Raw genomic sequence first — 87607 nt, forward strand, 5'->3', positions numbered from 1 at the left:
AATTTTTATTGACCACAACAAAGTTCTCTGGCTGATAAAAATATTGCTGGAAATAAGACGACAACTTTCCCTATGTATCAAGACAAAGGAGCTTTTGGGCAACTAGCTAAAAAGGACGTTAAAGAAGTAACAGCAGCAGAAGTAAATCATTGGTGGAAAAATCAAGGATATGAACAACCTCCCTATACTCCAGGGACGATAGTAAAAGAATTTGAATTAGCTGCGGACACAAAATTTGTTAGAGTCTATGATGGCACTCATTCACAAATGAGAGGTGGATGGATGATGAGAACTGAAGATATAAAAGGACTAAATAGTAAACAAATTCAAGAAAAATTCGCTTTGCCATATGAGCCCAAATACATTGCAGATGTTGAAATTAAAGCAGGTACTGAAATGAGAACAGGTTCGGCAAATAGTCTGTTCGGCTATAAAGGGGGAGGAACCCAATTTGATCTTATGGGGCAAAGGACCGGTATATTCACTAATGAACGGCTTATTCAGAAAAAATAGGAGATTAAAATGGTCATCTTAGTTAACGATAACAAGATTGATATAAACGGACACTTAATTATCCTTAATCAAAAAATAATTAAGGTGATAGAAATTGATAATGGTTCAGTTCTCGTTTTAACTGATGTGCCTATAGGGGATGATGGGCTAAATAATCTATTCTCTTATACAAAGAACGGAGAGTTTCTTTGGCAAATAGAACCCTCAGATTTACAAAAGGAAGGTCAGATAAGTCACCCATATGAAGGGGTGAATATTGTTGATGGAAGATATTTTGTTGTTGATTTTTATGGAAGAAGAATATTTTTTGATCCTTACACGGGCCTATGTTTATCACGAGATGTTGTAAAATAAAATGTCAACAAATAAAGATATGGTAGAGGTCGCAAGATTAATATTCTTGTTGGAACAAATTGTTACATATTTAAAAGAATCAGGAAATGGAGAGTCATCTTATGCATACTTAATAAAATCCATTAACATTCTTGAGAGTAGAGCAAGTAACGGTATGAAGAATTTATACAAATATATTATGAGTGACTTTAGAATGATGGGGGATAGAGGCCAATATGGGAAAGATATAGACCCAATAACAGATGAAATTTACACAATTATAAGCAATAACCCATTGTTCAATAAGTGATAATGAGTTGTTGCGGATAATAATGCCCTAAGTTTACCCAAAGGCATGGCAGATTACGGTCGATCAGCATCAAGTCTGGCTACCGCTATGTCAAATAAAGGTCAATCCTCTCAAGAGATTTCGGCAGCATTGTCAAAACATGCCAAAGGCGATCACCCGGAAGGGCAAGACCCGGTAAGAGGATTGTTGGTCGCTTGGGGTGCAGGAATGTCCACGGTAGCGGCACCATTGTTGCTGCCATCAGGAGCAACTGTAGGAAGTATTTTTGCTGGAGGTATAATCAGTGGAACAGCTAATATCAGTAATCAACTGACAAATGGTCCAGTGAACATTACTGATGCACTGATAGCTACTGGAACGGGGGCGGTAACGCAGGGCAAAGTGTTCTGGTTTACAGAAGTGGCGAGTATAACTGGTGCTTATGTCGGAGCGAAATTGCAGGGTAAAGACCCCGTTGCACCAGTAGCAGGTGCAGCGGTTGGTAATGTTGTAGGTACTGTTGGAGGGAAAGTAATCGACGTTGGAAATAAATATTTCCCTATAGTATCGGATAAGACGGTAAGTATTATAGGAGCTACAGGTGGTGCTATAGCCAGTGAAGTTACAAGTAGTAAAGTTGAGGATAAGCTGGATAAATCAGGAGGAGCGAAGTGATAACTCATTTAAAGTCATTACTGATTCTTCTATTATCCTGCACAATTATTATGATTATGGTGGTCTTGTCAGGATGCTTGTGTGCTGCGATTTTAGTTTATTTGAAAAATGAAACATTCGTCTTTAGTTGGCATGATGATGTTGTTTTTTCAGTAAAAAAAGGGGTAGTGACAGGTATACCCACTGGAATAGGAATCTGGGTCTTATCTCGTTTGAAAGGAAATCATGAGAATTAAGAACCACCATCTGATCGATGACCGGACGAACCTTGGCTATTTACAAGGGTTTTTACATTGTTGTTGTTGAGAATAATGCACTAGCAAGTGTACTGGCGGCGGCCGAGGCGAATGAAAAAAGGTACAGTTGGGAAATAGCAGTATAATGTGAGGTTTAAAGAATGATCGAGTAAAGTTTTTTTATTAAAAACATCATATGGATATTAGTTATATTTTTATGAATCTAACTATTTCTTTATTATCAGATGGTTGTGTCGGTTTTTTATAGATGGAATATTTATTTTTTCACTTGAATAGATAAATAAAGCCATTAAAGGTAGGGGTATTTATTGGGCTAATAAGTTATTGTTTTATATACTATCACCTGTATGGTTTACGTAAATTAATAATCAATCTTTGGATTGAGATTACTATTTGGAGGAATTTTATGAAGTGTATTAAATGTGAAAACCCAGCATTAAATGAATCAGATTTTTGTGCAGCATGCGAAGAGAAAGAACTGAGTGGAATTTGTGGGTTTCTCTATTTTTCGGCAATAAATATTATCTTTGCAATATTCAGTTGTTTATTTGGTTCATATAAAACAATGACAATCTTGATCTCTGGTTATAATTTTCTAGGTGAATTACGTATCCTTATAGGATTTGAGTTTATTTGTTTTACCATTATTTTTGGAGTTGCACTTTATACATCTGTTCTTTTCTTTCGAAAAAAGAAAAAACACCTTTATTTTATATTATCCTTTTAGTTTTTACTTCATTATTTGTAATCGCCGATTTAGCATTGGCTCATTATGTATATGAAATAAAACAGGATTATAATTATCTTTTCTTGCTTTTTAGAACTGTGTTTTATGCATGTATATGGGTGCCTTGCTTTATTGTATCTATTCGAATTAAAAGAACATTTATAAAGTAATGATCAAAATTAAATTATTTTGCAAATAATATTCAATAAGAGTAGGTGGATTTTTTGTAACTAATATTTATTCAAAAAATATGACAGTCAAAACTACTCCGGCCTTGTGAATTGCTCCCAAAAATCGGAAAATTTAAATCACTTTCTTATCAAGGTTTTAGCTCTATATTTTGAATGTAACCTAATGTTACATAGTCGGAAATTAATTAAAATATGAGTTCACCGAAGGCTTACTAATGACAATAATCGATATGATATTTAAGTTGTGACATTAGGATATACTTTATTGTCACATTACTCACATTCATCACTCAATTATTTCATGTTGAGTCGGATAAATGTAGTCTGATAATAAGTCAAGCTTATCCGACTTACGGATCATTTAATCCTTTTTGATATTTACTATCCTTGATAAAAATGGGTAAATATTCGCGATTTTTAAGGTTAGGAATAAATAATATTGAATTTTAATAGGAGGAGTCTCTGTATGTTAAATGAAAATCAGTCGTATATTGCATTTCTTAATAACCCATCCATTCAGGATTTAATTGATATTGGCAATTTTATCGTTGAGTCATCCGGGAAGCCTTTCTTTACTAGCGTTGTTTTGTTTGCAGCAAATATTAATGGTCATTCCCCGGATAATCCTGAATTGTTTTACAATAGTTCAATAAGTACAATACTTAATGAGAATATTGATCTTGTACAAAGTCTGCAAAAGAAAGGGATGAAAATTCAATTATCATACTTGGGAAATCATCAAAACTCAGGATGGTCATGTAACATGAGCGAATCAACGGCAAAAGCTCTTGCTAATAATATGGTTGAAGATATTTTTAAGTATGGCCTTGATGGTATCAACATCGACGATGAATATTCAGCATGTTCTGGCAACGGCCAATCTTTTTATTGGATAACCGGTGCGATAAAAAATCACCCTAAGTTTAAACAAAAAATACTGACAAAGGCCCTCTGGAAAGATTTAATCTACTTCCAGGATCCATTAAATGTAGCAGATTTCCTGGATGAAGGGTATGAGATGACTTATGTTGGTAGTGTCAGTAAATTGGATAAATACATTGGTTATGGCATGAAAAAAGAAAATTTGTTTCTGGGCATCTCTCCAGAATTCACTCCTTTATCTAAAGTAAAGGGAATTTGTAGTTCAGTTATTAATAGTGGCTATAATGGTGTAATGATTTGGGCGCCTAATTCTTTCTTTACAACCGAACAAGCATCTCGATATTATACCGAGATTATCAAGGCAGGGGAAGGGGATAATTCAAAGGTTGTATATACTCCAGGAAATAATTTCATCATTAAATAAATGTTAATATATTGTAAGGTGTAAAAGGTGGTTAATTGATTCCTTATTAGATAGATATTTACTCGATATAATAATGATACAGGAGAGCAAGGGAAACTGATTTTATTTTACTTAAGAAGATCCCTTGCTTTGTTTAAAAATAGGAAATTTGGAAGAGTTTGTTGATAAAATAGGATGTTTGTTCATATACTATCGTTATTATAATTCATATTTAGATAGTGGAATCCGCCAATTTTTATAAATTAGGATTGAAAGAATCAATTGATTTAGCAATAAGCTTTTCTCCGCATTTTTGACAGATATAATGACTTTTTCCTCGCAGAGTTTTATTATGACGTCGTAGGCTTAGTTCATGTTGCTGGCAGCTACAGTAATAAGTAAAAGTTTCACTACGTACTGAATCGATTTTAAATTTGTGTGTACGGTTAGCTGTAACGTTCAATACTTTTTCCATCATCCAACGCCACTGTTTTCCATGTGGAGGCACTTTCCCAAAGTAGCGATAAACTAATAGATGAGCTAATTCGTGAGGTACAACTTCATCAATAAAAGTTTGTTGGTTTTCAATCAATAACACTGGATTAAGGCGGATTTCCCAATTTTTTATATAGGCACTGCCTGCGGTAGTTCCCCGCTGGCGGTAGTTTATTGTCGGTTCAGGAAAGTCACGGTTGAGATATAAGTTTGCCTGTTGTAATTTCTGCTGCAAAGTATTCATAACGGCGTGTTGTAGGGAAATTGGAACGATAACTGATTTCATGTGTTGAAAATAAATAGGTAAGGATGAGTGAATTTTATTATAAATTCTGAAACAAGCTGATAATAATATTTTTAGGGATTCTTCAATCGTCAGCTAATGCTAAAAAAGCTGGGTTCAGTTGTCCAAACCCAGCTTTTATATTTTTACATATTCATCGCTGATAGCTTTAGACCCGCAGTATCACGCAGCGCTTCTGCTTTATCAGTGGCTTCCCACGGGAACTGTGGTCGACCAAAATGACCATAAGCGGCAGTATCACGATAGATTGGGTGCAATAGATCCAGCATCTGAATCAAACCGTGAGGACGTAGGTCAAAGAATTCACGTACCAGCAGAGTTAGGGTTGCTGTTGACACTTTTTCAGTACCGAATGTTTCCACCATGATGGAAGTGGGTTCTGCAACACCGATAGCATAAGAAACTTGGATTTCACAACGATCAGCCAGACCAGCAGCAACAATATTTTTTGCCACATAACGTGCAGCATAAGCCGCTGAACGGTCGACTTTAGAGGGATCTTTACCGGAGAATGCTCCGCCACCATGACGTGCCATGCCACCGTAAGTATCTACGATAATTTTACGACCAGTCAGACCACAGTCCCCCATTGGGCCACCAATGACAAAACGACCGGTTGGGTTAATGAAATATTTGGTTGTTGGATTTAACCATTCAGCAGGCAGAACCGGTTTGATGATCTCTTCCATAACCGCTTCTTGCAGATCTTTCTGACTAATATTTTCAGCATGCTGCGTGGAAAGTACAACTGCGTCAACGCCGACAATTTTGTTGTTATTGTATTGGAAAGTGACTTGGCTTTTAGCATCAGGACGTAACCACGGCAGTACACCATTTTTGCGAACTTCAGCTTGACGCTGAACCAGACGGTGCGCATAGGTGATAGGCGCAGGCATCAGTACGTCAGTTTCGTTGGTTGCATAACCGAACATTAGCCCTTGGTCACCAGCACCTTGTTGTAGTGGATCTTCGCGGTCAACACCTTGATTAATATCCGGTGACTGTTTACCAATCGCACTTAATACTGCACATGAGTTTGCATCAAAACCCATCTCAGAATTAACATAACCAATCTCTCGAACTGTTTGCCGCGTAATTTCTTCAATATCAACCCAAGCGCTGGTAGTAATTTCACCACCAACCATAACCATTCCGGTTTTAACATAGGTTTCGCATGCAACGCGGGCTTTTGGATCTTGTTCCAAAATAGCGTCAAGAACAGCATCAGAAATTTGGTCTGCGATTTTATCAGGATGCCCTTCGGAAACAGATTCAGAAGTGAAAAGGTATGTGGTCATTATATAACGTCACCTTAAAATATAATTTCAGTTGGGAAATGGACGGATTAACATCTAGATGGCTATTTTAGGGTAATTCTTATCCATGTGCTAGATTTTTTTAGTTCAGCGAGTAATTTTCATCGGGGGAATGAATAATTTCTTGGTTTGTATGTCAGTTTTGTTCAATTTCATTTTGCAATTTTATGTGATTGCGAGTATAAACAGCGGCCGTAGTTAAACTATTTGTGCTACAGACTCGCAGAAGCTAAACAGCTTCTGTTTCTCAATCGAGAAAATGGCTCCTTAAATATGAGTCATGTGTGGGGGTGAATGGGGTAATGAACCATTATCTGCTGATTGCTAATGGCCAACAGCCACACTTGTCGTCGGATGTATCCGCGTCTTTTTCCTTTCTTTTCAATATGTCTTTAATTCGATGTTATCTGTTGTCTGCAAACAGGCCGGATATGTCGGACAGGCGTATTGTCACTCGGTAATTTTGTCGTTGTTTAGTAGTAACTAAACGCTTTTTACAACCTGAGAGCATGCTGTTCCCTGATATTTCTCAACTCGCGAGATTATAGCGTTTTGGGTTATTTATTAATTACAGGCGAAGGCGAAAAACTCTAACTCCCTTAAGGAGACTGCCATGAATGATAATATCGCTCGTAAAATGCAACAGACTTACAATATTGCATATTGGGGAGGGAGTTACTACTACGTCAATGATCTTGGCAATGTTAGTGTGTGTCCAAATCCTGATTTGCCGGGGGCAAAAATTGATCTTGCGGAATTGGTGAAAAGAGTTCAACAGGAGCAGAAACATTTGCGCTTACCGGCGCTATTTTGTTTTCCTCAGATCCTGCAACATCGTTTGCGTTCAATCAATGCCGCATTTAAACGTGCTAGAGAGTCATATGGTTATAAAGGCGATTACTTTTTAGTTTATCCCATTAAAGTTAACCAACAACGCCGCGTTATTGAATCACTGGCCAGTTCCGGTGAACCTTTAGGGCTTGAGGCTGGCTCCAAAGCGGAATTAATGGCAGTGCTAGCCCATGCGGGTATGACTCGTACCGTCATCGTGTGTAATGGATATAAAGATCGTGAATATATTCGTCTGGCACTAATAGGTGAGAAGTTAGGTCACAAGGTTTATTTGGTGATCGAAAAAATGTCTGAGATTGCCCAGGTATTGGAAGAAGCTGAACGATTGAATGTGATCCCTCGCTTGGGAGTCCGTGCACGTTTGGCATCTCAGGGGTCAGGTAAATGGCAGGCCAGTGGCGGTGAAAAATCGAAGTTTGGGTTGGCTGCGACTCAGGTATTGCAATTGGTTGAGACCCTGCGTGAAGTAGGCCGGCTTGATAGCTTGCAATTACTGCATTTTCATCTTGGTTCACAGTTGGCGAATATTCGTGATATCGCAACAGGTGTTCGTGAATCAGCGCGTTTTTATGTCGAGTTACATAAACTCGGGGTAAATATTCAATGTTTTGATGTTGGTGGTGGACTGGGTGTCGATTATGAAGGGACCCGTTCTCAATCTGATTGTTCTGTGAACTATGGGTTGAATGAATATGCCAACAATGTCATCTGGGGTATTGGTGATGCTTGTGATGAACATGGTTTACCCCATCCGACTGTTATCACAGAATCCGGTCGTGCCTTGACGGCTCACCATACTGTGTTGGTATCCAATGTTATCGGGGTTGAACGTAATGAATTTACCCAGACGACGCCACCGGCAGAGGATGCATCCCGCCCGATCGCTAGCCTGTGGGAAACCTGGCAGGAGATGCATTCTGAAGGGAATAGACGTTCTTTACGTGAATCGTTGCATGACAGCCAGCTTGATCTGCATGATGTTCACACACAATATGCGCATGGCATGCTGGATCTGACTGAGCGGGCTTGGGCGGAAGAGCTGTATCTGAATATCTGTCGTCGTATTCAGCAGGATCTTGATCCAAGCAACCGTGCTCACCGGCCAATTATTGATGAGCTGCAAGAGCGTATGGCAGATAAATTCTATGTGAATTTCTCTCTGTTCCAGTCTCTGCCTGATGCATGGGGTATCGACCAGTTGTTCCCGGTTTTACCGATTGAGGGGTTGGATAAGCCGTTGGAACGTCGTGCTGTGTTGTTAGATATCACCTGTGACTCCGATGGCATCATTGATCATTATGTGGATGGTGATGGTGTAGCAACGACTATGCCTATGCCCGATTATGATCCTGATTACCCGCCAATGATTGGTTTCTTTATGGTGGGAGCGTATCAGGAAATTCTTGGTAATATGCATAATCTATTTGGGGATACCGCGGCTATTGATGTTTATGTATTTGATAATGGCGAAGTGACTTATAACCAAAGTGAAGAAGGGGATTCAGTTGCTGATATGCTGCAATATGTGAAACTGGACCCTAATGTACTGATGGCTCGTTTCCGTGATCAAGTAAAAGGCACGGATTTGGATACGGGTTTGCAAGAGCAATTCTTGCTGGAATTTGAAAGTGGTCTTTATGGCTACACATATCTGGAAGATGAATAATCTTCTGGTGTTAATTAAGCCTCCTGTATACAGATGGCGTTATTTATATAAACCAGACTGCGGAGATGCAGAGAAATGGGGTCATCTCAGAAATACCCCATTTCGTCACAGCATGGGTATTCTGGAATTAAATAGCCTTGTTCTGTCGGGAAACTTTTGAGGATATATCTCATGACAATAAGTACCTTGGGCAACCAACAAGATGACTCTCTGGTTTCTAATGCCTTCGGTTTCCTGCGCTTTCCGCTGAATTTCCAGCCATATTCCAGTGATGCAGAGTGGGTAATTACCGGGGTGCCATTTGATATGGCAACATCAGGCCGTGCAGGTAGTCGCCACGGGCCTGCGGCTATTCGTCAGGTTTCTACTAACCTGGCATGGGAAAGCCGCCGTTGGCCGTGGGATTTTAAGTTACGCAATTGTCTTAACGTTGTGGATTGTGGTGATTTGGTCTTCAACTTTGGTGATGCTCAGGATATGAGTGATAAGTTGCAAGCTCATGCTGAAAAAGTGCTGGCTTCCGGTAAGCGTATGCTCTCTTTTGGTGGTGACCACTTTATTACTTTGCCTTTGTTGCGCGCTCATGCCAAACATTTCGGCAAAATGGCTCTGGTTCATTTTGATGCTCATGCTGACACCTATCCAAACGGTAGCCAATTTGATCACGGTACCATGTTCTATCATGCGCCAAACGAGGGATTGATCGACCCACATCATTCAGTACAGATTGGTATCCGTACTGAACATGGACGGGACGATGGTTTTACAGTGCTGGATGCTGATCAGGTTAATGACCGAGGTGTGGATGATTTGCTTACTCAGATAAAAGAGACGGTTGGTGATATGCCGGTTTATCTGACTTTCGATATCGATTGTCTTGATCCTGCTTTTGCGCCAGGTACGGGTACCCCCGTTATTGGTGGTTTGACAACCGATCGTGCATTGAAATTACTGCGTGGTTTGCAGCCGCTGAATATTGTGGGTATGGATGTGGTGGAAGTGGCTCCAGCTTATGATCAGTCTGAAATTACGGCTCTGGCAGGTGCGACTATTGCACTGGAGATGCTTTATTTACAGGCATCTAAGAAGTGCTAAATAGCACGTAGTCTTAATATAGTCTTAGGGGATAGTGAAATAAGCTCGTATTGCGTTGTGGAGCTATCCCCTTGAAATTTGGCTTGTAACCTTTATATGCTTTTCTGGATGCTCTTTGTCACTTTCTATATGCGAGCATCAATTAACCGAATGTCATATTGAGAGAAAATACTATTGGCTGAAATCAGTGTCAGTTCTTCCATTTGAGATTGAACAATTAGCATCCTATCAAAGGGATCATTAATGATGGCGTGGTAAATCCCCGGCATACTCGGTTAGGTTAGCTAAATATAACAAAAATTGCCGGAATAACCGGCAATTTTTTGCTGCATGGAATTGAGATGCCGCAGTGTTGAACTGGGCATCTATGGCATACTTTTTAAATCAAAGAATGGTATTTTTTAGCGTTATTGTAGCGCTACTTCTAATTTCTTTTCTTTTTCCCGCGCATCAGATTTAGCGTTTCTACTGCCATTGAGAAGAACATAGCAAAATAGATGTAACCTTTAGGTATATGCACTTGTATGCTTTCCAGAATAAGGGTAAAGCCTACAAGGATTAAGAACGACAGTGCTAGCATTTTGACGGAAGGGTGACGGTCAACGAATTCGCCGATAGGGCGAGCGGCGAGCATCATAACCCCGACGGCTATGATAACGGCTGCCATCATAATGAATAGATGATCGGATAGACCAACTGCGGTAATGACTGAATCCAGGCTGAAAATAATATCCAGCAACATAATCTGAGTGATAGCCCCCAGGAAGGAGTGAACAGGACGTTTTAGCTCTCCTTCATTGTCACCTTCGATCGCTTCGTGGATTTCTTTGCTGGCTTTCCATATAAGGAACAGACCACCGAAGAATAGGATTAAATCACGGGCAGAAATGTCATGTTCAAAAACTGTCAATATCGGGTAGGTTAGCCGAATAACCCAGGCAATAGATGCTAACAGCGCCAGGCGCATTAGCATTGCCCCCATTAGTCCGATCTTGCGTGCTTTATTTTGTTGATGGTTAGGGAGTTTTGCCACAATAAGTGACAAAAAGATAATGTTATCAATCCCTAAAACGATTTCTAGAATTGTCAGGGTGGCAAGTGCCATCCAAGCGTGGGGATCAACAATCCATTCTAACATTGCTTATTAAAACCTTAAGGTAAAAATCTAATTATACGCGTGATTAGATGTAAGGTAAGTATGTCGATGTAAAAATCAGTCAGAGCTCAACGTTAAATCAAAAAATGACGGGCCAGTAGAGGAGCAGTGAAATTTTTCCTCAGATAGAACCCGCGAGGTAGAGTCATAATAGGTTGGCCGTGTACTCCGATTGCTTCGGTTAATGCTTTGCTGTTAGCCGCTTTTGGGCGCAACTGTAATACTTCGCCATGACGGGCGGTAATGCTCTCTACTCTGCCAAGCACGATGAAATCCATCAATTCTTCCCAGTCGCGACGCAGTAACTCTTCTTCTTCTTGATTGGGACTCCACAATAAAGGAGAGCCAACCCGGCGTTTGGCTAAAGGAATTTCCCGTTCACCTTCAACAGGTATCCACAGCACCCGCGATAATTTGTGTCTAACATGGCAGCTTCCCCAGGTAATACCACTGTTCCCTGTTAATGGCGCAACGCAGACAAATGTTGTTTCCAGTGGACAACCTCTTCTGTCTACGGGGATAGTTTTAAGCTCAATACCGATATGTTCGAAATCTTGCTCTGCCTTACTGCCGGCACTCGCACCGAGATAATATTCCAGCAACATGCCTACCCAACCTTTATCTCGTTTCAGATTGGGTGGGATAGGCAAATTTGCTTTTGCTGCGAGTTCTCCCATTGATAGGCCAGCCAGAAGTTGGGCACATTCAAGCAATTGTTGCTCGTTGTCTGGTGGTAGTGGAGGGGAAAAAAGTGTGTTCATTTGAGATATCCGTTTTTTAGGTCAAAAAACAGCCTTGGTTTCTGTGAATAATAAATCTGAGGTTCACACAATAGCTAACAGGGTGATAATAGCATGATATACAACCATTTTTTATTGCTGTTTTAAATACTGTAAAATTGACTGCTGTTCTTGTTCACCTATTGCCGGTAATAATGAACAGGATCTTACACCATGTTATCCACAGTTTTATGGGATAAGTAGACAAAAATGAGATCACTGGTTTGATTTACAGGTTTGACTAACACTTTTTTCTACAAAAACCACTGTTTTTTGCTTAACTAAAAAGCATAACCTGTGGATAACATTATATTTGGTTGTTTTTTATTCTCTTCAACTAACGCTGTCTATTGTAGCCGTGATTGACGCTAGAAATAGCGAGGTAAATAGCTGCTATTTCAATGAAAAATAAATACTATTTCATTTTTTGTCTATAGACTGATAATTCATAATATAAAGCTATACCTGAATTACCCCTGCCTTTTTCACATAGATATCCACAGAAAAAGTGAATAAAAGCGAGTTTGCACACCTGTGTGTGTTCATAACTCTGGCTTTTTCTGTGAATTATCCTTCATGTGGGTTAAACCAGGCGGATTTGAAATCAAACCAACCAAAGGTGTTCATTTTGACTCCTCGCATACTTCTCTGCCCCTGTAACTCAAGCCAGTGGTGGAACAGTGGATGCAGCCAATGCTCATCAACTATTTTTTCGCACCACTCTTCAAGCGATAGTTCTTGTCGCCGCCATTGTGATGCTTCTTTATTCAAGTTATTACCAAGACACTTTTTCAATAATGGTATCTCGTACAGGGTAGCGAACAGCGAAAACTCCAGAGGATTATAAAAGTTGGCGGTAGCAAGCCAGAGGTCACTTTCGGTGTTACCGTTGAACCATGTGTCATAATCCACGATGTTGATTTTCAATTCGACGCCGCACTTGGTCAGTATGGCTTGAAGGATCTGGCTGATTGTATGGTATTCGTGATGTTGATGACAAAGCGTGACAGTCAGATGGGTAATATCCTCTGGTTTGTTCAATTCTGGTGTGAGCTTACTATGATGCCAGCGTAGTAATAAACCATAAGCGGGTGACCAGTGGCGTTGATAAAAGGTGTCACAGTGCGCTAGCAGATTTATCGGTGTTAGCAGGCTGCATAGCCATTGGCGAACGTCTTCTCTCTTACATTTAGTTGAACGGTGGTCGTGTAGTAGGAAATAACAGCCCTCCTCTATCCTGCTATCTAACGAGTTATTACCTGTGCTGTCACTTTCCAGATGCAGAGTTGTACAAACCAGTTTCTCGGCTAATTCTGGTAGAAACCATATATTCACCTGATCAATCAGCGCCCGAAAGCCAAAGTAATTATCAAAAGCACGAATTTGTAGTTTCTGAGCGCTGTTTTTTATTACCTGGTAAGGGCCGGTTCCCACTGGCATACGAGAGAAGTTCGGTAACTTTGGCCACTCTTGAGGCAAGATCATGGCATGTGGGCTGCCGATTAATAAAGGCAGCCAGAGATCGGGCTCTGAAAGAAAAATATCAATCACATATGGTGTGGGCGTTGTGACTTTTTCAATATGAGAAAAAAGGGGCAGGTTGCGTAATCTTTGTAGCGAAGCAATGACATCCGCCATCTGTAATTCTCTGCCGTGGTGAAAATGGATAGCCGGCCGTAGATAAAAGCGCCAATGATTTGAGGATAATTGTTGCCAATGATGAGCTAAGTCAGCTTCTGGTTCCCCATTTTCCTCATTTATGCGGGTTAGGCTATTAAATATCTGCCTGACCAGATGAATTTCAGAACGGCGTAAAGGTGAGCCGGGTAGAAGATTAGGAAAGGGGCGATAATAGAGTATCCGCAGTAGGTTTTTTCCCTGACGGAAACGGCGTTCAATCTGGGATAGCACCATATGACGGACTGTATCTTTATCACCAACCAGTTGGACCAACTTCTCAACGTTATGTTGTTCGAGCAACTCTTCAGCCCGTTGTTGTTGAAGTTCCCATCCATCACGTAAGAAATTCAGTTGAGAACGTTTACCTCGACCAGACTCAGCCTGCCACTGTAACCAGCCAGCTTTCTGCATATTGTTAAGCAGTGAACGGATATGGCGTTTTGAGCAATGCAATACATTTGCCAGCTCTTGTAACGTTGTTTCAGCCTCTTTTCCTTGATGGTGTTGCCATAATCGAATGAATTGTTGTTGTAAACGTGAACTGGGCATAAAAGAGGAACTCCAGAGTATTATTCATCAATTTTTATTTCCTTATATTGCGACGATAATTATCCATATTGAAAGTAGCTCAATAGGCCAGACGAAATCTGGCTTCTCCCCCAATTTTCTTGAGTAATGGTGATTTGCCAGCCAGTAAGAAAGCTTACTGGCTTTTTTTATTGTTGTACATTGTGTACTCTCTATTTCTTTTTACATATCAGTTTAAAGCGAGTAATAATCTGGTATTAGAGGCGTTTTGTCCAGCTACTATTGCTGCTTGGGGTAGTGACCGGGTAGCTGCCAACTTTTAAGCGAGCACTTCTATGGGCAATCTCGTATTCATATTCAGCTCAAATATTCCATAGGGATTTACATGGACGTAAATCAGTGGTATCAGTGCCTTGAAGTCCTCCGCTTTCATCCGTGATAGCCACGTTGGCTCATTGAGTACCTGCTGGATTATCAAGGTATTCACGTAAATTCATTTACCTCCGCACAAACTTATTTTGAGTATACGCCTATGGAAGCTGAATTTGAGTGATAATCAGGAAAGTTAATAAATAAAATAGTACCTAGAGTTAATTATATCAAAATAATAATTACATCAACTCCTGTTTATAGTTTTGTAATAATAACCTTACATACTTAATTATTTAAGATGTTATTAGGAAATTAAATCAAATAAATTTAGCAATAAAATACACCAAGACAATTGTTGGAGGCTCATTGTCTGGAGATAGTAACATGAGTGGATTTGGCATGTATTTTCATTATACAGGAGAATTTGGCCAGGCACTCACACTCTATGAAATCGGTGTGCATGATAAAGTCCGCGCATTGATGCAAAAACCAGGTACATTTGAGAGAGCAGAGGGCAGCATTCAATCTCGTTTTATTTCACAAATTCAAAGAGGTGAACGAGTTGATTTTGAAAATAATTATGATTTCGTTAAGGAATCAAAAATACCACTCTTTGACCCATTGTGGGCTATTGGAGGCGCAACTATTCGTGGAAAATTGACAGATGTTAAGGCAGAAAACGTGGGTGATAAATATAGAGTGTTTGGTGTAATAAACTATGAACTGTATGATAAATTTACCGATCCATACGATATGACAAATTTAACTGGTAAAGAGTGGAATCCTAATGGAATTCCATATGTTATCACTGGAGAATGGTCAGAATCAGTTAATTTCGATGTAAATAAAGATGTTTATGAAAACAAAATTAAACCCATGCTTGGTCAATAGAAACAATCGATAAAATAGCCATTAGTCGTGCATTAAATGCGCGACTATATGAAACATATTTGTCAACTAGAAAATATTTTGATAAAGAATTGTTGGGATAAAGAGGCTGAGTATGAAAATAACAGTCATTAATAACGATACCCATAGGTTTTTTTTTACATTTCGTTCTAATATGAAAAAATAATTAACTAATATAGTCAAGAAGAAAAACGTTACAATTGACATAAAAAGCATGGCGATGAATGGCATTTGCACACCCTGTTTAAAAAAATCCATAATGTCATCATAAATGAGAATGAAATGAATCATTAGTGGTAAAAATGGAGTTTTGTGACACAATTAACAATTATTTTCGATAAATTTTATTGACGTTATCGTTTAGATTCGGGTAGGTTAAATGCGTCGCAGATAAATTTGTGACCAAGCGCGGAAACTTGCTGGCAGCAATATAAAACGCTGAATGAAGTTTCTGCAATGCACGCCTATAAATTTGCAGCAGTATTCCGTAACGATAAAAAAATCATATTCATTTTCTCATTGTAATAGCTCGCATAGAACGCGAAGCCCGCCGTCAATTATCCCAACAGTGTGTTTTATTTTTCCGTGCCCGCCTGCCGTTCGGGGGTGCAACATGATTAACAATGTTCAGTCCGAGGAATTTGCGTCATTATTAGCGCAAATTCGAAGGTTAATCAGGGTGAGAGCGTGAATATTCATTTCTTGCCATCGCATTAAAGCCAGCGATTAAAACTTTATCCAAATAATTGCTGCTTATATTGGCCATGTTTCGTTTGAGCCGGATAGGGGTTGTACGTCGGAACCCCAGATTTTTCCGTCACTTTAGCTTAAGCCTCGCAATCATGGCATCCAGGTCGATTTCTTTCCCGTCTCTGAGAAAGGTGTAGTGCCCGTTTAGCAGGATAGACGTGGTGGTATTGTTCTTGCTTTTGACACCGATAGAAAAATCCCGTAGTAAAAAACTACGGGATAAATCAATAAAGGAAAAATTAACGTAGGAAAACGGGTTGTTCTTGCTCGTAGGTTATGATGGCATCCAGATGTTGTAATGTTAGGCCAATACTATCCAGACCATTCATCATACAGTGGCGCCGGAAACTATCGATTTCAAAATCATAGTTTTTATCGCCAGCATGGACTTTCTGTTGTTCTAGATCGACAGTAAAACGACAAACTTTGTTTTGCTGAACCAACTCAAATAGCTCATTGACATCTTTATCGTTCAGTTTTACTGGTAGTAACTGGTTGTTGAACGCGTTACCGTAGAAAATATCCGCAAAACTTGGGGCGATAACAACTTTAAAACCATAATCCGTTAGTGCCCAAGGTGCATGTTCACGGGAGGAGCCGCAACCAAAGTTTTCACGAGCCAGAAGGATACTGGCACCCTGATAACAAGGCTGATTTAATACGAATTCAGGATTAGGTTTTTGTCCTGCATCATCAAGAAAACGCCAGTCATGAAACAGATGCTGACCAAACCCTGTACGAGTGACTTTCTGCAAGAATTGTTTGGGAATAATGGCATCAGTATCAACGTTTGCCGCATCTAAAGGAGCAACCAAACCGGTATGTTGAATAAGCTTTTCCATCATTCTCTCCTTGACGATTTCTGTGCTGGGTGGCGTATATCGATAAAATGACCATTAATCGCTGCTGCTGCTGCCATCGCTGGACTAACCAAATGGGTGCGTCCACCACGTCCCTGGCGCCCTTCAAAGTTGCGGTTACTGGTAGAAGCGCAGCGTTCACCGGGTTGCAGGCGGTCATTATTCATTGCCAGACACATGGAACATCCAGGTAAACGCCATTCAAAACCGGCCGCTATGAAAATTTTATCTAAACCTTCTGCTTCTGCTTGTGCTTGAACGGGGCCTGAGCCGGGAACAACGATTGCCTGAACTCCAGGAGCAACTTTATGGCCTTGTGCGATAGCTGCGGCAGCCCGTAAATCTTCAATCCGGGAGTTGGTGCAAGAGCCGATAAAGACTTTATCGATCTTTACATCTGTTAGCTTAATACCGGGTTTCAAATCCATATAAGCCAGTGCTTTTTCAGCAGATGCTCGTTCAACAGGATCACTAAAAGATTCCGGCGCTGGAATGGTTTGATCAATAGCAATGACTTGTCCAGGGTTTGTTCCCCATGTAACTTGCGGGGAGATCTCTTCCGCGTTAATAGTAACAACCGTGTCATATTGTGCATCGGGATCGGATTTCAGTGTTTTCCAGTAAGCAACCGCTTGTTCCCACAATTCTCCTTTGGGTGAGAACTGACGGCCTTTTATATAAGTAAATGTGGTTCCATCTGGTGCGACTAAACCCGCTTTAGCGCCCATTTCAATTGCCATGTTACATAAGGTCATACGGCCTTCCATGCTAAGTGCTTCAATCGCCTTACCACAGAATTCCACCACATACCCTGTACCACCTGCACTACCTGTTTTGCCGATGATCGCCAGAACGATATCTTTGGCGGTAATAGCATCGCCGACATCACCCATCACTTCGATTTTCATCGTCTTAGCACGGGCTTGTTTCAGGGTTTGGGTGGCGAGTACATGTTCAACTTCAGAAGTGCCAATACCGAAGGCCAACGAGCCGAATGCGCCATGCGTTGCGGTATGGGAATCACCACAAACGATCGTCATTCCCGGCAGGGTCATGCCTTGTTCCGGTCCGATCACATGAACAATTCCCTGATAGGGATGGTTGAGGTCATACAATGTGATACCGAATTCGGCACAGTTTTTCATCAGCTCCTGCATTTGAATACGTGCCATGTCACCACAGGCGTTAATATCTTTTGTCTGCGTGGATACGTTATGATCCATTGTTGCGAACGTTTTACCTGGCTGGTGCACTGGGCGGCCTTTAGTACGCAAACCATCAAAAGCTTGCGGGGAGGTTACTTCATGAACCAGATGACGATCAATATAGAGTAACGGGGTTTCATTCGGTACTTCCCGGACAATATGAGCGTCATATAATTTTTGATATAAAGTCTTAGCCATGTTAAACATCCTCGGCTATATAACGGGCGATAGCGCTGCCCATTTCATCAGTGCTAATTGCTTTACCGTCTCCGGCTAAATCTGTTGTGCGATAGCCCTGTTCCAGCGCGTAGTTAACCGCTTGTTCAATCGCATTAGCGGCGTCATTGTGACCTAAGCTATAGCGCAACAGTAAAGCGGCAGACAGGATCTGGGCTATCGGGTTAGCAATACCTTTTCCGGCAATATCTGGTGCAGAACCCCCAGCGGGTTCATACAAGCCAAAACCTTTTTCATTCAGGCTGGCAGAAGGTAGCATACCCATTGAACCGGTAATCATGGCGCACTCGTCAGATAAGATATCGCCGAAAATATTGGAGCACAGCATCACATCAAACTGAGACGGATCTTTAATTAACTGCATGGTGGCGTTGTCAATATACATGTGATTGATTTCTACATCTGGATACGCTTTTGCAATCTCAGTAACAACTTCTCGCCATAATACGGAACTCTGCAACACATTTGCTTTATCAATAGATGTAACTTTATTATTACGTTTGCGAGCGGATTCGAAGGCTATACGGGCAATGCGCTCGATTTCAAAACGGTGGTAAACCTCAGTATCAAAGGCACGTTCATATTTACCTTGGCCTTCACGTCCTTTGGGTTGACCAAAATAGATACCGCCGGTTAATTCTCGGACACATAAAATATCAAAGCCTTTGGCGGCAATATCACTGCGTAAAGGACAAAATACCTCTAACCCGGCATATAAGCGGGCATGGCGTAAGTTACTGAATAATTTGAAATGTTTGCGTAATGGCAACAGTGCACCACGCTCAGGTTGTTCTGCTGGTGGTAAATGTTCCCACTTAGGCCCTCCCACTGAGCCGAACAATATGGCATCAGCCTGTTCACAACCTGCTACGGTTTTTGCCGGTAGTGAACAGCCATGGCGATCGATAGCAATCCCACCCACATCATATTCGCTGGTGGTGATACGGATATTGAAACGCTTACGGATTGCGTCCAATATCTTATAGGCTTGTGCCATAACTTCGGGGCCAATACCATCACCGGGTAAAACTGCAATATGATAATTGTTCGACATGTTTACACCATTTCCTTTGTATTTTGCTGTATGCGTTGTTTCTCTTTCTTAACTTGCTCTGTACGCCAAATGCAGTTCAGAGCATGAATCATTGCTTTGGCAGAAGATTCAACAATATCTGTTTCCAATCCCATGCCGTGGAAGCGACGCCCAAAGCATTCAACAACGATATTTACCTGACCCAGTGCATTTTTTCCTTGGCCTTTACCTGATAACTGATAAGAAACCAGTTCAATTGGGTATTCAGTTATTCGACTGATTGCCTGATAGACCGCATCTACCGGGCCATTACCTGTGGCAGCTTCTGATTTCACCTCTTTACCACACACTAAACGTACAGCGGCTGTTGCCATCACGTTGGAGCCAGATTGGATATTAAAGTTGTCCAGATGGAAAAATTCTGGTTCTTGTTGTTGCAAATTGATGAAAGCCAAGGCTTCCAAATCATAGTCAAACACTTGGCCTTTTTTATCTGCCAGACGTAAAAAGGCTTCGTATAAGCTATCCAGATCGTAATCTTTATCCTGATATCCCATCTCTTCCATACGGTGTTTCACTGCGGAGCGACCGGAACGGGAAGTCAGGTTCAATTGAATTTCTTTCAGGCCGATGGACTCTGGTGTCATAATTTCGTAAGTTTCACGATTTTTCAGTACGCCGTCCTGATGAATTCCGGATGAGTGGGAAAATGCATTGCTACCAACAATGGCTTTATTCGCGGGGATCGGCATATTGCATAATTGACTGACCAACTGGCTGGTGCGGTAAATTTCCTGATGGTTGATATTAGTATAAACACCTAACAGTTGCTGACGGACTTTAATCGCCATAATGACTTCTTCCAGTGAACAGTTACCGGCACGTTCACCCAGACCGTTTATCGTCCCTTCTATCTGACGGGCTCCGGATTGTACTGCTGTGATCGAGTTGGCGACAGACATCCCCAAATCATCGTGGCAATGGACGGATATTATCGCTTTATCGATATTAGGAACACGTTCGATCAAGTTAGTGATGATGCCGCCAAATTGATATGGCGTGGTGTAACCGACAGTATCTGGGATATTGATAGTCGTTGCGCCTGCTTTGATAGCGTTTTCAACGATCCGACACAGATTATCAATAGGTGTACGACCCGCATCTTCACAGGAAAATTCGACATCATCAGTGTAACGACGTGCTCGTTTGATTGATTGAGCTGCCATTTCCATGACATTTTCGAATGTTTTTTTCAGCTTGGATTCAATATGTAAATTGGAAGTGGCTAAAAAAACGTGGATTCGAAAAGCTTCCGCAACTTTTAACGCTTCTGCGGCCACGTCAATGTCTTTTTCTACACAACGGGCTAAGGCGCAAACACGGCTGTTTTTTATCTGCTTGGCGATCGTCTGTACAGATTCAAAATCACCAGGAGAGGAAACTGGAAAACCGACTTCCATGATATCAACACCCATTCTCTCCAAGGCCAGGGCAATCTGGAGTTTTTCGTTCACACATAAGCTGGCCTGTAATGCTTGTTCGCCATCACGTAACGTGGTGTCGAAGATAATAACTTGCTGGTTCATATGTACGTTCCTCTCATGGTTATTTTTTGCGCCCAGCAGGTAAAAAAAACCCGCGCATGGCGCGGGTTCTTGTTAATGTCTGGTTTGGACCAACTCTGTTTTGAATCAACTCTGTTTTCTGTCCACCAGCATACCGCGCATATCAGATACGATGAGTAGTAGGCTTAGTAGACAAATTGAGTGAATCATATCGATCCAACCTTTCAGTAGTATTAATGAGTGTTTGTGATTCGTATGCTTTTATTGATACGTTATCTTAAAAGTGATGTCAAGAATTCATTTAGGCATATGATTCTTGGTTTTACTTTTCTCATGGCGGTAAATTGAAGTGTTGATCTGTTTATATTTAAAAAGATTTTATTTTATCCTTTTTTGTTCGGGTTTGACTTTAGTGATAAGCTCAGATTTATATAAAAATAGCGCATTATACTGATTAATTAAAATTAAGTATTTTTCGTGTGATGAGCTGGAAGTCGATTTGTATTTTTCCGAAAAACATCATTTGTCATTGACAAATAGGTATAAATAGGAAGTTATGTTATATATCGTTGAAAAAATAATTTCATAATATAATGACTCTGATAAAATTGTTTAATAATAATAATTCAGTAATTTTATTATGAATTGGGTCATTCTTTGATTTATCATCACATACGGAATACTAGGGTGAATAAATTGTTAACAAAATTGTACTTTTTTGTAAATGAATAATGAGCATCTACATTTTCTACTAACTGAGATTATCTATTTTTAACATTAATAAGGGGATGCGCTGGTTAGCTATGCGTATTCAGATTTGTACAAGGATGAGTCTTAATTATTTGTTATCGAAATGATTAAGACAATTGATCTCGTTAATAGTAGAGTCATCGTAATATCTGAGTAATAAATGAAGGTATTTCCGATGTTTTGTTATTAGTCGGGATCATCTGCATGAGTTTAGTGGAGTTAAACAATGGCTGAATACACCTCAGTAACTGCAACCAAAAAAGATCCAAATGAAATTCATTTACGTAATGTGGATCTCAATCTGCTGACTGTTTTTGATGCAGTTATGCAAATGCAGAATGTAACACGTGCGGCACAGATATTAGGAATGTCACAACCGGCTGTCAGTAATGCGGTTTCTCGTTTGAAGCTCATGTTCAATGATGAATTATTTGTGCGTTATGGGCGTGGAATACAACCGACGGCAAGAGCTCATCAATTATTTGGTCCAGTCCGCCAGGCATTACAACTGGTATATAATGAGTTACCTGGGGTTGGTTTTGAACCTGATAATAGTGATAGGGTTTTTAGTCTTTCAATTTGTAGCCCTCTAGATATTAGACTGGCTGCAAAAATAGTTGAACAGGTAAAACAAAATACACCCAATCTGGGTGTGACGATTAGATCATATTTGCATGATAATATTGAACATCAGCTCAGATATCAGGAAACTGAGTTTGTCATTAGCTATACCCAGCTAGAACGTATGGATTTTCATCATTACCCGTTATTCAATGATGAGTTGGTTTTGGTTGTTTCTAATCATCATCCAAGAATTGAAAATAGTATTAGTGAGCAGCAATTGTATGAGGAACATCATGCAGTTGTATCATTGGATAATATATGTTCATTTAGCGTTCCTTATTATGATGGTGGGGAACGTCTGCGCTCGGTTGTTTATCAGGGTACCGACTTGAATAGTGTGTTGCATATTGTCTCTCAAACCTATTTGGTGGCGATTGCGCCAAAATGGTTGGTTGAGCACTATAGTGAACAATTAGCAATAAGAGCTGTTTCATTACCATGGGATAAGGTAAGCCGTCCGTGCTATTTGATTTGGCACGAATCTACAACAAAAGATAAGGGGCATCAGTGGATGAAATCGCTGTTGAGCCAACTTAGCGGTAGTTAATTAACTTGAAACTCACTATTGGATAAACAGGTAGTGAGTTTTTCATTTTATCACAAATTTATCAACTTTTGATAAATATTCTTTTCCTGTTGTGCAGGAATAGGTAGACTGCAAGGAAAATAGCTAACATCTGTAAGCTGAAAAGCGAATTATTGATGCAAAAAAGCATTATTAGAGAATAAAGCCACTGCTTTTCTCTAATGAGAAGAAAATTTTTCTAACAGGAAAAGAATTGTGATAACTGAAAATTTACATCCTTATCACTTGATAAACCGGTTGCAGCAACAAATTAAACAAAACCCAGAGAGAATTGCTTTTCGCCAATGGTCTTCAGATGAACAACTCGAATTAAGCTGGAATAATATTGACAAAAAGACAAAAGCCATTAGCCGGGCATTGCTGGAGATTGGGGTTGATGTACAGGAAAAAATTGGCCTTTTTGCACATAACAGCATGGCGTGGTCATTGACAGATATCGCGGTATTACAACTCAGGGCAGTGACTGTTCCTTTGTATGCAACCAGTAGTCAGGAACAGGCTGGTTTCATTCTTAATGATGCCGGTGTGCGTATTCTGTTTGTTGGTGGGCAGGTGCAGTATGATGTTGCTGTCACTTTGTCAGGACGATGTCCTCAGCTAAGTCACATTATAGTATTAGATGAATCAGTCGATTTGCGCGATTGTTCATTAGCACAGTATTTATCCGACTTTATGACTGATAATAAATTACAACATCAGTCTGAGTTGGAAACTCGTATTGCTAACCATAATCTGGACGATCTTTTTACGGTTATATATACATCCGGTACAACCGGTGAGCCTAAAGGTGTTATGCTTGATTACCGTAATTTAGCTTATCAGTTGTATTCACATGATCATCGCCTGACATTAACTGATCAGGATGTTTCTTTGAGTTTCCTGCCGTTATCCCATGTTTTCGAACGCGCATGGAGCTTTTATGTGATGCATACAGGCGCACAAAATGTTTATCTGACTGATACTAATTTTGTTCGTCAGGCTATGGCGGATATTCGCCCGACAGTGATGTGTGCAGTGCCGAGATTTTACGAAAAAATTTACAGTGTGATTTTTGAAAAGGTTTCTCAGGTACCTTGGCATCGCAGAAAATTATTTAACTGGGCGATTAAATGTGGTGAGCGTCAGTTTTTACGTCAGTTGCAAGGTAAAAAAAGCTGTCCCTGGTCAACGGCAATGCATCGACTGGCGGATAAATTGGTGTTGAGTAAATTGAGGAATGTGTTGGGGGGCAAAGTTCGGTTTTTACCTGCTGCTGGCGCACGTCTGGACGAAACGATTATCTTGTTCTTTCTCGCTGTTGGGATAAATATCAAATATGGCTATGGTATGACCGAGACTTGTGCCACGGTTTCCTGTTGGGAAAAGCAAGGTTATCTGCTTGGTTCTATTGGTAAATCATTGCCTGGTATTGACGTCCGTATCGGTGAGGAAGATGAGATACAAGTGCGTGGCCCAATTGTGATGAAAGGCTATTTCAATAATCAGCAAGAAACCACCAAGGCATTTACTCAAGACGGTTGGTTGCGTACAGGTGATGCCGGTAAGTTGGATGAAAATGGTAATTTGTTTATTACTGAACGTCTGAAAGATTTGATGAAAACATCGAATGGTAAATATATTGCTCCTCAAATGATTGAAAGTACGCTAGGGCAAGATCGTTTTATTGAGCATGTTGCTGTTATTGCTGATGCCCGTAAATTTGTATCCGCTCTTATCGTGCCTTGTTATGAAGCATTGGAAGAATATGCAAGATCAATTAATCTCAAATATCATGATCGGGTTGAATTATTGAGCCATAGTCAGATTATCGATATGTTTGAGCAACGCTTGAAAGAGATGCAGAAAAACTTTGCTCATTTCGATCAAGTAAAGCGTTTCATATTACTGCCAAAACCATTTTTAATGGAAACGGGTGAATTAACTCCAACACTGAAATTGCGGAGAAAAATTATTATGCAGCGTTACCATAAAGAAATTGAATCTATGTATCAGGATTGATTTTTAGAATTTAATACAAAGAGTTAGTGTTACCGGTTATTCAGGGGAAATCTGGGGGATATTGTAGTAATATCCCGTTTTGGATTTTTCCCTGGAATACCCAGATTTTAAGACTTTAATATTGGAAGAATAAGCTTTAGTTCATCCTTAAAATCACAGATAAATTATATTTTCTAAGATCAATCTGTAATTATTAAATATTACAGATTGAATGAATATAGTTTTATTAAATTAATATTGTTTTCTTGGTTAATTATAGAGAATATATTGGTTGACAATATTATGCTATTCCTGTAATAAATATATTAATAAGATAATGGTAAAGTTTGTATGGTAAATAAAATATAATTTGTATAATTAGGTGAATTGATGAATTTTGATAATATAGTTATTGTTCATGGTCTGATGGCGACTCCTGATCATCATTGGTTTCCTTGGCTTAAAGGTCAATATGAACGATTAAATGCCCATGTGATTGTGCCGGAAATGCCTGAATCTCATGCTCCTTCACCTCATTTATGGCAAGAAAAGTTGCAGGAAAGTGTGCCTAATCCTGATGAAAAAACGCTTTTTATCGGGCATAGCCTGGGTTGTATTGCCACACTCCGTTACATCGCATCTTTACCTGATAATGTAAATATTGGGGGGATTGTATTGATTTCAGGATTTTATGAAAAGCTATCAACTTTACCTGAATTAAGTATATTTACTCAGGAGAACTTGGATTTTTGTCCCCTCATGCAAAAAATAAATCAGCGAATAGTGATATTATCGCTTAATGATGAGATTGTACCTCCACAGTTTACATTAAGTTTAAGTCAGCAGCTCCGGGCTGAATTATATGGTTTCCCCGATGGCGGGCACTTTTTAGATCGCGACGGTTTTACTGTTTTTCCTAGGCTAGAAAAGGTATTAAAAGATAATTCAATGTTGTGAATCAGAATTTATTTATATAAATGAATGTGATAGGTTTTTTCATGTTTTATGTAATTATGATGGACTTTGTGTGTTTTAAATAAGTTGTCAAAATATTATTTATCTACTGTAAAATAACCCGCTCTGAATACAGAGCGGGATTATACCCTTCATCTTGCAAGCTGCTCTTTGTTGGCTGCTTTCACTCACCCCAGTCACATCGTTATCTATGCTCCTGGGGATTTGTTCACTTGCCGCCGCGCTGCAACTCGAAATCTATTAGGTATATAAGTATATTTTTAGTTACTTTTTTCTACTAATGGGATGGGTTGATATCCCATAAGAATTAAGAATTCATCCCAATTATTTATTATTTCTTGAGATATTCCTTTTTCCACAGTGCCCTTTTCAGCATTTATTTTAATATAATGATATGCCTTTTCTAAATCTTGTGGGCTATTCCCTGAGCCATGTAAATAATTTACCCCTATTATCTGATATCCATTGATTATTCCAGAATCTCCGGCTCTCTTAAGTAGATTATTAGCTTTTATTTGATCTTCTTGTACTCCATAACCAAAACTATAAATTATACCGAGATTATATAAAGATTCCGCATGGTTTTTATCTAACTCTAATGCCTTGCCATAATACGCTATGGCTTTTTGGTAATCCCTTTCTGATTCTTTTAATGAATTGTCAGTATAAAGTTTTCCTAATAAAAAATAGGCATCAGCGCTACCATTCTGAGCTTGTTTTTCTAGTTCCTGAAACTCTTCAACTGTTCTCGGTACTTTCAGTGGAAGTTCCTTAACCATACCTGTATATTTAATTCCACCAAATACAGTTCTAGGAACATTTTTTTCCATCGGTTCTGCACATGCATTGGTAAATAATACGATTATCAGTAAAAGTATATATTTCATTCTACTAGTTTATCCTATCAGGTTGACGGTAAGAAGCTGAATCGGTGTTGTCTCGGAAGAGATAGTACTGTTAATTTCTTCTGTTTGCTGGCTGACAAAGCAGGCCATCGCATTAATCAGATCATGCAATTCGTTACTGAGCTTAGCTTCGTATATAGATACCGGATCCTGTTTGAACCAGACATCCGTGATCTCTGTCTGATATCCATTTGACCAGTTGACGGTAGATGTCAGTCCGTGGTAATTACCTTGTAGGTCAAAATAATTGATCTCTTGATAGTTTAGCTGCATAGACTTAATATCAGTTTCCTCAAGGCTTTTAAGTTCATCTGGGGTACTGAGTCCGTCTAAATTCCTATCCTGCCAGATTTTTAATGCGTTCCAAGTTACATCTTGGTTATCAATAATACCGTCCTGATTGCTGTCTATATCAGCTAAAGCCATAAAACCATGTTGTGCTTTTTCTCCAGATGACAGTTGGGAATCTTCCCCAAACAATTCTGAGCCACGGTTGATTAATCCGTCATTGTTTTTATCCCAGACTAATAGGCTATCATTTGCATCGACCCAGCCTGTATTGACTTTCTGTCCTTGGCCGTTAAAATCAAATACCACTCCTAGTTCACTGGTTACTGTTTGAACTCCATCCCCATTTAAATCAATTACCAGTGGTGTTCTGTAAGTCTTTGTAACTTTTTTCGGGTTTGGGAAAAGTTGCTTGAGTATTTGATTAGGAGTCTTCTCTAAGTTTAGAGTAATGCCAGAGTAACTAGCATGTCCCCCCTCTCTGTGAAACGTGTCTTTTACAAAATCAATACAGTTACTTGTTAATACATTATAGGATGGTGGTTGTGTTTTTCCATCCCGGTAATCAATAGTTTTCTGAAAAACCATATCCAGGTCCATTAAGAATTGAAGGTTTTGGGATACTATTGTTAGTGATGAGGCGGTAGGGTAGCGTATATGGTCATTAAACGACAAATTGTCTTTAACGGTGTCCCAATCTTCTCCCGGACTTAACCCTGCGGTAATGGACTCAAAATTGCCAGTTTTGGGGTTTTTGTTTCTGATAGTATAGAAAACATGACCCGTAAGTGATTTACCCATATTGAGTCCATTTTCTTCTACTACCGGAGCACCTTGGGGAGCTACATGCAAAGTTATAGAAGGTTCGTTTTCAAAGTATGAAAGTTTATCGTCAGGTATGATTTCTTGATAGTTTTCAAATATTCCTACTGTTTTATGTTTAGGTTGTTGTAGTGCTTCATCAGGCATATGTGGTTTCTTCCTCATTGATTTAAAAAATAATTCTTATCTTCCAGATAAAGTGTTACTGAATTGGTTCTTTTTGTTTTAAAAGATGAATTAAGAAGTAATTGTCGTTCCAAAAAGTTTTCTTCGGTTTTGGTTTTTAACAGGTTGGGCACATAGTCAATCATTTTCCGTCGGTCAGTTTTTATTTCTACCGTTATGTTCATATTGGCAACTAGTATCATTTGTTCGCCATTAACCGTCAGATGATTTTTATCTAACTGAATGATAGTCGAATGAATTAGGTAGTATCCGTTTATATTTCTTAGGACGATTATTGAATTGAGGGACACAACTTGGTTTTCCTAGCACGAAATGAAATGTTGTCTATCTGCATTCCAGACAGCTCTACATAAGGCAGGCGGAAAAAATCTTTTTTGATACTTTTTGTCTTTAAACCCAATTTATTAGCAGCAAGTAACCATAGGGTTTTATATAATCCTGCAAGCGCCAAATCAGACCTCATCAAACATTAGAAGTTAAAATTGAACTATCTCTATCATAACTCATTATTTCCTTTTATAAATAATTTTAATGATATGGTTTGGTTGTATTATAACCAAATGGTCTGGTTAATTTAAATTACCATTTGATTGTTAGCCTTAAATCATCTCCTGGGGAGATGATGATCTTTTACTTATTATTTAATTTGTGTATCTGAGTATAAAAATCACACATTAAAATCTTTGGGTAAATATTGAATAGTTGAGACTGAGACGGCAGGAAAAATAATAGCTTCTATCATATTATATAATTAAAATGAGGTAGATAGATTTTACCTAAATTAATTATTTGTAACGATCATCCAAAAACGAGGAAATGATGGTCGAATTATCTGAGGCATTTGTCTGTATTCCCTTTATCAAATTCATACTTCGATGACTTAAATGATTTTGAAAACTGTTTTTTAGTTTTTTATCGTATATATACTGGATAATACCTATACGTTGTCATTCTTTTTAGGCATCGCCACTCATATTCCACTTGCCTTTAGCTTCTTGATAGTAAGATAACGCTTGCAAGAGACATCTTGAATTGTCAGAAAGTGGTTATTCTGCCTTGTACTCACATTGCTAACACCCGTTTCTAGCGTTATGTTAATTGGTCCAGCAGCAGCAATAGCTGAGAAGCTGTCAGGTCTTACCAAAATAAAAGTGGAAGTCACTTCCGATTTATTAACTTGCAAACAGAGCCTGGAGGAAAACCTATGGAGATGTTATCAGGAGCTGAAATGGTCGTCCGATCGTTAATTGATCAGGGCGTTGAGCATATATTTGGTTATCCGGGAGGGGCAGTACTGGATATTTACGATGCCCTACATACGGTTGGGGGCATTGAGCATATCCTGGTACGTCATGAGCAGGGGGCGGTTCATATGGCCGATGGTTATGCTCGTTCTACCGGGAAGGTTGGTGTGGTATTGATCACCTCCGGCCCAGGAGCAACTAATGCCATTACAGGTATTGCCACCGCTTATATGGATTCAATTCCGATGGTTGTATTGTCCGGTCAAGTCGCCAGTTCCCTGATTGGTAATGATGCATTCCAGGAATGTGACATGGTAGGGATATCCCGCCCGATCGTGAAACACAGTTTTTTAGTGAAAAAAACAGAGGATATTCCGAAGGTACTGAAAAAAGCCTTCTATCTAGCGTCCAGTGGTCGTCCGGGACCCGTAGTTATTGATTTACCAAAAGACACGGTAAATCCGGCAGTAAAATTACCCTATATTTATCCTGATCAGATAAGTATGCGTTCTTATAATCCAACAATTCAGGGACACAAAGGGCAGATTAAACGGGCATTAAGAAAACTATTGAATGCGAAAAAACCGGTCATATATGTAGGCGGGGGGATGATTAACGCAGATTGTTCAGCAGAATTACTGACATTGGCGGAAAAATTCAATATCCCTGTTGTGAGCTCCCTGATGGGATTAGGCAGTTTCCCTGCAACTCATCCGCAAAGCCTGGGAATGCTCGGTATGCATGGTACATTCGAAGCTAACAAAGCAATCCATAATTCAGATGTCATTTTTGCTGTCGGTGTACGTTTTGATGATCGTACAACCAATAATCTGGAAAAATATTGCCCGGAAGCAACGGTATTACATATTGATATTGATCCAACATCAATTTCGAAAACGGTTTCCGCAGATGTACCTATTGTTGGTGATGCTAAACAGGTGCTTAGGCAAATGTTGGCGTTGCTGGAGACGGTGGAAGACACACAGGATCCCGATGCGCTAAAAGATTGGTGGTTATCTATTCAGCAATGGCGTAGCCGTAAATGTCTCAATTTTGATCGCAGCGGTGAAAAAATTAAGCCACAAGCTGCTATCGAGGTTCTCTATCGTCTGACGAAAGGGGAAGCTTATGTCACTTCAGATGTTGGACAGCATCAGATGTTTGTTGCATTGCATTACCCATTTGATAAGCCAAGGCGTTGGATCAGTTCCGGTGGTTTGGGAACGATGGGATTTGGCTTACCGGCTGCTTTGGGCGTTAAATTGGTGAACCCGGAAGCGACGGTAGTCTGTGTTACGGGGGATGGCAGTATCCAGATGAATATTCAGGAATTGTCTACAGCGTTGCAATATAGGTTGCCGGTACTGGTTCTAAACTTGAATAACCGTTTCCTCGGGATGATAAAACAGTGGCAAGACATGATTTATGCTGGCCGTCACTCTCAGTCTTATATGGAATCCCTACCTGATTTTGTCAAACTGGCTGAGGCTTATGGTCATGTTGGCATTTCTATCCAACGTTATGATGAATTGGAAAGTAAATTGGCGGAAGCCTTGAAAGAGGTGACTGAAAATCAGCGGCTGGTGTTTGTTGATGTCACAGTGGATGAAACTGAACATGTATATCCTATGCAGATCCGTGGAGGAGCAATGGATGAGATGTGGTTAAGCAAAACGGAGAGAACCTGATTATGCGCCGGATTTTATCTGTATTACTTGAAAACGAATCAGGGGCTTTGTCCCGTGTTGTTGGTCTGTTTTCCCAACGTGGCTACAACATTGAAAGTTTAACTGTCGCCCCAACTGATGATCCGACATTATCGCGGATGACAATTCAGACTAAAGGCGATGCAAGGGTACTTGAACAGATTGAAAAACAGTTGCACAAGCTGGTGGATGTGTTACGAGTCAGCGAGTTGGCATCAGGTTCTCATGTAGCGCGTGAGATTATGCTAGTTAAATTACAGGCCAGTGGCTATGGACGTGAAGAGATCAAGCGCAGTACTGATATCTTCCGTGGGCAGATCGTTGATGTGACTTCGACCTTATATACTGTGCAATTGGTAGGAGCCAGCGATAAATTGGATGCCTTTCTCGATGCTGTTCGAGATGTTGCTGAAATTGTTGAAGTTGCTCGTTCGGGTATTGTCGGTGTCTCTCGCGGAGATAAAATTATGCGATGAAAAATCGCAAACTGCGGGGCTATATACCCTATGGATTTTAAGATGCATCGCGACGGCAAAGGAGCGAATCCCCGGGAGCATAGATAACTATGTGACCGGGGTGAGTGAGTGCAGCCAACAAAGAGGCAACTTAGAAGATGACGGGTATATGCATACATTTATCAGGCTCTGCGATAAAGTAGGGCCTTTTCGGGGTCTATAAGGAGTTAATGTGAAACTGGATGAAATCGCCCGCCTTGCAGGTGTTTCACGCACAACGGCCAGTTATGTAATTAATGGTAAAGCCAAGCAATACCGTGTCAGTGATAAAACGGTAGAAAAAGTGATGGCAGTAGTCAGAGAGCATAATTACCATCCTAATGCTGTGGCAGCCGGTCTCCGTGCAGGACGTACCCGTTCTATTGGTTTGGTTATCCCAGATTTAGAAAATACCAGCTATACCCGTATTGCTAATTATCTGGAACGTCAGGCTCGTCAGCGTGGCTATCAGTTATTGATAGCTTGCTCGGAAGACCAGCCTGATAATGAAATACGCTGTGTTGAACACCTGTTACAGCGTCAGGTGGATGCAATGATTGTTTCTACCGCATTACCGCCGGAGCATCCTTTTTATCAACGCTGGGCAAATCGTTCTTTGCCTATTATTGCTCTCGATCGGGCACTCGAAAATGAACACTTTATCAGCGTAGTGGGTGATGATTTTGAAGATGCAAAGATGCTGGCACAAGAATTTCGTCAATTCCCGGCTGAATCTGTGCTTTATCTCGGTGCATTACCTGAATTATCCGTCAGTTTTCTGCGTGAACAGGGGTTCCGTGAAGCATGGAAAGATGACCCTCGTAAAGTGATGTATCTTTACTCAAACAGTTATGAGCGTGATGCGGCTGCTGAAGTATTCACTAAATGGTTAGAAACTCATCCAATGCCACAAGCGTTGTTCACCACCTCTTTTGCCCTGTTACAGGGAGTCATGGATGTTACGCTAAAACACAGCGGCCGTTTACCAAATAAATTGGTTATTGCAACTTTTGGTGATCATGAATTATTGGATTTCCTTGAATGTCCAGTGCTTTCTGTAGCTCAGCGTCATCGGGAAATTGCTGAACGGGTATTGGAACTGGTGTTAGCAAGTCTAGATGAAAAGCAGAAGCCAGGGCCAGGTATCACACGGATACATCGTGACTTATGTCGGCGAGGAAGCTTGAGCCGAAAAATATGATAAAAACCCCTCATTAATTTTCTGATGAGGGGTTTTGGTTGTTAGATTTGTCTTAAAAGAAGTGTGTAAGGGCAACTTTAAAGTACCTCTTACGTTGCGTGTTTTAGCAAAAACCGCCGTAAACCCTTGCCCAGTGCGATCAAATAGCAATTTCATTCATACATAAATTATTCAGTAGAAAGAAGAGCATAGAACAGCGTTTATTTGAGTTTGAGATTTGTCTATTTACTTTTGTATTTTACTTTTTTTTATATATTAAATTGATTTTAATAATATTTATCTTGAGGTTTTTTTGTTGCTAGCTTAGTTTTAATGTTGAATGCATCAAATGAAATGATAAATATTTCTATATAATGGTTAAATAGTAATGAAATGTAAATTATGTAAATAAATTAATCACACAACTATTTTTTCATTATTTTGCCGTAAACATTTATTCTCCCTGTGCTTGTTAAATTATTCAGAATTATCATGGTGTTAATTATTTTTGATATTGCTAAATTTAATAATTATGCCTCCCAACAGCTAAAATCCTGCCGTCAAATATAGCTAAAGCGCATCGGCTCTGGCTTGACAAGGTTTTCGTCCCATCCGTAAACTCCTTATTGTGGGGATTAGTGGGATAAAGTGGTAATTTTTGATCACCAGGGGTGGCCTGAGGATGTTTCGTGGAGCAACGCAGATTAATCTCGATAGCAAGGGGCGGCTCACCGTACCTACCCGATACCGGGCTATGCTAAATGAGGAATCACAAGGGCAAATGGTTTGTACCATTGACCTTCATCAACCGTGCTTGTTGCTTTATACATTATCTGAATGGGAAATTATTGAAGAAAAACTTTCTCACTTATCCAGCATGAATCCGGCGGAGCGTCGGGTGCAACGTTTGCTTTTAGGTCATGCCAGTGAATGCCAGATGGATAGTGCAGGACGTCTTTTGTTAGCTAGTACATTGCGTCAGCATGCAGGGCTAGTCAAAGAGGTTATGCTGGTTGGTCAGTTCAACAAATTTGAACTGTGGGATGAACAGACTTGGTATCAACAGGTTAAAGATGATATTGCGGCTGAGCAATCCACACAGGAACCTTTATCAGTACGGCTACAGGAATTATCTCTATAAATATGGCAAATAGTCATTTTAAACATACCAGCGTATTGTTGGATGAAGCAGTCAACGGACTGAATATTCGTGAAAATGGAATCTATATTGATGGCACATTTGGTCGTGGTGGGCATTCACGTCTGATTTTGTCGCAATTGGGGACGGCAGGTCGTTTAATTGCCATTGATCGTGATCCTCAGGCGATTGAAGTGGCTAAAGCGATCACAGATCCACGTTTTTCAATAGTACATGGGCCATTTTCTAAATTGGCTCACTATACAGAAAAAGCCGGGCTAATCGGCAAAATTGATGGTGTATTACTGGATTTAGGTGTTTCTTCGCCTCAGTTGGATGATCCGGAACGCGGTTTTTCTTTTATGCGTGATGGGCCGCTAGATATGCGGATGGACCCGACTCGCGGACAGTCAGCAGCAGAATGGCTGATGAACGCAACAGCAGATGATATTGCCTGGGTATTGAAAACATTTGGTGAAGAGCGTTTCGCCAAACGCATTGCCAGAGCAATTGTGGCACGCAATCAGGAAGAGCCAATTACCCGAACAAAAGCGCTAGCCGATTTGATTGCTCAGGCCAGCCCGGTAAAAGAAAAACACAAGCATCCAGCAACCAGGAGCTTCCAGGCTATTAGGATTTATATCAACAGTGAGCTGGAAGAGATTGAGCAGGCGCTGGATGGTGCATTACAGGCGCTTGCACCAAAAGGGCGGCTTTCAGTTATCAGTTTTCATTCACTGGAAGATCGCATTGTTAAACGGTTTATTCGTCATAACAGTCGTGGGCCACAGGTGCCGGCAGGACTGCCACTGACAGAAGAGCAACTGAAAGCGCAAGGTGGGCGTAGCCTGAAATCTGTTGGCAAGATGAAACCGTCTGAGGAAGAAGTGGCGGATAACCCACGGGCTCGTAGTTCTGTTTTGCGTTTTGCTGAAAAAGTTAGTGAATAATGGCAGGTGAACGTCACGGATTAACCGGTATTATCGGTAGCGATTTGCTCAAGAATGCCAAGATACCGTTAATTCTTCTAGTCGCTGTACTGGTTTCGGCCATAGTTGTTGTAACCACTGCACATGAAACCCGCTTGTTGACGGCTGAAAGAGAGCATCTGGTGGTGGAACGTGATGCACTAGATATCGAGTGGCGCAATTTGATCCTCGAAGAAAATGCCTTGGGTGATCACAGCCGGGTTGAGCGGATAGCCATTGAAAAAATGCATATGCAGCATGTTAACCCTGCTCAGGAAAACATTGTTGTTTCACAGTGAGTTAATTTAATTATTAAAAAGGTAAGCGATGAAAGCAGCACGCCCCGTGAAGTTAAAAAGGCAAGAAGATAAAGCCAGTTTTGTTAGCTGGCGTTTTGCTTTGTTGTGCGGGGGGATTGCCGTGGCTTTAATTGGCTTATTGCTGAGAGTGACTTATTTGCAAGTCATTAATCCGGATCAACTGGTTAAAGAAGGTGATTTACGTTCCCTGCGCGTGCAATCAATCCCTACAGCCCGCGGTATGATCAGTGACCGTATGGGGCGGCCTTTGGCTGTCAGCGTTCCAGTAAACGCTGTTTGGGCAGATCCGAAAGAGGTGTTTGAAAAAGGAGGGATTACAGATGATACCCGCTGGAAAGCTTTATCTGAGGCCATTAATTTGCCTGTTGAGCAACTTACCGACAAAATTAGTGCTAATCCGAAAGGTCGTTTTGTTTATTTAGCACGTCAGGTTAACCCATCGGTTGGCGATTACATTCATAAATTGAAATTGCCGGGAATTTATCTGCGTCAAGAATCTCGGCGTTATTACCCGTCAGGACAGGTAACTGCACATATTATTGGCGTGACCAACGTTGATGGTCAGGGTATTGAAGGCGTAGAAAAAAGTTTTGATCGTTGGCTGACGGGTCAACCAGGTGAGCGGACTGTACGTAAAGACCGCTTTGGGCGTGTCATCGAAGATATTTCATCTGTTGATAGTCTGGCGGCCCACAATCTGGTTTTGAGCATTGATGAACGTTTGCAGGCGCTGGTTTACCGCGAATTGACCAACGCGGTGGCCTTTAACAAAGCGGAATCCGGTACAGCGGTATTGGTAGATGTTAATACCGGAGAAGTGCTGGCAATGGCAAATAGCCCATCTTATAACCCAAATAATCGTATCAATACGCCAAAAGAAGTGATGCGTAACCGTGCTATCACTGATATTTTCGAGCCAGGTTCCACTGTTAAGCCGATGGTGGTCATGGCTGCACTCAATGAAGGTATCATCAAAGAAAATACTGTTATTAACACAATACCTTATAGGATAAGCGGTAAGGAAATTAAAGATGTATCCCGTTATCCAGAATTATCCATCACCGGTATTTTACAAAAATCGAGTAACGTCGGTGTTTCTAAGCTAGCGTTAGCGATGCCCGCGACAGAATTAGTGGATGTTTATTCACGCTTTGGACTAGGAAAAGCGACCAATCTGGGGTTGGTCGGAGAAAGTAGTGGCTTATATCCAATAAGAAAACAGCGGTGGTCAGATCTTGATAGGGCTACCTTTTCTTATGGTTATGGGCTGATGGTAACGCCGTTACAGCTAGCACGGGTCTATGCAACGATTGGTAGTTTGGGTATTTATCGTCCTCTGTCAATTACTAAAGTTGATCCACCTGTGCCTGGCACAAGAGTATTTCCTGAGCCAATCATGCGAACGGTAGTTCATATGATGGAAAGTGTGGCTTTGCCTGGCGGCGGTGGAGTACGGGCCGCGATAAAAGGTTATCGGATTGCAATCAAAACCGGTACTGCGAAGAAAGTCGGGCCGGATGGCAAATATGTTAATCGATATATCTCTTATGCCGCAGGTATCGCTCCAGCAAGTAACCCAAGATTTGCACTGGTTGTGATCATTAACGATCCACAGACAGGTAAGTATTACGGTGGTGCGGTTTCTGCGCCGATATTTGGTGCCATTATGGGCGGTGTTCTGCGCATCATGAATGTGGAGCCGGATGCTTTGGCGGCAGATGATAAAAATGAATTTGTGATTAATAAGAAAGAGGATACAGGTGGCAGATCGTAATCTACGCGGTTTACTTGCGCCATTGGGTATTGATGCCCCAGAGTGTGCATTACGCGAAATGACATTGGATAGCCGTAAATCGGCTGCCGGAGATCTGTTTGTTGCCGTTAAAGGGCATCAAGCAGATGGTCGACACTACATTCCTCAGGCCATCGCACAAGGGGTTGCGGCGGTTATTGCAGAAGCCCAGGGCGAGGCTGATAACGGAACTATACAGATTATGCATGGTGTTCCGGTTGTTTATGTGAACGATTTGTATAATAAGTTGTCACAGTTAGCTGGTGGGTTTTACTGTCACCCTGGTGATAAATTGCACTTGATTGGTGTAACCGGAACCAATGGTAAAACAACCACTACTCAATTACTTGCTCAGTGGAGTCACGGATTGGGGGAAACCAGTGCCGTGATGGGAACTGTCGGTAATGGTTTACTGGGGCGTGTGACGCCAAGTGAAAATACCACTGGCTCTGCTGTTGATATCCAACTGGATTTGCAACAACTTGTTCGGCAAGGGGCAACTTTTGCAGCAATGGAAGTCTCTTCTCATGGATTGGTTCAGGGGCGTGTAGCTGCGTTGCCGTTTGAGGCGGCAGTGTTTACCAATTTGAGCCGTGATCATCTCGATTATCACGGTGATATGGAACACTACGAAGCAGCTAAATGGCTGCTATTCTCCACTCATAATGTGAAACAACAAATCATTAATGTTGATGATGAGATTGGATTGAAATGGTTATTTCGTTTACCGCAAGCGGTTGCTGTAACAATGGAAAACCGTCTGCCAGAAAACTGGCAGGGGCGTTGGCTGGCGGCGCGTGAAATAAAATATCACGATAAAGGTGTCTCCATTACCTTCGAGTCCAGTTGGGGTGGCGGTACGATTGATAGTGCCCTGATGGGGGCATTTAATGTCAGCAACCTATTATTGGCACTTTCCACCCTATTAGCTCTGGGTTATTCGCTGGAAAAACTGCTTGAAACAGCTTCCTGCCTAGAACCTGTCTGTGGGCGAATGGAAGTATTCACTGCACCGGGCAAACCAGCTGTCGTTGTTGATTATGCTCACACACCTGATGCACTGGAGAAAGCTTTGGTGGCTGCACGTTTGCATTGTCAAGGTAAGCTCTGGTGTGTTTTTGGTTGTGGTGGTGATCGTGATAAAGGTAAACGTCCATTGATGGGAGGCATTGCAGAGCAGTGGGCCGATTATGTGATTGTTACTGATGATAATCCGCGCAATGAAGAACCACAGGCAATTGCTGCTGATATTCTGACGGGTTTTCTTGATCCGGGGAGTGCGATAGCGATTCATGGCCGTGTTGAAGCGGTAACCAGCGCTATTATGCAGGCAAAAGCAGATGATGTTGTATTAATAGCAGGTAAAGGTCATGAAGATTATCAACTGGTAGGCCATCGTCGCCTGGATTACTCAGACCGGTTGACTGTTGCTCGGTTACTGGGGGTAATTGCATGATTTCCCTCACTTTGCAACAACTGGCACAAGTAACGGGCGGCGTATTGAATCAGGTGACTGAACAGCAGGCGGCAGATATTTGTATCAGTGATGTGACTACTGACAGCCGTCAGGTTGGCAATGGCAGTCTGTTTATTGCCTTGAAGGGTGAGCGCTTTGATGCTCATGATTTTTTTGCTGACGCAGTAAACGCGGGTGCCGGTGCTTTGCTTGTCAGCCGCGTATTGGACGTTAATTTTCCACAGGTCGTGGTTAAAGATACTCGTTTAGCAATGGGTAAATTAGCGAGTTGGGTCCGCCAGCAAAGTAATGCTCGTGTTGTTGCGTTGACGGGTTCGTCCGGCAAAACATCGGTAAAAGAGATGACCGCAGCGATTTTGCGCCAATGTGGTAACACGCTCTATACCGCGGGTAACCTGAATAATGATATCGGTGTGCCGCTGACATTATTCAGACTAACAGAACAACATGAGTTTGCTGTGGTTGAACTAGGTGCCAGCCATATTGGTGAAATTGCCTATACCGTAGAAATGACCCAGCCAGAAACAGCATTAGTCAATAACCTGTTTGCTGCGCACTTAGCGGATTTTGGTTCTCTCGCGAGTATTGCAAAAGCTAAAGGCGAGATTTTTACCGGTCTTCCAGAAAGAGGGACGGCCATTATCAATATGGAAAGCAATGATTGGGCTCACTGGCAGCAGGTTATTGGCGATAACACAGTACAGTGTTTTTCCATGCAACAAGCATCAGGTGCTGATTTTTACGCTACAGATATTCAGGTTAAACAACTGACTACGGATTTTTGTTTGCACACGCCTATTGGTAGCACAGAAATCAACTTGCCGTTGCCTGGGAAACACAATGTCGCTAATGCGTTAGCGGCCAGTGCGTTGGCAATTTCTGTTGGTGCAACCCTACGAGATATTCGTCTGGGCTTGTCTGAGTTGAAAGCGGTACCAGGGCGGTTGTTTCCAATCAATCTGGCAGAAGGAAAATTGCTGCTTGATGACACGTATAACGCCAATGTTGGCTCAATGACCGTTGCGGTCGAGGTGTTATCACAGATGCCGGGTTACCGAGTGTTGGTTGTTGGCGATATAGGGGCATTGGGTGAACAGTCAGCAGATTACCATCGTCAGATTGGGGAAACCGCAGCTTTTAACGGTATTGATAGCGTGTTCAGTGTGGGCAAATTAAGTATTCATGTTAGTGAAGCGAGCGGTTGTGGTCAGCATTTTGCGGATAAAGCTGCATTGATCGCAACATTGGTTCCACTATTACAACAACACAACGTCTTTTCAGTGTTAGTTAAAGGTTCGCGCAATACCACAATGGAAGATGTCGTCCACGCATTACAGGAGAGCTTCACATGTTAGTTTGGCTGGCCGAATATTTGGTCAAATATCACTCCGGCTTTAACGTCTTTTCTTACTTGACGTTTAGGGCTATCGTCAGCCTGCTGACTGCTTTGGCTATCGCATTGTGGATGGGGCCGCGTATGATCGCCTTTCTGCAAAAATTACAAATTGGGCAGGTTGTTCGCAACGATGGGCCGGAATCTCACTTTAGCAAACGTGGTACGCCGACGATGGGTGGTTTGCTGATCTTACTTTCAATTACGATTTCTACACTGTTATGGGTACGCTTGAATAACCCCTATGTTTGGTGCGTGCTGATTGTGCTAATTGGTTACGGTATTGTTGGTTTCGTGGATGATTACCGCAAAGTTGTGCGCAAAGATACTAAAGGGTTGATTGCCCGTTGGAAGTATTTCTGGCAGTCCATTCTGGCATTGGGTGTGGCATTCGCTATGTACAGTGTCGGTAAAGATACTCCGGCAACACAATTGGTCGTGCCATTCTTTAAAGATGTGATGCCGCAACTGGGTGCGCTTTATATTCTGTTGACCTACTTTGTGATTGTCGGAACCAGTAATGCAGTGAATTTGACTGACGGATTGGATGGTTTGGCAATTATGCCAACCGTTTTTGTTGCAGCTGGTTTTGCTTTGGTGGCATGGGCGACAGGTAATGTCAATTTTGCTAACTATCTGCATATCCCTTATCTGAACCATGCTGGTGAGCTGGTTATCGTCTGTACTGCGATTGTTGGCGCGGGGTTAGGTTTCTTGTGGTTCAACACTTACCCGGCTCAGGTTTTCATGGGTGATGTGGGCTCTTTGGCATTAGGTGGTGCACTGGGGACGATTGCTGTGTTGCTACGCCAAGAGTTTCTACTGGTGATTATGGGCGGTGTATTTGTGGTGGAAACCCTGTCAGTTATTTTACAGGTGGGTTCTTTTAAACTGCGCGGGCAGCGTATTTTCCGTATGGCACCTATTCACCATCACTATGAATTGAAAGGCTGGCCAGAACCACGTGTTATTGTGCGTTTTTGGATTATTTCTCTGATGCTAGTGCTGATTGGCCTGGCAACATTGAAGGTACGTTAATCATGGCGGATTATTTGGGTAAAAAAGTCGTCATTATCGGGTTGGGGCTGACAGGTCTCTCCTGTGTTGACTTTTTTATGGCACGAGGTGTGATACCTCGTGTGATGGATACTCGTGCGGCACCACTCGGCAAGGATAAACTGCCTGATGGAGTTGAGTGTCACCGTGGAAGCCTGAATGTTGGCTGGTTGATGGATGCTGACTTGATTGTTGTAAGCCCAGGCGTTGCCTTGGCAACGGCGGAATTGCAGGCTGCGGCTAATGCAGGTATTGAAATTGTTGGTGATATCGAGTTGTTTTGCCGTGAAGCAACAGCCCCGATAGTCGCCATTACGGGCTCTAATGGTAAAAGTACCGTTACCAGTCTTGTCGGTGAAATGGCGAAAGCGGCTAATTGGCAGGTGGGTGTTGGCGGTAATATTGGCCTACCTGCATTAGAATTGTTGAAGAAATCTTGTCAGCTTTATGTCTTAGAGCTCTCCAGTTTCCAGTTGGAAACCACATATAGCCTGAATGCAACGGCCGCCGCTGTGCTTAATGTGACTGAGGACCATATGGATCGTTATCCTCAGGGGGTATCTCAGTACCGGGCGGCTAAACTGAGGATTTATCGTCAGGCGAAAAGATGCATTGTGAATGCTCAAGATCTCCTGACACTGCCTGAAACGGGCATGGATAGCCGCTGTGTCAGCTTTGGTGTCGATTGTGGTGACTACCAGCTTGATAGTGAAAATGCCTTTTTGAAAGTTCACAACCAATCACTATTGGCGACAAATGAAATTAAGCTGACGGGACGACATAACTACGTCAATGGGTTGGTTGCATTGGCCTTAGCTGATGTGGTTGGCATTCCTCGTGAGGCCAGTTTGGCGACATTGACGGTTTATCCGGGGCTTGACCATCGTTTCCAGCTTGTTCGTCTAAACAACGGGGTGCGTTGGATTAACGATTCTAAGGCGACCAATGTTGGCAGTACGGTGGCGGCGCTTAATGGTCTGAACCTGGAGGGCACGCTTTATTTGCTGTTAGGTGGTGATGGCAAGTCGGCAGACTTTTCTCCGCTTAAACCTTTACTGAGTGGGAATAAAGTTCGGCTTTATTGCTTTGGCCGGGATGGAAAACAACTGGCGCAACTGCGCCCGGAAATAGCGACATTGACTGAAACTATGGAACAGGCGATACGTGATATCGCACCGCGGCTGGTGGCTGGTGACATGGTGCTGTTATCTCCTGCTTGTGCAAGCCTTGATCAGTTCCGTAATTTTGAACAGCGTGGTCATGAGTTTGCCCGTTTGGCAGAGGAGTTGGGCTGATGTCTATTCCGGGATTCAGTAGATTAAAAGACTGGGTTATTGGTGGCCGTGAAACTGATGCCACCAATATGGTGTTGTATGATCGCACACTGGTTTGGCTGACACTCGGATTGGGAATTATCGGCTTTGTTATGGTGACATCAGCATCGATGCCGGTTGGGCAGCGTCTTGCAGAAGATCCATTTCTGTTTGCGAAGCGTGATGCGATTTATCTCTTGCTGGCTTTCGGGGTGTCATTGATCACATTGCGTATCTCGATGGATTTCTGGCAACGCTATAGCAATCTGATGCTGCTTATTTCCGTTATTTTGTTGCTGGTTGTCTTGGCGGTAGGAAGCTCAGTAAATGGTGCATCGCGTTGGATTGCCATTGGGCCTTTGAGAATTCAACCTGCTGAGTTATCGAAACTTTCTTTATTTTGCTATCTCGCCAGTTATTTGGTGCGCAAAGTAGAAGAAGTGCGGAATAACTTTTGGGGATTCTGTAAGCCAATGGGCGTGATGGTCGTGTTAGCGGTGTTACTTCTGGCTCAACCTGACTTGGGAACAGTAGTTGTACTGTTTGTAACAACGTTGGCAATGCTATTTCTGGCCGGGGCAAAGTTATGGCAGTTTCTAGCAATTATTGGTTCAGGGGTATTCGCGGTGGTTTTGTTAATCATTGCTGAACCTTACCGTATACGCCGTGTAACGTCCTTTCTGGATCCTTGGGAAGATCCATACGGCAAAGGTTATCAATTAACGCAATCTTTGATGGCTTTTGGTCGTGGGGAATTTTTAGGGCAAGGACTAGGAAATTCAGTCCAGAAACTGGAATACCTGCCGGAAGCACATACTGACTTTATTTTCTCTGTTTTGGCAGAAGAATTAGGTTACGTAGGTGTGGTTTTTGTGTTGTTAATGATATTCTTCGTCGCTTTTCGCGCAATGACGATAGGTCGTCGCGCATTGCAGATGGATCAGCGTTTTTCTGGTTTTCTGGCTTGTTCGGTGGGTATCTGGTTCAGTTTCCAGACTCTGGTTAACGTTGGGGCCGCCGCAGGTATGTTACCAACTAAAGGTTTGACTTTACCTTTGATTAGTTACGGTGGTTCAAGTTTGCTGATTATGTCGACAGCTATCGTATTGCTATTAAGAATTGATTTTGAAACACGCTTGGCAAAAGCCCAAGCGTTTGTAAGGAGTCCCCGATGAGTGGCAAAACCCGGCGTTTGATGGTGATGGCAGGTGGGACTGGAGGACATGTCTTCCCTGGACTGGCTGTGGCTCATCATTTAAAAGACCAGGGCTGGGACGTTCTCTGGCTGGGAACAGCGGATCGTATGGAAGCTGATTTAGTGCCAAAACATGGCATTGATATTGAATTTATTCAGATTTCTGGTCTGAGAGGTAAAGGGATCAAAGCACTGTTAGCTGCCCCGGCCCGAATATTCAAAGCAATTCGTCAGGCAAAGGCGATTATGCGTCGCTATCAGCCAGATGTCGTGCTTGGCATGGGGGGATATGTTTCTGGTCCCGGCGGCATTGCTGCGTGGATGTGCGGTATTCCGGTTGTGCTGCATGAACAGAATGGTATTGCCGGGCTGACAAACCGGTGGCTGGCTAAAATTGCTACAACTGTTTTACAAGCATTTCCCGGTGCATTTCCAAAAGCGCCCGTTGTTGGCAACCCTGTCCGCGAAGATGTGTTGGCACTACCCATACCTAAACAACGTTTGACAGGGCGTGAAGGTCCGATTCGGGTTTTGGTTGTTGGTGGCAGTCAGGGGGCGAGAATTCTTAACCAGACAATGCCGGAAGTGGCAGCCCGTATGGGTGATAAAATTACGGTTTGGCATCAGACAGGTAAAGGGGCTAAAGAAAGTGTCCGGAATGCCTATAACAATTCAGTTAAATGCGAACATAAGATTACTGAATTTATTGATGATATGGCGCAAGCTTATGCTTGGGCTGATGTGGTGATTTGCCGTTCTGGCGCGTTGACGGTTAGTGAAGTGTCAGCGGCGGGATTACCTGGGATTTTTGTGCCATTTCAGCATAAAGATCGTCAGCAATACTGGAATGCGTTACCTCTAGAAAAAGTTGGCGCAGCAAAAATACTGGAGCAACCACAGTTTACGGTTGATGCAGTCATCGAATTATTAACTCAGTGGCAACGGCCACAATTGCTGGAAATGGCGGAAAAAGCCCGTTCAGCAGCAATTGTTGATGCAACTGAGCGAGTATCGGCGGCATTAATCGATGCGGCAAAAAAATGATTTAGACCGCCTTAAAAGGGGCGGTGAAGCAAACATATATAGTGAAGAAGAAAACGTGAATACACAACAATTGGCGAAATTAAGAGCTTTCGTGCCTGAGATGAGAAAAGTCAGGCACATCCACTTTGTTGGCATTGGTGGTGCTGGCATGGGGGGGATCGCCGAAGTGTTGGCTAATGAAGGTTATCAGATTAGTGGATCTGATTTGGCGCCAAACCCGGTAACTCGGCAACTGACTAAGTTGGGCGCTCAGATTTATTTTAATCATCGTCCCGAAAATATACTGGATGCCAGCGTTGTTGTGGCTTCAACCGCAATCTTGGCGGATAACCCGGAAATTGTTGCTGCTCGTGAGGCCCGAATTCCGGTTATTCGCAGAGCAGAGATGTTGGCAGAACTGATGCGCTACCGTCATGGTATTGCTATTGCCGGGACTCACGGTAAAACGACAACAACAGCGATGATTTCTAGCATCTATGCACAGGCGGGTTTAGATCCCACTTTTGTTAATGGTGGTTTAGTTAAAGCAGCAGGAACACATGCTCGTCTTGGCAGTAGCCGTTATTTAATTGCAGAAGCTGACGAAAGTGATGCTTCTTTCTTGCATTTGCAGCCAATGGTGGCGGTCATTACGAATATCGAAGCAGACCATATGGATACCTATCATGGTGACTTCGAAAACCTGAAACAGACATTTATCAACTTCTTGCACAATTTACCTTTCTACGGGCGTGCAGTCATGTGCATTGATGATCCGGTTGTCAAAGAGTTAATTCCTCGTGTTGGGCGCTATATCACGACGTATGGTTTTAGTGAAGAGGCAGATGTCCGTATTACCCATTATCAGCAAAAGGGTGCTCAGGGATATTTTACTGTCAGTCGTCAAGATATGGCGGATCTGAAAGTCGTATTGAATGCACCAGGTCGCCATAATGCGCTGAATGCTGCTGCGGCAGTGGCTGTTGCGACTGAGGAGGGAATTTCTGGCAGTGATATTTTGGCAGCGCTGGCAGGGTTTCAGGGAACCGGACGCCGTTTTGATTTTCTGGGGAATTTTTCTCTGGAGCATGTTAACGGCAAAGATGGTAGTGCAATGTTGGTTGATGATTATGGTCATCATCCAACGGAAGTGGATGCAACCATTAAAGCCGCCCGTGCTGGCTGGCCGGATAAACGTATTGTGATGATATTTCAGCCCCATCGTTATACCCGAACCCGTGATTTGTATGATGATTTTGCCAATGTATTGAATCAGGTAGATGTATTGCTGATGTTGGATGTTTACTCTGCGGGTGAAGCGGTTATTCCGGGGGCGGATAGTCGTTCGTTGTGCCGTACTATCCGTAGCCGCGGTAAGTTAGATCCGATTTTGGTTTCTGATCCGGCAAAGGTGACCGCTGCATTGGCACAAGTGCTGGATAGTAATGATTTAATTCTGGTTCAAGGGGCCGGCAATATAGGCAAAATAGCGCGTAATCTGGCTGAAACAAAATTACAGCCATCTTTGAATGAGGAAAAACATAATGGCTGAGAAAGTCGCGGTATTGTTGGGGGGAACTTCCGCTGAACGTGAAGTTTCGCTGTTATCGGGACAAGCCGTGTTGGCTGGATTGAGAGAAGCAGGTATTGATGCACATCCAGTTGACACAAAAGATTTTCCTGTGACCCAATTGAAAGAGGCCGGATTTGAGAAAGTCTTTATCGCGCTTCATGGGCGTGGTGGGGAAGACGGTACTTTGCAAGGGGTATTAGAATTTTTGCAGTTACCTTATACCGGTAGTGGCGTGATGGCCTCTGCATTGTCAATGGACAAATTGCGTACAAAACAGTTATGGCAGGGGATTGGATTGACTGTTTCGCCATATGTTTCAATTAATTCTCAACAATTTGAACGATTGACGGATTCACAACTCCAAGAATATGTAGCAGATTTAGGTCTGCCATTAATTGTTAAGCCAAGCTTGGAAGGCTCCAGTGTTGGTATGACTAAGGTTAATGAGATTTCGGAGTTGCGTGGCGCACTAGAGGCAGCGTTTCGTTATGACGTTGATTTGCTGGTAGAAAAATGGCTATACGGCCCGGAATACACAGTTGCCATCCTTGGTGATACGGCTTTACCTTCTATTCGTATTCAACCCGCTGCTGTTTTTTATGACTATGATGCAAAATATTGGTCTGAAGAAACACAATATTTTTGTCCAAGTGGCTTAAGTGATGAAAAAGAGCAGCAATTGACAGAACTGGCGCTGAAAGCTTATCAGTCAGTTGGATGCAGTGGTTGGGGGCGAGTCGATGTCATGATGGATACTGATGGTGATTTCTATCTGTTGGAAGTGAATACCTCTCCGGGGATGACCAGCCACAGCTTAGTGCCGATGGCTGCGCGTCAGGCTGGATTAAGTTTTTCACAATTGGTGGTAAAGATTCTGGAGTTGGCTGATTGATATGTCTCAAGCGGCCCTGAAAGTAAGGGGACGGGATAATGAAAATAACAGTTCCCGTCCTAGTAACGGCTCTTACCTGGCAGGGCTTATCTTCTTCCTGATGGTGCTTGGGACCATTATTTGGGGAGGTTGGGCCGTCCTTAATTGGATGAAAGATGCTAACAGATTGCCCATTTCAAAATTGGTGGTAACGGGGGAGCGTCACTACACTACCAACGATGATATCCGGCAGGCAATTTTGTCATTAGGGCAACCGGGAACTTTCATGACGCAGGATGTGAATATCATTCAGCAACAAATTGAACGGATGCCGTGGATAAGGCAAGTCACTGTTCGTAAACAGTGGCCTGATGAACTGAGAATTCATCTGGTAGAATATGTCCCTTATGTACGCTGGAATGACACACAAATGCTGGACGCCGAAGGTCAGGTATTTAGCACCCCGGTTGAATGGGAAGCTAAAGGGTATTTCCCGATGCTTTATGGCCCACAAGGTAGTGAAAAAGAAGTACTTGATGGTTACCGAGCTATGGCTAAACTTCTCGCTGCTAATAAACTGAAATTAAAAGCGGTGGCAATGACTGCGCGTCGTTCTTGGCAACTGACGCTGGATAATGGTATCCAACTAAAGTTGGGAAGAATGGATACAACAGGCCGTATTAAACGTTTTATCGAGCTTTATCCGCTGTTACAGCAGAACACAGAGAAAAGGGCAGATTATGTGGATTTGCGTTATGACAGTGGTGCCGCGGTAGGTTGGGCATCTTTACCCATTGGTGATCCTAATGCTCCGGTCAAAGGGCAATAAACAATTACTGGCAATAATTATATGAGGTAGGCAGAACAACAATGATCAAATCGACGGACAGAAAATTAGTAGTTGGCCTAGAGATTGGCACAGCAAAGGTATCTGCCCTTGTTGGTGAAATTCTGCCCGATGGTATGGTTAATATTATCGGGGTGGGAAGCTGTCCATCCCGCGGTATGGATAAAGGCGGTGTAAACGACTTGGAATCGGTTGTTAAATGTGTCCAGCGGGCTATCGATCAGGCTGAATTGATGGCAGATTGTCAAATTTCCTCTGTTTATCTGGCGTTATCTGGAAAACATATCAGTTGTCAGAATGAAATTGGGATGGTTCCTATTTCCGAAGAGGAAGTTACTCAGGAAGATGTAGACAATGTTGTTCATACTGCCAAATCAGTTCGTGTACGTGATGAATACCGAATACTGCATGTTATTCCGCAAGAATATGCTATCGATTATCAGGAAGGCATTAAAAATCCGGTGGGGCTTTCCGGTGTGCGTATGCAGGCGAAAGTTCACTTGATTACTTGTCATAATGATATGGCGAAAAATATTGCAAAAGCCGTTGAACGCTGTGGTTTGAAAGTCGACCAGCTTATCTTTTCCGGGTTGGCTGCCAGCTATGCTGTTTTGACCGAAGACGAGCGTGAATTGGGCGTTTGCGTGGTGGATATTGGCGGCGGGACGATGGATATTGCGGTGTATACCGGCGGAGCGCTGCGTCATACCAAAGTTATCCCTTATGCCGGTAACGTTGTCACCAGTGATATTGCTTATGCCTTTGGTACGCCACCAAGTGATGCAGAAACGATAAAAGTACGCCACGGTTGTGCACTAGGTTCGTTGGTCAGCAAAGATGAAAGTGTGGAGGTGCCTAGTGTCGGTGGACGTCCACCACGTAGCTTACAGCGTCAGACGTTGGCTGAGGTCATTGAGCCGCGTTACATCGAATTACTGAATTTAGTGAATGATGAAATCCTGCGATTGCAGGAACAGTTACGCCAGCAGGGGGTTAAACACCATCTGGCGGCGGGTATTGTCTTGACTGGTGGTGGTGCTCAGATTGATGGTTTGGCTGAATGTGCTCAGCGTGTGTTCCATGCTCAGGTGCGTATCGGCCAACCTCTTAATATTACTGGTCTGACGGACTATGCACAGCAACCCTATTATTCAACAGCCGTAGGGTTACTGCATTACGGAAAAGCCTCTCATCTTAATGGTGATGCGGATATTGAAAAACATGCTTCAGTGAGTCGCTGGTTTAAGAAAGTCAGTAGCTGGCTGAAAAAAGAGTTTTAATTTTATACAGAGACGACATCTTTTTAGTCTCGATATAAAGGTACAAAGCGGAGAGAAACTATATGTTTGAACCAATAGAATTAACCAATGACGCGGTGATTAAGGTCATCGGCGTCGGCGGTGGCGGCGGTAATGCTGTTGAGCACATGGTGCGTGAACGCATCGAAGGTGTTGAATTCTTTGCAGTAAACACGGATGCTCAGGCATTGCGTAAAACTGCTGTCGGCCAGACTATCCAGATTGGTAATGGTATTACTAAAGGTTTGGGGGCGGGTGCAAACCCGGAAGTTGGTCGTACTGCTGCTCAAGAAGATCGGGAGGCATTGCGTACCGCGCTTGATGGTGCGGATATGGTATTTATCGCTGCCGGTATGGGCGGTGGTACCGGTACTGGCGCAGCGCCCGTGGTAGCTGAAATTGCAAAAGAGCTCGGGATTCTGACAGTTGCTGTGGTGACTAAGCCTTTCAATTTCGAAGGTAAGAAACGCATGGCATTTGCCGAACAAGGGATCACTGAATTGTCTAAGCATGTAGATTCGTTGATTACTATCCCTAACGACAAACTGTTGAAAGTGCTTGGTCGCGGCATTTCACTACTGGACGCTTTCGGCGCAGCTAATGACGTTTTGAAAGGTGCGGTTCAGGGTATCGCTGAACTGATCACGCGTCCAGGTCTGATGAATGTTGACTTTGCTGACGTGCGTACCGTGATGTCCGAAATGGGCTACGCTATGATGGGCTCCGGTATTGCGCAGGGTGAAGATCGTGCGGAAGAAGCTGCTGAGATGGCGATTTCCAGTCCACTGCTGGAAGATATCGATTTGTCAGGTGCTCGTGGTGTTCTGGTTAACATTACTGCTGGCTTTGATCTGCGTTTGGATGAGTTCGAAACAGTGGGTAACACGATCCGTGCATTTGCATCTGATAATGCAACCGTCGTGATCGGTACCTCTCTGGACCCAGACATGAACGATGAGTTGCGTGTGACTGTGGTTGCCACGGGTATTGGTATGGATAAACGTCCTGAAATTACGTTGGTTACCAATAAGTCTTCTCAGTCAAGTGTAATGGAACACCGTCATCAGCAAATATCTGGTGGTATGTCCTCATTGTCTGAAGAAAATAAACCAGCAGCAAAAGTGGTGAATGACCAAAGCGTACAAACTAGCAAGGAGCCCGATTATTTGGATATTCCTGCATTTTTGCGTAAACAGGCCGATTAATAGCTAAAAAATTGGATTCTCCGCTTTTTGTGCTAAACTTGCCCGCCAACCATAGTGTATAGTGGTTGGCAGGATGGATAACATTGCGAGATAAAACGATGATCAAACAAAGGACACTTAAACGTATTGTTCAGGCGACTGGCGTCGGTTTACACACCGGTAAAAAAGTCACGCTAACAATGCGCCCAGCACCGGCTAATACCGGGGTCATCTATCGCCGCACTGACTTGAATCCACCGGTTGATTTTCCGGCAGATGCAAAATCCGTGCGTGATACTATGCTCTGTACTTGCCTGGTAAATGAGCATGACGTGCGAATCTCAACGGTTGAGCACCTGAATGCAGCGCTTGCGGGGTTAGGTATTGATAATATTATTATCGAAGTTGATGCGCCAGAAATTCCTATTATGGATGGTAGTGCCAGCCCGTTTGTTTTTCTGCTGTTGGATGCGGGTATTGAAGAGCTGAACACATCTAAAAAATTCCTGCGTATTAAAGAAGCTGTGCGTGTGGTGGAGGGTGATAAGTGGGCAGAGATGACACCTTATAATGGTTTCAGTCTGGATTTCACTATTGATTTCAATCACCCTGCGATTGATTCAAGCTCTCAACGTTACTGTCTGGATTTCTCGGCAGAAGCGTTTGTTCGTCAAATCAGTCGTGCACGTACATTTGGCTTTATGCGTGATATTGAATACTTACAATCTAAAGGGTTGTGTTTAGGCGGCAGCTTTGATTGTGCGATTGTTGTTGATGACTATCGCGTACTTAATGAAGATGGCTTGCGTTTTGAAGACGAATTTGTCCGTCATAAAATGCTAGATGCAATCGGTGATTTGTTTATGTGTGGCTATAATATCATTGGCGCATTTACTGCGTTCAAATCTGGTCACGCGCTGAACAATAAATTGCTGCAAGCAGTTCTGGTTCAAGAAAGTGCATGGGAACTGATCACTTTTGAAGATGAAGCTGAAATGCCGCTGGCTTTTCGTGCTCCATCGACTGTAATGGCATAACGTTTTAGTGTGCCAGAGAATAACTCAATGATGCATCTCAGTGGGTTATGCTATCAGTGATTTGGTTCTCGCTGATATTCTTTACTCAGCGTTAGCATTTCTTCTTAGCTGTGCTGGCACTCTCTCCGGCCAGTGCAGCTAATCGTTCTAATCTTTCCTTCAGCTTCTTAGGACTACGATTCGCTAATATAATTAGTTCCTTGGCACTTTCCTGACTTAACTGACGTATCGGTAAGGTTTTGTGATTGTCACTCGTTGTTTTTGCGAAGCTCTGCGCACTATTGTTATGCTTAATCATTAGTGATGGATTAATCCTGATGTCGATGGAAGACAATGATGGTAGAATTTCGCTTCTTAACGCAGAGAGTAACGTTGGCAGCTCGTAACGTAATCTGGTCATCCAACTGGCGTTTCCTGCTTCCAGTACCAGAATTTGTTTGCGATAATTGGCGACCCGGCACCACGGATGTAACTGTGCGGGAAGTAGGCTGGTAACGGCACGGTTAAGTTTTAACAAAGCGACGGCACGTTGCTGGATAACATGTAGCGGGTTTTTCTCAACGGCAGCGGCGTCTTCAAAAAGAACATCTAATGATTGTGGGCGGCTATCGCGCATAATAAAAATAGCTCCGATATGATGAAGGATTAATGGGTATTCTAAATCTTTGGCGACAATTTGGCAGACGTTATTTCTGGTCACATCTGTTATTAGGGGTGGTTGCGGCAAGTATTGGCGTTCCTACCGTTTTTGCTGATGTTACGGATAATATTCCACAAGCTAATACGTCATCCAGCCAGAGTTGGCAAAATCAGGCTTTATCGGTTTTTGATAACCTGTTTTCATTGCAAAATGTTCAACGTCAGCCTGCCAATGGTGTTAATTACTGGCAACAACATGCTGTGCGCAATGTTATCCGGCAGCTTTCTTTTGCTTTTTCTGTTTCCCAGACTACGAGTAATGAAGCAGCAAAACAAAGTACCCGGTTAAGCTCTTCCAATATTCAGCAGCTTGTGTTGGAAACACTGAATGCATTGTTAATTAGAGAGCCTGAGCCACCTGAGCCGGTTTCAGATATACAGTTTCTGACTGTTGCACCACAATCTTCTCATTCCCAAGTGTTTTGGATTGCCAAAGCTCAAGGTATTCGTGCAGGCCCTGCCGCTTACCTCTGAATCTTCTTTTTTTACAAATTCCGAAATAAATAACTATTTGTTGGCTGCGAGATAACGGCCTTATCTGAGATGTAATTAACTATGCTGATTAAATTATTAACCAAGGTTTTTGGTAGTCGTAATGATCGTACACTGCGTCGCATGCGTAAAGTTGTTGATGTCATCAACCGCATGGAACCCGAATTTGAAAAATTGTCTGATGAAGAATTGAAGGGTAAAACAGTCGAATTCCGTGCTCGTTTGGAAAAAGGTGAATCGCTGGAGAATTTGTTGCCTGAAGCATTTGCAACAGTACGTGAAGCGAGTAAGCGTGTGTTTGCTATGCGTCATTTTGACGTTCAGTTACTGGGTGGTATGGTTCTGAATGAGCGTTGTATTGCTGAGATGCGTACCGGTGAAGGTAAAACGCTCACAGCGACTTTGCCTGCTTATTTGAATGCGCTAACTGGGCGCGGTGTTCACGTAGTCACAGTGAATGATTATCTGGCACAGCGTGACGCTGAAAATAACCGTCCATTGTTTGAATTTCTGGGGTTGAGTGTGGGCATCAACCTGCCAGGTATGCCTGCACCCGCTAAACGCGAAGCATATGCGGCGGATATTACCTACGGCACTAACAACGAATATGGCTTTGACTATCTTCGTGACAACATGGCATTTAGCCCGGAAGAGCGTGTTCAGCGTAAACTGCATTATGCGCTGGTGGATGAGGTTGACTCCATTCTGATTGACGAAGCGCGGACGCCATTGATTATTTCTGGCCCCGCTGAAGATAGCTCTGAACTTTATATCAAAGTCAATAAGTTGATCCCTAAATTGATTCGTCAGGAAAAAGAGGATTCAGAGACTTTCCAGGGAGAAGGCCACTTTTCTGTTGATGAAAAGTCCCGCCAGGTTAACTTGACGGAACGTGGTTTGGTTTTGATTGAACAATTACTGGCGGAAACCAAATTGATGGAAGAAGGTGAATCCTTATATTCACCAACCAATATCATGTTAATGCACCATGTTACTGCTGCCCTGCGTGCCCATGCGCTGTTTACCCGTGATGTTGACTATATCGTGAAAGAGGGTGAAGTCATTATTGTTGACGAACATACTGGCCGTACTATGCAGGGGCGTCGCTGGTCTGATGGGTTGCATCAGGCTGTCGAAGCTAAAGAAGGTGTAGAAATTCAGAATGAAAACCAAACTCTGGCTTCGATTACTTTCCAAAACTACTTCCGGTTGTATGAAAAACTGGCCGGTATGACCGGTACGGCTGATACAGAAGCATTTGAGTTCAGCTCCATTTATAAACTCGATACCATTGTGGTGCCGACAAATCGCCCCATGATACGCAGTGATTTGCCGGATCTGGTTTATATGACCGAAGCTGAAAAAATTGAAGCTATCATTGAAGATATCCGCGAACGTACCAGTAAGGGACAGCCAGTATTGGTGGGAACGATTTCTATTGAAAAATCTGAACTGGTTTCCCGTGAGCTGACTAAAGCAAGTATTGAGCACAGCGTGCTTAACGCTAAATTCCATGCAATGGAAGCGGATATCATTGCTCAGGCGGGTCAGGCGAGTGCGGTAACTATTGCGACTAACATGGCTGGTCGTGGTACAGATATTGTGCTGGGTGGTAGCTGGCAGGCTGAAATTGCTAAATTGCCGGAACCAACAGACGCTCAGATTGAAGAGATTAAAACTGCATGGCAGGAGCGCCATGATATCGTTCTGGCGGCTGGTGGTTTGCACATCATTGGTACCGAGCGTCATGAGTCCCGTCGTATCGATAATCAGTTACGTGGGCGTTCTGGTCGTCAGGGGGATGCCGGCTCATCTCGTTTCTATTTGTCAATGGAAGATTCACTGATGCGTATTTTTGCCTCTGATCGTGTCACAGGCATGATGCGTAAACTGGGTATGAAACCGGGTGAGGCGATTGAACATCCCTGGGTAACCAAAGCCATTGCCAATGCTCAACGTAAAGTAGAGAGCCGTAACTTCGATATACGTAAGCAATTGCTGGAATACGATGATGTTGCTAACGATCAGCGCCGTGCTATTTATGCTCAGCGTAACGACTTGCTGGATGTCAGTGATGTTAGTGAAACTATTAGCAGTATTCGTGAAGATGTATTTAAAGCAACTATTGATGCTTATATTCCGCCTCAATCTTTGGAAGAGATGTGGGATGTAGAAGGCTTGCAGCAGCGTTTAATGGCTGATTTTGATTTGGAGCTACCGATCAAAGAGTGGTTGGATAAAGAGCCTGAACTACATGAAGAGACGTTGCGTGAGCGTATCCTTGAACAGGCTGTTGAAGTCTATAAACGTAAAGAAGAGATTGTTGGCATTGAAATGATGCGTAGTTTCGAAAAAGGTATCATGTTGCAGACTCTGGATATGTTGTGGAAAGAGCATTTGGCAGCAATGGATTACCTGCGTCAGGGTATCCATTTACGTGGTTATGCTCAGAAAGATCCGAAACAGGAATATAAACGTGAATCTTTTGCTATGTTTGCAACCATGCTGGAATCGCTGAAATATGAAGTGATTAGTACATTGAGCAAAGTTCAAGTGAGATTGCCGGAAGAAGTAGAGGCATTGGAACAACAGCGCCGGGCAGAAGCTGAACGTTTGGCAAGGCAGCAGCAATTAAGCCATGAGGTTGAAAAGGGCGCATTGATGTCTACAACAGAAGCTCAGATTGCCAGTGGAGCTCGTAAAGTAGGCCGTAATGATCCTTGTCCTTGTGGATCGGATAAAAAATATAAACATTGCCACGGGCGCTTGCAGTAACGATGAAAAGGCGGGAAACCGCCTTTTTACTGTTAGTTTTAAGTGAGCAACGTTGGATATAGCATTTGGTTGTTGAGCAATCAAAAAGAATAGATGAAGAAGTAAGAGTAATATGGAAAAGAAACACCTGCATATAGCCGCTGGGATTATCAGAAATACGCAACATGAAATTTTTATTACTCAGCGTCATGCTGATGCCCATATGGGGGGGTTCTGGGAATTCCCTGGCGGGAAAGTTGAGAAAGAAGAAACGCCTGAACAGGCTTTAATACGTGAGTTACAGGAAGAAATTGGTATTACAGTTACTCATTATGAGCTGGTAAAAACGGTTGAACATGATTTTCCTGACAGGTTGATTACCCTGTATTTCTTCTTGGTGGATGAATGGGAAAATGAACCTTTCGGTAAAGAAGGGCAACTTTCTCGGTGGGTATTACAGAAAGATTTAAGTGCTGATGAATTCCCTCCTGCTAATCACAGCATTGTTGCATTACTTACTGCTTGAATTGTCAATAGCCGCATTATTAATAACGCGGCTATTTATTATTGCTCAGGTTGTCCACTCCAATCATCACTATCGGAGTTTTCACTTTGGCTTGGTATCCGTTTCTCTTCATTTGCCCATTGGCCTAAATCAATTAATTGACAGCGTTTACTGCAAAATGGGCGATATGGGCTTATTTCTCCCCAAACCACAGTCTTACCACATGTTGGACATTCAATCGTGAGTAATTCAGACATAATAATTTTCCTGATAATTAGTTCGTAATATTAGCAGCATGCCAATTCAAATGGTAAATGAGCAGGCACGGAGCCTTTTTCACTATCCAATGGTAAAAAACGGATAGCAAAGCGGGTCTTATGACCGGAAATTTGAGGAAACAATAAAGGTGTTAATGGCAAACGTAATCTCAGTAAGTCTGCGCCTTCTGCTGTATTCTGATGGAAACCGTTTTTACTGATTTCTGAACGAAAAATAGCAGATTGGCGGATGAGTTCTAAAATACTTTCCAGGGCTTGTTGGAGAGGTAGCAAACTATCAATCCAGAATGCGACCATTTTATCTCTTTCTGATTGTGGTAAGTGAAGCCATAGATGTAGGGTGGGTAGATCAAAACCACAACAACCACTGGGAATACTAAGACGCTGGCGTACCAGGCTGATAATTTTATCTTCTTTAAGGGATTGCCCCAGTCGTGGTGCTTTACTTAATGCAATAGTTCGCTCTTTCAATTTTAATCTGAAACTATTGACGATATTAATATCAACATCGGGTATTTTAGCCCATTGTTTTAATTTTGCCTGTTGACGTTCTAGTTCTTTTAGCAATTCTGAACGTACTTCCCCTCGTTCTAGCACCTCAAGTAGCTCAGTAACTGTGCGGAAGAAGGCGAGGCTGCTTGCCAGTGAGTCTAAATGGCGTTGACTAGTGAGTTGTTGCAGAGAAGATTCAATTCTCAACCATGCTCGCATTTTTTCATTCAGTGGGTGTTCAAAAATGATTGTAGAAGTTGTGTCACTCATCATGATTATCCTGTCTGGCTGATCCAGCTAATCTTAAATATTGTTGATGTAGTTCGGCAACACGAGGAGCAATTGCCTGTACGTTATCATGATTTGAGATAATGTCATCGGCATAAGCTAGCTTCTCGCTACGGGATGCCTGTGCAGTCAAAATATTTTCAACCTGTTGGTAGCTAATACCATCACGAGTGGCTACCCTGCTGATTTGTAATTCAGGTGAAACGTCAACGACTAGAATCCGATCTGCCAGATGTCCCAAATTATTTTCGACTAATAATGGAATAACCCAAATAATATAAGGTGCAGTTATCTGTTTCAATTGCCGTTGGGTTTCTTGATGTATTAGAGGGTGAAGAAGTTGATTAACCCACTGTTTTTCTTGTTTGTTTGTGAATATTTTCTGGCGTAACAGTGCTCGGTTAAGGCTGCCATCGGGTATCAATATGTCATGACCAAAGTGTTCTATGATGGCTTGTAGAGCAGGCGTTCCAGGAGCAACGACTTCTCTGGCAATAATATCTGCATCAACAAGAGGAACACCAAGCGCTGTAAAAGCATTAGCGATAGTGGTTTTACCGCTGCCAATCCCACCTGTGAGTGCAATAATATAAGTCATCCTATCCCTTAATATTACTTGAGAATATTTCGGGATTGTAACCGAAAGGAGGCAGATGACCTAGAGACAAAGCTATGGAATCATTTTTACTTTAGGTGAGTATCGTACCTAGCTGAAAAATGGGTAAATACATTGCGAGCAATAGCATACCGACAATTATCGCTATTATGACTATAAGTATTGGTTCTAATAACTGGGCCATATTATCAGAAATCTCCAATGCTTGTTGTTGGTACCAATTAGCGAGATTTCCTAATAACAGTTCCAGATTGCCAGATTCTTCACCAACACTGACAAACTGTTGACACAGAGCAGGAAAACAAGATTGTTGTTTCAGTGTTTCGCTCATTGGCACCCCTTGATTAATTTGAGCTCGTAAGAATTTAGTTGCTTGCAGAAATACCGGATGATTTATTGATGCAATAGCACTGTCTAACCCGGCGGTGAGTGTCAGGCCGGCTTTTTGTGTCATAAACAGAATATGGAAAAGTTGCCCTAATTGCTGACAACTAATTAATTTTGCAATAACGGGTAAACGTAACATTAGATTTTTTTCACGAATAATCCATATTGTATGGCGCTGACGTAATTGTAGATAAAATAGAAACAGTATAATTAACCCAATAACACTATAGCTACCATATTGAATCAGCCAATTGGAAGTGATTAATAAACTGCGGGTGAGCAGAGGAAGTTGTGCGTCAAATGAATGATAAATATGTTCAAATTCAGGTAAAACAAAAATAAGCATCAATAAAATAATGATGCTGGCAACAACGATAACAATCAGAGGATAACGCAGTGCTTTTGCTATTTTCTTCTGTAATTTATCTTGTTGTTCCTGTTGTTTAACCAATAATTGACAACAGACTTCTAATTGTCCGGTTAATTCACCAACAGCAATAAGTTGACAAAATAAAGGTGGGAATAGAAATGGATAATTTTTTAATGAGGAGGAAAATGATTCTCCACGGGTGATTTTCTTGCTAATATCTAATAATACACAGTGCCATAATGGATGACTACATTCTCGAATAAGAATGTTGAGGCAATTTAGTAATGGCATTCCTGATGATAATAGTGTTGCCAATTGACGAATGAAATTCATACGGTAGGCAATTTGTTGTTGGTGATAAAATATCAATTTTTCACATTTTATATTATAAGGTTGCAATCCAGAATGAATAAGCTGCTGATATAGAACTTTCCGGTTATCACATAGTGATTTCCCTTTTGATATTTCGCCTTTGTTGTTCACTGCTTGCCAATTATAAAGATAATGAATTTTCATTATTATTCCTGACCTGTGACTTGATAAATTTCTTCTAGTGTAGTGATGCCTTTTTCCACTAATAAAACACCGGATGAAAGTAAAGTGTCTTTTCTTTGGGTCATAATGGTTTTTTGCACATTTTTAGGATTCTGTTCTGATAATATTTGTTGGATGTCATAAGTTATTTCTAAAAATTCATAAATAGCCGTTCGGCCATAATAACCGGAGAAACAATGCTCACAACCAACTGCCAGCCATTGCTTAATAGATAGAGAATTATTTTCAATATTAATAACGGTTTCTTCTGTTTGTTGCTTGCGGCAATGAAGACATAATTTTCTGACAAGTCGTTGGGCGATAATTAATTTGATACAAGAAGCAGCCATATAACCTGAAATACCCAGATTTTGTAGGCGAGATAATGTATCTATGGTTGAATTAGTATGCAATGTAGAAAGAACCAGATGACCTGTTTGTGCCGCTTTTACTGAAATCTCGGCTGTTTCGCTATCACGTATTTCTCCCACCATAATGACATCAGGATCTTGTCGTAACAGTGCCCGTAATACTTTGGCAAAATTGAGCTCGATTTTGCTATTAGTTTGTGTCTGATTAATGCCGTTCAGTGGGATCTCGACGGGATCTTCTACACTGCAAATATTCTTTTTATTCTGATTCAGATATTGTAAACAGCTATATAAAGTTACGGTTTTCCCGCTACCTGTCGGGCCAGTCACTAAAATCATTCCTTGTGGTAATGCCAGTTTTTGTCGGAGCTGATTTAGCAATGGGTCAGGAATACCTAATTGATCTAGCGACAGTTGCTGCATTGTATTTAATATTCTAAGCACAACTTTTTCTCCGTGTATGGTTGGCAAAGTCGCCATACGGATAGCATAGTTGTGTCGGGTGTCAGGCCAATCAAATTGCCCATCTTGAGGTAACCGTTTTTCGGCAATATTCAATTTTGCCATTATTTTAAGACGTGCGGCAATGCTTGCATTCATTTGATGAGATGGCGAAGACAAGAGGTGTAATGCGCCATCAACCCGAATACGGATACGATAACCCTGTTGGAATGGTTCAAAATGAATATCGGATGCACGCCGTTGAATTGCAGTTAATAAAGTTTGATTAATTAGTTGAATGACAGGGGCATCATTTTCATCTGTATTGATATCAGTTGTAAGTGGTAATAGAGAGGATTCTTCCTCTGGTACATGACTCAGTGAAATATTTTGATGTAATACTGATTCGATCCTTGCCAGTGGCCAAATTTCTACATTAACAATACATCCGGAAATAAAGCGTAATGCTGATAATAAATCATCATTAGGTAATTCGTTGCTGGCAATTGTTATCGTATTATCATCTTTTTTTATCACAACAGATTGGTGGCGTTGACAAATATCATAAATTTCTCTTTCCATCAATGTGTTTTCTGCTGTTGAAAGTGAGTTCATTGTTGCTTCCTGTATAAATATATATTGATAAGAGTAATGAATTAAAATTCAAATATTTCCTGACAACGGCTCTTTAATGAACTGTTTGCTGATTCACATTTAATACTCCATTTAATTACACCTGTTTGTGTATTTAGTATCGGCTTTAATATAACACTGAGGTTTTTAAGACTCTGTTTCCCGTTAATGGTGACTTCCCCATTTTTAACTGAGATGTTTTCGATATATCTGCTGTTATGTTCTTTGGGAATTGACATTGCTCCTGCATTGCAACCATTGAAATCTTCAATTTCAAAACTGCAAAGTTCTATACCTGATTTATAAGGTACAATATTTTGTAGTATATCTGTTAAAGCGGCTTTCTGGATATATCCTTGATAACTAGGAATACCAATAGCACTTAAGATGGAAATGATAGCAATGGCAACCATGATCTCCATTAAAGTAAATCCTTGTTGTTTCATATTCTTTCTCCGTGTTGTGGTATTGCGATATAGATAATGAAGGAAAGAGAAAGAAATGAAACAGGATGTATGAGGGTTATGGAATTGACTCGAAAAAAGATTTATTAGTTGCAAGGTTTGCAAAAATATTTATGGTGGTGTTCGCAAATTTGCTAGCTATCAATTGTTGATTTACACCACCATCAATATCATTATTGCTAATTACTGAAAGCGCATGGAGAGATCTAATGCTCTAATATGTTTAGTGAGTGCTCCAACAGAAATAAAGTCGATGCCTGTTTCAGCATAGCTGCGCAGAGTATCCAGAGTGATATTACCGGATACTTCTAAAGTGACTTTACCTGATGCGATAGCGACGGCTTCTTTCATCATTGGAATAGTAAAATTATCTAACATAATAATATCAACATGAGCTTTTAGTGCCAGAATGAGTTCATCTAGAGTTTCTACTTCGATTTCAACAAGGACATTAGGGTGAGAATAACGAGCTTTATCTACTGCCTGTTTAATAGAGCCATTGGCAATAATATGGTTTTCTTTGATAAGGAAAGCGTCGAATAATCCAAGGCGGTGATTATTACCTCCACCGCAAAGTACGGCATATTTTAGGGCTGTGCGTAATCCGGGTAGCGTTTTGCGCGTATCAAGTAATTGGGTTTTTAGACCGGCAAGATGGTGGACATAACGACTGACTTCCGTTGCAACACCAGAGAGAGTTTGAATAAAGTTAAGGGCGGTGCGTTCACCGGTCAGTAATATCTGAGCTGGGCCTCGTAATATGCAAAGTTTTTGGTTGGCTGTAATCGCATCACTATCTTTGACTAACCATTCAATGGAGATTTGGTTGCCTAATTGAGTAAAAACTTCATTCAGCCATTGCTGTCCACAGAAAATGCCATCTTCCCGAGTGATAATTACTGCGGTGGCTTGTTTATCTGCTGGAATTAATTGGCCGGTAATATCAGAAGTGAAACTTGTGTTTCCGCCCAAATCTTCTTTTAGTGCGAGGGTTACATTGGCAGGAATATCGTTCTGTAAGTGCGCCATCAGAACAGTACGGCGTTGCTCTGGATTATAATTTTGTTTTGTCATTAAAAAGCTCCAGGGGTGATAACAATATTAATGGTCTTAACATGCTACCCTGTTGTGTAGTGAACAACTACTATCTTGGTTTTGTCGTCTAGATTTAATATGAAGGCTTTGTTGTACTACACAATGATTTTTATAGGTAGACCCGGATATAAACGAGAGCATATCACTGGCTATAATGATGTTGTTCTGGGAAGAAAAATTGATCTGGGACTTTATTTCGATTGGACACATTATCAGCAATTGTTGCAGGAGCAGAAAGAATGACTCTCTTTATACTGTTGTTAGTGTTGGCGTGGGAACGAGTTTTTAAAATGGGTGACCATTGGCAATTGGAGCACCGTCTTGGGCCACTGTTTGCCGATATAAAATCCTTTTCGTTATGGAAAAGTCTTTTAATGACGTTAGCCGTCATGGTGATTACATGGTTAATGATTGAAATATTAAATGATTTTATGTTCGGGATTCTTGAGCTGATTTTATGGGTGCTGATTTGTTTGCTGTGCATTGGAGCAGGGCACTTACGGAATGATTATCGTGAATATTTTCGTACTGTTCATCAAGATAACAGGGAACAACAGAGAAAATATCTTACGCGTCTCGCAATTATTCATGGCTTACCTTCTGATGCCAACAAAGAGAATATGTTGCGAGAGATGCAAAATGCGCTGCTATGGATAAATTTTCGCTATTATCTGGCGCCGATTTTTTGGTTGATTGTAGCGGGTAAATTAGGTCCGGTTGCTTTGATGGGATATGGTTTTTTGAGGGCTTATCAGGGATGGTTAGCGCAGTATGGTACACCGGTTCAGCGAGCGCAATCTGGCGTTGATAGCTTGTTGCATTGGTTGGACTGGATTCCTGCTCGTCTGGCTGGCGTTGCCTATGCTTTATTAGGGCATGGCGAACGAGCTTTACCGGCGTGGGTTGCTTCTCTTAGTGATTTAAGAACTTCACAATATAAAGTGCTTTGTCAGCTTGCTCAGTTTTCATTAAGTCGCGAGCCCCATATTGATTCAATTCAAACGCCTGTTGCAGCGGTGATATTGGCGAAAAAGGTGACTTTTTCTATCATTGTCGTCGTTGCTTTACTGACGATTTATGGGGCATTGGTTTGATTCGTTGGCTTAATGACTCTGACTAGTTTGGGTTTTATGAATTTAATCATCCTGTCTATGGAATTGTTTGATTTTCCCTTAGCGATCAGCGCGGGTTTGTGCAGCGCCTATTGGCGCTGCAACAATATCAACAACACAATAGCAACAATTAAGCCGACGGTGCGACGAAATTAACATCCGACCACACGGAAATCACCGCGACAGCCCGGGCTAGCCCGCCGGCGCCGTCGGTCTTCAACAGAATTGGCACCACAGACAGTTGCGTTGAAGCGGTATAACTATCGTCCCCGACCTTAACGTATCTCGCGTTCTCCCCTGACCCTCGGTGCCCGGTACTGAGTGATAAGGGGTTATTGGCAGAATCGAAGAACGCGAAGGCGACCTGATCTATTGACGAGGCCAGCGCATTCGGTTTGCCCGGCACGAAGGGTCCATCGATCCGATAGAGCAGGTGTGAATTTTGGAATACCTCGTCATCGCCGGAACAGGTGCTGTTTATCCCGATCTGTCTGGCCGGCGCCAGTGGGTCTCCCGCCTGTTTACCGGCTCTTTTCACCGTGCCCCAATCCACCGATGACGGTGTCAGGACAACCGCACAGGTGGACGGCTTTTTAACGGGTGAAAGGGTAACCGTGGTCCACAGGGGTTTCAGCAGGCCGTTAAAACCCGATATGGCTGCCGGAGTCCAGCCGACTGCGCCCACGGACAGGGAACTGCCTCCCTTCGCATTGAAATTGCCGTCACTGTCCGGGTAAATCGCCCCGGTCACCGTCCGGACACTGATATCAACCAGACCGTTGGCATCCGGGATGCAGGGAATGTTAACGCCCGCATTCCCCTCTGCCAGATTGACTGAGCGATAAGTACCGGATGAGCCGTGTGTCTGGCAAGAGAAGGCAGATTGCCTGATATCAACCATAAAGTCGCCGGCCCGTCCTACCCGGACGCTACCCGGTGACGACGAAGAGATTAATGGGCGCGTTCCCGATGCGACGGTGTAGGCCATAAACTGTGTTCCAGTCGGAACACGACAGGTTGTCGACCAGTCAAGGGGACCGCTGGTGGTATAACCCACTATCTCATCTGGTGAATAATTACGCTTATCTTTGTTGTTCGGCATCATGGCATAGCCGGTGACGGTGACATTGCTCACCTGACTCACCAGTTCAGCTTCGCAGTCCTGATAAGTCTCTGCCGCCTGGAGCGGCAACGCGGTCAGTAAAAAAAACAGTGATACCCCCAGACCCATGAGGGCTGGAACGGGGTTCTCTGCATGACCGTTCCACAAACGTTCAGTGTTTAACATTCTTCTTCTCTCCAAATGACTTATCTGTTCAAATCGCGTGTTTAACTTCCGGGGATAACCTCACTTTGGCGGTCCCCCGGAGGCAAAAGCGCCCCCGGTGATGTCTCACCGGGCCCTCATATCATGGCGCCCATATGACGGTAACGCTTACAGACACGCGGCATCGGCCTGTACCAGTTGTCCGGGGGTCTCGGACGGCACCTGATAACGGGTGGTGCATTGCTGTGTGGCCCCGTTTCCCCATTTGACTTTCACGCGACCGGCAGAAGGCATGCCGCTCAGATAAACCCGGCCGTTATCGCCGACAATGCCGCCGCCGGCCTGAGGGGCATTCCCTGCCAGCGTGGCGGTGGCACCAAAGGGCACGGGTTTGCCATGATGTGTCAGCGTCAGCAGCAACTGGCTGCCTGAGCGAACCTGATAATTGGCCAGTGTCACGGCCCCTTTGGTCGGATAAACGTTCTTGCTGGTCTGGTCAATATCAACCCCGTCCGGCAGGGTGGACGGATCCAGATTGATGGTGTTTTTGTGGTAGACCGATCCGCCCGGCAGTACGGCGTAGCCACGCCAGTCGGTCTGCACGTTGCCGTTACTGACCGTCACCCCTTTTGCGCCGGGCGCGCGGACCAACACCGCTTCATCACCCAGTGAGCGTGATAGCGTCATGCCGTAAGGATGGATCAGCAGGGCGCCGGAAGTTCCGTAGGTGAAATGATGGCTATTGGCGCTGTCGTTGTAGCCCAGATTCACACTGCCCTGGCTGCCCTGATAACCCAGAGACAAAGACCGGCTGTTTTGCTGGCCGCTGTGTCCCCAGCCTTGCTGGAGGTTATAATTCAGGCGGTTATCCCATAACATGCCGCTGATGCCGGTCTGTTGAGTGGTATGACCCTGCGAGTCGCGTGAGGCCGTATAGCGGGTGTAAACGCCCTGTAACGCCGACGATGATCCAAAAAGACTGAGCGGGATCTGCATATTAAATGACAGCTGGCGGTTCTCCGGCCAGTGGCCCTCGCCTTTTATACGCGAAACGTTATAACTCAGGTTATAGCTGATCCCCATCAGCATGGCGTTGTAACCCAGACTCAGATTGTTGTCGGTACGGCCATTCCAGTAATCGTTGCGCGTCCCGGAGGCATAAAGACTGCCCCAGCGTCCCAGTGTCTGACGCAGATTTACCTGCCAGGTGCTTTGACGTCGGTCAAGCGCCCACGGTACCTGATATTCATTCAGGCTGTACCCCATGCTGTTAACATCACTGAAACTGTAGTAATGCTGAGTGGAATAACGGTAGGCGGCCAGATCAATGCTGGTGCCGGTACTGATCAGGTTCTTAGCGTATTTCACCCGATAAGATTGGCCCTGTTGCTGGTTATCTTCCTGACCCTTAATCCCTTGCAACCGGGCGCGGGCAAACGTCACATCCGCAGACAGGGCACCAAATGTCCCCAGTGACACGCCTGAGCCTAATACCCCCGACTGGTAGTTGCCTGCGGCCAGCCCGCCGCCGTACAGGGTGATATTGTGTGGCAAACCATAAACCAGTGTGCCCAGCGCAAATACCGGGGAACGGCTGCCATCGGTGAGGTTGCCGCCGTGATATTGACCGGTCGTCAATTCATATTTAATGCCGCCGGGCCGTTGCATCACCGGCACAGACGAAGACGCGAGGGTGGAGACCCGGGTACTGCCATCGGCCTCTTTGATGGTGACCGTCAGGTCGCCTGCACCCCCGGTGGTGTACAGATCGTTAAGACGAAACGGCCCCGGCGCTACCGTGGTTTGATAGACGGTATAGCCATTCTGGGAGACGGTCACCTGGGCATTGGAGTTCGCCACCCCGGTTATCTCCGGGGCAAAACCGCGCTGACTGTCAGGCAACATGGCCTCCTCAGAAGCCAGTTTCATGCCCCGCAACGGGATACTGTCAAAAATGTCCCCACCAGTATAGGTTTCACCGGCGGTGAGCTCACCGCGCAGTGACTGGATATCCCGTTGCAGGTAGGTATTACTCACCTGCCATTGGGTCTGTGCCGGCGTGGAAAAACCGGTGGACCCCTCGTTACGCTGACGGTTGTAACTGTAAGTTTGCGTACTGCGCAGACGCCACGGCCCCAGATTCAACCCATTACGAAAAGAGGCGAACAGGTTGCGGGAGCGTGATCCGCTGCCAGTTCCCTGACTGTCATAACGCCCTTCCGAACCGTTGACGGTGTAGTTCATCAAAAAGGCCGGAATGCCGTTATCCCACAGGGACGGATCGACCCTCCCGGAATGATGAGGCTGCATGGCGATCTGAGGGACACTCAGATCCAGACGCAAACGGGCGAAATCCAGGGTTGAACGGGCATGCGGGATCTGTTTCGTCAGATCCGTGATGGCGCTGTCGTTCGCTTTTCCCTGAAAAGCCGGTAATCCGCGGACATTGACGCCATATTCTTCGAGCTGCGCGACCGTTAATATCGGTTGCAGATGGCCGTTGACCAGCCTAAATTCAATCTCGCGGTTATCCACTTTATGCTGATTTAGGTAGATATCCACCAGATAGCGTCCCGGCGCGACATACCCGGCGTTTTCATACGCCGAGAGATCGACATGACTGCGTTCACCGTCAGCCCCCATCAGGAATGCCGGATTAAAGTATTCCCGCGCGGAGGCGGGCAGAGCGGTTGCCGTCAGTGAACACAGTAGACACAGGTATACCGGACGGGGCCGGAAACGGCCCGGCTGATCGGACGCACGCTGGTTACCCGCCCGCAGTGCAGACGGAAATAAAATGTTTATTGCCATAGCTCATCTCTGCTTCTAATTAAGCTTATGCTGTTAATCTTGAGGTCACTTTGCCGGTACCCCGTCCGCAGATGCGGCGGGTTATAACGGGACGTGGCGATCCTGACTGTCACCGGGAAAACGCCAGACCAGCGGCCCCTGTTCCCCGGCGGTAAATGAATAGGTTTGTATGCCTTTCGGGGGCACCATCGCCTGACGGGAGGGGTCATCTGCCTGCCGGCTGCCGACTTTCAGGACCGAAAAGGTCAGAAAGTAGGGCGTGGGGTTGTCCACCCGCAACTGCGTTCCCTGAAGGGAGAATTTCACCTGTTTAGCCACCGTGGCGTTATCCCGGGCGGGGACGCCCTGAGGACGATAAAACAGCCGGATGTTCATCTGTAAGGCGACCTGCACCTGCGAATGCTTGCCGGTTTGGCGCTCCGGTGCGCCTGTATCCGGTACGGCGACACCCGGGATAGCCCGCAGCGAGACCACAAAGGCGGATTCCCGATCCGGCGGTAATTTCTCCCCCAGCTGGCGAATACGGAATGAAAATTTCCCGCCGGCTTCGACTCGCTTTAACGGCGGCAGGACAACAAAAGGGGGAACTTGCCCGGTTTTGGTGTCAAAACGACCGGTGTTCGGGTCCATCGGGCTGACAAATCCCTGGACCAGATAGCCTTGTTCGGTGTGATTCGTCATGCTGAGCGTCACGCCGCCTGGGCTATCTTTAGCCACATACGATAACTGCATCGGGGAGAACGATAACCCCTGATTCTCCGCCGCCTGCGCCTTTAACAGGCCCCCTAGCAGCAGGGCGAAACAGAAAGGGTAAATCATTGATCCCCCGCAGGCTCGCCCCTGCCCGTGACTGACTCTCTTCATTTTCCACCTCTGGGTAAAACAAGGGCGGATTTAACGCGCCACTTTGGCGGTAAACAGGTTTGAAGCCCCGCCGTAATCATTAATCATCGACCAGCTCACCGATTTTTTGCCTTCCTGTCCGACATAGGTCACACAATCCTGCGGCGCTATCATGGCGGGATAGCGGTTCAGATCGAGTGCTTGTCCGTCCAGCATGAGGCTGTCCAGTGACAGGAAATACGGCGTGGGATTGCACGCCTTAATGCCATCGGGTTGCGACTGAAAGCGAAGCTGCCCATACGCCTCATCTGGCGACATCGGCAGGCCATGCGGCCGCCAGAAAAACTTGATCCGCATCCCCACGCTCATCGACATCTGATCCCGAACCGGCTCATCCGTCACCGGCTGAGTCGCGGGGATGGCGTTCATCTGCACATACCTGAGCGATTCCCGATCCACCGGAAAAGGGGGCCGGTTAAACGTGGGCAAGATACGCAGGCTGTTCTGACTGTTGGCCTCCAGCCTGAACAGTGGCGGCGTCACCACAAATGCCGGGGCGGCGTTATCCTGATCTTCCGTTATCCTGGCCTGTACCAGCCACGCCTGCGGGGTGGTATTGACCACCGTCAGTGTCTGCGCCCGTTCCCCCTGGGTAAAAATCACCCGGGTTTTATTCAGGCTGAGACCGGCTGCCTGACAGGGTTCTGTGCCGGTCATGCCTAACCCCAGCCAGAATAGTAGTGCCCGACCTGTTTCCACAATGCCTCCTGAAACCGGTTACCTGAGCGGTACTCAGTGATAGTCAAATTGAAATTGAATGTATGCGGTCAGTTTACCGGGGGTCGCTGTGCCGGATTCATGCCGCATGTCCATCTGGAAGGTGATTTGACTGTCTTTGGCGGCGTTACCCGGTGAGGCCAAATCCACATAATCGCCATTTTTCAGGTAGTCCCCCAATTTGCCTGCCGGTGGTTGATAGCGCAGGCCAAAGCCCACATTGCCCGCCACCGTGGAGGTTTTATCCCGAAACAACGTCGGGTCGCCTTCTGACGTGGAACCGGCTATTTTAATGGCCGGGGTGCGGCCCGCGCGGGCTGACCCGGCACAGCCTGACAACGCCAGCGTAATGGGTTTGCTGCCTTCCGCATTAATATGTTTTCTACTGCGCTGTACTTCCATGAGCGGTACGGATGGGAACTCCACAAGGGATGATGTCTGTACATTAAGCTCACAGGTTGGCTGCTCCAGTGTCAGCGCCAGCGTCAGTTCTGCCGTGTTGGGGCTCGCTCCCCCGGACAGGGGGGCGGTACAGAGCAGACCGGCCAGGGTTGTCCGTCTGATAAGGGGCCACGGTTTTAACATTACGGTATCTCCCCCTGATAGGATGATTCTCCGCCGAGGTCATTAATCACCGTCCAGCTGACTTTGGTTGGGTAATGCGTCCCCTTGAGCGGTAAAGCCAGAGCAGAGAACGGCGAGACCATGTTCTCTTTCTGTTGCTTCGTCATCAGCTCCTGCCCGCCCACTTTCAGGGAGATGAAGGTGATGTAATAGGGTGACGGATTGGTGACCGTTATCCCTGCGGCTGTCGGTTTGAAGCGCAGTGAACCAAATCCTTGCTCCGGCAAACCCGGCAATCCTGACGGGCGATACATCAGCTTAATCGTGTGGGCCAGAGCAAACTGGATCCCGCCGGAGACACTCTGCCGGGAATGTTTATCGGATTCGGCGCTTAACGGGATGGCTTTCGCAGTAAACCAGAACAGGGATTCCCGGTCGGCAGGCAAGGTCTTACCGGTTTTAATGATACGCACCTGATTCTGGCTGCCGGGCTCCATACGAAACAAGGGCGGGGTTACCAGAAACGGCGCGGATTTCTTCTGCGCAGGATCGGCACTGACCGCCACCTGCATCAGATAGACGGCCTCCTGACTGCTGTTGCGTAGTGAAGCAGTGGCGGCATGGTGGTCCGCCGGGTAGATAATGCGGGTGGCATCAATACTCACCCCTCCCGCTTTCGCGGCAGTGACCGCGCCGCTTAACAGACCGGCCACCATCATTGCTGTCATTAATCTTTTCACTGAGTCACCTGAATGTGTCTGGTTTGGTGTTGAGTCAGTAAGAATTGGACCTCCCTGTCCAATCCCACGGCTATGTGTTCCTGATGCCTAACGGCGTTGATTCGGTATAAATTTGATTACTTACTAACAAGTGTAAAAGTCAGAGGGGCGTTCACTGTAGCAGCTCCCACAGCATCCTTATCCTTAGCAACCAGCCCCACCTTAAGTACTAGCGGTTTAAGAGCTGCGTCAGCAGTATTTGCATTGACAAAATCAAGGCCATTTCCGTTTTCTACAAATTTATCTGCGTTTTTTATACCTACTGCTACGCCGTCTTTCAGGCCAAAGTATTTATTGCTGTCGACGTTGCTCCCAGAAATCTTCAACTGAGCACCAGCTGCATATTGATTGCTGGTATTAAATTGATCACCGCTACAGCTAGTTAGTGAAACCGTTAAATCCTGTGGTTTGACTAATTCGTCATTAGTAACGAAATCGGTCTTGTTAGCTTGGCCCAAGTTGAGAGTGTCGGTAATCTTCTTACCATTGGCCTCAAGATTTAGTACACAAGTTGACGCTGCCACTTTACCTGTCACGGTCACCTGACTGCTAGCAAGGTCCACAGCATGTGCCATACCCATTCCCATGCTCAGGAGCACTGCGGCTAATACGCTGGTTTTCAAAATTTGCTTTTTCATTTCATCTATTCCTTATCTACATCTATTTACATACATTTTGCCTAAAACAACATCACGACAGATTAAACAGACAGGCCGCCAACGCGGTGCGTTTACTAGTCATTTAGAGTTATTTTGTTTGGTTATTAACTAGATGAAATATTTATATAAAAATATTCACGCCAAGAAATGACTTGTGACTTATATCGTTTAGTTTGAGAGCCTTAGCCCTTAGCATCAGGAAATGAATATCGAATTGCTCAAAAAAAAGCCTAAAAACGATTCGTAATATTCATAATTTAAGAAATAATTTCCTTTTGAAATCAAAAAAATAAGTAATTTTTTACAAAATAATACAAAAAATCTCTTTTAAGTGATGAAATTTTCCGTATACTGCCCCGGCGGTTGAAGATAACCGAACAAAATAACTCTAAATGTTCGGTTTTTTATCCTGTGTCAGAAACTGGCTTCCACTGAAAGCGCCATCACAACCTTAAGCAACTTTTTCTTCGCGTTCCGTCTATTCCTATCATTGCCCAAAAACCAAGACTTCCAGATTCACAAAAGAAATACATTAACTATTTTTATGAATTTTTTGGTATTGAGCGAGCATATTGAGCTTTGAAAGGGCTTCCTGTGCAAACGGCACTGTTAACCTTCATGACAAAATATCGCTGTGGCGGATAAATTGCTTTGGGAGGAATAACTACTTTTTTCTTTTTCTATCAATAAATTAATGACAGTTTTCAATGATTATCGCTATGATTTATCGATTACCCTGAATCATATTCTGTCTATTTAGTGATAAAAAATTATTGTAATACGATAACTTTTAAAGTACTTTAGCGAAAGTTTAGTTGAACATGTATATGGAATGACACAATGTGTGGTAAACAGGAGTTTGTAACGAATCCCAGAATCAAGCTACTCAGCTTTCTGGCTATTATTATTGCTGCTGTTATGGTAATTGGTGATATGGGGTTCCATATTGTTTCTTGGTCGTTATGGCATGATACCACTCGTCAAGCTGTTCTTCAGGCATATAGCGATCTGATGCCCGCATTAATTGCAAAAGGATTTAAGCAATCTTTATTAAGTGAGGTGCTTTATATCTCGCTGGATACGATACCTCTAATCATATCAACTGTTTCTTATGTATTAATCGGAATTTTGTTTTTCCGGCTTGCTAAAGGTGAAATATGGAGTAACCGTAATATTTCCGCTTCATGTATTATTGGTTTCCTGATGATTCTGGAACAACTGCTTTACCCTGTGATTAATACATTACAAGGAATGGCGTTATCTGTGGATTTAGTAAAAGGACAGCGGGTATTTAGTTTCTCGTTTGGTGTTAATTCAGAATCTCTGTTTATTATTATGTTTGGTGTATTCCTTTTGATATTTAGCTTAATTATGCGTGAATCTAAGAAGATCAGCGATGAGCAACGTTATTTTATCTGAGAATCATCATGAGTATTATAATAAGATTGGATGTGATCTTAGCGAAAAGGAAAGTAAAGTCTAAAGAATTAGCAGCCATTATTGGCATTACTGAGCAAAATTTATCATTGCTGAAAAATGGCAAAATAAAAGGTATCCGTATTGAGACGCTGGAAAAAATTTGTAAACATTTGCAGTGTCAACCTGGAGATATATTAGAATATGTGGAAGATGGAGAGGATAGCCGTTAATACAACAAATAAAGTCACTGTATGTCTTTTGGTATCTTATAAGATGGAACTTTATATTCATTAGCCAGTTTTAAATGCATGAAAATATTAATTATTTCATGTTTTTTATCTAGCCTGTTACTCTTTGGTGTTAATGGATTACCAATAAAGCAGGTTTTTCCTAGCGATAAGAATATATATTTCTCTCTGGGGGGATATTGTTCTGATATTCCGTGGAATGCCAGAAAGATAAAATGCATATGTAGATATTACTTACTCGAACGTAAGAAATGATCTCTCTTTTTATATGGTTTTTCATTTAAGTTAAATTTTTATAATATATACAGCAAGTTAAGGATATTAGGAATGAATAAATTTCTCATTGCTTTGTTATCAATATTTATGGTTACAGGATGTTCTATGCCACAGTTAAGTGATGCTTATATTTCAACCTGTGGTTATCTTGAATGTAATGTCAAAGATATAATTTCGGGTGAAGAAGTCAAAGTCAATACCACGCATCCTATGCCTGATTTTGATAAAAACATATCAATCCAAGACAGACAAATTATACAATCTGGTGGAAGGCCATCTTTTGAAAAAGAGAGTTACCGTATTAGGGGGACTTTTAAATTCTAATTTAATTTCCCTGATTATTTTCTTTAGTTTTATTTGAGGCATTTTTTTATGAATTCCATAAAAAAAATCACCATTATTCCTTTAATTATATTATTTACTTTATTAACCGGTTGTACATCGTGGGAAAAACTAGGAGCAACTCAGTATGAAAGAGACAGGGATTATGCTGAATGTAAAGCCCTTGGTTATTCTCAATTACCATCTGACTGGACCAGAGAAGTTGTTCATTCTTTCGAGACAAAACGTTTTTCCTGTAAAGATAAAGACGAGGACGATGATAAATCCTGTAATCATTACATTACTTTGCCAAAAACAGAGGTTAAGCGTTGGGATAAAAATGAATCTTCAAGGCGTTGGATAATTTCATCCTGTATGTATAAAAAAGGGTGGCATGAAGAGACGCGCTATTGGTTTTAATATATACCCGTTATCTTTCAAGCTGCCTCTTTGTTGGCTGCACTCACTCACCCCGGTCACATAGTTCTCTATGCTCCCGGGGATTCGCTCCCTTGCCGTCGCGATGCAACTCGAAATCTATTAGGTATAGTCTATTTTTCCCATCAGCAGGAGTTATGTGGAGCTGTTGCTGGTGGTTCCTCACATATTTGTCATTATTCCTTTTTGATAGCTAGTTTTAGCCCCTCGGTTTTATTGATTTGAGCTACATTTATAATCTAATGGAATCGTCGTTGTGTTTAAAGTCAATAAGTAATGATTTGGTACCTATACTTTTTAAATAAATACTCAACTATTTCCTTGCTGTAACGATTCATTATGTCTATTTATACGTTTCAAAAGGTTAGGTTAAAATATCATTCTAGAGGATTTATTAGCCTATTAGTTATCAATTTTTGCTAATTTTTAAAAAAAATTGTTAAAATTTGCAGGTTTTTATGATTTAGCTCAAGGTCTTTATGGACAGCTGGTGAATACTTTGTTACTTTTATGGCCCTGTAATTTAAATTGGTATTACCAATTGACTCCGGCACGGACCGAAGCAATGTTTATCCATTAACTGGCTTACAGTAAATATGGCTTATAGCAAAATCCGCCAACCAAAATTATCAGATGTTATTGAGCAGCGTCTCGAGCATCTCATCCTTGAAGGATCTTTACGTCCAGGGGAGAAATTGCCGCCTGAACGTGAGTTGGCGAAACAGTTTGATGTGTCACGCCCTTCACTGCGCGAAGCTATTCAACGGTTAGAATCCAAAGGTTTTCTCTTTCGCCGTCAGGGTGGGGGAACATTTGTCCAGAGTAACTTATGGCAAAGTTTCAGTGATCCATTGGCGCAACTGCTGGCTGGTCATCCAGAATCTCAGTTTGACCTCCTTGAAACCCGCCATGCTTTGGAAGGTGTTGCTGCCTATTACGCGGCACTGCGTGGAACTGACGAAGATTTTGAACGCATTCGGCAATATCACCTTGTTATTCAACAAGCTCAGGAAAGCGGTGATGTCAATGCTGAATCCGAGGCGGTTTTGCAATATCAGCTCGTCGTTACCGAAGCAGCACATAATGTGGTTCTCCTTCATTTATTACGCTGTATGGCACCCATGCTGGAACAAAATATCCGGCAGAATTTTGAGTTTTTGTATACTCGCCGGGAAATGCTGACGGCTGTCAGCGATCATCGGGCGAAGATTTTTGAAGCGATAATGGCGAGGCAACCAGAGAAAGCCCGCGAGGCATCCCATCGCCATTTAGCTTTTATTGAAGATGTCTTATTGGATCTCAGCCGCGAGCATACTCGCCGCGAGCGATCACTACGACGTCTTCAACAGCATCAGGAATAGAATTAGCTGTGTAGATCTTGAAGTTTGCTGCGTCTGCACAGCTAAGTTGAGTCCCTTTACTGAGGGCGCTAGCGGCAACAACAGTGAGGGCCTATCTTCCAGTCATGACCGGCTGAACGTCAAAGGGTATGACGGGAAGGTAGGCTCCAAAACAATCATTAGAAACAGATAACAGATAAGGAATACACCATGTCAGACATTTTGAAAAATGACGTGGATCCGATCGAAACTCGCGACTGGTTACAGGCGATCGAATCGGTCATCCGTGAAGAGGGTGTTGATCGTGCCCAGTTCTTGATTGATCAGGTACTGAACGAAGCACGTAAAGGTGGCGTGAATGTTGCGGCCGGTGCTGCTAATCGCGATTATATCAATACCATTGCTGTTGAGGATGAGCCTGCTTACCCTGGCAATCTGGATTTGGAGCGCCGTATTCGCTCTACTATTCGTTGGAATGCTGTGATGACCGTGTTACGGGCATCCAAAAAAGATCTGGAATTAGGCGGTCACATGGCTTCATTCCAGTCTTCAGCAGCCATGTATGAAGTTTGTTTCAACCATTTCTTCCGTGCCCGTAATGAAAATGACGGCGGTGACTTGGTTTATTTCCAAGGTCACATCTCTCCAGGTGTCTACGCTCGTGCTTTCCTTGAAGGCCGCTTAACTGAAGAGCAGATGAATAATTTCCGTCAGGAAATTCATGGCAACGGTCTCTCTTCTTATCCGCATCCAAAATTGATGCCTGAATTCTGGCAGTTCCCAACTGTTTCAATGGGATTGGGGCCAATCGGGGCTATTTATCAGGCTAAATTCCTGAAATATCTGGAACACCGTGGTCTGAAAGATACATCTAAGCAGACTGTTTATGCCTTCCTGGGTGACGGTGAAATGGATGAGCCAGAATCCAAAGGTGCGATCACTATTGCAACCCGCGAGAAGCTGGATAATTTGGTATTTGTTATCAACTGTAACCTGCAACGTCTGGATGGTCCAGTTACGGGTAATGGCAAAATCGTTAATGAGCTGGAAGGCATTTTTGATGGCGCAGGCTGGCAGGTGATTAAAGTGCTTTGGGGCGATCGTTGGGATGAACTGTTGCGTAAAGATACCAGCGGTAAATTGATCCAACTGATGAACGAAACGCTGGACGGTGATTACCAGACGTTCAAATCCAAAGATGGCGCTTATGTGCGTCAGCATTTCTTTGGCCGTTACCCAGAGACCGCTGAATTAGTCAAAGATATGACTGATGACCAGATTTGGGCGCTGAACCGCGGTGGTCATGATCCTAAGAAAGTCTTTGCTGCTTTGAAAAAAGCGCAGGAAACTACCGGCAAACCAACGGTTATCCTGGCTCAGACTATTAAAGGTTACGGTATGGGTGATACGGCTGAAGGTAAAAACATCGCTCATCAGGTTAAGAAGATGAACATGGAAGGCGTTCGCCATTTCCGTGATCGTTTCAATGTGCCTGTGGCTGATGACCAACTCGAAAATCTGCCTTATGTGACTTTTGATAAAGACTCTGAAGAGTACAAATATTTGCATGAGCGTCGTGCCGCGTTGGGTGGCTATCTGCCAAGCCGTCGTACTCATTTTGAAGAGAAGCTGGAACTGCCGACGCTGGAAGATTTTGGTGCGTTGTTGGAAGAACAAAGCAAAGAAATTTCTACCACTATCGCTTTCGTTCGTGCCTTGAACGTGATGTTGAAGAACAAGTCAATCAAAGATCGTCTGGTTCCAATCATTGCTGATGAAGCGCGTACTTTTGGTATGGAAGGTCTGTTCCGTCAGATCGGCATCTACAGTCCTAACGGCCAGCAGTATACTCCGCAGGACCGTGAGCAGGTGGCTTACTATAAAGAAGACGCCAAAGGCCAGATTCTGCAAGAAGGCATCAATGAACTGGGCGCCGGTTCATCATGGCTGGCGGCGGCAACGTCTTACAGCACCAATAATCTGCCAATGATTCCGTTCTACATCTACTACTCTATGTTTGGATTCCAACGTATTGGCGACATGTGCTGGGCAGCAGGTGATCAACAGGCTCGTGGCTTCCTGATTGGTGGTACTTCTGGTCGTACAACCTTGAATGGTGAAGGTCTGCAACACGAAGATGGACACAGCCACATTCAGTCTCTGACTATCCCTAACTGCATCTCTTACGATCCGGCCTTTGCTTATGAAGTGGCTGTGATTATGCATGATGGTTTAGAGCGTATGTATGGTGAGAAACAAGAGAACATTTACTACTACATCACCACGCTGAACGAAAATTACCACATGCCAGCGATGCCACAAGGTGCAGAAGAAGGTATCCGTAAAGGTATCTACAAACTGGAAAGCTTGGAAGGTAGCAAAGGTAAAGTTCAGTTGTTAGGTTCTGGTTCTATTCTGCGTCATGTTCGTGAAGCAGCACAGATTCTGGCTAACGATTATGGTGTGGGTTCTGATGTGTACAGCGTGACTTCATTCACTGAACTGGCTCGTGATGGTCAGGATTGTGAACGTTGGAACATGTTGCACCCAACAGAAACGCCACGCGTATCTTATGTTGCTCAGATCATGAATGAAGCACCGGCAGTGGCTTCTACTGACTATATGAAGCTGTTCGCAGAACAGATTCGTAACTTCATCCCTGCAAGCGAATTCCGCGTATTGGGCACTGACGGTTTCGGTCGTTCCGATAGCCGTGAAAACCTGCGTCATCACTTTGAAGTTGATGCTTCTTACGTGGTAGTTGCTGCTTTGGGTGAATTAGCTAAGCGCGGCGAAATCGACGTGAATGTTGTGGAAGAAGCGATTAAAAAATACAACATTAACCCAGAAAAAGTTAACCCGCGTCTGGCATAAGAGGTAAAGAATCAATGGCTATCGAAATTAAGGTACCGGATATCGGTGCGGATGAAGTGGAAGTCACCGAAATCATGGTGAAAGTTGGCGATACAGTGGAAGCTGAACAATCGCTGATCATGGTAGAAGGTGATAAGGCTTCGATGGAAGTTCCATCCCCTCAGGCGGGTGTTGTTAAAGACATCATCGTTGCAGTTGGCGATAAAGTTGAAACCGGCAAGCTGATGATGATTTTTGCTTCCGCAGAGGGTGCTGTAGAAGCTGCACCTGCGGAAGAATCAGCGGCGATACCGTTATCCTCTCGTATGGCAGAACCAGAACCTGTGGTTTCCGTGACCATGGATGTTCATGTACCAGATATTGGTGGTGATGAAGTTGAAGTTACCGAAGTGATGGTAAAAAAAGGCGATACGGTTACAGCGGAACAGTCACTGATCACCGTAGAAGGCGATAAAGCCTCTATGGAAGTACCGGCACCATTCGCCGGTACGGTTAAAGAAATTAAAATCAAGGCCCGTGATAAAGTGAAAACCGGCTCTATGATTATGGTATTTGAAGTGGTGGGTGCAGCGCCTGCACCTGTGGCTTCTGCTCCGGCTCCAGTGGCTGAACCTGAGAAAGCCATTCCTGTTCTGGAGAGCCGAAGCAGCTTTGCAGAAGAAGATAAAAACGATTTCATTGAAAATAGTGCTTATGTTCATGCAACGCCGGTGATCCGTCGTCTGGCGCGTGAATTCGGCGTTAACCTGGCTAAAGTGAAAGGTACAGGGCGTAAAAACCGTATTCTGCGTGAAGACGTTCAGTCTTACGTGAGAGACGCGATTAAACGTGCTGAATCTGCGCCTGCATCAGCGGGTGGTGGTCTGCCGGGGATGTTGCCTTGGCCGAAAGTGGATTTCAGCAAATTTGGTGAAATTGAAGAAGTTGAACTGGGTCGTATCCAGAAAATTTCGGGTGCTAACCTGAGCCGTAACTGGATGATGATCCCACATGTTACACAGTTCGACGAAACGGATATCACAGAAGTTGAAAACTTCCGTAAACAGCAGAATCAGGAAGCTGATAAGAAACAGCTTGGCGTGAAGATCACCCCACTGGTGTTCATTATGAAAGCGGTGGCAAAAGCGCTGGAAGAGATGCCGCGTTTTAACAGCTCTATCTCGGCAGATGGTCAGAAACTGACGCTGAAAAAATACATCAACATTGGTGTGGCAGTTGACACGCCTAATGGTTTGGTGGTTCCGGTATTCCGTGACGTCAATAAGAAAGGCATCATCGACTTATCCCGCGAGTTGACAGAGATGTCTAAGAAAGCCCGCGCAGGTAAACTGACTGCATCTGATATGCAGGGTGGATGCTTTACTATTTCAAGCCTGGGCGGTATCGGTGGCACAGCATTTACGCCAATCGTTAATGCACCGGAAGTGGCTATCCTTGGCGTATCTCGTTCATCCATGAAGCCGGTTTGGAATGGTAAAGAGTTTGTACCACGCCTGATGTTGCCTATGTCACTCTCTTTCGATCACCGTGTGATCGATGGTGCTGATGGTGCGCGTTTCATTACATTTATTAATCATGCAATGAGCGATATCCGCCGTCTGGTGATGTAATCTCAAAGGCCGGCCATGTGCCGGCCTGATTGTTATTGCTGTGGCAGGGAAACCGCTTGCATCTGGTTGGTTTGTTGCGAGTTCTGTCACGTTAACGCGCTTTTCAGGTTATTAACAATTCTGTAAACTGCTCGCGGTGTGTAGGTCCCGGTGGAATATATCGTTTTTGGCGTCTGACCCGCCGGACAAACAATTAAGAGGTCATGATGAGTACTGAAATTAAAACCCAGGTTGTGGTGCTTGGGGCAGGTCCAGCAGGGTATTCTGCTGCTTTTCGTTGCGCGGATTTAGGTTTGGAAACCGTCCTGGTGGAACGTTACTCTACCTTAGGTGGTGTTTGTCTTAACGTTGGTTGTATCCCTTCTAAGGCATTGCTTCACGTAGCAAAAGTTATTGAAGAGGCTAAAGCTCTGGCAAATCACGGTATCGTTTTTGGTGAGCCAAAAACTGACATCGAAAAAGTCCGTGTCTGGAAAGAAAAAGTTATTAATCAGCTGACCGGTGGTCTGGCTGGTATGGCTAAAGGCCGCAAAGTCAAAGTGGTTAATGGTGTTGGTAAATTTACCGGTGCTAACACGCTGGTTGTTGAAGGTGAAGGTGGCGCAACAACGATTAATTTTGATAATGCCATTATTGCCGCAGGTTCCCGTCCTATCCAATTACCATTCATCCCTCATGATGACCCGCGCGTATGGGATTCTACCGATGCACTGGCGCTGACAACGGTTCCTGGCCGCTTATTGGTCATGGGCGGTGGTATCATCGGTCTGGAAATGGGAACTGTTTACCACGCTCTGGGTTCTCAGATTGATGTCGTTGAAATGTTGGATCAGGTTATTCCTGCGGCTGACAAAGATGTGGTGAAAGTATTCACCAAGCGCATCAGCAAACAATTCAATCTGATGCTGGAAACCAAAGTTACCGTGGTAGAAGCCAAAGAAGAGGGTATCTACGTCACGATGGAAGGCAAAAATGCACCGGCAGAACCACAACGTTATGACGCGGTTCTGGTTGCTATCGGTCGTGTACCTAACGGTAAAATGATGGATGCAGGTAAAGCCGGTGTTGACGTTGATGACCGTGGCTTTATCCATGTTGATAAGCAAATGCGTACCAATGTACCGCACATTTTTGCTATCGGTGACATCGTTGGTCAGCCAATGCTGGCGCATAAAGGTGTTCACGAAGGCCACGTTGCGGCTGAAGTTATTTCCGGTAAGAAACACTACTTCGATCCAAAAGTTATTCCATCCATTGCTTACACTGAACCAGAAGTTGCTTGGGTTGGTTTGACTGAGAAAGAAGCGAAAGAGAAAGGTATCAGCTATGAAACGGCAACTTTCCCGTGGGCCGCTTCTGGCCGTGCGATCGCGTCTGATTGTGCTGACGGTATGACCAAACTGATTTTCGATAAAGAAAGTAACCGTATTATCGGTGGCGCCATTGTAGGTACTAACGGTGGTGAACTACTGGGTGAAATCGGTCTGGCAATTGAAATGGGTTGCGATGCGGAAGATATCGCGTTGACTATTCATGCTCACCCAACGTTGCATGAATCTGTCGGTCTGGCGGCTGAAATCTTTGAAGGCAGTATTACTGACTTGCCAAATGCCAAGGCAAAGAAAAAGAAATAATTTCTTAAATCGATTAATGTAATTTACCGAAGCGGCTTTCATTTATTGAAAGCCGTTTTTTTATCTGGTATGACCTGTTTGAAGGAACACGGTATAAAAAGTATGGCCTTTGTGGGGGCTATTGGCAAAAATCAGCGGAATAATCTGTTTTAATAGCTTTGTCTGCTGTTAATTCAGAATATTACTATCAGTTAATGTTACTTTTATGTGAACGAATTAACATCGCATTCAAATTTTGGTATGCTGGGTGCCCGAAGCTGGGCATAACTTGATTTGCACTTGCTAAGTTATGCCGGCAATCCTCTGACCTGGCACCCGGAACCATAACTAACAGCCTGTCCCAGTGGGCGTTGCGTTATTGTTGCGAAAACACAATAGCCTGATGATACAGGTTCTAAGGCGGGTGCAGACAGCCGGGTAGATAAATGACAATGAGAGCGAGGAGAAAGTCGTGCTAGAAGAATACCGCAAGCACGTAGCCGAGCGTGCAGCCCAAGGTGTCGTCCCTAAGCCATTGGACGCGACGCAAGCGGCGGCGCTGGTTGAGTTACTGAAGAGCCCACCAAAAGGTGAAGAAGATTTCCTGTTAGATCTACTGATTAACCGTGTTCCCCCTGGTGTTGATGAAGCGGCCTATGTAAAAGCCGGTTTTCTTGCCGCCATTGTAAAAGGTGAAACCGCTTCACCGCTAATCACGCCAGAAAAAGCGGTTGAACTGCTTGGAACTATGCAGGGTGGTTATAACATTCATCCCCTGATTGATGCTCTGGATAATGAAAAACTGGCTCCCATTGCAGCTAAAGCGCTCTCTCATACTTTGTTGATGTTTGACAACTTCTATGATGTAGAAGAAAAAGTGAAAGCCGGTAATCCACAAGCCAAACAAATTATGCACTCTTGGGCGGATGCGCAGTGGTATCTGGAACGTCCTGAACTGGCAGAAAAAATCACAGTAACTGTATTTAAAGTGACTGGTGAAACAAATACGGATGACTTATCTCCTGCGCAGGATGCATGGTCACGTCCTGATATTCCATTGCATGCTCTGGCTATGCTGAAAAATGCCCGTGAAGGTATAGAACCTGATCAAGCTGGCATCGTTGGCCCAATCAAACAGATTGAAGAACTGAATAAGAAAGGCCACCCGTTGGCTTATGTCGGCGATGTGGTTGGTACCGGTTCTTCCCGTAAATCAGCCACTAACTCCGTACTGTGGTTTATGGGCGAAGATATCCCATTTGTGCCAAACAAGCGCGGTGGTGGCGTTGTTTTGGGTGGTAAAATTGCGCCAATCTTCTTCAATACCATGGAAGATGCTGGTGCATTGCCCATTGAAATAGATGTTAATAAGCTGAATATGGGTGATGTGATTGATATCTATCCCTATAAAGGCGAAGTACGCAATCACCAAACCAATGAATTATTGGCTGAATTTGAACTAAAAACCGATGTGTTGCTGGATGAAGTTCGCGCGGGTGGTCGTATTCCACTGATTATTGGTCGTGGTTTAACCAGTAAGGCTCGTGAGTCGCTTGGCTTACCGCAAAGTGATGTATTCCGTCAGGCGAAAGCGATTGAGAAAAGTAACCGTGGTTTCTCCTTAGCTCAGAAAATGGTTGGCCGGGCATGTGGCACTGTGGGTATTCGCCCGAGTGAATATTGTGAACCTAAAATGACCTCCGTTGGTTCTCAGGATACTACCGGTCCAATGACCCGTGATGAGCTGAAAGACCTGGCATGTTTGGGCTTCTCTGCGGATTTGGTGATGCAGTCATTCTGCCATACGGCTGCTTATCCTAAGCCGGTTGACGTCACTACTCACCATACCTTGCCTGATTTCATTATGAATCGTGGCGGTGTTTCTCTGCGTCCGGGTGATGGCATTATTCATTCATGGCTGAACCGTATGTTGTTGCCTGATACGGTTGGTACGGGAGGTGATTCCCATACCCGTTTCCCAATTGGTATTTCCTTCCCGGCAGGTTCTGGCTTGGTGGCGTTTGCTGCGGCAACGGGGGTAATGCCTTTGGATATGCCAGAATCTGTGTTGGTTCGTTTTAAAGGGCAGATGCAGCCCGGCATTACTTTGCGTGATTTGGTTCATGCGATTCCTTACTATGCGATTCAGCAAGGTCTTCTGACGGTTGAAAAGAAAGGTAAGAAAAACATCTTCTCTGGCCGTATCCTCGAAATCGAAGGTTTGCCAGATCTGAAAGTTGAGCAGGCATTTGAGCTGGCAGATGCTTCTGCGGAGCGCTCTGCGGCAGGCTGTACCATTAAATTGGATCAAGCACCGATTATTGAATATCTGCAATCCAACATTGTATTGCTGAAATGGATGATTGCTGAAGGTTATGGTGATCGCCGTACACTGGAACGCCGTGTAACGGGTATGGAAAACTGGCTGAAAGATCCTCAACTGCTGGAAGCCGATGCTGATGCAGAATACGCAGCGGTTATCGAAATCGATCTGGCCGAGATTAAAGAACCTATTCTGTGTGCGCCGAATGATCCAGATGATGCTCGTTTACTGTCTGATGTGGCTAACAGTAAAATCGATGAGGTTTTTATCGGTTCTTGTATGACTAACATTGGTCATTTCCGTGCAGCCGGTAAATTATTGGATCAACATAAAGGTCAATTACCAACTCGCTTGTGGGTTGCTCCGCCAACGAAAATGGATGCAGCTCAACTCACAGAGGAAGGTTATTACAGCATCTTTGGTAAGAGTGGGGCGCGGGTTGAAATTCCTGGCTGTTCCTTGTGTATGGGTAACCAAGCACGTGTTGCTGATGGTGTAACCGTAGTTTCCACTTCGACTCGTAACTTCCCGAATCGTTTGGGGACGGGGGCGAATGTTTATCTGGCATCGGCTGAGCTGGCGGCTGTAGCTTCTCTGTTGGGACGTCTGCCGACACCGGAAGAGTACCAGCAATTTATGGATAAAGTTGATGAGACTGCGGAAGATACTTATCGTTATCTCAATTTTGATCAACTGAACCAATATACTGAAAAAGCGGATGATGTGATTTTCCAAACTGCGGTGTAATTCCGATATATTGCAATACGAGCGAATGGGAGGTGAAAACCTCCCGTTTTAGATTGTTGGCTTTTAACGTTTCGATTATCACTGCTGAGTTTTTATCAATGATAAAACAAGTGTTAAGAAAGGTCGTCTTTTGCCTGTCAGTCTGGTTTTAAAATCTGGAAAAAAGGGCAAACATATCGTGAAAAAGCAGATAAAAACTTTAATCATTAAAGGTAAAAAGTAATGATTAAGGATTTTTTAAAGTGGGTGAAAGATGTGATGCTATACTAACTATCAGGGTCGGGTAGGGTTGCACTTTATTCATAATTCAACAGTGTAGTTCATTTTCTATCTCACAGGGTAGTCTTATCGTTTTTGTTGCTGCTTCAGTATCTAACGGTAGTGAACTGACATATCAGAGTGAATTACAATGGATTTTTCTTTTTCTACCTGCAATGTTTTTCTATCAATTGCAATAATACTTTTCCCTTCATTGATCTGGCGATGATTGGTCTAGGAATTCGGAATACAGGGTTTTAATTGAAGCGTCATTATTGATAGCTTTGGTAATATTAGCAATACAGTATCTAAGGGGGGAGTGAGTAAAAGTGGTGTGCTGTTTAAGCCATTTAAATTGTAATTCTCTAAATTTCTGAATGAACTTCTAGCTAGAAGTGCCACTCAAAATAGTTGCAAAGACCAGAAAATAACTTCCATTAATTCATATCTTTTATTGATGTCAGCGAGTAGGTTAGGTATGTCATTGGTATAGATAAAAACAGTCATCGTCAGAATCAATTTTTATGAAATATGATGATCAAATCGTTTTGGTGATGAAAAGTTCCATAAAAAGTAAGATCCGATCCTGATGTTATTGATGCGGAGGATATTAGAATAGCATCAATGATTTTATCGTTAATGGGAATAATTTGTATGAGTGATCCTCGCTTTTTTATACTTTCCAATCTGGATGGCGTCACAAAAAGCATACCATCGGCGTAGATTACTCCATTGTTGTGCCAATTCAGGGTAGTCTGATAGTCAACCAGACTGGTATTCGCTGGATTAGTGTTTCTGCACGAAAATAATTTTGTTTAGCACAGCTCAGACGGTGCTGGGTTAATGCTGGAATATGGTGTTTAATTGATAGCTCTAGGCCAATATTACAGACTTTAAGTAACAACTCTATGTTAAATAACCCGAATTCTGCTTAAACCATCATTGAAAAATCTTCTTCTGAGTAGAAAACTTTCAGTGATGGCTTCTTCAATTTAAGGCAGTAAGCAATCAATCCACCTAAAACGCACAACAGAAAACCTTTTATACTTCGGTGGCGGGAATGCTCTATTTGAGAAATAGTTTTTAATTGCCCATTAATCGTTTCAATGATAAAACGTTTTGATAACATTATTTTATCCCACTCAGCTTGCAGGTGAGCCTTCATATTTCGGCGCTTTTGGGTGATGAAAGTGAGTCCCGCTTTAGCTAAGTCGTCAGCCAATTCCTGACTGAGATAACCTTTATCGCCGTACAGAGAACCCGTTAATTCTGTTGTTAATTCGCGAACAGGTTCCCGATCATCTACATTACCGGCAGTGACTTTAAGCGCCAAAATTTCCCCCTGATGATTGACAACCAGGTGTAATTTGAAACCGTAAAACCCGCCCATTGAATTTTTTCCGCGCCTGGCTATCCCCGCAAAGACCTTTATGTCGAGGAATGCGAATGTTATGGCAGACACTCAAACGGGTGGAATCAATAAAAGCCATGCCTGTGGGTTTTCCTTTTAATTGCGTCAGATAGCTGCATAGTGGCACCAAAACGGAAGGGGCCACACTGACAAAACGGGGATAGCTGAGTAAGGTGGGAAAATCGTTGTGGTGATATTTCCAAATATGTTCTAAATAAAAATGTTTAAAATCCCGGTAATGCGACCGATGAAAAAGGATCAAAATGGTCATGATTTCACTGGGAGACATGTGACCTTGTCGGCGGCGTAAACGATGCCGGCTATCGAGACAAAATTGTTCCCATTGAGGGATGAAAAAACGGCAAAAATCATCGACATCACAGAAAATTTCAACTAAGTTGTCCATAGCCTGTTCCACCTCGGAGCTGTTTTTGAGTCTGCACCAAAACTTTGCTCCTGGAACAGGCTTCTCGTCAATTTCTTATCCAGAATTCGGGTTAAATAATAATATTAACCATAAACTTATTAATAAATTCTTACCCAAAGCAGGTGGTTTTTTTATTTGGGCTGATTCCTATATTTCTAATTTTCCTTATTTTTTATTTTGATAAAGAGTCTTTGCTTATCTTAAAGTTAAATGAGATATCTTTTCATGATAAAGGAAGTATTTCATCAGAATATATATTGATTAGTGAGATTGCTGTTAGTTATACTTTAGTAAGTACACCTTTCTTATCAATTCTTTTGTTTATTTTATGGGGGGGATATTTCGTTATGAATAAAACAAAGATAACCACATATGAGTTACTGAAGCTAATTTCTTTATATGGGGTTGTTTTTGTGGTTTTCGTGTTTTTTGGGTGTTTCTATAGAAATGATTTGATAGATAATATTTTTTGGAATATTTTTGGAGAAAATTACTTTCTTTTATTTATTTACTATGTTATGTATTTTTTTACCTATTATGTCATTTTTATTATGCTAGTAATCATTTGGTTTTATTTTCCATTGCATTATCTTAGATATAAGAGTGTGATTTGATCACACTCTTATAGATTTATAACTAATGTGCTGAAGGGATTAGATAATTATTTAATTTATCTGCAAATTTATCATCTATATATGAGGTTAAAATAGCTGTAATTATAGTAAAAACAACCTTAAGAATAGTAGCGGGTATTGCTATTTTAGCTGTAATTATCATAGCGATACTAGTCAATATTCCGAGTAAAATTCCCGAAGAAAAACCACTCAAAACCATTGCTTCGATTTCCAGCATTAATGGTTTCCAATTACCCGTTTCAAATCCTTCGACTATTTTATCCCTTATTTTTTCTACTTTAATAACTTTATCTAACAAGGCAAAAGACTGACCCAGTCTTTGGAGATTATCAGACAACGTTTTAGCATCAATGTACCTGATTGCATTCATAAACAGGATCTTTAGCGCCAACCGGTTATTTTAGATAGAAAAAAGGCTTTATTTATGATCTGATAATTGTCGCCAAGCAAAATACCGAGATCAGAGAATAAAACCGATGGCAATTATCCCCACAAAACTTCAGTTAATGCAATTCTTTAGTGACGTTTTTCTTGAAAAAACCGCCCGCCGATGTGGCTTTATGGAACGACTCAGAAATATTGGGCCACAGTCTCTGGTTCTCAGTCTGATAGCCGCACTGAGCAAAGGAAACTGCACCTCCATCGCTGACCTGCACCGGCAATTTAACGGCATGTGTCTGAGTGAAAAACACACTGTCGCCTATAAGCCCTTCCATAATCAGTTACGTAAAAGCGCTTTCGCCGATTTTATGAAGACGCTGGTGACGTTCGCCATGGCTCAGTTGATTGAAAAAGCTTTGCCACCCTTACCCAAAAAATTCAGCCAGTTTGACGATATCCTCTTGCAGGATGGCAACTCATTCAACGTTCATCCCGATTTAGCCGGGGTTTTTCCCTGTCGTTTCAGTCCCTTGAAGGCGGCGGTTGAGTGCCATATGACCCTGTCTTTGTTCAGCCAATCGCTTAATCCCCTGATTGTCAGCGCCCGAAATGGACGGGCGCGACAATTACCGACACTGGCGGGCAAAAAACTCCGGGAGATTAGCCGCAAAAACAACCGTGCTGAAGTGCTGGATTTCACCTGTCGGCGTGGCCGATTCGAATTTCGGGTCATCCGGCATTGGTTTGCGCAGGAAAAGCGC

At 43.2% G+C, this 87607-nt stretch carries 76 protein-coding genes and 2 pseudogenes; 47 read left to right on the forward strand and 31 right to left on the reverse strand.

The genetic code is table 11. The features are described from left to right. Window positions 1-72: 72 nt before the first annotated feature. The 7 genes from KZ793_RS07375 to KZ793_RS07405 all read left to right on the forward strand — a co-directional run bounded on the left by KZ793_RS07375 (window position 73) and on the right by KZ793_RS07405 (window position 4291). A complete protein-coding gene (locus KZ793_RS07375; protein ID WP_225814771.1) occupies window positions 73-513 on the forward strand; it encodes a hypothetical protein in 441 nt (146 codons plus the stop codon). A 9-nt stretch (window positions 514-522) separates the two neighbouring features. Then, window positions 523-867 (forward strand): hypothetical protein, encoded by a 345-nt coding sequence (locus tag KZ793_RS07380; protein ID WP_225814772.1) that lies wholly within the window; start codon window positions 523-525, stop codon window positions 865-867. Between the two features lies 1 nt (window position 868). Further along, window positions 869-1156 carry a hypothetical protein gene (locus KZ793_RS07385; protein WP_225814773.1) on the forward strand — a complete coding sequence of 96 codons (288 nt, stop codon included), beginning with the start codon at window positions 869-871 and terminating at the stop codon, window positions 1154-1156. A gap of 87 nt (window positions 1157-1243) precedes the next feature. Then, window positions 1244-1810 (forward strand): hypothetical protein, encoded by a 567-nt coding sequence (locus tag KZ793_RS07390; protein WP_225814774.1) that lies wholly within the window; start codon window positions 1244-1246, stop codon window positions 1808-1810. Window positions 1811-2473: 663 nt separating this feature from the next. Further along, the gene (locus KZ793_RS07395) at window positions 2474-2794 is read left to right on the forward strand and encodes a hypothetical protein (protein WP_225814836.1); all 321 of its coding nucleotides are present in this window, start codon (window positions 2474-2476) and stop codon (window positions 2792-2794) included. After that, complete coding sequence (locus KZ793_RS22845; RefSeq protein ID WP_225814775.1) at window positions 2701-2964, forward strand: DUF2569 family protein; 264 nt, start codon at window positions 2701-2703, stop codon at window positions 2962-2964. The genes KZ793_RS07395 and KZ793_RS22845 overlap by 94 nt, the downstream gene beginning before the upstream one ends. Window positions 2965-3451: 487 nt before the next feature. Next, window positions 3452-4291: a glycoside hydrolase family 18 protein gene (locus tag KZ793_RS07405; protein WP_225814776.1), complete on the forward strand. Its 840-nt coding sequence runs from the start codon at window positions 3452-3454 to the stop codon at window positions 4289-4291. A 235-nt stretch (window positions 4292-4526) separates the two neighbouring features. Here the strand turns inward: KZ793_RS07405 and KZ793_RS07410 are convergent, their stop codons facing one another. Then, window positions 4527-5051, reverse strand: coding sequence for a SprT family zinc-dependent metalloprotease (locus tag KZ793_RS07410; protein ID WP_225814777.1), 525 nt, complete (start codon window positions 5049-5051; stop codon window positions 4527-4529). A gap of 143 nt (window positions 5052-5194) precedes the next feature. Further along, entirely contained in the window at window positions 5195-6367 is a 1173-nt protein-coding gene (gene metK / locus KZ793_RS07415) for a methionine adenosyltransferase (RefSeq protein ID WP_225814778.1), read from the reverse strand. Window positions 6368-6998: 631 nt separating this feature from the next. Between metK and speA the strand changes: the two genes are divergently transcribed. Continuing rightward, window positions 6999-8903, forward strand: a complete 1905-nt coding sequence (gene speA, locus KZ793_RS07420) for a biosynthetic arginine decarboxylase (protein ID WP_225814779.1) — start codon at window positions 6999-7001, stop codon at window positions 8901-8903. A 171-nt stretch (window positions 8904-9074) separates the two neighbouring features. Then, entirely contained in the window at window positions 9075-9998 is a 924-nt protein-coding gene (speB, locus tag KZ793_RS07425; RefSeq protein WP_225814780.1) for an agmatinase, read from the forward strand. Between the two features lie 424 nt (window positions 9999-10422). On the opposite strand, the gene KZ793_RS07430 is transcribed toward speB, so the two are convergent. From KZ793_RS07430 to KZ793_RS07445, 4 genes are all read right to left on the reverse strand, one after another. Further along, window positions 10423-11136, reverse strand: coding sequence for a TerC family protein (locus KZ793_RS07430; protein ID WP_225814781.1), 714 nt, complete (start codon window positions 11134-11136; stop codon window positions 10423-10425). Window positions 11137-11228: 92 nt separating this feature from the next. Then, window positions 11229-11915 (reverse strand): DNA mismatch repair endonuclease MutH, encoded by a 687-nt coding sequence (gene mutH, locus KZ793_RS07435; protein ID WP_225814782.1) that lies wholly within the window; start codon window positions 11913-11915, stop codon window positions 11229-11231. Between the two features lie 585 nt (window positions 11916-12500). Next, entirely contained in the window at window positions 12501-14162 is a 1662-nt protein-coding gene (gene sgrR / locus KZ793_RS07440; RefSeq protein ID WP_225814783.1) for an HTH-type transcriptional regulator SgrR, read from the reverse strand. Between the two features lie 298 nt (window positions 14163-14460). Beyond that, the gene (locus tag KZ793_RS07445; protein WP_397443589.1) at window positions 14461-14628 is read right to left on the reverse strand and encodes a hypothetical protein; all 168 of its coding nucleotides are present in this window, start codon (window positions 14626-14628) and stop codon (window positions 14461-14463) included. Between the two features lie 269 nt (window positions 14629-14897). Here KZ793_RS07445 and KZ793_RS07450 point away from each other — a divergent pair, with 269 nt between their 5' ends. Then, window positions 14898-15404, forward strand: coding sequence for a hypothetical protein (locus tag KZ793_RS07450; RefSeq protein ID WP_225814784.1), 507 nt, complete (start codon window positions 14898-14900; stop codon window positions 15402-15404). A 524-nt stretch (window positions 15405-15928) separates the two neighbouring features. Next, entirely contained in the window at window positions 15929-16039 is a 111-nt protein-coding gene (locus tag KZ793_RS22535) for a host cell division inhibitor Icd-like protein (RefSeq protein ID WP_225814831.1), read from the forward strand. A 372-nt stretch (window positions 16040-16411) separates the two neighbouring features. Here KZ793_RS22535 and leuD read toward each other — a convergent pair whose 3' ends face one another. Genes leuD through leuA form a run of 4 tightly spaced genes read right to left on the reverse strand, consistent with a single transcriptional unit; the run spans window position 16412 to window position 21093 of the window. Further along, a complete protein-coding gene (leuD, locus tag KZ793_RS07460; protein WP_225814785.1) occupies window positions 16412-17017 on the reverse strand; it encodes a 3-isopropylmalate dehydratase small subunit in 606 nt (201 codons plus the stop codon). Next, window positions 17014-18435, reverse strand: a complete 1422-nt coding sequence (leuC, locus tag KZ793_RS07465; RefSeq protein ID WP_225814786.1) for a 3-isopropylmalate dehydratase large subunit — start codon at window positions 18433-18435, stop codon at window positions 17014-17016. Before leuC ends, leuD begins: the two co-directional genes overlap by 4 nt. Before the next feature lies 1 nt (window position 18436). Continuing rightward, entirely contained in the window at window positions 18437-19528 is a 1092-nt protein-coding gene (gene leuB / locus KZ793_RS07470) for a 3-isopropylmalate dehydrogenase (RefSeq protein ID WP_225814787.1), read from the reverse strand. Window positions 19529-19530: 2 nt separating this feature from the next. Next, window positions 19531-21093, reverse strand: coding sequence for a 2-isopropylmalate synthase (gene leuA, locus KZ793_RS07475; protein WP_225814788.1), 1563 nt, complete (start codon window positions 21091-21093; stop codon window positions 19531-19533). Window positions 21094-22048: 955 nt separating this feature from the next. Between leuA and leuO the strand changes: the two genes are divergently transcribed. The 3 genes from leuO (at window position 22049) to KZ793_RS07490 (ending at window position 25966) form a co-directional block, all read left to right on the forward strand. Beyond that, window positions 22049-22993: a transcriptional regulator LeuO gene (gene leuO / locus KZ793_RS07480; RefSeq protein ID WP_225814789.1), complete on the forward strand. Its 945-nt coding sequence runs from the start codon at window positions 22049-22051 to the stop codon at window positions 22991-22993. 237 nt (window positions 22994-23230) lie between these two features. Further along, the gene (locus KZ793_RS07485) at window positions 23231-25030 is read left to right on the forward strand and encodes an AMP-dependent synthetase/ligase (RefSeq protein ID WP_225814832.1); all 1800 of its coding nucleotides are present in this window, start codon (window positions 23231-23233) and stop codon (window positions 25028-25030) included. 369 nt (window positions 25031-25399) lie between these two features. Beyond that, window positions 25400-25966 (forward strand): RBBP9/YdeN family alpha/beta hydrolase, encoded by a 567-nt coding sequence (locus tag KZ793_RS07490; protein ID WP_225814790.1) that lies wholly within the window; start codon window positions 25400-25402, stop codon window positions 25964-25966. 278 nt (window positions 25967-26244) lie between these two features. Here KZ793_RS07490 and KZ793_RS07495 read toward each other — a convergent pair whose 3' ends face one another. Further along, a complete protein-coding gene (locus tag KZ793_RS07495; protein WP_225814791.1) occupies window positions 26245-26871 on the reverse strand; it encodes a tetratricopeptide repeat protein in 627 nt (208 codons plus the stop codon). Between the two features lie 9 nt (window positions 26872-26880). After that, the gene (locus KZ793_RS07500) at window positions 26881-28146 is read right to left on the reverse strand and encodes a hypothetical protein (RefSeq protein WP_225814792.1); all 1266 of its coding nucleotides are present in this window, start codon (window positions 28144-28146) and stop codon (window positions 26881-26883) included. A gap of 1243 nt (window positions 28147-29389) precedes the next feature. Between KZ793_RS07500 and ilvI the strand changes: the two genes are divergently transcribed. The 19 genes from ilvI to lpxC all read left to right on the forward strand — a co-directional run bounded on the left by ilvI (window position 29390) and on the right by lpxC (window position 51294). Further along, window positions 29390-31117 (forward strand): acetolactate synthase 3 large subunit, encoded by a 1728-nt coding sequence (ilvI, locus tag KZ793_RS07505; RefSeq protein WP_225814793.1) that lies wholly within the window; start codon window positions 29390-29392, stop codon window positions 31115-31117. 2 nt (window positions 31118-31119) lie between these two features. Further along, a complete protein-coding gene (gene ilvN, locus KZ793_RS07510) occupies window positions 31120-31611 on the forward strand; it encodes an acetolactate synthase small subunit (protein ID WP_225814833.1) in 492 nt (163 codons plus the stop codon). A 211-nt stretch (window positions 31612-31822) separates the two neighbouring features. Further along, on the forward strand, window positions 31823-32830 hold the full coding sequence (cra, locus tag KZ793_RS07515) for a catabolite repressor/activator (RefSeq protein WP_225814794.1): 1008 nt from the start codon (window positions 31823-31825) through the stop codon (window positions 32828-32830). Between the two features lie 661 nt (window positions 32831-33491). After that, window positions 33492-33950 carry a division/cell wall cluster transcriptional repressor MraZ gene (gene mraZ / locus KZ793_RS07520; protein ID WP_225814795.1) on the forward strand — a complete coding sequence of 153 codons (459 nt, stop codon included), beginning with the start codon at window positions 33492-33494 and terminating at the stop codon, window positions 33948-33950. Between the two features lie 2 nt (window positions 33951-33952). Continuing rightward, window positions 33953-34897, forward strand: a complete 945-nt coding sequence (gene rsmH, locus KZ793_RS07525) for a 16S rRNA (cytosine(1402)-N(4))-methyltransferase RsmH (protein ID WP_225814796.1) — start codon at window positions 33953-33955, stop codon at window positions 34895-34897. Continuing rightward, on the forward strand, window positions 34894-35214 hold the full coding sequence (gene ftsL / locus KZ793_RS07530) for a cell division protein FtsL (RefSeq protein WP_225814834.1): 321 nt from the start codon (window positions 34894-34896) through the stop codon (window positions 35212-35214). The genes rsmH and ftsL overlap by 4 nt, the downstream gene beginning before the upstream one ends. Before the next feature lie 28 nt (window positions 35215-35242). Further along, window positions 35243-37009: a peptidoglycan glycosyltransferase FtsI gene (locus KZ793_RS07535; RefSeq protein ID WP_225814797.1), complete on the forward strand. Its 1767-nt coding sequence runs from the start codon at window positions 35243-35245 to the stop codon at window positions 37007-37009. Next, on the forward strand, window positions 36996-38483 hold the full coding sequence (murE, locus tag KZ793_RS07540) for a UDP-N-acetylmuramoyl-L-alanyl-D-glutamate--2,6-diaminopimelate ligase (RefSeq protein ID WP_225814798.1): 1488 nt from the start codon (window positions 36996-36998) through the stop codon (window positions 38481-38483). The genes KZ793_RS07535 and murE overlap by 14 nt, the downstream gene beginning before the upstream one ends. After that, the gene (gene murF, locus KZ793_RS07545) at window positions 38480-39859 is read left to right on the forward strand and encodes a UDP-N-acetylmuramoyl-tripeptide--D-alanyl-D-alanine ligase (protein ID WP_225814799.1); all 1380 of its coding nucleotides are present in this window, start codon (window positions 38480-38482) and stop codon (window positions 39857-39859) included. Before murE ends, murF begins: the two co-directional genes overlap by 4 nt. Next, window positions 39853-40935 carry a phospho-N-acetylmuramoyl-pentapeptide-transferase gene (mraY, locus tag KZ793_RS07550; RefSeq protein ID WP_225814800.1) on the forward strand — a complete coding sequence of 361 codons (1083 nt, stop codon included), beginning with the start codon at window positions 39853-39855 and terminating at the stop codon, window positions 40933-40935. The genes murF and mraY overlap by 7 nt, the downstream gene beginning before the upstream one ends. A gap of 2 nt (window positions 40936-40937) precedes the next feature. Then, window positions 40938-42248, forward strand: a complete 1311-nt coding sequence (murD, locus tag KZ793_RS07555) for a UDP-N-acetylmuramoyl-L-alanine--D-glutamate ligase (RefSeq protein WP_225814835.1) — start codon at window positions 40938-40940, stop codon at window positions 42246-42248. Next, window positions 42248-43441 (forward strand): cell division protein FtsW, encoded by a 1194-nt coding sequence (ftsW, locus tag KZ793_RS07560; RefSeq protein ID WP_225814801.1) that lies wholly within the window; start codon window positions 42248-42250, stop codon window positions 43439-43441. Before murD ends, ftsW begins: the two co-directional genes overlap by 1 nt. After that, window positions 43438-44505, forward strand: a complete 1068-nt coding sequence (gene murG, locus KZ793_RS07565; RefSeq protein ID WP_225814802.1) for an undecaprenyldiphospho-muramoylpentapeptide beta-N-acetylglucosaminyltransferase — start codon at window positions 43438-43440, stop codon at window positions 44503-44505. Before ftsW ends, murG begins: the two co-directional genes overlap by 4 nt. Window positions 44506-44560: 55 nt before the next feature. Next, window positions 44561-46036 carry a UDP-N-acetylmuramate--L-alanine ligase gene (murC, locus tag KZ793_RS07570; protein ID WP_225814803.1) on the forward strand — a complete coding sequence of 492 codons (1476 nt, stop codon included), beginning with the start codon at window positions 44561-44563 and terminating at the stop codon, window positions 46034-46036. Next, on the forward strand, window positions 46029-46949 hold the full coding sequence (locus KZ793_RS07575; RefSeq protein ID WP_225814804.1) for a D-alanine--D-alanine ligase: 921 nt from the start codon (window positions 46029-46031) through the stop codon (window positions 46947-46949). Before murC ends, KZ793_RS07575 begins: the two co-directional genes overlap by 8 nt. A gap of 1 nt (window position 46950) precedes the next feature. Beyond that, window positions 46951-47757, forward strand: a complete 807-nt coding sequence (ftsQ, locus tag KZ793_RS07580) for a cell division protein FtsQ (RefSeq protein ID WP_225814805.1) — start codon at window positions 46951-46953, stop codon at window positions 47755-47757. Between the two features lie 41 nt (window positions 47758-47798). Then, window positions 47799-49055, forward strand: coding sequence for a cell division protein FtsA (gene ftsA, locus KZ793_RS07585; protein ID WP_118984956.1), 1257 nt, complete (start codon window positions 47799-47801; stop codon window positions 49053-49055). A 62-nt stretch (window positions 49056-49117) separates the two neighbouring features. After that, window positions 49118-50278, forward strand: coding sequence for a cell division protein FtsZ (gene ftsZ, locus KZ793_RS07590; RefSeq protein WP_118984955.1), 1161 nt, complete (start codon window positions 49118-49120; stop codon window positions 50276-50278). A 98-nt stretch (window positions 50279-50376) separates the two neighbouring features. Then, window positions 50377-51294 carry a UDP-3-O-acyl-N-acetylglucosamine deacetylase gene (gene lpxC, locus KZ793_RS07595; protein WP_118984954.1) on the forward strand — a complete coding sequence of 306 codons (918 nt, stop codon included), beginning with the start codon at window positions 50377-50379 and terminating at the stop codon, window positions 51292-51294. A gap of 91 nt (window positions 51295-51385) precedes the next feature. On the opposite strand, the gene KZ793_RS07600 is transcribed toward lpxC, so the two are convergent. Next, on the reverse strand, window positions 51386-51910 hold the full coding sequence (locus KZ793_RS07600) for a DUF721 domain-containing protein (RefSeq protein WP_118984953.1): 525 nt from the start codon (window positions 51908-51910) through the stop codon (window positions 51386-51388). Window positions 51911-51942: 32 nt separating this feature from the next. Between KZ793_RS07600 and secM the strand changes: the two genes are divergently transcribed. The 3 genes from secM (at window position 51943) to mutT (ending at window position 55765) form a co-directional block, all read left to right on the forward strand. After that, window positions 51943-52467, forward strand: a complete 525-nt coding sequence (gene secM / locus KZ793_RS07605; RefSeq protein WP_225814806.1) for a secA translation cis-regulator SecM — start codon at window positions 51943-51945, stop codon at window positions 52465-52467. Window positions 52468-52548: 81 nt separating this feature from the next. Continuing rightward, window positions 52549-55260, forward strand: coding sequence for a preprotein translocase subunit SecA (secA, locus tag KZ793_RS07610; protein WP_225814807.1), 2712 nt, complete (start codon window positions 52549-52551; stop codon window positions 55258-55260). A gap of 112 nt (window positions 55261-55372) precedes the next feature. Beyond that, a complete protein-coding gene (mutT, locus tag KZ793_RS07615) occupies window positions 55373-55765 on the forward strand; it encodes an 8-oxo-dGTP diphosphatase MutT (protein WP_225814808.1) in 393 nt (130 codons plus the stop codon). 38 nt (window positions 55766-55803) lie between these two features. On the opposite strand, the gene yacG is transcribed toward mutT, so the two are convergent. From yacG to nadC, 7 genes are all read right to left on the reverse strand, one after another. Continuing rightward, the gene (gene yacG, locus KZ793_RS07620; protein WP_011147806.1) at window positions 55804-56001 is read right to left on the reverse strand and encodes a DNA gyrase inhibitor YacG; all 198 of its coding nucleotides are present in this window, start codon (window positions 55999-56001) and stop codon (window positions 55804-55806) included. A 30-nt stretch (window positions 56002-56031) separates the two neighbouring features. Further along, window positions 56032-56784, reverse strand: a complete 753-nt coding sequence (gene zapD, locus KZ793_RS07625) for a cell division protein ZapD (RefSeq protein ID WP_225814809.1) — start codon at window positions 56782-56784, stop codon at window positions 56032-56034. Continuing rightward, window positions 56777-57400, reverse strand: a complete 624-nt coding sequence (coaE, locus tag KZ793_RS07630) for a dephospho-CoA kinase (RefSeq protein ID WP_225814810.1) — start codon at window positions 57398-57400, stop codon at window positions 56777-56779. The genes zapD and coaE overlap by 8 nt, the downstream gene beginning before the upstream one ends. A gap of 91 nt (window positions 57401-57491) precedes the next feature. Beyond that, on the reverse strand, window positions 57492-58691 hold the full coding sequence (gene hofC, locus KZ793_RS07635; protein WP_225814811.1) for a protein transport protein HofC: 1200 nt from the start codon (window positions 58689-58691) through the stop codon (window positions 57492-57494). Between the two features lie 2 nt (window positions 58692-58693). Further along, a complete protein-coding gene (gene gspE, locus KZ793_RS07640) occupies window positions 58694-60136 on the reverse strand; it encodes a type II secretion system protein GspE (protein WP_225814812.1) in 1443 nt (480 codons plus the stop codon). Window positions 60137-60177: 41 nt separating this feature from the next. Then, window positions 60178-60600, reverse strand: a complete 423-nt coding sequence (ppdD, locus tag KZ793_RS07645; RefSeq protein WP_225814813.1) for a prepilin peptidase-dependent pilin — start codon at window positions 60598-60600, stop codon at window positions 60178-60180. Window positions 60601-60801: 201 nt separating this feature from the next. After that, window positions 60802-61692 (reverse strand): carboxylating nicotinate-nucleotide diphosphorylase, encoded by an 891-nt coding sequence (gene nadC, locus KZ793_RS07650; protein ID WP_225814814.1) that lies wholly within the window; start codon window positions 61690-61692, stop codon window positions 60802-60804. A gap of 260 nt (window positions 61693-61952) precedes the next feature. Here nadC and ampE point away from each other — a divergent pair, with 260 nt between their 5' ends. Further along, window positions 61953-62807, forward strand: a complete 855-nt coding sequence (gene ampE, locus KZ793_RS07655; protein WP_225814815.1) for a beta-lactamase regulator AmpE — start codon at window positions 61953-61955, stop codon at window positions 62805-62807. A gap of 148 nt (window positions 62808-62955) precedes the next feature. Here ampE and KZ793_RS07660 read toward each other — a convergent pair whose 3' ends face one another. The 7 genes from KZ793_RS07660 to KZ793_RS07690 form a co-directional block, all read right to left on the reverse strand. Beyond that, window positions 62956-64113: a DUF1120 domain-containing protein gene (locus KZ793_RS07660; RefSeq protein WP_225814816.1), complete on the reverse strand. Its 1158-nt coding sequence runs from the start codon at window positions 64111-64113 to the stop codon at window positions 62956-62958. A gap of 147 nt (window positions 64114-64260) precedes the next feature. Next, window positions 64261-66903, reverse strand: a complete 2643-nt coding sequence (locus tag KZ793_RS07665; protein ID WP_225814817.1) for a fimbria/pilus outer membrane usher protein — start codon at window positions 66901-66903, stop codon at window positions 64261-64263. An 81-nt stretch (window positions 66904-66984) separates the two neighbouring features. Next, on the reverse strand, window positions 66985-67722 hold the full coding sequence (locus KZ793_RS07670) for a fimbrial biogenesis chaperone (protein ID WP_225814818.1): 738 nt from the start codon (window positions 67720-67722) through the stop codon (window positions 66985-66987). 75 nt (window positions 67723-67797) lie between these two features. Then, window positions 67798-68463, reverse strand: coding sequence for a fimbrial biogenesis chaperone (locus KZ793_RS07675; RefSeq protein WP_225814819.1), 666 nt, complete (start codon window positions 68461-68463; stop codon window positions 67798-67800). Window positions 68464-68538: 75 nt separating this feature from the next. Further along, window positions 68539-69108, reverse strand: coding sequence for a fimbrial protein (locus KZ793_RS07680; RefSeq protein ID WP_225814820.1), 570 nt, complete (start codon window positions 69106-69108; stop codon window positions 68539-68541). Beyond that, complete coding sequence (locus KZ793_RS07685) at window positions 69108-69827, reverse strand: fimbrial biogenesis chaperone (RefSeq protein WP_225814821.1); 720 nt, start codon at window positions 69825-69827, stop codon at window positions 69108-69110. The genes KZ793_RS07680 and KZ793_RS07685 overlap by 1 nt, the downstream gene beginning before the upstream one ends. 116 nt (window positions 69828-69943) lie before the next feature. After that, window positions 69944-70504, reverse strand: a complete 561-nt coding sequence (locus tag KZ793_RS07690; RefSeq protein ID WP_225814822.1) for a fimbrial protein — start codon at window positions 70502-70504, stop codon at window positions 69944-69946. An 861-nt stretch (window positions 70505-71365) separates the two neighbouring features. Between KZ793_RS07690 and KZ793_RS07695 the strand changes: the two genes are divergently transcribed. The 9 genes from KZ793_RS07695 to acnB all read left to right on the forward strand — a co-directional run bounded on the left by KZ793_RS07695 (window position 71366) and on the right by acnB (window position 83734). Then, window positions 71366-71944: a hypothetical protein gene (locus KZ793_RS07695; protein WP_225814823.1), complete on the forward strand. Its 579-nt coding sequence runs from the start codon at window positions 71366-71368 to the stop codon at window positions 71942-71944. 8 nt (window positions 71945-71952) lie between these two features. Then, the gene (locus KZ793_RS07700; RefSeq protein ID WP_049582365.1) at window positions 71953-72174 is read left to right on the forward strand and encodes a helix-turn-helix domain-containing protein; all 222 of its coding nucleotides are present in this window, start codon (window positions 71953-71955) and stop codon (window positions 72172-72174) included. 345 nt (window positions 72175-72519) lie between these two features. Further along, entirely contained in the window at window positions 72520-72792 is a 273-nt protein-coding gene (locus tag KZ793_RS07705) for a lipoprotein (RefSeq protein ID WP_225814824.1), read from the forward strand. 48 nt (window positions 72793-72840) lie between these two features. Further along, a complete protein-coding gene (locus tag KZ793_RS07710) occupies window positions 72841-73209 on the forward strand; it encodes a hypothetical protein (protein ID WP_225814825.1) in 369 nt (122 codons plus the stop codon). Between the two features lie 614 nt (window positions 73210-73823). Then, a complete protein-coding gene (gene pdhR / locus KZ793_RS07715) occupies window positions 73824-74588 on the forward strand; it encodes a pyruvate dehydrogenase complex transcriptional repressor PdhR (protein WP_118984932.1) in 765 nt (254 codons plus the stop codon). 189 nt (window positions 74589-74777) lie between these two features. Further along, window positions 74778-77441 (forward strand): pyruvate dehydrogenase (acetyl-transferring), homodimeric type, encoded by a 2664-nt coding sequence (aceE, locus tag KZ793_RS07720; protein ID WP_225814826.1) that lies wholly within the window; start codon window positions 74778-74780, stop codon window positions 77439-77441. A gap of 14 nt (window positions 77442-77455) precedes the next feature. After that, on the forward strand, window positions 77456-79051 hold the full coding sequence (aceF, locus tag KZ793_RS07725; protein ID WP_225814827.1) for a dihydrolipoyllysine-residue acetyltransferase: 1596 nt from the start codon (window positions 77456-77458) through the stop codon (window positions 79049-79051). Window positions 79052-79257: 206 nt separating this feature from the next. Continuing rightward, a complete protein-coding gene (lpdA, locus tag KZ793_RS07730) occupies window positions 79258-80685 on the forward strand; it encodes a dihydrolipoyl dehydrogenase (protein WP_225814828.1) in 1428 nt (475 codons plus the stop codon). A 451-nt stretch (window positions 80686-81136) separates the two neighbouring features. Further along, entirely contained in the window at window positions 81137-83734 is a 2598-nt protein-coding gene (gene acnB / locus KZ793_RS07735; RefSeq protein ID WP_225814829.1) for a bifunctional aconitate hydratase 2/2-methylisocitrate dehydratase, read from the forward strand. Window positions 83735-84684: 950 nt separating this feature from the next. On the opposite strand, the pseudogene KZ793_RS07740 reads toward acnB, so the two are convergent. The 4 genes and pseudogenes from KZ793_RS07740 to KZ793_RS07750 form a co-directional block, all read right to left on the reverse strand. After that, a pseudogene (locus KZ793_RS07740) lies at window positions 84685-84896 on the reverse strand (Tn3 family transposase); the annotation flags it as partial. Between the two features lie 27 nt (window positions 84897-84923). Continuing rightward, window positions 84924-85382 carry an IS982 family transposase gene (locus tag KZ793_RS22540; RefSeq protein ID WP_255619227.1) on the reverse strand — a complete coding sequence of 153 codons (459 nt, stop codon included), beginning with the start codon at window positions 85380-85382 and terminating at the stop codon, window positions 84924-84926. Further along, window positions 85315-85809: a transposase gene (locus KZ793_RS22545; protein ID WP_255619228.1), complete on the reverse strand. Its 495-nt coding sequence runs from the start codon at window positions 85807-85809 to the stop codon at window positions 85315-85317. Before KZ793_RS22545 ends, KZ793_RS22540 begins: the two co-directional genes overlap by 68 nt. Window positions 85810-86466: 657 nt before the next feature. Further along, window positions 86467-86835, reverse strand: a complete 369-nt coding sequence (locus KZ793_RS07750) for a colicin-like pore-forming protein (protein WP_225814830.1) — start codon at window positions 86833-86835, stop codon at window positions 86467-86469. 106 nt (window positions 86836-86941) lie between these two features. Between KZ793_RS07750 and KZ793_RS07755 the strand changes: the two are divergent. Continuing rightward, window positions 86942-87607 (forward strand): annotated as a pseudogene (locus KZ793_RS07755) (IS4 family transposase); the annotation flags it as partial.

Origin of the sequence: Photorhabdus antumapuensis (assembly GCF_020387775.1) — a bacterium.
In the GTDB taxonomy this organism is placed as follows: Bacteria; Pseudomonadota; Gammaproteobacteria; order Enterobacterales; family Enterobacteriaceae; genus Photorhabdus; species Photorhabdus antumapuensis.

What these genes read in the sequence shown, in the direction of transcription:
- KZ793_RS07375 (WP_225814771.1), top strand. Translation starts at nt 73, where the DNA reads ATGTATCAAGACAAAGGAGCTTTTGGGCAACTAGCTAAAAAGGACGTT.
- mraY (WP_225814800.1), top strand. Translation starts at nt 39,853, where the DNA reads ATGTTAGTTTGGCTGGCCGAATATTTGGTCAAATATCACTCCGGCTTT.
- secA (WP_225814807.1), top strand. Translation starts at nt 52,549, where the DNA reads ATGCTGATTAAATTATTAACCAAGGTTTTTGGTAGTCGTAATGATCGT.
- KZ793_RS07600 (WP_118984953.1), bottom strand. Translation starts at nt 51,910, where the DNA reads ATGCGCGATAGCCGCCCACAATCATTAGATGTTCTTTTTGAAGACGCC.
- mutH (WP_225814782.1), bottom strand. Translation starts at nt 11,915, where the DNA reads ATGAACACACTTTTTTCCCCTCCACTACCACCAGACAACGAGCAACAA.
- KZ793_RS22540 (WP_255619227.1), bottom strand. Translation starts at nt 85,382, where the DNA reads ATGGGCGGGTTTTACGGTTTCAAATTACACCTGGTTGTCAATCATCAG.
- aceE (WP_225814826.1), top strand. Translation starts at nt 74,778, where the DNA reads ATGTCAGACATTTTGAAAAATGACGTGGATCCGATCGAAACTCGCGAC.
- coaE (WP_225814810.1), bottom strand. Translation starts at nt 57,400, where the DNA reads ATGACTTATATTATTGCACTCACAGGTGGGATTGGCAGCGGTAAAACC.
- secM (WP_225814806.1), top strand. Translation starts at nt 51,943, where the DNA reads ATGGGTATTCTAAATCTTTGGCGACAATTTGGCAGACGTTATTTCTGG.
- murD (WP_225814835.1), top strand. Translation starts at nt 40,938, where the DNA reads ATGGCGGATTATTTGGGTAAAAAAGTCGTCATTATCGGGTTGGGGCTG.
- lpdA (WP_225814828.1), top strand. Translation starts at nt 79,258, where the DNA reads ATGAGTACTGAAATTAAAACCCAGGTTGTGGTGCTTGGGGCAGGTCCA.
- leuO (WP_225814789.1), top strand. Translation starts at nt 22,049, where the DNA reads ATGGCTGAATACACCTCAGTAACTGCAACCAAAAAAGATCCAAATGAA.
- hofC (WP_225814811.1), bottom strand. Translation starts at nt 58,691, where the DNA reads ATGAAAATTCATTATCTTTATAATTGGCAAGCAGTGAACAACAAAGGC.
- KZ793_RS07705 (WP_225814824.1), top strand. Translation starts at nt 72,520, where the DNA reads ATGAATAAATTTCTCATTGCTTTGTTATCAATATTTATGGTTACAGGA.
- leuD (WP_225814785.1), bottom strand. Translation starts at nt 17,017, where the DNA reads ATGATGGAAAAGCTTATTCAACATACCGGTTTGGTTGCTCCTTTAGAT.
- gspE (WP_225814812.1), bottom strand. Translation starts at nt 60,136, where the DNA reads ATGAACTCACTTTCAACAGCAGAAAACACATTGATGGAAAGAGAAATT.
- ftsQ (WP_225814805.1), top strand. Translation starts at nt 46,951, where the DNA reads ATGTCTCAAGCGGCCCTGAAAGTAAGGGGACGGGATAATGAAAATAAC.
- KZ793_RS07670 (WP_225814818.1), bottom strand. Translation starts at nt 67,722, where the DNA reads ATGATTTACCCTTTCTGTTTCGCCCTGCTGCTAGGGGGCCTGTTAAAG.
- KZ793_RS07490 (WP_225814790.1), top strand. Translation starts at nt 25,400, where the DNA reads ATGAATTTTGATAATATAGTTATTGTTCATGGTCTGATGGCGACTCCT.
- rsmH (WP_225814796.1), top strand. Translation starts at nt 33,953, where the DNA reads ATGGCAAATAGTCATTTTAAACATACCAGCGTATTGTTGGATGAAGCA.
- KZ793_RS07390 (WP_225814774.1), top strand. Translation starts at nt 1,244, where the DNA reads ATGTCAAATAAAGGTCAATCCTCTCAAGAGATTTCGGCAGCATTGTCA.
- KZ793_RS07665 (WP_225814817.1), bottom strand. Translation starts at nt 66,903, where the DNA reads ATGGCAATAAACATTTTATTTCCGTCTGCACTGCGGGCGGGTAACCAG.
- yacG (WP_011147806.1), bottom strand. Translation starts at nt 56,001, where the DNA reads ATGTCTGAATTACTCACGATTGAATGTCCAACATGTGGTAAGACTGTG.
- KZ793_RS07385 (WP_225814773.1), top strand. Translation starts at nt 869, where the DNA reads ATGTCAACAAATAAAGATATGGTAGAGGTCGCAAGATTAATATTCTTG.
- KZ793_RS07500 (WP_225814792.1), bottom strand. Translation starts at nt 28,146, where the DNA reads ATGCCTGATGAAGCACTACAACAACCTAAACATAAAACAGTAGGAATA.
- leuC (WP_225814786.1), bottom strand. Translation starts at nt 18,435, where the DNA reads ATGGCTAAGACTTTATATCAAAAATTATATGACGCTCATATTGTCCGG.
- leuB (WP_225814787.1), bottom strand. Translation starts at nt 19,528, where the DNA reads ATGTCGAACAATTATCATATTGCAGTTTTACCCGGTGATGGTATTGGC.
- KZ793_RS07675 (WP_225814819.1), bottom strand. Translation starts at nt 68,463, where the DNA reads ATGACCGGCACAGAACCCTGTCAGGCAGCCGGTCTCAGCCTGAATAAA.
- speA (WP_225814779.1), top strand. Translation starts at nt 6,999, where the DNA reads ATGAATGATAATATCGCTCGTAAAATGCAACAGACTTACAATATTGCA.
- ftsW (WP_225814801.1), top strand. Translation starts at nt 42,248, where the DNA reads ATGTCTATTCCGGGATTCAGTAGATTAAAAGACTGGGTTATTGGTGGC.
- KZ793_RS07495 (WP_225814791.1), bottom strand. Translation starts at nt 26,871, where the DNA reads ATGAAATATATACTTTTACTGATAATCGTATTATTTACCAATGCATGT.
- KZ793_RS07695 (WP_225814823.1), top strand. Translation starts at nt 71,366, where the DNA reads ATGTGTGGTAAACAGGAGTTTGTAACGAATCCCAGAATCAAGCTACTC.
- zapD (WP_225814809.1), bottom strand. Translation starts at nt 56,784, where the DNA reads ATGAGTGACACAACTTCTACAATCATTTTTGAACACCCACTGAATGAA.
- ftsA (WP_118984956.1), top strand. Translation starts at nt 47,799, where the DNA reads ATGATCAAATCGACGGACAGAAAATTAGTAGTTGGCCTAGAGATTGGC.
- KZ793_RS07700 (WP_049582365.1), top strand. Translation starts at nt 71,953, where the DNA reads ATGAGTATTATAATAAGATTGGATGTGATCTTAGCGAAAAGGAAAGTA.
- KZ793_RS07405 (WP_225814776.1), top strand. Translation starts at nt 3,452, where the DNA reads ATGTTAAATGAAAATCAGTCGTATATTGCATTTCTTAATAACCCATCC.
- KZ793_RS07750 (WP_225814830.1), bottom strand. Translation starts at nt 86,835, where the DNA reads ATGAATGCAATCAGGTACATTGATGCTAAAACGTTGTCTGATAATCTC.
- KZ793_RS07410 (WP_225814777.1), bottom strand. Translation starts at nt 5,051, where the DNA reads ATGAAATCAGTTATCGTTCCAATTTCCCTACAACACGCCGTTATGAAT.
- aceF (WP_225814827.1), top strand. Translation starts at nt 77,456, where the DNA reads ATGGCTATCGAAATTAAGGTACCGGATATCGGTGCGGATGAAGTGGAA.
- ftsZ (WP_118984955.1), top strand. Translation starts at nt 49,118, where the DNA reads ATGTTTGAACCAATAGAATTAACCAATGACGCGGTGATTAAGGTCATC.
- speB (WP_225814780.1), top strand. Translation starts at nt 9,075, where the DNA reads ATGACAATAAGTACCTTGGGCAACCAACAAGATGACTCTCTGGTTTCT.
- leuA (WP_225814788.1), bottom strand. Translation starts at nt 21,093, where the DNA reads ATGAACCAGCAAGTTATTATCTTCGACACCACGTTACGTGATGGCGAA.
- KZ793_RS07430 (WP_225814781.1), bottom strand. Translation starts at nt 11,136, where the DNA reads ATGTTAGAATGGATTGTTGATCCCCACGCTTGGATGGCACTTGCCACC.
- mraZ (WP_225814795.1), top strand. Translation starts at nt 33,492, where the DNA reads ATGTTTCGTGGAGCAACGCAGATTAATCTCGATAGCAAGGGGCGGCTC.
- mutT (WP_225814808.1), top strand. Translation starts at nt 55,373, where the DNA reads ATGGAAAAGAAACACCTGCATATAGCCGCTGGGATTATCAGAAATACG.
- ppdD (WP_225814813.1), bottom strand. Translation starts at nt 60,600, where the DNA reads ATGAAACAACAAGGATTTACTTTAATGGAGATCATGGTTGCCATTGCT.
- KZ793_RS07575 (WP_225814804.1), top strand. Translation starts at nt 46,029, where the DNA reads ATGGCTGAGAAAGTCGCGGTATTGTTGGGGGGAACTTCCGCTGAACGT.
- KZ793_RS07395 (WP_225814836.1), top strand. Translation starts at nt 2,474, where the DNA reads ATGAAGTGTATTAAATGTGAAAACCCAGCATTAAATGAATCAGATTTT.
- lpxC (WP_118984954.1), top strand. Translation starts at nt 50,377, where the DNA reads ATGATCAAACAAAGGACACTTAAACGTATTGTTCAGGCGACTGGCGTC.
- KZ793_RS07450 (WP_225814784.1), top strand. Translation starts at nt 14,898, where the DNA reads ATGAGTGGATTTGGCATGTATTTTCATTATACAGGAGAATTTGGCCAG.
- nadC (WP_225814814.1), bottom strand. Translation starts at nt 61,692, where the DNA reads ATGACAAAACAAAATTATAATCCAGAGCAACGCCGTACTGTTCTGATG.
- KZ793_RS07680 (WP_225814820.1), bottom strand. Translation starts at nt 69,108, where the DNA reads ATGTTAAAACCGTGGCCCCTTATCAGACGGACAACCCTGGCCGGTCTG.
- KZ793_RS07535 (WP_225814797.1), top strand. Translation starts at nt 35,243, where the DNA reads ATGAAAGCAGCACGCCCCGTGAAGTTAAAAAGGCAAGAAGATAAAGCC.
- KZ793_RS07690 (WP_225814822.1), bottom strand. Translation starts at nt 70,504, where the DNA reads ATGAAAAAGCAAATTTTGAAAACCAGCGTATTAGCCGCAGTGCTCCTG.
- KZ793_RS07660 (WP_225814816.1), bottom strand. Translation starts at nt 64,113, where the DNA reads ATGTTAAACACTGAACGTTTGTGGAACGGTCATGCAGAGAACCCCGTT.
- KZ793_RS07380 (WP_225814772.1), top strand. Translation starts at nt 523, where the DNA reads ATGGTCATCTTAGTTAACGATAACAAGATTGATATAAACGGACACTTA.
- ilvI (WP_225814793.1), top strand. Translation starts at nt 29,390, where the DNA reads ATGGAGATGTTATCAGGAGCTGAAATGGTCGTCCGATCGTTAATTGAT.
- ampE (WP_225814815.1), top strand. Translation starts at nt 61,953, where the DNA reads ATGACTCTCTTTATACTGTTGTTAGTGTTGGCGTGGGAACGAGTTTTT.
- pdhR (WP_118984932.1), top strand. Translation starts at nt 73,824, where the DNA reads ATGGCTTATAGCAAAATCCGCCAACCAAAATTATCAGATGTTATTGAG.
- sgrR (WP_225814783.1), bottom strand. Translation starts at nt 14,162, where the DNA reads ATGCCCAGTTCACGTTTACAACAACAATTCATTCGATTATGGCAACAC.
- KZ793_RS22545 (WP_255619228.1), bottom strand. Translation starts at nt 85,809, where the DNA reads ATGGACAACTTAGTTGAAATTTTCTGTGATGTCGATGATTTTTGCCGT.
- ilvN (WP_225814833.1), top strand. Translation starts at nt 31,120, where the DNA reads ATGCGCCGGATTTTATCTGTATTACTTGAAAACGAATCAGGGGCTTTG.
- murG (WP_225814802.1), top strand. Translation starts at nt 43,438, where the DNA reads ATGAGTGGCAAAACCCGGCGTTTGATGGTGATGGCAGGTGGGACTGGA.
- murF (WP_225814799.1), top strand. Translation starts at nt 38,480, where the DNA reads ATGATTTCCCTCACTTTGCAACAACTGGCACAAGTAACGGGCGGCGTA.
- metK (WP_225814778.1), bottom strand. Translation starts at nt 6,367, where the DNA reads ATGACCACATACCTTTTCACTTCTGAATCTGTTTCCGAAGGGCATCCT.
- KZ793_RS07710 (WP_225814825.1), top strand. Translation starts at nt 72,841, where the DNA reads ATGAATTCCATAAAAAAAATCACCATTATTCCTTTAATTATATTATTT.